Here is a 112,054-nt window from a genome sequence, read left to right as displayed (position 1 = left end):
CAGCCGGTGCGCCAGGTCGACCATGCCGGGCAGGTCGGGGACGTCGCGGACGGCCGTCCAGGGGTCCGTGCCGCGCAGGAACAGGATCTCGGCCTTGTAGATGTTGCCGATGCCGGCGAGGCGCGTCTGGTCGAGCAGCGCCTCGCCGATGGCGCGGTCGGGCTGCTCGGCGAGGCGCCGGACGGCCTCGGCGGCCGTGTCCGCGCCCCAGCCGTCGCCGAGCAGGTCGGGACCGAGGTGCCCGACGACGCCGTCCTCGCGGTCGGTGGGCAGCAGCTCCACGACGCCGAGCGAGTAGCCGACGGCCTGCGCCCCGGCGTTGGCGAGGACGAGCCGGACGCGGTGGTCGCGGGGCGCCGGACCGGGCCGCTGGACGCTCCACCGGCCGTCCATCCTCAGGTGCGTGTGCACCGTGACGCCGCCCTCGACGCGGGTGAGCAGGTGCTTGCCGTACGAGACGGTGTCCACGACGCCGCGCCCGGCGAGGTCGGCGGTGGCGTAGCGGGGCACCCGGAAGTCGGTGCGCGTCAGCGTCCGCCCGGCGAGCGCCTCGTGCAGGCGCCGGGCGGCCTTCCAGACGACGTCGCCTTCGGGCATGTCAGAGGAAGGAGGGGCTCTCCCAGGCGGCGGGATCCTCGGTGAGCTTGCGGACCGGCTCCGGCAGCTCCCCGGACGCGATGTGCTGGAGGGTGACGCTCTCCAGGATGCCGCGCTCGCTGGCGCGCAGCGCGATCCACACCTCCTGCAGGGAGCGCGCGGGGCCCTCGTAGCCCACGTGCTCGGGGCGCTCGCCGCGGACGCCGAGCAGCGGCCCGTCGATGGCGCGGATGATGTCGGCGAGGGAGATCTGGTCGGCCGGGCGGGCCAGCCAGTACCCGCCCTCGGGGCCTCGCTGGCTGCGCACCAGGCCGGAGCGGCGCAGCTGCCCGAGGATGTTCTCCAGGAACTTGGGCGGGATGCGCTGCGCCTCGGCGAGCTGGACGGCGGTCACCGGATGGCTCCCCGCCACCGACAGCTCAGCGGAGGCCCGCAGCGCGTAGTCGACCCGAGCGGACAATCGCATGTACGTATTATCCCTTGCCGATCGGACTGGTTGGGCTTACCGCCGGGCGGTCCCCGGCGCACCCTGCCGCCGGGACGCGGCCCGGCACACCCTATGAGGGTATGCCGGTCCGCGCCGGTTCACCCCGCCGGGGTCAGCCCGAGCGTCTCGACGGCGGCGCGGGCGTTCGCCGCGGCCGCCCCGTAGGTCGCCACGTGGACGGCCCCCTCGGGCCGCCACACCGGCAGGCCCATCTCCACGAGGACGGCGTCGGGACGGGCCGCGAGCAGCGCGGACGCGAGCCCGCGCTGCCCGGCGTGCCGGTGCGCGTCCCGCAGAACGATCACCAGCCCGCGCCCGGTGGCACGTTCCAGCAGGGGTCCGGCTTCGGCCGCGTCCCCTACGGCCCGGACCGTCTCGGCGCCGTCCCCGAGCGGCCCGAGCCCCCACGGCGTCGGGCCGACCGCGATGTTGCCGCCGGCCTCGGCCTGCACGACGAGCGGCCGGCCGGCGAGGGTGGGCAGGTCGCCGGTGACGCGCACCGCCCGGCGGGCGGCCTCCAGCCCGGCCTCCCGGTCCAGCGCGACGGGCCCGCGGCCCGACGCCCACGCCCGCAGGGCGGCCGTGCGCGCCCCCGCGTCGGCCAGCCGCTCCAGCGGCAGCCGGCCGCTGCGCACGGCCTCCTCGACGGCGGCGAGGACCGCGCGGACGCTGTCCTCGTGCTCGCGCGGGCCGAGGCAGAGCAGGTCGGCGCCCGCGATGAGCGCCCGCACCGCCGCCTCGGGGATGCCGATCGCGCCGGACGCGCCGTCCATGTCCAGGGCGTCGGTGACGATGACGCCGCCGTAGCCGAGGTGCTCGCGGAGCAGGCCGGTGATCACGGCGGGGGACAGCGTGGCCGGCACCCCGCCGGTGATCTTCGGCAGGTCCAGGTGGGCGGTCATGACCGCCCGCGCCCCGGCCGCGATCGCGGCGCGGAACGGGACGAGCTCGCGGCGGTCCAGCAGGTCCAGGTCGGCGTCCACGACCGGGACGCCGAGGTGGGAGTCCTCGACGGTCGCGCCGTGGCCGGGGAAGTGCTTGGCGCAGGCAGCGACGCCCGCCTCCTGCGTGCCGACGACGGCCGCGGCGGCGTGCCGGGCCACCAGCTCCGGGTCGGACCCGAACGAGCGGGTGCCGATCACCGGGTTGTCGGCGGCGGTGTTGACGTCCACCGACGGCGCGAAGTTGAGGTTCACGCCGACCGCGGCCAGCTCGGCGCCGAGCGAGCGGTAGACGCGGCGGGTGAGCTCGGGGTCGTCGGCGGCGCCGAGCGCGGCGTTGCCGGGGTAGGGGCTCGCGGTCCGGTGCCCGCCGAGGCGGGTGACGTCGCCGCCCTCCTCGTCGATGGTGATCAGCGGGTCGCCGGCGGCGGCGAGCCCGGCGGTCAGCGCGGCGAGGCCCGCCGCGTCCGGCACGTTGCCGTTGATGGCGAACAGGGTGACGCCGCCGAGGCCGCGCTCCACCTCCGCCAGCAGCCAGCGCGGGGCGGTGGCGCCGGCGAAGCCGGGCAGCAGCGTGCCGCGGGCGAGCCGGGAGATCTCGCCGGTCATCCCTTCACCGCCCCGGCGGTGAGGCCCGAGACCATGCGGCGCTGGACCAGCAGGAAGAACACGATGACCGGGACCGTCAGCAGGGTGGACGCCGCCATGATCGGCCCCCACGCGGTGCTGTTGTGGCCGAAGTAGTACTGCAGCATGATCGGCAAGGTGAACTTGTCCTGGTCGTCGAGGAAGGTGTAGGCGAAGATGAACTCGTTCCAGGCGGTGATGAACGAGAAGATGCTCGTCGCCACGAGGCCCGGGGCGACCAGCGGCAGCAGCACGGTGAAGAACGTGCGCACCGGCCCGGCGCCGTCGATCGCGGCGGCCTCCTCCAGCTCCTTCGGCACCGCGGCGACGAAGCCGCGCAGCATGAGGATGGCGAACGGCACCGCGAAGGCGATGTAGACGGCCGCCAGCCCGGCCAGGCTGTTCAGCAGCTGCAGCCGCCGCGCGTCGAGGAACAGCGGGATGACCAGCGCCTCCAGCGGCACCATCTGCACGACCAGCAGCAGCACCATGAACGTGGTGCGGAACCGGAAGCGGTACCGGGCGATCGCGGTCGCCGCGAGCAGCGCGAGCAGGCCCGACACGACGACGGTGACGACCGCCAGGATGAGGCTGTTGCGGAAGTACTCCCAGAACGCCACCTCGGCGATCCGGCCCGTCAGCACGTCGTGGAAGTGCCGCACCGTCGGGTGCTCGGGCAGCGGGTGCGGGGTGCTGGAGAAGATCTCGTCGTTGGGCTTGAAGGCGGTGGACACCATCCAGAAGACGGGGAACACCGACAGCGCGAACACCGCGATCCCGGTGGCGTTCAGCGCGAACCTGCGCAGGAGCCGCGGCCTCACTTGGTCTCCCCCTGACGGACCATGACCCGCACGTACAGGGCCGTGACGACGAGCAGGAGCACCGTCAGCACCATCGCGATGGCCGAGCCGAGCCCGAGCTTGGGGTTCAGCGACCCGAACGCCTCGGAGTAGGCGTACAGCGACAGGTTGAAGGCGTCCCGGTTGGCCATCCCGGCCATGATGAACAGCTGGGTGAACACCTTGAAGTCCCAGATGATCGACATCACCAGCAGGACCATGAAGATGGGCTTCAGCAGCGGGAAGGTGATGCTCCAGAACGAGCGCCACGGCCCCGAGCCGTCCACCCGGGCGGCCTCGTACAGCTCGCTCGGCACGCTCTTCAGGCCGGCCAGCACCGACACCGCGACGAACGGGCACGCCTGCCAGACGACGCAGACGGTGAGCACGGTGTAGGTGGGCAGCGGGCTGCCGAACCAGTTGTAGTCGGCCCAGCCGCCGCCGACCAGCCAGTCGGGCAGGGCGTCGAGGGTCCAGTTGACGGCGCCGCCGGTCGTGCCGAACAGCCAGTAGAAGACGATGGCGGCGGTCACCGGCGGCGTCGCCCAGGCGATCATGACGCCGCTCGCGACGAGGTTCGACATGCGGCCGCCCAGCTTGTGCAGCAGCAGCCCGATCAGGGTGCCGACGAGCAGGGTGAGCGACACCGCCACCACGGCGAACAGCACCGTCTGCCGGAGCGTCTGCCAGAAGAACGGGTCGTCGAAGATCTGCCGGTAGTTCTCGGCGCCCACCGACTCGGCGGGCTCGCCGCGGAGCTGGCGGTTGCCGACCTTCTGGAACGACATGAGGCCGATCTGCACCATCGGCCACAGGGTGAGGACGGCGATGACCGCCAGCGTCGGCGCGATCAGCAGGTACGGCCCGAGGCGGGGCCGGCGGCGGCGCCGGGGCGGCCCGGAGGAGCTCCGGTCCGGCGCCCGGCCCACCGCGGGGGCGGTGTCGATCATGCATTCGGTCCGATCAGGCGGGAGGGCAGGGGGCGGGGGCCTCGGGGGAGCGCGCCCCCGGGAGGGGCGGCGGGCGTCAGGAGGCGTTGAGCAGGCTGTTGGCCTGCTCGTTGGCCTTCTTCAGCTCGCCGTCGGCGGACTTGCCCTGCATGATGGCCTTCAGCGCGTTCGGCAGCACCTTCTTGGACTGCTCGAACTCGGCCCAGCCGGCGCTGATCGGGGTGAACTTGGTGTTGCCCGCGATCGCGGTGAAGGGCTCCAGCACCGGGTCGGAGAACTTCACGTCCGAGCGCATCGAGGAGAAGCCGGACAGGTCGGCCCACGCCTTGGCGTTCTTGGCGTCGTTCAGCACGGTGATGTAGTCGAACGCCGCGGACTTGGCCTTGGAGTCCTTCCACACCGCGAGGTCCGAGCCGCCCGCCATCGTCGGCGCGTTGCCGCCGGTCTTCGACGGGATCGGGAAGACCGCCCAGTTCGCGGCGTTCTTCGGGCTGATCTTCTTCATCTGGGCGAGCGCCCAGCTGCCGTCGATGTACATGCCGAGCTTGCCGAGCGCGAAGTCCTGCTGCGGGCCCTGCAGCTCGTTCTTGCCGATGTACTTGGTCGGGGCGACCTTGTCCTTGGAGACGAGGCCGGCGTAGTACTCGACGGCCTCCTTGGCCTGCGGCTGGTCGAGCTTGCCGACCCACTTGCCGCCGTCCTTGGTGGCCACCTCGCCGCCGTTGCCCCAGATGAAGGAGACCAGGGCGTTGGTCTGGTCGCTCGGCGCGCCGATGCCCGGGACCTTCTTGGCGTCCTGGATCTTCTTGGCGGCCGCGCGCAGCTCGTCCCAGGTCTTCGGCTGGGCGATGTTCAGCTCGGTGAACCAGTCCTTGCGGTACCAGATGCCCCGGACGCCGCCGTACCACGGCACGCCGTACACCTTGCCGTCGGACTTGTCGTTCTCCAGCGCCGACTTGTTCAGCGTCGAGCCGTCGCTCCACTTGCCGTACTCGTCGGAGATGTCGGCGAAGTCGCCGGACGCCACGTGCGACTGCACGTCGGTGTTGCCGACCTCGGTGACGTCGGGGCCCTCGCCGCCCGCCGTCGCCTTCTGGAAGGTCGCGGCGACCTGCGGCCACGGCACGTACTTGACGACGACGTCGGTGTTCGGGTGCTTCTGCTTGAAGTCCGTCTCGACGCCGTCGAGGAACTTGGTCTGCTCGGGCGTGCCCTCGCCCATCATCCAGACCTTGAGCTGGGCCGGGTCCTTGGCGGCCGACGAGTCGTCCTTCTTGTCGTCCGAGCCGCCGCAGGCCGTGGCGGCCAGGGCGATCGCGGCCGTCGCGGCCGCAATCTTGATGTACTTCATGGGGGGTTCCTTTCCGGCATCGCCTCGCGTGCCGTCCGGCCCGCGGTGCCTTCGGACCCGGCCCCGACCCTCTAGGGTCGGGGTCCATGCCCGATCTCGTCCTCGGCACCGCTCGCGGGCGCCCTGCTCGCCACTTGGCGTACTGCTGCTGCGCCGCGTTCCCGGCCCCTCGGGGAGGGGCGCCGGGGCGCTTGCGGGTAAACTAACAAGAAACTTTCCTAAACAAAACCGCTCGTTAGCGGATTGAGACTTCGAGGGGTGCGGCATGGCCAACCGGCCGGGGACGCCGAGGTTGCTGCGCGAGCTCAACGACCGCGCGGCGCTGGACCTGCTCGTGGGGCAGGGACCGCTCACCCGCGCCCAGATCGGGGAGCGCACGGGGCTGTCGAAGGTCACCGCCTCCCAGTTGCTGTCCCGGCTGGAGGAGCGCGGCCTGGTCCAGGTCGTCGGCGCGCAGGCGGGCGGCCGCGGGCCGAACGCCGCGCTGTACGCCGTGGTGCCGTCCAGCGCCTACGTCGCCGGGCTGGAGGTCGGCCCGAAGGGCGTGACCGCGGGCGTCGCCGACATCACGGGGCGTATCGCGGCCCAGGTTACCGTCGACCCGAACGGATCCGACAACCCCGTCAGACTGGTGCACAGCGCCGTGGTCAAGGCGTGCCGGTCGGCCAAGGTCGGCGTCGACCGGCTCAGCGCCTTCGTCATCGGCACCCCCGGCGTCGTCGACCCCCGCTCGGGCGACGTGCAGTTCGCGTTCGACCTGCCCGCCTGGCACGAGGGCGTCCTCGCCGCGCTCCGCACCGACCTGCGCCGCCCCGTCACCATCGAGAACGACGTCAACCTCGCCGCGCTCGCCGAACGCGCCTACGGCGCCGCGCGGGGCGCGGAGGACTTCGCGCTCGTCTGGCTCGACCGCGGCATCGGCCTGTCGGTCACGATCGGCGGCCGGCTGCACCGCGGCCGCTCGGGCGGCGCCGGCGAGATCGGCTACCTGCCCGTCCCCGGCGTCCCGCTCGCCGTCGGCACCGCCCGCCCGGCGCCGCGCTCGGAGGGCGTCACCGAGTCGACCAGCTGGGGCATCCCGGCGCTCGCCGGCGGCTACGGCTCGCTCGTCGGCGCCGACGCCGTCCGCGAGCTCGCGCACCGGCACGGCGTCGCCGAGCCGACCGCCGTCGAGTGCGTGCGGGCGGCGGCCGCCGACGAGGACGGCGGCGGCGCCTTCCTGGACGAGCTCGCCAGCCGCATCGCCTACGGCGTCGCGTCGGTCAACATCGTCCTGGACCCCGGCCTGGTGGTGCTGTCCGGGCAGCTCGGGCGGGCCGGCGGCCGGCCCCTCGCCGCCCGCATCGAGCGCGTCGTCGGGCGCATCACCCCGACCCGGCCGACCGTCGAGGTGACCGAGGTGGACGGCGCGCCGGTGCTGCGCGGCGCGCTGCACGCCGCGCTGGAGCAGGCCCGCGACGAGGTGTTCTCCGCCGGGGCTTGACCCGCCCGGCGGCCTACTTGGCCGGCTCGGCCGCCTCGGCGGGCGCGTCGCGGCGCGCGTCCTGGAGGGCGCGGTCGAGGACCGTCCGGCTGATGATCCGGCGCCGGCGCCGCTGCGCGGCCTCGTAGCGCGTCTTGGCAATCATGGCGAACCCCGTTCCGCGGCGGCCTTTCCCCGGACCGCCGCATCCCCGTGTCACAGGATCATCCCAGGAATCGGTGGCGGCGCGAATCCACCCCAGGGAGGAGATCGGCCTCCGACCTGCGGGCCCCCGGTCCCGGCCCGCCCGGGACGGGCCGGCCGGGACGCGCGGGGCGGGCGGCGCGGCCGGAACCGGCGATCAGACCGATGGCGCGCCGGGCCCGCCCGGGACATACTGCACGCACGGGTCGCGGGACCGCCGGGCCGCCACGGCGGCGGTCCGGTGCGCGGCGGCCCGGGCCGCTTTCGGGGGAGGCCAGGAATCGTCCCTGCCGTCCCACCCCCGGAGGGTCCATGTCAGCATCCGAGCAGACGGGCGTCCTGCCCCCGCCCCCCGCGCCCGCCCCCGACCGGCGGCTGCGCGTCGGCCCCGGCCGCGGCGCCCTCCTCGCCGCCGGCGTCTGCCTCACCGCCCTCGGCCCGCTCACGCGCTTCTACATCGCCCCGCAGCTCATCGTCGCCCCGACCGACATCTACCAGACGACGACGCTCGTCGCGGCCGGCGCTACCTACTTCGACCAGGGCGCCCTGAAGACCGTCCGGGGCGCCACCCTCACCTACACCGGCACCGTCCGCGGCGCCCCCGGCAGCAGCACCGGCGACACCGCCGTCTGGGACTCCTTCTCCGCGCTGGAGGACCTCGACCGCGGCACCCGCGTCACCCTGTCCACCCAGCGGTTCGCCTTCGACCGCCGCACCGGGCGGCTGTCCACTTGCTGCGGCGCCGCCCTCGACGGCGACACCCGCGTCCGGCAGGAGGGCCTCGGGCTGTTCTGGCCGATCGGCGTCGACCGCGCCGACTACCCGCTGTACGACTCCGGCACCCGCCGCGCCTGGCCCGCCCGCTACGCCGGGCAGGACACCGTCGAGGGCATCCGGACCTACCGGTTCGTCCAGCACGTCCCGCCGACCAAGGTCGGCACCGTCCCGGCGATGCCGCGCTCGCTGCTCGGCCTGCCCGCCGGCCACGGCGAGGACGCCGCGGTGCCCGCCGACCGGTACTACGCCGCCGACGTCACCATCTGGGTGGACCCGCGCACCGGCGTCACCGTCGACCGCCACCAGAAGGTCTCCACCGTCCTGCACGGCCCCGGCGGCCGGGGCACCCTCGTCGCCGCCGACATGGACCTGCGGATGACGCCGAAGGTCCGCGCGGACCTGGCCGACAAGTCCCGCGACAGCGCCCTCACGATCACGCTGCTGCGCACCGTCCTGCCGCTCGCCGCGAGCGGCGTCGGCCTGCTGCTCACCGCGGCGGCCCTGCTCCGCCCGCGGCGCCGGGCTCAGCAGCAGGCGAGGTAGGCCTCCGGTGCGGTCCGGGGCGCCCCGGCACGGGTATACATGATCGGCAGACGGCCGGCGCGGCGGGGAACGGCCCGCCGCGCGGGTCCGTTGGGAATGCGTGATCGAGTATCGGAGGTGCCGAGATGGCGTTGCGTGACCGGTTCCGCCGCCTGGTGCAGCGGCCGGGCAGCGCCGACCTGGCGCCCTTCCAGGCCGTCGTCGCGCGGGCCGGCGAGCGCGCCGGCCGCGTCCGGGAGCTGACGGACGCCGAGCTGACGGCCGCGGCCGCCGCCCTGCGCGGGAAGGAGGACCTCGCCGAGTTCTGCGCGCTCGGCCGCGAGGCCGCCGAGCGCGCCCTCGGCGAGCGGCCCTTCGACGTCCAGCTCGTCGGGACGCTCGCGCTGCTGTCGGGCCACGTCGCGGAGATGGCGACCGGCGAGGGCAAGACGCTCGCGGGCGCGCTCGCCGCCGCCGGGTACGCGCTGCGCGGCGAGCGCGTCCACCTGATGTCGGTCAACGACTACCTCGCCCGCCGCGACGCCGAGTGGATGCGGCCCCTGTACGACCTGCTCGGCGTCACCGTCGGCTGGATCGGCCAGTCCTCCACCCCGGAGGAGCGCCGCGCCGCCTACGCCGCCGACGTCGCCTACGCGCCGGTCAGCGAGGTCGGCTTCGACCTGCTGCGCGACCGCCTCGTCACCGGCGCCGCCGACCGGGTGCAGCCCGCCCCGTCGGTCGCGCTGATCGACGAGGCCGACTCGGTGCTGGTGGACGAGGCGATGGTGCCGCTCGTCCTCGCCGGCGCGACCGACCTCGACGCCGCCGACCCCGCCCACGCCGACCTCGCCCGGCGGCTGCGGGCCGGCCGCGACTACACGACCGACGGCGAGAACCGCAACGTCCAGCTCACCGCGGCGGGCGCCCGCGAGGTCGAGCGCGCCCTCGGCGGCATCGACCTGTACGCGCCGGAGAACCTGGACGCCCTCACCGCCGTCAACGTCGCCCTGCACGCCGAGGCGCTGCTGCACCGCGACGTCGACTACATCGTCCGCGACGGCGCGGTGAAGCTGATCAGCGAGTCGCGGGGCCGGGTCGCGCTGCTGCAGCGCTGGCCGGACGGGCTGCAGGCGGCGGTGGAGGCCAAGGAGGCGCTGGCGTCCTCGCCGAGCGGCGAGATCCTCGACTCCCTCACCGTGCAGGAGCTGATCGGCCGCTACCCGCGCCGCGCCGGGATGACCGGCACCGCGCTGGCGGTCGCGGACCAGCTCCGCGAGTTCTACGCGCTGGAGATCGCCGTCGTCCCGCCGAACCGGCCGTGCGTCCGCGACGACCGGCCCGACCGGCTGTACGCGACCGCCACCGACAAGGACGTCGCGGTCGTCGAGCAGATCGCCGCGGCGCACGCCACCGGCCGCCCCGTGCTCGTCGGCACCGAGGACGTCGCCGCGTCCGAGCGCCTCGCCCGGCGGCTGCGCAGGGCGGGCCTGGAACCGGTCGTGCTGAACGCCAAGAACGACGCCGAGGAGGCCGCGATCATCGCGCGGGCGGGGGAGCGCGCCGCGATCACCGTGTCCACCCAGATCGCCGGGCGCGGCACCGACATCCGCCTGGGCGACGGCGTCGCGGACCTCGGCGGCCTCCTGGTCATCGGCACCGGCCGCTACCACTCCAGCCGCCTGGACGACCAGCTGCGCGGCCGCGCCGGCCGCCAGGGCGACCCGGGCGCGTCAGTGTTCCTCGCCAGCCTCCAGGACGACCTGGTGACCCGCTACGCGCCCGACGAGCGGTACGAGGGGCCGGCCGGCGACGACGGCCTCGTCGAGGACAAGGGCGCCGACTGGATCGTCGGGCACGCGCAGCGCGTCGCCGAGGGCGTCGACCTGGAGATCCACCGCAACACCTGGCGGTACAACCGGCTGATCGGGCTGCAGCGGGCGGCGCTGCTCGCCGAGCGCGACGGCGTCCTGGACGGCGACCTCGGCGACCGCACCATGGCCGAGCACGCCGCCGCCAAGCACGCCGAGCTGGTCGAGGAGGCCGGGGCGGACGCCGTCGCGGACGCCGCCCGGCAGGTCTGCCTCTACCAGCTCGACCGCGTGTGGGCCGACCACCTGGCCTACCTCGCCGAGCTGCGCGAGGGCATCCACCTGCGCTCCCTCGGCCGGGGCCTCGACCCGCTGGTGGAGTTCAACCGCGAGGCCGTCCCGGCGGGCAAGCGCCTGCCGGTGCAGGCCCGCGAGCGCAGCGTGAAGGCGTTCGAGCAGCTCACCGCCGCCGGCGGCGCCATCGACCTGGACGCCGCCGGCCTCACCCGCCCGTCGGCGACCTGGACCTACCTCGTCCACGACAACCCGTTCGGCAGCCTCGACGAGCGCGCCTTCAAGGGCCTCGTCGCCCTGTTCCGCCGCGGCAGGCGCTGACCCGCCCCGCCGGGGACGGGGCGGTCAGGCGCGGAGTCGGAGGCCCCGGGGGGTGGGGTGGAAGCCCGCGGACTCCAGGGCGGCGGCGAGCGGCGAGTCGTTGATCGACTCGCCGTCGGCCTTCTCGACGGTGAGGCGGCCGAGGGCGCCCTCGCGGACGGCGAGCGCCAGGGCGTCCACCGCCGGGCGCAGCGTGTCCATGTCGTCGCCCCAGGTCAGCAGGGTCTTCCCGCCGCGCTCGACGTAGAGGGCGAGGCGGCCGTCGACGAGGACGACGAGGGCGCCCGCCTTGCGCCCGGCCTTGTGGCCGCTCGCGGACTCGCCGGGACGCTCCGGCCAGGGCAGCGCGGCGCCGTAGGGGTTGGCCGGGTCGGCGGCGGCGAGGACCAGCGCGCGGCGCCCCGCGTCGGCGCGCTGCGCCGGCGCCTCCCACAGGCCCGCCAGGTCGTCGGGGACGGCGGGCTCGGCCGGGCGCAGCGCGCGCAGCCGGTCGACGGCGCCCGGCAGCGCGAACTGGGCGGCGCCGAGGCCCTCCACGAAGTAGCCGCGGCGGCACCGGCCGCTCTCCTCGAACGCCCGCAGCACCGGGTAGACGCCGGCGAACCCGCCGGGCGTCCGCTCGGCGGCGACCGCGCCGCGGATGACGATGCCGTAGCGCTCCAGCAGCGCCTCGGCGAGCGCGTGCGAGCGCAGCGTCGCGGTGCCCTCGCGTTCGGGCAGCGGCCACCAGCGCCCGGCCGCCGCCGGCGGGCCGGTGCGCGAGGGCAGCACGGGACGGCCGCGCCGCGCCGTCGAGCGCGACCGGTGCGCCGGGCGGCCCGACCCGAGGGCCGAGCGGAGCGGCGCGAGGGTGTCGTTGGTGAGCAGGCCCGCCCACACCAGGTCCCACAGGGCGGTGAGGAGGTCGGCGTCGCCGGCGGTGACGCCCGCGGCGTTGACGCGGTCGGACAGCATGCGGAAGAACAGCGCCCCGCCGCCGTCCAGCGCGTCCAGGATCGCCTGGTGGACGGGCGTCACGGTGATCTCCGCGGGGGCGGGCATCAGCAGCGGCGCGGAGTCGGCGAGGTAGAGCGACACCCAGCCGTCGCCGCCCGGCAGCGAGCCCTGCCCGGCCCACACGACCTCGCCCGCCGAGGTCAGCTCGTCCAGCAGCGCGGGCGTGTACCCGGCGATCCGGGACGGCAGGATCAGCGACTCCAGCGCCGACGCCGGCACCGCGGCGCCCTGGAGCTGCTCGACCGCCTGCACGAGCGCGTCGATGCCGCGCAGCCGGGAGCCGCCCGCGACGCCGTGCCAGGCGGGCAGGAACCGGCCGAGGGACTCGGGCGGCGACGGCTCGACCTCGGCGCGGAGGCGGGCGAGGGACCGGCGCCGCAGCGTCCGCAGCACGCCCGCGTCGCACCACTCGCCCGTGAGCGGCCCGGCGACGGCCGAGGCGGGCAGGAACTCGCCCTCGACGACGCGGCCCGCGGCGGCGAGGCGCCGCAGCGTCTCGGTCACCACCGCCGCGCCGAGCCCGAACCGCAGCGCGGCGTCGGCGGCGCGGAACGGGCCGTGCGTGCGGGCGTGGCGGGACACCAGGTCGCCCAGCGGATCGTCGACGATCTCCAGGAACGCCTCCGGGACGCCGACCGGCAGCGGCGCGCCGAGCGCGTCGCGGAGCCGCCCCGCGTCCTCGATGGCGCACCAGCGCTCCTCGCCGCCGATGCGGACGCGGATGGCGCGGCGGGCCGCCTCCAGCTCGGCGAGCCAGGCCGCGGGCGGCTCGGCCGAGCGCTCGGCGACCTCGCCGGTGGTGAGCGGGCCGAGGCCGCGCAGCAGGTCGGCGGCGCCCTCCAGGTCGCGGGCGCGGCGGTCGGGGGCGAGGCGCTGCAGCTCCCGCTCCGTCTCGGTGATCACCTCGGGGTCGAGCAGCTCGCGCAGGTCGGCCTGCCCGAGCAGCTCGGCGAGCAGCGCCGAGTCGAGCGCGAGGGCCTGCGCCCGGCGCTCGGCGAGCGGCGAGTCGCCCTCGTACATGAACGCGCCGACGTAGTGGAACAGCAGCGACCGCGCGTACGGCGACGGCTGCGGCGTCTCGACCTCGACCAGCCGCAGCTTACGGCCGGACAGGTCGCGCATGACCTGCACGAGGCCCGGGACGTCGAACACGTCCTGGAGGCACTCGCGCATCGTCTCCAGCACGATCGGGAACGAGGGGTAGCGGCTCGCGACGCCGAGGAGCTGCGCGGCGCGCTGGCGCTGCTGCCAGAGCGGCGTCCGCCGGTCGGGGCGGCGGCGCGGCAGCAGCAGGGACCGGGCGGCGCACTCGCGGAACCGGGCGGCGAACAGCGCCGACCCGCCGAGCTCGTCCACCACGATCCGCTCGACGTCCTCGGCGTCGAACACCGCGAGGTCGACGCTCGGCGGCTCGTCCATGTCGGGGATGCGGAGGACGATGCCGTCGTCGGCGTGCATGGACTGGGCGTCCACGCCGTAGCGCTCGCGCAGCCGCCCGGCGATCGCGAGGGCCCAGGGCGCGTGCACGCGGGCGCCGAGCGGGGAGTGCACGACCATCCGCCAGTCGCCGAGCTCGTCGCGGAACCGCTCGACGACGAGGGTGCGGTCGTCGGGGACGTGGCCGGTCGCCTCGCGCTGCTCGCCGAGGTAGGACACCAGGTTCGCGGCGGCCCAGCCGTCCAGGCCCGCCGCGCCCGCGCGGGCGCGGCCGGCCTCGGCGGGCAGCTCGGCGAGCTCGCGGGTGAACGCGCCGAGGGCGCGGCCGAGCTCGACGGGGCGGCCGAGCGCGTCGCCGTGCCAGAACGGCAGCTTGCCGGGCTGGCCGGGGGCGGGGGAGACCAGGACGCGGTCGGGGGTGATGTCCTCGATCCGCCAGGACGAGGCGCCGAGCACGAACACGTCGCCGACCCGCGACTCGTAGACCATCTCCTCGTCCAGCTCCCCGACCCGCGAGGACTTCTCGCCGGCGAGGAACACCCCGAACAGGCCGCGGTCGGGGATCGTGCCGCCGCTGGTGACGGCGAGGCGCTGCGCGCCCGGCCGCTCGCGGAGCACGCCCGCGACGCGGTCCCAGACGAGGCGGGGCCGCAGCTCGCCGAACTCGTCGCTCGGGTAGCGGCCCGCGAGCATGTCGAGGGTGGCCTCCAGCGCCGACCGCGGCAGCGTCGCGTAGGGGGCGGCGCGCTTGACGAGCGTCTCCAGCTCGTCGACCGCCCACTCGTCCATCGCGACCATCGCGACGATCTGCTGGGCAAGGACGTCCAGGGGGTTGCGCGGGTAGCGCAGCTCCTCGATGCGGCCGTCGCGCATCCGCTCGGCGACGACGGCGGTCTGCACGAGGTCGCCCCGGTACTTGGGGAACAGCACGCCCTTGGACACCGCGCCGACCTGGTGGCCGGCCCGGCCGACGCGCTGCAGCCCGCTCGCCACCGACGGCGGCGACTCGACCTGCACGACGAGGTCGACCGCGCCCATGTCGATGCCGAGCTCCAGGCTGGAGGTCGCGACGACGGCGGGCAGGCGGCCCTGCTTCAGCGCGTCCTCGATGACGGCGCGCTCCTCCTTGGACACCGACCCGTGGTGCGCGCGGGCGATCTCGGCGGGGACGCCGCGCAGCGCCCCGGCCTGCGCCATGACCTGCGCGGGGGAGGGCGGTGTGACGGCGCGGCGCACGTCCCGCTCGCCGATGCGGGCGAGGCCCTCGCCCTCGCCGCGCTCGCCGGCGCCGCCGCCCGCGCGCTCGAAGGCCAGCTCGTTCAGGCGGCCGCAGAGCCGCTCGGCGAGCCGCCGCGAGTTGGCGAAGACCAGGGTGGAGCGGTGCGCCTCGATGAGGTCGAGGAGGCGGTCCTCCACGTGCGGCCAGATGCTGCGCTGGCGCGGGTCGGCGTCGCCGGCGTCGTCGGTGAACGAGCCGATCTCGCCCATGTCCTCGACGGGCACGACGATGTCGAGGTCGAAGACCTTGTCCGAGGGCGGCTGCACGACGACCGCCGGGCGCGCGCCGCCGAGGAACGCGCCGATCTCCTCCGGCGGCCGGACCGTCGCCGACAGCCCGACGCGCTGCGCGGGCCGCTCCAGCAGCGCGTCCAGGCGCTCCAGGCTGAGCGCCAGGTGCGCGCCGCGCTTGGTGCCCGCCACGGCGTGCACCTCGTCGACGATGACGGTCTCCACGCCGCGCAGCGCCTCGCGCGCCTGCGAGGTGAGCAGCAGGAACAGCGACTCGGGCGTGGTGATGAGGATGTCGGGCGGCTTGGCGGCGAGGCGGCGCCGCTCGTCGGCGGGGGTGTCGCCGGAGCGGATGCCGACCTGCACGTCCGGCTCGGGCAGCTCCAGGCGGCGCGCCGCCTGCCGGATGCCGGTGAGCGGGGCGCGCAGGTTGCGCTCGACGTCGACCGCGAGCGCCTTCAGCGGCGAGACGTACAGGACGCGGCAGCGGTGCCGCGGGTCCTCCGGCGGCGCGCCGGTCGCCAGGCGGTCCAGGGACCACAGGAACGCCGACAGCGTCTTGCCCGAGCCGGTCGGCGCGACCACCAGCGTGTTGTCGCCCGCCGCGATCGACCGCCACGCCCCCGCCTGGGCGGCGGTCGGCGCGGCGAACGCCCCCGTGAACCAGGCGCGCGTCGCCGGAGAGAAGCGTTCCAGCACGTCATCGCTCATGCCCCCATCTTGCCTGGGGGGTCCGACAGAACGGCGGGGGGTGGCCCCCGTCACCTTGTGAGCAAGCGCTTGTCAGGGCATCCTCGGGTCCATGCCGTACCTGCTGCTCGCCCTCGGCGCCCTGGCCCTGCTGCTCGCGGTCAACGCCTACCTGCCGCGCCCGCAGCCGGCGCTGCTCGTGCCGAGCTTCTTCGCCGGCTGGCTGGCCATCGAGCTGGCGCCCCACCTGCTGGCCGCCGAGATCGCCGGCCTCGCCGCCGCCGCGGCGCTCGGCGGCCTGGACGGCCGGCCCGGCTGGGCGGGCCTCGCGCTCGGCGTCCTCGGCGCCGCCGGCACCGCCGCGACGATCGTCGCGGCGAGCCGGACCGTCGTCACCCTGCGCGAGAGCGGCGCCCCCCTCGACCTGGACCCCGAAGGCGCGCCCCGCTACCCGCGCTCGCACCTGGTCGTCCCGCCGCTCTGCCTGATCCCGCGCCGCGGCGTCCGCGTGGACCGCAACGTCGTCTACCGGCAGGAGGGCCGCCTCCGCCTGAAACTGGACGTCTACCGTCCGCGCGAGGACGTCCGGCCCGAGGCGGGCGGCGCGCTGCGCCCCGGGCTGATGCAGATCCACGGCGGCGCCTGGGTCATCGGCGACAAGCGCGAGCAGGGCCTGCCGCTGCTCAACCACATGGCGCTGCAGGGCTGGGCCGGGTTCAACGTCAACTACCGGCTGAGCCCCCGCGCGACCTGGCCCGACCCCCTGATCGACCTGAAGCACTTCATCGCCTGGTACCGCGAGCACGCCGCCGAATACGGCGCCGACCCCGATTTCCTCTGCGTCACCGGCGGTTCGGCGGGCGGCCACCTCACGGCGCTGGTCGCGCTCACCGCGAACCGCCCCGAGTTCCAGCCCGGCTTCGAGGACGTGGACACCTCGGTGCGCGGCGCCGTCCCCTTCTACGGCGTGTACGACCTCGTGGAACCGGGCCCGTGGCCCGTCCCGATGGGCTCCACGCGGCTGATGGAGCGCTACGTCGTCAAGCGGCCCTTCGCCACCGACCGCGAGGCGTTCGCCCGGGCGTCCCCGGTCTCCTACCTGCGCGCGGACGCGCCGCCGTTCTTCGTCATCCACGGCAGCAAGGACTCGCTCATCCCCGTCGCCGAGGCGCGCCGCTTCGTCGCCAAGCTCCGCGACGCCTCCGACGCCCCCGTCATCTACGCCGAGATGAAGGGCGGCCAGCACGCCTTCGACGTGTTCCCGTCCTACCGGACCGCCCGCGTGGTGGAGGGGGTCGAGCGGTACCTGACGGGCCTGCACCGCGCGTACGAGCAGGACCGCGCGCCGCGCGCGCCCGAGGACGTCGCCCGCGACATCGCCTGAACCGCGCCGCCCGCGGCGTCGGATAGCGTGGCCGCGTGCGGCTCACACAGTTCTGGCAGCGGATGGACCAGCAGTTCGGCCCCGCCTACTCGGCGAGCGTCGCGAAGGACCACGTCATCGCCGCCCTCGGCGGGCGCACCGTCGACCAGGCGCTGGCCGACGGCGTCGCCGCCAAGGAGGTGTGGCGGGCCGTCGTCGCGACCTTCGACGTGCCCGCCTCCCTGCGGTAGGGCGCTCCTAGTAGGTCGCGACGGCGACGACGAAACCGATCATCAGGTTGGCCACCGCGAGCAGGATCGCGGCGGGCTCCAGCGCGTCCTCGGCGTCGTCGGCGAGCGAGCGCACCTTGATCCCGATCGCCCGGTCGAAGATCATCGTGGCCAGCGTCTGGGCCACGATGCCGACCGCGCCGAACACCGCGGTGCGGGTGAGGCCCTCGGCCAGGTCGCCGCCCGACGCGAAGATCGACACCGCCACGATCAGGCCGACGCCGACCGTGGACGCGCACGCCAGCAGCGTCGCGTTCGGGTTGCGGTGCTCGCGGATCACCGTGATCAGCCGGCCCGGCACGGCCAGGTCGGTCATGTAGAAGCCCACCACGAACAGCACCAGGCCGACGCCGGCGTAGGCGAGCAGGGCCCCGGAGCCCTCCAGCAGGATGTGGCCGAGGCTCTCGTTGTCCGTGGCCGCGAGGATCGTCATGGTTCTCCTTCAGGGGGATGGTGCGCGGGCGCCGTCAGAGGGCGATGCGGTGCGGGACGAAGGACGAGGTGTCGTCGGTGATCAGGCCGGCGGTCTCGCGGATGCCGAGGCCCGCCGACTCGTCCTCGACCACCCAGGCGCCGAGCACGGGGTGCTCGCCGTCGAAGTCGGGCAGCGGGCAGAACTCCTGGAAGACGAAGCCCTCCCGGCCGTACTCGCCGTCGGTGCGGTGCTCCTCGCCGTCCGGCAGGACGATGCGCATGCTCGCGCCCTCCCGGCCGAGCAGCGGCTTCTGCACGTAGGAGGTCAGGTTCGACGGGGTGTTGAGGTAGGTCGGCAGCAGGTTCGGGTGGCCGGGGAACAGCTCCCACAGCAGCACCAGCAGCGCCTTGTTCGACAGGACCATCTTCCAGATCGGCTCGATCCAGCCGGTCGGCGCCTGCGGGATGCTGCGCGCGAACGGCTCGGAGACGATCCACTCCCACGGGTACAGCTTGCAGAGCGTGCGGATCTCCTCCTCGGCCAGGTCGACGAACCGGCCACGCGCGGGATCCCAGCCGATGTCCTCCATCGCGATCGCCATGCCGCGGACGCCCGCCTCCTCGGCGGTCTCCTGCATGTAGGCGATCGTCATGACCTCCTCGCCCGTCTCGTCCTCCTTGGTCCACGCGAAGTGGACGGGGGACGGGCCGAGGGCGGGCGCGATCCGCTTCCAGCGGTCCACGAGGCGCTCGTGGATGGAGTTCCACTGGTCGTCGCCCGGGTAGACGTCCTTCAGCCAGTACCACTGCACGACCGAGCTCTCGACCAGCGCGGTCGGGGTGTCGGCGTTGTACTCCAGCAGCTTGGCCGGGCCGTTCCCGTCGTAGCGCAGGTCGAAGCGCCCGTACAGGTGCGGGTCGCGGCGGCGCCAGGACTCCTCGATGAGCGGCGCCACCCAGTCGGGGATGCCGAGCACCTGGTAGCGGCCGGTGGTGACGACGTGCTCCACCGCCTGCAGGCACATGCGGTGCAGCTCCTCGACCGTCTCCTCCAGGGCGAGCACCTCGTCCATCTCGAAGACGTAGTGCACCGACTCGTCCCAGTAGGGGCGGCTGAGATGCTCGGGATGCGCCGTCCGGTGGAAGGACAGGCCCTGCTCCTCGACCCGCGCCGCCCAGTCCGGGCGGGGGTCGCTGAACTCGCGGCGCACGCCTCAGCTCCCCCCGTGGCCGTGCCCGCCGAAGCCGCCGCGGCTGAGGGTCTTGCCCGAACTGGACTTGATCTTGCCCTTGCTGGGCCGGTAGGTGCGCCCGTGCGAGATGTAGCCGCCGGAGCGGCTGCCGCCGTAGTACCAGAAGTAGCGGCTGTAGTACGGGCTGCCGGTGTCGATCTGGCCGCGGTTGCACAGGTAGTCCGGGACGATCTTGTAGCCGCCCGCCGTCCGGCCGAGGCCGGGCGCCTGCCGGTCGACGCAGTACGCGGTCGTCGACCGTGAGCAGGCCGAGACCATGGTGAGGGACAGGGCGCTCACCATGCCGATCGACACCGTTCGCGAGCTGAGCCGGCGGGGGGAGTTAGGGGGCAACGAGAACACGTCCTTCGGATGACCGGGCGTCCTTGGAGGGCCGGACGGCGCGGGAGGGGGTCCTTCCGCGCGGCGATCCGCAACCGCGGGGCCCCAGCTTAGGGGTGGGCGATCCTGAGACGGAAGGGACCGGTATTACGGTTCCGCAAGGTCAACGACGTTCCGGCACGAACCGGACGCCGCCGGGCGCGGATCAGTCGGGGACGGGAAGGTGGGCGTACAGGTCCATCGGATCGGCGGACGCGGGCAGCTCGCTCACCTGGCCGTCGCCGACCTCCACCACCCGCCACGCGCCGTCGGGGCGCCGGGCGAGGTCGGTGGTGATGAACCGGCAGCCGAGGGCGCGCACCGCCGGGGCCACCGCGGCCAGCTCGGGCAGCGGCTCCCCGCCGGGCTCGTCGGGGTGCGGGCCGACGAGCGCCGGCTCGCCGTCCACCCACCACACCCGCGCCTCGCCGCCGTCGTCGAACGGCTCGAACTCGCGCACGACGACGCCGCCCGCCAGGTGCTCCTCCTGGAGGGCGATCATCGCGGTGAGCACCGCCCGCAGCCCCGCCGCGTCCTTGACGTCGGGGACGTAGCAGGCCGCGTCCCACTCGTGCTTGCGCGACTTCACGTAGTCCTTGACGATGCCGGGCCCGGCGCGCAGCGGGCGCACCAGCTCGGCGAGGTCGCCCGGGGCGCCGGGGTCGCCGCCGGGCGGCAGGGGGCGCCACACGCTGTTGGGGGTGAGGCCGGCGAAGGTGTCGTGCCAGCCGGGCAGCTCGTGCGCGCGCCGGTAGTCGTCGGGATGGGTGAGCAGTTGCACACCGCGCCGCTTGAGGGCGCCGGCGAGGGCGGTGTACTCGGCGCCGCTCAGCATCCAGCCGCGGTACCAGGCGGGGCCGAGGTCGCGGGGGACCGCCCGGACGGCCGCCTCGGCGTCGCCGGCGCGCAGCGCCTCGTGGTCGATGAGGGCCAGCTCCCCGTAGTGGTCGCGCACGGCGCCGGCCTCGCGGGAGAAATGGGGGTCAACGCGCCGGGGGTGCAGCGGATCGACGCAGAAGAGGACGGTCAGCGTCATGATGGAGACCTCCGTGGACGGCGCCAGCGTACGGTGCCGGAGCGCCCGGCGCACGGAGAATCCGGGGCGAATCGGCACGCGCGGCACTGATCGAACGGATATTCGATAAGCTGTGAGCCGTACGCGACGTTATCCACAGGAATCCAGGGACCTCGAAACTGTCAGTGGCTCCCCGTAACGTCGTTCCCGACACCGCACCACCACGGCCGGGCGAGAGCCACCAGGCCCGCGACAGGCACCCAGACGGAGGGGAACCCCATGGCAGCGAACGACCGGGAGAAGGCTCTCGAGACCGCCCTCGCCCAGATCGAGCGGCAGTTCGGCAAGGGCTCGGTCATGCGGATGGGCGAGGAGACGCGCGCCCCCGTCGAGGTCATCCCGACCGGCGCGATCTCGCTGGACATCGCGCTCGGCATCGGCGGCCTGCCGCGCGGCCGCGTCGTCGAGGTCTACGGCCCCGAAGGGTCCGGCAAGACCTCGATCGCGCTGCACGCGGTCGCCAGCGTCCAGCGCAAGGGCGGCATCGCCGCCTTCGTGGACGCCGAGCACGCGCTCGACCCCGAGTACGCCAGCAAGCTCGGCGTCGACATCGACGCCCTGCTGGTCTCCCAGCCCGACACCGGCGAGCAGGCGCTCGAGATCACCGACATGCTGATCCGGTCCGGCTCGATCGACATCGTGATCATCGACTCGGTCGCGGCCCTCGTGCCGCGCGCCGAGATCGAAGGCGAGATGGGCGACAGCCACGTCGGCCTCCAGGCCCGGCTGATGTCCCAGGCGCTGCGCAAGCTCACCGGCGCGATCAACCAGACCAAGACCACGGTCATCTTCATCAACCAGCTCCGCGAGAAGGTCGGCGTCATGTTCGGCTCGCCGGAGACCACCACCGGCGGCAAGGCGCTGAAGTTCTACGCCTCGGTCCGGCTGGACGTGCGCCGCATCGAGACGCTGAAGGACGGCACCGAGGCGGTCGGCAACCGGGTCCGCGTCAAGGTCGTCAAGAACAAGATGGCCCCGCCCTTCCGGGTCGCCGACTTCGACCTGCTCTACGGGCAGGGCATCTCGCGCGAGGGCGGCCTGATCGACCTCGGCGTCGAGCACGGCTTCGTCCGCAAGTCGGGCGCCTGGTACACCTGCGACGGCGACCAGCTCGGCCAGGGCAAGGAGAACGCCCGCAACTTCCTGAAGGCCAACCCGGACATGGCCGACGGCATCGAGAAGAGGATCAAGGAGAAGCTGGGCATCGGCCCCAAGGTCGACAAGCCGGCCGAGGGCGACGCCGCCCCGGTGGCCGCCGCCGCGCCGGCGCCCGCGGCCTCCACCGGCCGCAAGTCGGCCAGGACCACCAAGGCGGCCGCGGCCGCGTCCGCGGCCACCCCCGCGGCCGCGTCCACGCCCGCGCCCGGCGATTCCTGACGAACGATCCGCCGATTCGGGTGAATCCTGACGGCGAGTAGGCGATGATCCCTTATGTGGGGCGGCGGCGCCTCTGCCCGGCACTCCGGTGCACGGCACTTCCCTGTTGGCGCCGCCGCTCGCCCGCCGTCCGGCCGCCCGGCCCGACACCGAGGACGGCCCCGCATGCCCGACGACGCCCCTGACCAGAGCCCGGCCTGGGCCGCGCCGTCCGCCAACCCGTGGACCGACGAGGCACCGCCCGCGTCCACCCCCGCCGAACCGGCCGAGCCCGCCACCGACGATTGGCGCCCCGCCACCACCGGCCCCTTCGCCGACCTCGGCAAGCCCACCACCACGCCCCGCTGGCCCGACGGGACCACCCCCGCCAACCCCTGGCTCTCCACCCCCGCAGCGGAAATCCCCACCGAACCGGTCCACCAGCCCCGCAAGCCCCCCACCCGCAACCCCCGCTCCCGCCCCACCCCTCGACCATCCACACCCGAGAACACCCCCACCCCGCCCAACACCTCCACGCAACCCGAACTTGCAACCAACCCCCTTCACACACCCAACCCCGAACCCCCCAAGCCCGCACCGCGCATTTCCGCGCCCACCAAGCCCGCACCGGCCAAGCGCTCGCCTGCCAAGCCCACCCCGACCACCGCCACGCCGATCGAACCAGAGCCGGCCAAGCGCCCTACTGCTGAGCCCGCATCAACCGCCCCCGCGCCGACCGAGCCTGCGCCGACCGAGTCCGGGCCGTCCGAGTCCGGGCCGTCCGAGTCCGCGTCGTCCGAGTCCGCGTCGTCCGAACCAGAGCCGGTCGAACAAGAGGCGGCCGAACCAGAGCCGGCCAAGCGCCCGGCTGCTGCCCCCGCACCAACTGCCCTCACGCCGTCCGAGCCTGCGCCGTCCGAGCCTGCGCCGTCCGAGCCTGCGCCGTCCGAGCCTGCGCCGTCCGAGCCTGCGCCGTCCGAGCCTGCGCCGTCCGAGCCTGCGCCGGCTGCGGCTGCGTCGGTCGAGTCCGTGACGCGGGGCGGGGGCGTGCGGAGGGGGCGGAAGGCTGCGGCGGCCGGTCAGGGGGTGGAGGTCGATGCGGGGGGCAAGGTCGCTGAGGTGCGGGCCGCGCTGGAGGCGCTCGGCGCCACCGTGCCCGCTGACAGCGGGAGTCTGTTCGGCGGGCCGTCCGGGAAGAGCGGTGCGGCGAGCGGGGGTTCGGTGCGCGGCGGCACGGACACCTCGTCCGAGGGCGAGCGTGGTACTGGTTCGCGGCCGGAGGGACGGAAGAAGGGCGGCCGGCGGGGGCGGCAGGGTTGGAAGGGGGCCGAGGGCGGCGAGTCGGGGTTCGGCGGGCGGGGTACGCGTGCTGGGCGGAGAGAGGATGAGGCGCAGGGAGAGCAGGAGGCGGGGGAGGGCGTCGGGGAGAGGCGGCCCGAGAAGCCCGTCGACTGGGAGGCCAAGGCTCGGGAGACCTGCCTGCGCCTGCTGACCGGTGCGCCCAAGACGCGGGCGCAGCTCGCCGAGGCGCTGCGCCGGCGGGAGGTCCCGGGCGAGGTCGCCGAGAAGGTCCTCGGCCGCTTCACCGACGTCGGGCTCATCGACGACGAGGCGTTCGCCGAGGCGTGGGTGCGCGCCCGGCACAGCGGCAAGGGGCTGGCGCGGCGCGCCCTCGCCGCCGAGCTGCGGCAGCGCGGCGTCGACAACGAGACCGTCAAGGAGGCCGTCCACACCCTCGACGAGGAGCAGGAGGAGCGGACCGCCCGCGAGCTCGTCCGGCGCAAGCTGCGCTCGGTGGGCGGCGTCGACCGCGAGAAGCAGATCCGGCGGCTGGTCGGGATGCTCGCCCGCAAGGGCTACCCGCCGGGACTGGCCTACCGCGTCGTCAAGGAGGTCCTCAACGGCGACGCCGACGAGGACGGCGGCTTCTAGCGCGGCCGCCGGAGACACGCCGGGCTTGACGCGGTCCTGACAGCCGGACGGGTTTCGGACAGGGCGGCGTCCGTGCAGGTGGCGGCGTGCCAGGGGCGGTAAGGAAGTCCTCACGCGCGCGTTCGGTTAGTCCGGAATGCCAGGCGTTTGCTTGCTCAATACCTCCCCGCCGCTTACCGTAACGGCAGTGAGGAGTTACTCCGCGCTCTGCGGATTGTCATACATCTGCGCACGTCCGATCAGCTGAGAGGTGCAGGGGACAGCATCCCGGGACGAGGACCGCGGCCCGGCGCCACGGCGCCCGGGCGTCGTCGCGTACCCGCGGGGTGCGGGTGAATCCTCGCGTGACGGGACTCCGACCCCGCGGAGCCCGATGGCGAGGGAGGGTCTGCCCCATGACGAGCGTCCTGACGGGTGCGGCGCTGCTGGCGGCCCTGCTGGTGGGCGCGGCGGTGGTCGGGGCGGTGCTCGTCCGGCGGCGGCGCGCCGTCGAGGAGATCAACGCGCGGGCGCGCGAGGAGGCCGCCGAGCTGGTCCGCGCGGCCGGCGCCGAGGCCGAGGAGATCACCGGGTCGGCCCGCGCCGCGGCCGCGGCCGAGGCCGAGACGCAGCGCGGGCGGCTGCGGACCCAGCGCGAGGACCTGGAGCGCCGCGAGGGCCGGCTCGCCGAGCGGGAGGCGCGGCTGGACGCCGAGATGCGCCGCCTGGAGGAGTGGTCCGGGCGGCTCGCCGAGACCAAGCGCGCGCTGGAGGCCCGCAAGGAGGAGCTGTCCCGCGTCGAGGACGAGCGCCGCGCCGTCCTGGAGCAGGCCGCCGGGCTCACCGCGGCCGCCGCCAAGGGCGAGCTCGTCGCCGCCATCGAGAACCAGGCGAAGCGCGAGGCGATCCCCCTCACCCGGGAGATCGAGAACGCGGCGCGGGCCGAGGGCGAGAAGCGCGCCCGCAAGATCGTGACGCTGGCGATCCAGCGCGTCGCCGCCGAGCAGACCGCCGAGTCGGTGGTGTCGGTGCTGCACCTGCCCGGCGACGAGATGAAGGGCCGGATCATCGGCCGCGAGGGCCGCAACATCCGCGCCTTCGAGACCACCACCGGCGTCAACCTGATCATCGACGACACGCCGGAGGCGGTGCTGCTCAGCTGCTTCGACCCGGTGCGCCGCGAGGTCGGCCGGCTCACCCTGGAGAAGCTCGTCCAGGACGGCCGCATCCACCCGCAGCGCATCGAGGAGGTGCACGAGCGCAGCAAGCAGGAGATCGAGGCGCTCTGCGTGCGGGCCGGCGAGGACGCCCTGGTGGAGGTCGGCATCGGCGACATGCACCCCGAGCTGATCGCGCTGCTCGGCCGGCTGCGCTACCGCACCTCCTACGGGCAGAACGTGCTGAAGCACCTGATCGAGTCCGCGCACCTCGCCGGGATCATGGCGGGGGAGCTGCGGCTGCCGGTCGAGTCGGCCAAGCGCTGCACGCTGCTGCACGACATCGGCAAGGCCCTCACCCACGAGGTGGAGGGCAGCCACGCCCTGATCGGCGCCGAGATCGCCCGCCGCTACGGCGAGCACGAGGACGTCGTGCACGCCATCGAGGCGCACCACAACGAGGTCGAGGTCCGCACCGTCGAGGCGGTGCTGACGCAGGCCGCCGACGCCATCAGCGGCAGCCGTCCCGGCGCCCGCCGCGAGTCGCTGGAGGCGTACGTCAAGCGGCTGGAGCGCCTGGAGCAGATCGCCCGCGAGAAGCACGAGGGCGTGGAGAAGGTGTTCGCGATGCAGGCCGGCCGGGAGATCCGCGTCATGGTGAAGCCCGACGCGGTGGACGACATCCAGGCGCAGGTCATCGCCCGCGACATCGCCAAGCAGGTCGAGGACGAGCTGACCTACCCCGGCCAGATCCGGGTGACCGTCGTCCGCGAGTCCCGCGCCACCGAGTACGCCCGGTAGCGCGGGCCCGCCCGCCCGGCCGCGCGGTCAGCCGACCGTGAGGTCGATCGGCTGCACGCCGCGCGGCTCGAAACCGAGGGTCTGCCCGTAGAAGGCGAGCTCGGACTCCAGGCAGCGGATCGTCGTGGACGCCCGCCGGAACCCGTGCGACTCGCCCTCGAACGTCAGGTAGGCGTACGGCGTCTTCTTCTCGGCGAGCGCCACCGCGAACCGCTCGGACTGGTCCGGCGGCACGATCGGGTCGTCGAGGCCCTGCAGCAGCAGCACGGGGCAGGACGTGCGGTCGGCGCGGGTCAGCGGCGAGCGCTCCTCGTAGGCCCGCTCGAAGCCCGGCAGCGGGCCGATGAGGCCGAACAGGTACTGCGACTCGAAGTCGTGGGTGGTCGCCGCGAACGACTGCAGGTCGCTGATGCCGAAGTAGGACGTGGCGGCCTTGAACACGTCGTTCTGGGTGATCGCCGCGAGCGTCGTCCAGCCGCCCGCGCTGCCGCCGCGGATCGCGAGCCGGCCCGCGTCGGCGACGCCCGCCGCGACGAGCGCCTCGGCGGCGGCGACGGCGTCCTCGACGTCGACGACGCCCCACTGGCGGCGCAGCCGCTCGCGGTAGGCGCGGCCGTACCCGGCGGACCCGCCGTAGTTGACGTCGATCACGCCGATGCCGCGGCTGGTGAAGTAGGCCCGCTCCAGGCTGAGGGTCTGCGACGCGCGGCCGGTCGGCCCGCCGTGGACGAACACCACGTACGGCGGCAGCTCGCCCGCGGGGCCCTCGGCCTCGGGGCTGGACGGCGGGTAGACGAACGCGTGGACGGGACGGCCGAACCGGCCCTCCAGGCGCTCGGTGCGCGGCGTCGGCAGGTAGGCGGCGTCCGGGAGCTCGTCGAGCTCGCGGCGCAGCACCTCGGCCCGGCCGGTGGCCGCGTCGATCCGCACGAGCGAGGGCGGGGTGTCGTGGGCGCCGCCGATGCCGACGATGGTGGTGCCGTCCGCCGACAGGGCGCCCTGCCAGTTGGTGAAGGGCACGTCGAGGTCGGTGAGTTCCAGCGTGTCGGGGTCGTAGACGCCGAGCCGCTGGTCGCCCTCGCCGTGCAGGACGGCGAGGCGGCCGTCGGCGAGCGCCGCGTACGGCATGCCGCCGAGCTGCCAGAGCGGGCCCGCGAACTCCTCCTCGGCCGGGTACAGCGCCTGCGCGGACTCGCCGTGCAGGCCGATCTCGTAGATGTTCCACCAGCCGGGCCAGTCGGAGATCACGTAGAGGGTGCTCTCGTCGGCCCAGAGCGGCGCGAGCGCCGACTCGGTGAGGCCGCCCTTGACGGTGCGGCCCGAGTTCGGCACGACGGCCCGCGCGTCCTCCAGCGCCGCCACGCGCAGCTCGGTGCCGTCCCACGGCATCCGCGGGTGGTTCCACTGCACCCAGGCGAGGTGGCCGCCGCCCGGGGACGGCGCGGGGGAGGCGTAGAAGTGCGATCCGGAGACCAGCTCGCGGATGGCCGCCGGGTCCTCGGCGGCGCTGCCGTCCAGCGGGACGGCCACGATCGCGCGGCGGATGCCGTCGTCGGGGGTGTGCCCCTCGCAGACGCACCAGATCTCGGCGCCGTCGGGCGACAGGACGTAGTCGGCGTAGCGCAGCCCGCCCGGCTGGGCCGGCTCGGGGGTGAGCGGCCGCGGCTTCGGGTCGCCGGGGTCCAGGCGGTGCAGCCGCTGGTCCTCGTAGTTGGAGAAGACGATCACGTGCCCGCCGTCGGCGGCGACGGGCAGGTAGGACCGGCCGCCGTACTCGTGGACCCGCGTCCGGGCGTCCCAGGGGGCCTGCAGGAGCTCGCTGAGATGCCCGCCGTCCAGATGCATGACCGTGGTGCGGCCGCCCTCCTCGGGGCGGGTCTCCTGCCACCAGATCCCGGTGCCCGACACGGTGGGGAAACCGAGGCGCAGCCCGGCGCGGGCGACGTCGGCGGCGGAGATGGGCGAGGGCCAGGAGCCGAAGGGAAGGGTCGCGCGAGCGGTCATAACCGAATCGTCCCGCATACGGGGATCGGTTGGGGCCATGACGGGGCAGTTGAGCTCGGAAAGATACAAGCCGCTCACCGCGGAACGGTCAGCCGCGGGCGGCCGGCGCCGCGCCGGGGACTTTTCCGTCGGAAACGCCGGAAAGCAGGAGGCGCTCGATCCGCTTCACCGCCGCGCGTCCCGCCCGGTTCGCCCCGATCGTGCTCGCCGACGGGCCGTAGCCGAGGAGGTGGACGCGCGGATCGGCGGCGACCGCTGTGTCATCCATCACAATCCCGCCGCCGGGACCGCGGAGGCCCAGCGGGGCGAGGTGGTCGAGGCTCGCCCGGAAGCCGGTCGCCCACAGGATGGCGTCCGCACGGACGTGCGAGCCGTCCGCCCAGGTGACGCCGTCCGGGACGACCCGCCGGAACATCGGCCGCCGCGCCAGGACGCCGCTCTCGCGCGCCGCCCGCACCTCGGGCGTGAGGAGCAGGCCCGTCGACCCGACGACGCTGCCGGGCGGCAGGCCGAGCCGGACGCGCTCGGCGACCTTGGCGACCGCCGCGCGGCCCCGCTCGGGCGTGAACTCGCCCTCGGCCCACACCGGGGGCCGCCGCGTGACCCAGGTGGTCGCCGCGGCCACGTCGGCGATCTCCATGAGCGCCTGCACGGCCGAGGCGCCCCCGCCGACGACCACGACGCGTTTCCCGGCGAACTCGGCCGGGCCCGTGTAGCCGGCGGTGTGGAGCTGGCGGCCGCGGAAGGTCTCCCGGCCGGGGTAGTAGGGCCAGAACGGGCGCTCCCAGGTCCCGGTCGCGTTGACGAGCGCGCGGGCCGTCCAGTCGCCCGCCGAGGTGCGCGCCAGCAGCCGCCCGTCCGGCAGGTCCTCGACCGACGTGACGTCCACCGGGCGGCGGACGTCGAGGCCGAACTCCCGCTCGTAGCGGCCGAAGTACTCCGCGACGACCTCGGACGCGGGCCGCGACGGGTCGGGCGCGCCGAGCGGCATCCCGGGCAGGTCGTGGACGCGGTGCGCCCGGCCGAGCGTCAGCGTCGGCCAGCGGTGCTGCCAGGCGCCGCCCGGACGCGGCGCGTGGTCGAGGATCACGTACGACAGCGGGGAGCGCGCCAGGGAGTACCCGGCCGACAGCCCCGCCTGCCCGGCCCCGACCACCACGACGTCCACGTCACCGCTCATGCCCGCCAGAACCGGCGGGGGCGCCGCCGGATTCCCGGCGGCGCCCCCGCGAAGGCGTGCGGACGGCCCTAGTCGGCGCCGGTGGCGGCGCCGCCGGGCAGCTGCGTGGCGGTGGTGTCGACGGTGCCCGCGGCGCGCTTGCGGCTGTGCCGCAGCCGCCGCTCCAGCCACGTCGCCACGGCGCTGATCGTCATGTTCAGCCCGATGTAGATCACCGCGATGACGATCGCGGCGGGCAGCAGGTTGCCGTAGTTGGCGGGGATCTGCTTGAAGCCGTAGTTCAGCAGCTCGGTGTAGCCGATGATGTAGCCGAGCGCGGTGTCCTTCAGCAGCACCACCAGCTGGCTGATGATCGCCGGCAGCATGACGGTGACCGCCTGCGGCACCAGGATCAGCCGCATCACCGCGTTCTTGCGGAGGCCGAGGGCGTAGGCCGCCTCGGACTGCCCGCGCGGCAGCGACTGGATGCCGGCCCGGAAGATCTCCGCGAGCACCGAGCCGTTGTAGAGCATCAGGCCGACGACGACGGCCATGAACTCGGTGACGTGCGGCGGCTCGCGGTTCAGCCCGTCGGAGATGGTCGCCGGGCCGGAGAACACGAAGTACATGAGCAGCAGCAGCGGGATCGCCCGGAAGAACTCGATCACCACGGCGGACGGGACGCGCAGCCACGCGTGGTCCGACATGCGGCCGATGCCGAACAGGATGCCGAAGGCGAGCGCGAGCACGGCCGCGACGAGAGCCGCCGACAGCGTGTGCCCGAGGCCCGGCAGGATGTACTTGGTCCAGGTGGAGCCCTTGAGGAAGGGGCTCCACAGCTTGCCGGCGAACTGGTCCTTGTCGGCCAGCCGCCAGACGATCGCGGCGAGGATCCCGAGGATCACCAGCGAGCCGACGACGGTCAGCAGGGCGTTGCGGCGGCGCGCCCGCGGGCCCGGCGCGTCGAACAGCACCGACGGCTCGGCGGCGCGGCGCTTCGGCGCGGGCCTGCGCGCGGCGGGGACGGGGGCGGCGGTGCTCACCGGACCACCGCCAGCCGCTTGGCCAGGTAGCTGGTGAGCAGCCCGGCGGGCAGGGTGAGGACCATGAACGCGGCGGCGAAGCCGAGGAAGATCGGCAAGGTGGCTCCGTAGTCGTCGAACATCTGCTTCATCTGCCCCGCGGACTCGATGTAGCCGGCCACCGACACCACCGTGGAGTTCTTGATCATGGCGATGAGGGTGCTGCCGAGCGGCGCGATCGAAGCGCGGAACGCCTGCGGCAGGATGACCAGCCGCAGCGACTGCGCGAACGGCAGCCCGATCGCGCGGGCCGCCTCGGCCTGGCCGATCGGCACGGTGTTGATGCCGGCCCGCAGCGCCTCGCAGACGAACGCCGAGGTGTAGGCGGTGAACCCGAACACCGCGAGCCAGTAGGCGTTCGCGGAGATGCCGCTGGAGACGCTGATGCCGAGGGTGTCATGGAGCCCGAGGCTGGTGAACACCAGGATCAGCGTCAGCGGGGTGTTGCGGAAGATGTTGACGTAGACCGTTCCGGCCCGGCGCAGCACCGGCGTCGGGGACACCCGCATCGCGACCAGCACCGTGCCGAAGACCAGCGACAGCACGCCGGTCATGACCGAGAGCCGGACGGTCGCCCAGAACGCCTGCAGGACCTCGCTGGATTCCTTGCCGAACGGGCTGAAGTCGAAGAGAACGTCCCAGTTCATGGAGTCTCATCCTCTGGCGGGACGCCGGCGGGCCCGCACGCGGGCCCGCCGGCGCACCGTCGGTGACGGGCGGCGATCAGCTGCAGCCCTGGGCGGGCGGCTGCGTGGCGTCGAACTTCAGGTTCGTCTTGCCGAACCACTTGTCCCACAGCGTCTTGGCCGTGCCGTCCTTGTACATGTCGGTGATCGCCTTGTTGACGGCCTCGCAGCCCTTGGTGTCGCCCTTCTTCAGGCCGACGCCGTACTTCTCGTCGGTGAAGGGGGCGTTGGCGAGCTTGACCGAGGAGCCCTCGCGCTGGGCGTAGCCGGCGAGGATGGTCGCGTCGGTGGAGACCGCGTCCAGGGTGCCGGCCTTCAGCTTGACGATGCAGTCCTCGTAGCCCTGCGCGGGGACGAGCTTGGCGTCGACCTTGTTGTCCTCGGTGATGCGCTTCCAGGAGTTGGAGCCCTGGACCTGGCAGACCTTCTTGCCCTTCAGGTCCTGCACCTTGGTGATCGAGTTATCGTTGGCGCGGACCAGGATGTCCTGGTGGGTGACGACCCACGGGCCGCCGAAGGTGACCTTGGGCAGCCGCTCGGCGGTGATCGAGTAGGTCGCGACGACCATGTCGACGGTGCCGTTGGCGAGGAAGGACTCGCGGTTGGCGGACTTGGCCTCCTTGAAGGTGACCTTGGTCGCGCCGAGCTTCTTGGCGATGTAGTTCGCCACGTCGATGTCGATGCCCTGGAAGCCCTGGGGGGTGTTCAGGCCCATGCCGGGCTGGTCGGCCTTGACACCGACGACGAGCTCCTTCTTGCCGTCGACGGTGTCGTCCTTCTTGGCGCTGCAGCCGGACGCGGCCAGGGAGGCGGCGGCCAGTCCGGCGAGCGCCACCCCGAAAGTGCGAACGCGCATGTTCAGTACTCCAATGGTTGGCGGAGGTACGCCGGACCCGCTCTGGCCCGGCGGTGCGAGGTCAGTGCGAGAGGATCTTCGAGAGGAAGTCGCGGGCGCGTTCGGTGCGCGCGTTGGTGAAGAACTCGTCGGGGGTGCTCTCCTCGACGATCTGCCCGTCGGCCATGAAGACGACCTTCTGCGCGGCGCGCCGGGCGAACCCCATCTCGTGGGTCACCACGATCATGGTCATGCCGTCGGCGGCGAGGCCGGTCATCACGTCCAGCACCTCCTTGACCATCTCGGGGTCGAGCGCGGAGGTGGGCTCGTCGAAGAGCATCACCTTCGGCTTCATCGCGAGGGCCCGCGCGATCGCCGCGCGCTGCTGCTGGCCGCCGGAGAGCTGCGCGGGGAACTTCTCCGCCTGGGCGGCGATGCCGACCCGCTCCAGGAGCTCCATCGCCTGCTTCTCGGCCTCGGCCTTCGCCACCTTGCGGACCTTGATCGGCCCGAGCGTGACGTTCTGCAGGATCGTCTTGTGGGCGAAGAGGTTGAAGGACTGGAACACCATGCCGACGTCGGCGCGCAGCCGGGCGAGCTGCTTGCCCTCCTCGGGCAGCTTGGCGCCGTCGACCAGGATGGTGCCCCCGTCGATCGGCTCCAGCCGGTTGATCGACCGGCAGAGGGTCGACTTGCCGCCGCCGGACGGGCCGATCACGACGACGACCTCGCCCCGGTTGATGGTGAGGTCGATGTCCTTCAGCACGTGCAGTTCGCCGAAGTACTTGTTGACGTGCTCGAGCACCACCAGGGGCTCGCCGACCGGCGTGTCTTCCGGGGCCACGTCACCGCCCTTGGTGAGTTCGGGGCCGCCTGCGCTGTCCGTCATGCAGCCGGACTTTACGACATGCTTATTACCGGGCAAGTCATCCAACGGTTGCTATCCGATCACGAATGCGCACGTCGGCGCGGTTGTGGACGTGCGCCGACCGAGATCATCAAGGCGAGTATGCCGGGCGCGTCGCGGCCTGTCCGCGCGACCGGCCGGAGTCGCCCGCAACGCGCGCGCGGGGAGTGGCGCGCGGCGCGTACCCTTGGCGATTGTCATGAGTGCTGCGCTGAACGAGGGCGGCCACCGTACGTACGAGATCCGTACCTATGGCTGCCAGATGAACGTCCACGACTCCGAGCGCCTGTCGGGCCTGCTGGAGGACGCCGGGTACGTCCGCGCCGCGGGCGCCGAGCCCGACGTGGTCGTGTTCAACACCTGCGCCGTCCGGGAGAACGCCGACAACCGCCTGTACGGCAACCTCGGGCACCTGCGGCCGGTCAAGGACGGCCGGCCCGGGATGCAGATCGCCGTCGGCGGCTGCCTGGCGCAGAAGGACCGCGACACCATCGTGCGGCGCGCCCCCTGGGTGGACGTGGTGTTCGGCACCCACAACATCGGGTCGCTGCCCGCGCTGCTGGAGCGCGCCCGGGTGATGGACGAGGCGCAGGTGGAGATCGAGGAGTCCCTCGTGACCTTCCCCTCCACGCTGCCGACGCGCCGCGAGTCGCCGTACGCGGCCTGGGTGTCGGTCTCGGTCGGCTGCAACAACACCTGCACGTTCTGCATCGTGCCGTCGCTGCGGGGCAAGGAGCGCGATCGCCGGCCGGGCGAGATCCTCGCCGAGGTGGAGGCGCTCGTCGCCGACGGCGTCGTGGAGATCACCCTGCTCGGCCAGAACGTCAACGCCTACGGCAGCGGCTTCGGGTCGCTCGCGTCGGCGCCCGCCGAGGTGCGGGAGATGACGCGCGGCGGGCAGTCCGCTTTCGCGGGCCTGCTGCGGGCGTGCGGCGGCATCGCGGGCCTGGAACGGGTCCGGTTCACCTCGCCGCACCCCAAGGACTTCACCGACGACGTCATCGCGGCGATGGCCGAGACGCCGAACGTCATGCCGTCGCTGCACATGCCGCTCCAGTCGGGCTCGGACGCGGTGCTGAAGGCGATGCGCCGCTCCTACCGGCAGGAGCGCTACCTCGGCATCATCGGCAAGGTGCGGGCCGCGATCCCCGACGCCGCGATCACCACCGACATCATCGTCGGGTTTCCCGGCGAGACCGACGAGGACTTCGAGCAGACGCTGCACGTGGTCCGCGAGGCGCGGTTCTCCTCGGCGTTCACCTTCCAGTACTCCAAGCGGCCCGGCACCCCGGCCGCGACGATGGACGGGCAGCTCCCCAAGCACGTCGTGCAGGAGCGCTACGAGCGGCTGGTCGCGCTCCAGGAGGAGATCTCCTGGGCGGAGAACCGGGCCCAGCTCGGCCGGACCCTGGACGTGCTGGTCGCCGAGGGGGAGGGCCGCAAGGACCAGGCGACGCGCCGCCTGTCGGGCCGCGCCGCCGACAACCGGCTGGTGCACTTCGCCGCGCCGGACGAGGCCGTCCGCCCCGGCGACATGGTGCCCGTCGAGGTCACCTACGCCGCGCCGCACCACCTGGTCGCCGACATCGTGGCCGGGCCGGTCCGCCGCACCCGCGCGGGCGACGCCTGGGAGGCCCGCCAGGGCCGGGCGAAGCCCGCGGGCGTCGGGCTCGGCATGCCCAGCATCGGGCGCCCGGCGCAGCCCGCCGCCGCCGCGACCGGCTGCTCCACCTGCCCGTAGGAGGCACGGCGTGCTCATCTCGGCCGCGGTCTGCCCGCATCCGCCGATCCTGCTGCCCGAGGTGGCGGGGGAGGCGGCCGCCGAACTCGACGGCCTGCGCGCCGCCTGCGACGCGGCGATCCGCGCCCTGGACGGCGACGTGGTCGTGGTCGTGGGCGGCGGCGAGCGCACCTGCGCCTACGACGGACCCGTGGCGGCGTCCCTGCGCCCCTACGGCCTGGACGCCGTCCACGGCGATCCGCAGGGGGAGGCGCTGCCGCTATCCCTCACCATCGGACACCGTCTGCTGGCCCGGAGCGCAAAAGACGTGCCCGTCCGCTATCAGGAGGTCGCCTTCGACGCCTCGCCGGTGGAGTGCGCCGAACTCGGCGCCAAACTCGCGGAAGTGGCCGATCGCGTCGCGTTCCTGGTCATGGGCGACGGTTCGGCCTGCCGCACCGAAAAGGCACCCGGCTATCTGGACGAGCGCGCCGCCCCCTACGACGCGGCCGTCGCGCGCGCGCTCGCCGACGCGGACGGGCCCGCCCTCGCCGCCCTGGACCCCGTCCTGTCGGACGGCGTGCGGGCGGCGGGACGGGCCGCGTGGCAGGTACTGGCGGGCGCGGCGGGCGAGGCTGCGTTCGACGCCGACCTGCTGGCCGACGAGGCTCCCTACGGCGTCGGCTACTTCGCCGCCCGCTGGCGTCGCTAGGAGGGCCGCTGCTCGCCGCCCGCCTGCGGCCGGGGCTCCTGCGGCGCCTCCTGGGGCCGGGCCGTCCCGGAGCCGCCGCCGTCGATGTAGCCGCGGGCCTTCTCCTGGACCTGGTCGACCTTGTCGGCGTACTTGCCGCCGGTGCGCTGGTCCACCATGTCGCCCGCCTTGTCGACGGCCTTCTTGGCGGCGCCGGCGTTCTGGCCGAGCATCTCCTTGACCTTGTCGACGATGGACATCCGCATCCCCCCGATGCTCGTCCGGTGGCGCCGCCCGGCGTGGACGGGCGCCCGTACCCTCCCCCATTCCTACCCCGACGATTGCCAGGATCGGTCCCGTGACCTCTCAAGATGTGATTGCCGTCGTCGGCCCCACCGCGGCCGGCAAGTCCGACCTGGCGGTGGACCTCGCGCTCCGCCTCGGCGGCGAGGCGGTCAACGCCGACTCCATGCAGCTGTACCGGGGCATGGACATCGGCACCGCCAAGCTGACCGCGGAGGAGCGGCGCGGCGTCCCGCACCACCTGCTGGACGTGTGGGACGTGACGGTCGCCGCGAGCGTCGCCGAGTACCAGCGCCTCGCCGACGAGGCGATCTCCGGCATCCGGGGCCGCGGCCGCGTCCCGGTGCTGGTGGGCGGTTCGGGGCTGTACGTGCGGGCGGCCCTGGACCATCTGGAGTTCCCCGGCACCGACGCCGCGGTCCGGGCCCGCCTGGAGGACGAGCTCGCCGCGTCCGGCCCCGGCGCCCTGCACGAGCGGCTGCGCGGCCTCGACCCGGACGCCGCCGCCGCGATCCTGCCGAGCAACGGGCGGCGCCTCGTGCGGGCCCTGGAGGTCATCGAGATCTCCGGACGCCCGTTCACCGCGACGATGCCGGACCACCGCTACCGGCGGCCCGCCGTCCAGATCGGCCTCAGCGTCCCGCGCCCCGAGCTGGACGAGCGGATCGCGCTGCGGGTCGAGCGGATGTGGGAGGCGGGCCTGGTGGAGGAGGTGCGGCGGCTGGAGGCGGCCGGGCTGCGCGACGGGCTGACGGCCGGGCGCGCCCTCGGGTACGCGCAGGTGCTGCGGGTCCTGGCGGGGGAGTGGACCGAGGCGCAGGCGAAGGAGGACACCGTCCGCACCACCCGCCGGTTCGCCCGCCGCCAGGAGTCCTGGTTCCGCCGCGACCCGCGCGTGGTGTGGCTGCCTTACGACGCGCCGGACCTGCTGGATCAGGCCCTACGATCGGCGCATGCGGTTTGTTAAGGGACACGGCACCGAGAACGACTTCGTCATCCTGCCCGATCCGGACGGCGAGCTGGAGCTGACCGCCGGGCGGGTCGCGGCGCTCTGCGACCGGCGCGCGGGCATCGGCGCCGACGGCGTGCTGCGCGCCGTCCGCACCAAGGCGGCCGCCGATCCCGCCGTCGAGGGCCAGGACGCCGAGTGGTTCATGGACTACCGCAACGCCGACGGCAGCATCGCCGAGATGTGCGGCAACGGCACCCGTGTCTTCGCCCGCTACCTGGTGAGCGCCGGCCTCGCCGCGCCCGGCGAGTGGGACATCGCGACCCGCGCGGGGCTCCGCCGTGTCGCGCTCGGCCCGGCCGGCGACGTCCGCGTGGACATGGGCCCGCCCGCCTACCTCGGCACCGGCGAGGCGACGCTGGCGGGCCGGACGTACCGGGGCGCGGCCGTCTCGGTCGGCAACCCGCATCTGGCCTGCCGGGTGGACGAGCCGGTCGCGGGCCTGGACCTGTGCCGGGCGCCCGGTTTCGACGCCGCGCAGTTCCCCGAGGGCGTGAACGTGGAGTTCTACCGGTTCCTCGGCGACCGCCACGTGGAGATGCGGGTGTTCGAGCGCGGCTCCGGGGAGACCCGCTCGTGCGGCACCGGCACCGTCGCGACGGCGCTCGCCGCCGCGATCGCGCAGGCCGGGGGCGGTGCCGCCGCGCCGCGCGGGACCTGGACGGTGGACGTGCCGGGCGGCCGCGTCACCGTCGATCTGGAGGACCTGACAAGCCACCTGACGGGTCCGGCGGTCCTGGTCGCGGAGGGTGAGATCATCCTCGCCGAGTGACAGGACCCGCCGGTCCCGGCGGGGTCGGGACAGCGGTCCCTCACCCCCGGGACCGCCGGAGGTTTAATTTTTGACGTGCACACCCTCTGGTGGAGAGGCCCGCTGGGTCCGGGATGGGAGCCCCGGATCCGCGCGGTGCCTGAGGGCCGGTCGCGACCTTCTTGGCGGGGGGCGGCGGCCGGCCCTCCCACCGGGTGTGCTTTCCGCTTTCCGGGCCCGTTCCCGGGGGCCGGCTAGTTCAGCGCGCCGTTGAGGGGCAGCCGGGCGCGGACGAGCGTCCCGCCGCCGGGGCCCGGCTCGACCGTGCAGGTGCCGCCGAGCTCGGCGGCCCGCTCGCGCATCGACGACATCCCGACGCCCGACCGGGCCCGCTCGGGCAGGCCGATCCCGTCGTCGCCGACCGACAGGTGCAGGTCGCCGTTCACCAGCAGCCGGACGGTGGCGCGGTCCGCGCGGGCGTGCCGGTGCACGTTGGTGAGCGCCTCCTGGACGATGCGGTAGGCGGCGACCTCGGTGGCGGCGGGCAGGTCGTCGAGGTCGCCCTCGACCTGGACGTCCACGAGGGGCCCGTCGCCGTTGGCGACGACGCCGCCGAGGGCGCGGATCGCGCCGGTGAGGCCGAGGTCGTCCAGCGCGGGCGGGCGCAGCCCGTAGACGAGCTCGCGGATGTCGCCGATGGTGCGGCCCATGGTGGTGCGCAGGTGCTCCAGCAGCGGGTCGACGGCCGCCGGGTCGGTCTTCAGCGTGATGCGCGCGGCGTCCACCGTCATGGCGAGGCTCGCGAGCGTCGGGCCGAGGCCGTCGTGCAGGTCGCGGCGGAGCCGGCGGCGCTCCTCCTCGCGGGCGCGCAGCAGCCGCTCGCGCGAGCGCTGCACGTCGAGCGCGAGGCGGGTGGCGTTGGCGAGCTCGGCGAGGTTGCGGGCGAGGATGCCGGCGAGGCGGGCGTCGGGGGCGCGGGTCACCCCGAACATCAGCCGGCCGACCGGCTCGCCGTGCCAGACGAGCGGGATGAGCTGGGGGCGGTCGCCGAGGTCGCCTTCCTCGACGGCGAGGAGCTGGCCGTCGCGGTCGAGGACCTCCATGACGACGCCCGTGGCGTGCAGCGCGCGGCGGGCGGTGGACGCGGCGGCGGCGAGGGCGGCGGCCGGGTCGGAGATGGTCTGCAGGGTGCGGTTCAGCCGGTCGGCGATGCGGTAGGGGTCGCGCTCGCCGTGCAGCAGCCGGTCCACCGCGCGCTGCAGGCGCCGCCGCGCGGGCTCGAACACCGCGCCCGCCGCGATCGCGCCGGCGAGGCCGGTCAGCGGCCCGTGGTCGGCGACGACGATGCTGACCGCGCCGACCAGCGCGAAGTACACGCCGGTGATGACGACGACGAGGCCCGCGTAGACCAGGGTGCGGCTGACGACCAGGTCGATGTCGTAGAGCCGGTAGCGGGTGATGGCGATCGCGACGCAGATCGGCACGGCCGCGATGGTGATGTTGCGGATCGGGTCGCCGATCGGGGTGGACTCGCCCACGTAGATGATCGTCTGGGCGATCACGCCCGGGTAGACGACCCAGGCGATCTGCCGCCGCACGTCCGGGGCCGAGCGCGCGAACCGCACCAGGATCGACACGACGCTGAGCGCGAGGGTGCCGAGGATCGTCGCGGAGATCGGCCACGGGATGTCCTGGAAGGGGTAGACCGACACCCCGTTGTGGAAGCGGCGCGCGCCCGGGTCCACGGTGAGGTGCACGCAGACGATCAGCGGGACCGCGAACGCCGCGAGCAGCACCGGGGCGAACCAGCGGGACACCAGCCGGCCGTCGGGGAAGATCAGCGGCAGCACCAGGGTGAGCGCGAAGGTGTCGATCGCCCAGAGCCAGCGGCCGAGCCAGAGCAGGAAGGCGGCCCCGGCCAGGCCGTGGATCTCCAGCAGCGGGCCGAGGTTCAGCGCGAGCAGGTAGCAGGAGGCGCTCACGCCCGCGACGAGCATCAGCCAGCCGACCCGCAGCCCCGGGCGGTGCCGCAGCAGCAGCGCCGCGACCGGCGTCCAGAACAGCGCGATGACGATCTCGGGGTGCCACCAGACCAGCCGCCGGTCCGCCGGCACCCACCGGCCGACGATCAGCGTCGTGACCACTGCGGCGACGGCGAGGGCCGCGAGGCCGACCGCGGCCCGCCGCGGCCGTTGCACCGTGCTCATGAGCGCTCCCGGATCTGAGTAAATGAATGGTAAAGCGTCCTGGCGGCCGTCCTTGCGCGCGCGGGGCGTCCGTCTCAGGACACCGGGACGGCGCGGGACCGATCCTGGACGGGCCGGACCGCCGGGGCGCGCGGGCGGGGAACGGGCGCGCCGGACGGGGAAGGCGCTGCTAGGGGTGCCTGCGGACGCCGGCGCCCCGAGCCGACCCGGGGGCCGGTTCGGGGCGCCGTCCGGGCCCCTCCCGGCCCGCCTCGGCCCCGACGTCACCGTTCGGTCACGTTCGGTCGCCCCACTCCCATGGACTGTGCACGCACCGTAATGGTTCACTAGCATTTCGTCACCGACGGTCATGCGCGTGGGGAGGGAGAGCATGCTCGTTTTCCTGCTGCGGCGGCTGGCGGGCCACGCCGTGCTGGCCGTGCTCGCCGCCAGCCTCGCCTACCTGCTGGCCGCGGCGGCGCTCCGGCCGCGCGCGGAGTTCGAGGACCGCAGCCCCCGGCCGCCCGCCGCCGTCGTCGACGCCGAGCTCGACCGGCTCAACCTCAACGACCGCACCCCCCTCGCCGACCGCTACCGCGTCTGGGCCACCGGCGTCCTGCACGGCGACTTCGGCCGCACCTGGCAGGGCGACCCGGTGAACGGCGAGCTCGGCCGCCGCCTGCTGGTCAGCCTGCGGCTGCTCACCTGCGGCGCCGTCGCCGGCGGCGTCCTCGGCGTCCTGCTCGGCGCCTGGGCGGCGGTCTCCCGGCACCGGGCGACCGACCGCGCCATCACCTTCGGCTCCTACCTGCTGCTCGCCGTCCCGGTGTTCGTCCTCGCGGTGCTGCTGCAGATCGGCGCGAGCCGCGTCAACGACGCCACCGGCGTGCGGCTCTTCGCCTGGGTCGGGGAGACCGGCCCCGGCGCGTCCGGCGGCGCGTTCGGCCCGCTCGGCGGCCTCGGCGACCGCGTCCGCCACCTGCTGCTGCCCTCGGCCACCATCGCCCTCGCCCAGCTCGCCCTGTTCTGCCGTTACCAGCGCGGCACGATGCTGGACGTGCTGCACGCCGACTTCGTCCGCACCGCCCGCGCCAAGGGGCTCCGCCGCCGCGACGCGCTGCTCCGCCACGGCCTGCGCACCGCCCTCGTCCCGGTGGCCACCTACTTCGCCTACACGAGCGGCCTGCTGCTGCTCGGCGCCATGTTCACCGAGAAGATCTTCGGCTGGCACGGCCTCGGCGAGTGGCTGATCGACTCCATCACCCGCGGCGACGTCAACGTCGTCGCCGCCGTCGACTGCCTGGCCGCCGCGGCGGTCCTGCTCGCCGGGCTCGCCTCCGACGTCCTGCAGGGCGCGCTGGACCCGCGGGCGCGGGCGGGCGCCCGGTGAACCGCCGCACCCGCGCCGGCCTCGCGCTGCTCGCCGCGCTGTTCCTGCTCGCCTTCGCCGGGCCGCTCGCCTCCCCCTGGAGCTGGGACGCCACCGACTTCACCGCCTTCCGCCGGCCGCCGTCGGCCGCGCACTGGTTCGGCACCACCCAGAGCGGCCGCGACGTGTTCGCCCTCACCCTGCACGGCATGCGCAAGTCCCTGGTCATCGGGCTGCTCGTCGCGGTCCTGTCCACCGGCCTCGCCGCCGCCGTCGGCACCGTCGCGGGGCTCCTCGGCGGCTGGGCCGACCGCGCCCTCATGTGGGGCGTCGACCTGCTGCTCGTGCTGCCCTCGTTCCTGGTCGTCGCGGTCCTCGCGCCGGTGCTGCCCGGCGGCTGGCCCGTCCTGGTGGTGCTGCTCGCCGCGTTCATGTGGATGGTGACGGCGCGGATGGTGCGGGCGGCGACGGTGTCGCTGCGCGAGCGCGAGTACGTGCTCGCCGCCCGCCTCCTCGGCGCCGGCACGCCCCGCGTCATCGTCCGGCACATCGTGCCGCAGCTCGCGTCGCTGCTGGCCGTGGACGCCTCGCTGAACGTCAGCGTCGCGATCCTCGCCGAGAGCGGCCTGTCGTACTTCGGGTACGGGGTGCGGCCGCCCGACGTGTCGCTCGGCACCGTCATCGCGGGCGCCGCCGGGTCGGCCACCGCCTACCCGTGGCTGTTCGCGTTCGCCGCCGGGCTGCTCGTCCTCGTCGTCCTCGCCGTCAACCTGATCGGCGACGGCCTGCGCGACGCCCTCGACCCGGCGGGCCGCCGGTGACGCCGGTGCTGCAGGTGAGCGGCCTGCACGTCGACTACGCGCCGGACGTGCGCGCGGTCCGCGGCGCGTCGTTCGCCGTCGAGCGCGGCGAGGTCCTCGGCGTCGTCGGGGAGTCGGGGTCGGGCAAGTCCGCGCTCGCCCTCGCCGTCCTCGGCCTGCTGCCGGCCGGCGCCCGGGTCCGCGGCTCGGTGCGGCTGCGCGGCCGCGAGCTGCTCGGGCTGCCCGACGCCGCGCTGTCGCGGGTGCGCGGCAAGGACCTGGCGATGGTGTTCCAGGACCCGCTGTCGGCGCTCACCCCCGTCCACCAGGTCGGCGACCAGATCGCCGAGACCATCCGGGTGCACGCCGGCGCCACCCGCCGCGCCGCCCGCACCCGCGCGGTCGAGCTGCTGGAGCTCGTCGGCGTCCCCGACGCGGCCCGCCTCGCCCGCGCCTACCCGCACGAGTTCTCCGGCGGCATGCGGCAGCGCGTCATGATCGCGATGGCGATCGCCAACGACCCGCTCGCCATCGTCGCCGACGAGCCGACCACCTCCCTGGACGCCACCGTCCAGGCGCAGGTGCTGGACGTGCTGCGCACCGCCCAGCAGGCCACCGGCGCCGCCATCGTGCTGATCACCCACGACCTCGGGGCGGTCGCCGGGTTCGCCGACCGCGTCATGGTCATGTACGCGGGGCGGGCGGTGGAGACCGGCCCGGTCGGCGACGTCTACCGGCGCCCCCGGATGCCCTACACGATCGGGCTCCTCGGGTCGCTGCCGCGCCTCGACGGCGCGCCCGTCCGCGCGCTGCCCGCCGACGCCGCGCCCGCCGCCGAGGGCTGCCCGTTCCGCACCCGCTGCCCGGTCGCGGTCGCGGCGTGCGCGGTCACCGAGCCCGCCGCGCTGCCGGTCGCGCCGTCCGGGCAGGTCGCGGCCTGCCTGAACCTCGCCGCGACCGAGCGGCCCGGCGCCGTCTACCCGGTGCCCGAGCCCGTCCCGGCGCCGGACCGCCCGCCCCGGCGGGCGCGGCCCCCCGTCCTGCACGTGAGCGGCCTCGTCCGCCACCACCCGCAGTACCGCGGCGCCCTCTACAAGCGGCGGGTCGGGGCCGTGCACGCCGTCGACGGCATCACCCTGGACGTGCGCGAGGGCGAGACGCTCGGCCTCGTCGGCGAGTCGGGCTGCGGCAAGACCACCGCGCTCATGGAGATCCTGCGCCTCGCCGCGCCGCCGGGCGGCCGCGTGTCGGTGCTCGGCCGCGACACCGCCGCCCTCGGCCGCGCCGGCCGCAAGGCGCTCCGCCGCGACGTGCAGGTGGTGTTCCAGGACCCGTTCGCCTCCCTCGACCCGCGGATGCGCGTCGCGGCGATCCTGGCCGAGCCGCTCGCCATCCACCGCGTCCCGAAGGACCGCACCGCCGCCCGCGTCCGCGAGCTGCTGGAGCTGGTCGGCCTGGACGCCGCGCTCGCCGGCCGCTACCCCCAGCAGCTGTCGGGCGGCCAGCGCCAGCGCGTCGGCATCGCCCGCGCCCTCGCGCTGGAGCCGCGGCTGCTGCTGCTCGACGAGCCGGTCGCCGCGCTGGACGCGTCGGTGCGGGCGGGCGTGCTGGCGCTGCTCCGCGACCTGCAGAACCGGCTCGGCGTGGCCTACCTGTTCGTCTCCCACGACCTCGCGGTCGTCCGCTCGGTCGCCGACCGCGTCGCGGTCATGTACCACGGCCGCATCGTCGAGATCGGCCCGGCCGGCGCCGTGTACGGCACGCCCGCGCACCCCTACACCCGCGCGCTGCTCGGCGCCGTCCCGGTGCCCGACCCGGGCGCCCGGCAGGGCCGCGTCACGCTGCCCGGCGGCCCGCCCGACCCGTCGGCGCCGCCCGGCGGCTGCCGGTTCCGGCCGCGCTGCCCCCGCCACCCGGGCCTGGACGCGGGCCGCGCGCGGCTCTGCGCCGAGCTCGACCCGGTGCTCGCCGAGGCCGGCGACGACGACCACGCGGCGGCCTGCCACCATCTGGGGGCACGGTGAGGCGCCGCCTGGTCGCGCCGCTGGCGTGCGCGGCGCTCGCCGCGGGCCCGGCGGGCTGCCGCGCCGGCGACCCGGCCGCCGCGCCCGCCACCGGCCGCGTGCCCGCCAGCGACGTGGACGCCGCGCCCCGCGACCGCGTCCGCGCCGGCGGCACGCTGCGCTGGCCGCTGCCGGAGTTCCCCGCCCAGTGGAACTTCGACCACGTCAACGGCAGCAAGGGCGTCGTCGACCTGGTCGTGCAGGGCGCCCTGCCGTTCCTCATGCGCGCCGACGCCACGGGCGTCCCGCACCCGGTGCCCGAGTACGTGACGTCCGCGCGGGTCACCGCGGCGCGGCCCCGCCAGGTCGTCACCTACCGCCTCAACCCGCGGGCGCGCTGGTCGGACGGCCGCCCGATCGGCTACCGCGACTTCGCCGCGCAGGCCCGCGCCCTGTCCGGCCGCGACCCGCGCTTCCAGGTCGCCACCGTCACCGGCTACCGGCAGGTCCTGCGGGTCGCGCCGGGCCGCCGCGACGAGGTGAAGGTGACCTTCGCCCGCCCCTACGCCGACTGGCGCAGCCTGTTCAGCCCCCTGTACCCGGCGTCCACCAACGCCGACCCGCGGGTCTTCAACGCCGGCTGGCTGAACCGGCTGCCGGTCACCGCCGGCCCGTTCCGGGCGGGCCCGGTCGACCAGGTCGCCAAGACCGTCACGCTGGTGCGCGACCCGGCGTGGTGGGGGCGGCCCGCCAAGCTCGACCGGATCGTGTTCCGCGCCATGGACACGAGCGCGATGCCGGGCGCCTTCGCCAACGGCGAGGTCGACCTCATGGACATCGGCACCGACGCGGGCGCGCTGCGCCGCGCCGAGGGCGTGCGCGGCGCGGTGATCCACCGCGCGGGCGGCCCGGACTGGCGGCACTTCACGCTGAACGCCGCCGGGCCCGTCCTGGCGGACCCGCGCGTCCGCCGCGCCGTCATGCTCGGCATCGACCGGCGCGTCATCGCCCGCTCCGACCTCGCCGACCTCGGCTGGCCCGCGCAGACCCTCGGCAACCACTTCTTCGTCAACACCCAGGAGGGCTACGCCGACAACTCCGGCGGGCTCGGCCGCTACGACCCGGCGGCGGCGTCGCGGCTGCTGGACGCGGCGGGCTGGGCCCGGCACGGCCGGTACCGGGCGCGCGGCGGCAGGGTCCTCGCGCTGCGGTTCGTCGTCCCCTCGGGCGTCCCGGGCAGCCGGCAGGAGGGCGAGCTCACCCGCGCGCTGCTGGAGCGGATCGGGATCCGGGTGGACATCAAGCCCGTCCCGACCGACGACCTGTTCGACCGGTACGTCACGCCGGGCGACTTCGACATCGTGCCGTTCTCCTGGCTCGGCACCTCGTTCCCGCTGTCGCCGCTGCGGTCGGTCTTCGTGAAGCCGCGCGGCGACCGCATCCAGCAGAACTACGCGCGGGCCGGGAGCGACGCCATCGACAAGGCGATGGACCGCGCGATCGGGGAGGTGGACCCCGTCCGCGCCCGCACGCTCGTCAACGCCGCCGACCGGCTCATCTGGCAGGAGGCCACGGTGCTGCCGCTCTACCAGCGGCCGCAGATCGTGGCGACGCGCGCGGGCCTCGCCAACCTCGGCGCCGGCGGTTTCTCCGAGCCCGCCTACGAGGACATCGGCTTCACCGGACCGGCGCCCGGCGCCCCCTAGGGAAGGTCGAGCCGCACGGCCTTGCGGTCGCTGACGTAGCGGGCGTCCCACACGTACAGGCGGACGTCCCCGTCCTGCAGCGAGTCCTTGACGGGCAGGTCGGTGGCCACGCGGACGATGTAGGACGCGCCCGCGGGCATCATCGTGTCGCCGTCCTGGTCGAACGGCGCCTTGGCGCCGCCGATCCGCGCGGTGACCTTGCTGTGGTTCGGCAGCGTGCACATCTGCGCGGGGGTGCCGGGCTGCGGCATGCACCGCGACCGCGCGGCCGCGGGGACCTCGGAGGCGGGGACGAACAGGTCGCCGGGGTACTCCAGCGGGACGGGCCGCTTCAAGGTGTTGGTGAGGACGTAGTCGACGTAGGCGAAGGTGTCGCCCGCGGGGGACGCCTTGCTGGTCTTCAGCGGGTGCGGGTCGGTGCCGGCCTTCACCGCCGCCAGCGTGTACCCGTAGCCCTCGGGCGTGTTGAACGACAGCGGCGTGCCGCTCTTCGGCGCCTGCGTCGCGCCGGGCGCGTTCGCGGACGTGGACGCGTCGCCCTGCCCGGCGAGCGCGGACCGGTCGCCGCCGTCCTGGGAGTCGGGGCGCAGCACGACGATGGCGCCGGCGACCGCCGCGATCCCGACGGCGCCGGCGAGCGCGCCGGCGAGGCCGAGCCGGCCCGCGCCGCCCTGCTTGCGGCGGCGGCGTCCGGCGGATCGGTGGTGGTTGGACATGTTCGTTCCCCGTGTTCCCTCGGGCCTTCCGCTGGCGCGGCGGACGCGTCCTGTCAGCGAGCGCTCACCGGCGGTTGGGGGTGGCCACGATACAGGACGAACGTATTCATCGTGATGTGCCGTACATAAAGGGTGATCGGCGCTCTGTGCCGGTTCCGCCTACGTTGTACGTGCCAGCAGCGTCCGGGGATCGAGCCCGCGGAGGGACGCGTCGAGCACTTCGGCGGTGTGCGCGACGGCGATGTCGGCCCCCCGGCGGCGCAGCGCGGTGGCGATCTGCATGGAGCAGCCGGGGTTGGCCGCGACCAGCAGTTCCGCTGCGGTCGCGCGCACGTTGGCGGCCTTGCGGTCGCCGAGTTCCCCGGCGGCCTCAGGTCGCAGCAGGTTATAGGTCCCGGCCGAGCCGCAGCACACGTCGGGATCGGCGATCTCCCGGAGCTCCAGGCCGGGGACGGCGGTTAGCAGGGCCCGGGGCTGGGCGCGGACGCCCTGGGCGTGCGCGAGGTGGCAGGCGTCGTGGTAGGCGATGCTGACCGGAAGTGGCCGACGCTCCGCGCGGGGCCCGAGTTCGGCGAGGTACTCGGCGAAGTCCCTGGTGCGGCCGGCGAGGGCGGCGGCCCGCTCGGCCCATGCGGGCTCGTCGGCGAGCAGTGCGCCGTACTCCTTCATCGACGACCCGCAGCCCGCGGCGTTCACCACGATCGCGTCCACGCCCTCGAAGGCGGCGATCGTGCGGCGGGCGAAGCGGCGCGCCTCGTCCTCGCGGCCCGAGTGCAGCGACAGCGCGCCGCAGCAGCCCTGCGACGGGGGGATCACCACGTCGCAGCCCTCCAGCGCGAGCACGCGGGCGGTCGCGGCGTTCACGCCGGGGAAGAACTCGCGCTGGACGCAGCCGGTCAGCATGCCGACGGTCGCCCGCCGCCCCCCGCGCGCGGCGACCCGGGCGGGCAGCCGGGGCGCGGGGCCGAGCGCCGGCGCGAGGCGCTCCATGGCGGCGAGCGACGGCGACAGCCGCTCCAGCAGGCCGCTGCGGCGGACGAGCCGGTCGAGGCCGGCGCGCTGGTAGAGGCGGAGCGGGCCGCGCAGCGCGCGCAGGCGGCGCGGGTAGGGGAACAGTGCGAAGACGGCCGCGCGGATCGCGCGCTCGCGCAGCGGCCGGTCGTGCTCGCGCTCGACCTCGGCGCGGGTGATCTCGATGAGGCGGTCGTACCGGACGCCCGAGGGGCAGGCCGTCACGCACGCCATGCAGCCGAGGCAGGCGTCGAAGTGCCCGACCATGGCCTCGCCGAGCGGCGCCCCCTCGGCGTGCTGCCGCATCAGGTGGATGCGGCCGCGCGGGGAGTCCATCTCCTCGCCCCACAGCACGTAGGTGGGGCAGGTCGGCAGGCAGAAACCGCAGTGCACGCAGTCGTCCAGCAGCTTCGGCAGTTCCGGGACGGCGGGGGCGGGGGCGGCGGGCTCGTCGGGCGCGGTCATCAGATGCCTCCTGCGAAGCGGCCGGGGGACAGGCGGTGCCCGGGGTCGAACTGGTCCTTGACGCGCCGCATGAGCGGCAGCGCCGGCAGCGGCCCCCACACGTCCGGGCCCTGCATGACGCGGGCGGGACCGGTGCGGACGACGGCGCCGCCGATCGCGCGGAGCGCGGCGAGCAGCGGCGCGGGATCGGCGTCCTCGGGAAGGGCGGTCCAGCCGTGGCCGGACGCCGACCAGGCCAGGGCGGGGGCGGCGCGCAGCAGGCGGGGCAGGTCGGTGGGCCTGCCGGTGACCTCGATGAGGATCCCGCCGCCGGGGCGGCGCCCCCACCACGCGGGCGGGGACGCGTCCGCCGAGGCGCCGGGGCCGAGCAGCGCGGCGACCGCGCCGGAGCGGTCGGTGGCGCCCTCGGCGAGGACGCCGACCGCGATGCCGCCGCCGCCCGCCGCGACCTCGACGGCGCTCGGGTGGACGGGGGAGTGCAGCACCGCCTGGACGGCCGCGTGGGCGGCGTCCGGATCGGTGTAGGAGGCGGTGACGTAGGCGCTGACTGCGGGCCGGGGGTGGAGCCGGAAGGTGGCCTCCACGATCAGGCCGAGCGTGCCGTAGGACCCGGCGAACAGCCGCCCGAGGTCGTACCCGGCGACGTTCTTGACGACCTTGCCGCCGCTCCGGGCGATCTCCCCGTCCGCGCGGACGAGGGTGAGGCCGATGACGAGGTCGCGCGGCGTCCCGTAGAGCAGCCGGAGCGGCCCGGCGGCGCCGGTCGCGACCGTCCCGCCGACGGTGGAGGCGGGGTCGGCGTCCAGGGCGAGGCGCTGCCCGCGCTCGGCGAGCGCGGCGGCGAGGCGGCCCATGGGCAGGCCCGCCTCGGCCTTGACGACCAGGTCGCCGGCGGCGTGCTCGACCAGCCGGTCCAGGCGCCGGGTGTCGAGGACGAGATCGCGGCGCCGGGCCGGCGGCCCCCAATGAGCGCGCGTGCCCGCGCCCTGCGGGAGGACGGCGAGACCGTGCTCGGCGGCCGCGCGCATGACGGCGGCGGCCTCCTCCACGGACGCCGGCGCGGCGGTGAGGCCGTGCTCGGCGTCCGCGCGGACGTCGCCGCAGACCTTCTCCAGGGCGGTGCGTGCGGTCGCCATCAGAACAGGTCCGCCTTCCCCTGCTCGACCAGCGGGTGCACGCCCTTGCGTACGCCGGGCGCCTCGCCGCAGAGCCGCGGCGTCGGATAGATCTTGCCGGGGTTGCAGAGGCCCGCCGGGTCGAAGCCGCAGCGCACCATCTGCATGGTGTCGAGGTCGGTCGCGGTGAACATGCGCGGCATGTAGCGGGCCTTGTCGACGCCGACGCCGTGCTCGCCGGTGATCGAGCCGCCGTGCTCGATGCAGAGGTCGAGGATCGCGCCCGACACCTGCTCGGCGCGCTCGGCGGCGCCGGGCTCGGCGTCGTCGAACAGCACCAGCGGGTGCAGGTTGCCGTCGCCGGCGTGGAAGACGTTCGCGACCCGCACGCCCGACTCGGCCGACAGGGCGTCGATGCGGGCCAGGACGCGGGGGAGCGCGGTGCGCGGGATGACGCCGTCCTGCACCAGGTAGGCGGGGCTGATCCGGCCGACGGCGGCGAACGCCGACTTGCGGCCGCGCCAGATGAGCGCGCGGGCGGCGTCGTCGGCGGCGACCCTGATCTCGAACGCGCCGGCCTCCTCGCACAGCGCCCGGATTTGCGCGAACTGGTGCTCGACCTCGGCGGCCGGGCCGTCCAGCTCGACGATGAGGACGGCGCCCGCGCCGGGCGGGTAGCCGCAGGCGACCGACGCCTCGGCGGCCTCGATGGACAGCGCGTCCATCATCTCGATCGCGGCGGGCACCACCCCCGCCCCGATGATCGCCGAGACGGCGGTGCCGCCGCGCTCGATGGAGTCGAAGGCGGCGAGCAGCGTCTGCACCGTCTCGGGCAGCCGGGTCAGTTTCACGGTGACCTTGGTGGCGATGCCGAGGGTGCCCTCGGCGCCGACGAACACCCCGAGCAGGTCGTAGCCGGGGTCGTCCGCGCGCAGCTCCACGACCTCGCCTTCGGGGGTCACGACCTCGCAGGACAGGACGTGGTGGGCGGTGAAGCCGTACTTCAAGCAGTGCGCGCCGCCGGAGTTCTCGGCGACGTTGCCGCCGACCGAGCAGATCTGCTGGCTGGAGGGGTCGGGCGCGAAGTAGTAGCCGTCCGCGCGGACGGCGCGCGAGACGTCCAGGTTGATGACGCCGGGCTCGACGACGGCCCGCTGGTTCGGGACGTCGACCTCCAGGACGCGGCGCAGCCGGGAGGTGACGATGAGGACGCCGTCGGTGCGCGGCAGCGCCCCGCCCGACAGGCCGGTGCCCGAGCCGCGCGCGACGTAGGGGACGCCGGCCGCGACGCAGGCCCGCACGATCTCGGCGATCTGGGCGCCGTCGTCCGGCAGCACCACCAGGGCGGGCCGGGCGCGGTGGTTGGTCAGCCCGTCGCACTCGTAGGTGGCGAGCCGCACCGGGTCGGTGACGACGCCGCCGGGGCCGAGCAGCGCGGTGAAGCGCTCGGCCAGGCCGGACACTGCCTCGGTCATTCCTTGACCCTTCCACGCGGGGGCGGGGCGGGACACGGGGTGCGCCGGCCGCCCGGGTGGCTGCTCCCGGGCGGCCGGCACGGCCGTGCGGCGCTACGGCATCGTCTCGTAGGCCGGGGTGGTGAGGAACTCGGAGTACTCGTCGGCCAGCGTGACCTGCTTGAACAGCGTCACGGCCTGGTCGTAGCGGGGCGCGTTGTAGGCGTCGCCCAGCTCGGTGCGGATCTTGGCCAGCTCCTCGTCCAGGAGCTGCTCCACCCACTCCTTGGTGATCTTCTGGCCCTCCTTGGTGGCGACGCCGTTGTAGATCCACTGCCAGACCTGGGAGCGGGAGATCTCCGCGGTGGCCGCGTCCTCCATCAGGTTGTGGATGGCGACCGCGCCCGAGCCGTTCAGCCAGGTCGCGAGGTAGCGGAGCGCGACGTCGATGTTGCCGCGCAGGCCCGCCTCGGTGATGTCGCCGGGGGTGGCCTTGATGTTCAGCAGGTCGGCGGCCGAGACGCGGACCTCCTCGCGGAGCCGGTCGCGCTGGTTCGGCTTGTCGCCGAGGACGCCGTCGAACACCTCGCGGCAGACCGGGACGAGGTCGGGGTGGGCGACCCAGGACCCGTCGAAGCCGTCGCCGGACTCGCGGGTCTTGTCGGCGCGGACCTTCTCCAGCGCCGCCTTGTTGACCGCCTCGTCCTTGCGCGAGGGGATGAAGGCGGCCATGCCGCCGATCGCGTGCGCGCCGCGCTTGTGGCAGGTGCGCACGAGCAGCTCGGTGTAGGCGCGCATGAACGGCGCCGTCATGGTGATCGCGTTGCGCTCGGGCAGGATGAAGTCGGGGCCGCGGTCCCGGAACTTCTTGATCACCGAGAAGAGGTAGTCCCAGCGGCCGGCGTTCAGGCCCGCGGAGTGGTCGCGCAGCTCGTAGAGGATCTCCTCCATCTCGAACGCGGCCGGGATCGTCTCGATGAGCACGGTCGCGCGGATCGTGCCGCGCGGGATCTCCAGCTCGTCCTGCGCCAGGTTGAAGGCGTCGTTCCAGAGGCGCGCCTCCAGGTGCGACTCCATCTTCGGCAGGTAGAAGTAGGGACCCTTGCCCTTGTCGAGCTGGCGGCGGCCCGAGTGGAACAGGTAGAGGCCGAAGTCGAACAGCGACCCCGACATGGGCTCGCCGTCGACCAGCAGGTGCTTCTCCTCCATGTGCCAGCCGCGCGGGCGGACCACGATGGTGGCGAGCTCGGCGTCGTCCTTCAGCGCGTAGGACTTGCCGGTCCGCTCGTCGGTGAAGTCGATGGTGCGGTCGAGGGCGTCGCGCAGGCTGAGCTGCCCCTCGATCATGTTGTTCCAGAGCGGGGTGTTGGCGTCCTCGAAGTCGGCCAGCCAGACCTTGGCGCCCGAGTTCAGGGCGTTGATGGTCATCTTGCGGTCGGTCGGCCCGGTGATCTCGACGCGCCGGTCCTCCAGGCCCTTGCCCGGGGCGGCGACGCGCCAGGTGTCGTCGGACCGCACGCCCGCGGTCTCGGGCAGGAAGTCCAGGGTGCCGCCCGCCGACAGCCGCGCCTGCCGCTCCTCGCGCGCCTTCAGCAGCTCCGTGCGGCGGCCGCCGAGCTCGCGCTGCAGCGTCGCCAGCAGGCCGAGCGCCTCGGGGGTGAGGATCTCGTCGTACCGGTCGTGCAGCGGACCGGTGATCTGGACGCCTTCAGGTGCAGCCATCGCCCTGCCCTTTCGTATCGCGAAATTCCACTTCTGTTACGTGAAATGCTACTCGGGGGTAGCGAGGCCGGTCAAAGCGGCCCGGGGTTCCGGACATGCCCTGGTGGGGACAGGGGTAATCGAGTGGCCCCGGCCAGGGCGCCATGAGACGATCGCGGCGTCACGGCGGTGCGGTCCCGAGGGAAGAGACGGCCGCCCCGCGGCGTTCAACAGAGGACATATGACTCACTCTTTCTCTGACGACCACACCACCGATCCCGCCGCCCGCCCCTACGAGGAGGCCGAGCCGCTGACCGGCGAGCTCGACCTGGAGGACCGCCGCGCGCTGCGCCGCGTCGCCGGCCTCTCCACCGAGCTCACCGACGTCACCGAGGTCGAGTACCGGGCGCTCCGGCTGGAGCGCGTCGTGCTGGTCGGCGTGTGGACCGAGGGCACCGCGGAGATGGCCGACAACTCCCTCCGCGAGCTCGCGCTGCTCGCCGAGACCGCCGGCTCGGAGGTCCTGGAGGGCCTCACCCAGCGCCGCACCCGCCCCGACCCGGCCACCTACATCGGCTCGGGCAAGGCGGCCGAGCTGCGCGACATCGTCGAGTCCACCGGCGCCGACACCGTCATCTGCGACGGCGAGCTCGCCCCCGGGCAGCTCCGCCACCTGGAGGACATCGTCAAGGTCAAGGTCATCGACCGGACCGCGCTGATCCTCGACATCTTCGCCCAGCACGCCAAGAGCCGCGAGGGCAAGGCCCAGGTCGAGCTCGCCCAGCTCGACTACCTGCTGCCGCGCCTGCGCGGCTGGGGCGGCAACCTGTCCCGCCAGGTCGGCGGCCGCGCCGCCGGCGGCGTCGGTATCGGCGGCCGCGGCCCCGGCGAGACCAAGATCGAGCTGGACCGGCGCCGCATCCGCACCCGGATGGCCAAGCTGCGCCGCCAGATCGCCGACATGTCCAAGGCCCGCGACACCTCGCGCGGCGAGCGCCGCCGCAACGACGTCCCGGCCGTCGCCATCGCCGGCTACACCAACGCCGGCAAGTCCTCGCTGCTGAACCGGCTGACCGGCGCCGGCGTCCTGGTGGAGAACGCCCTGTTCGCCACCCTGGACCCGACCGTCCGGCGCGCCGAGACCCCGTCCGGGCGGCTCTACACCCTCGCCGACACCGTCGGGTTCGTCCGGCACCTGCCGCACCAGCTCGTCGAGGCGTTCCGCTCCACCCTGGAGGAGGTCACCGACTCCGGCCTCGTCCTGCACGTGGTCGACGGCTCCGACCCCGACCCCGAGGCGCAGCTCGCCGCCGTCCGCGAGGTGTTCCGCGAGATCGGCGCCGACCGCGTGCCCGAGCTCGTCGTCATCAACAAGGCCGACGCGGCCGACGACCTCACCATCGCCCGGCTGCGGCGGCGCGAGCCCAACAGCGTCGTCGTGTCGGCGCGGACCGGCGCCGGCATGGACGAGCTGCGGCGGGCCATCGAGGCCAACCTGCCCGGCCTGGAGCGCGAGATGCGGGTGCTCGTGCCCTACGGCCGCGGCGACCTCGTCGCGCGCGTCCACGAGCGGGGCGAGGTCCTGGAGCAGGAGCACGTCGCCGCCGGCACCGTCCTGCGCGCGCGCGTCCCGAACGACCTCGTCGCCGAGCTGGAGCCCTACGAGGACCTCGCAAGGCTCTGACCTGCGCTCTCTCCGGCCGGGCCGCTCGGGTCCGGCCCGGATCGGTCGCCGGACGGTGACAGCTTCGCCATTCCGCTTGACGCGCCTGCGGGAATCCGTACGGTCGTATCACCAAGGGGCGGATGAGGAACGTCGATGTCCAGTGAGCGAAGGGGCGCCGGCCGCGGCCGGCGCCGCGCGGCGCGCGCGGCCGTCCGGCCGTGGTGAGCTGCGGCGACGGCGCGGCCGCACCGTCCCGCCCGGACCCCCGGCCGGGAACTTCTCCCCGAGCGCGCGCGTTTGTCGGCCAGAGGTTGTCGGGCGGGCCTTCAGTGCACTACCGTGACGAAACCGATATCTACGGTCTCGTTGCTCATGGTGATCACCCGATCACCCGTCCTTCCAGCGGCGAGCCGCCGGCATCCAGTCGACGGCTCGGATCGAGAGCAGGTGGCCCCCTCCATGGCGTCCGTGACAGCGCCGTACGGCGCATTGCCCCCCACCGGTCGGTGACCCTATGACGGTACGGCTGTTGACGAACATCGGCAGGCTCTGGACGGGCACCGACGTCTGCAGCAACGCCGCCGTCCTCATCCACGATGACCGGATCATCTGGGCGGGCCCGGCGTCGGACCTGCCGCAGAGCGTCCCCGGCGTCATCGACGACATCGTCGACGTCGACCATGTGGAGAACCTCGGCGGTGGCCTGGTCACCCCCGGCCTCATCGACGCCCACTCGCACCCCGTCTACGCCGGCAACCGGTGGGCCGAGCTGGCGATGCGCACCAGCGGCTCCTCCCACTCGGCGATCACCGCGGCGGGCGGCGGCGTCAACTCCACCGTCACGGTGACCCGCGGGACCGACCCCTGGACGCTCTGCAACGGCGTCCGCGAGCGGCTGCGGCAGTGGATCCTCGCGGGCACCACCACCGTCGAGGCCAAGACCGGCTACCACCTCACCCGCGACGGCGAGCTCGCCGACATCCGGCTGCTCCGCTCGCTGGAGGGCGAGCCGTCGATGCCGCGCATCCACGCCACCTTCCTCGCCGCGCACATCCTGCCGCCCGAGTTCTTCGGCCGCCGCCGCGACTACATCGAGGCCGTCCGGCTGTGGGCGGGCGACGCCGCCGCCGCGGGCGCCGACTCCATCGACGTCTACTGCGACGAGGGGCACTTCACCGCCGAGGAGGCCCGCGCCCTGCTGCTCACCGGCAAGCGCGCCGGCCTGAAGGCGCGCATGCACGCCTGCGCCAACGAGCGCATCGGCGCCGCCCAGGTCGCCGCCGAGGTCGGCTGCGCGTCCGCCGACCTGCTCGCGCAGGCCAACGACGACGACATCAAGGCCCTCGCGCACGCCGGCGTCACCGCCACCGTCTGCCCCGGCAGCGCCCTCAACTCCTCGCGCCCGCCGGCGCCCGTCCGCGCCATGCTGGAGCGCGGCGTCACCGTCGCCCTCGGCACCGACCACAACCCGGGCCAGTGCGGCATCACCTCGATGCCCCTCGTCATCGGCCTCGCCGTCGCGATGTACGGCATGTCGGTCACCGAGGCGCTGCGCGCCGCCACCCTCGGCGGCGCGTCCGCGCTCCGCGTCGGCGACCGCGGCTCGCTCGCGCCCGGCATGACCGCCGACATCGTGCTGTGGGACGCCGACCACGAGGGCGCGTTCGCCTGGGCGTTCGGGCTGCGCGCCCTGCGCGTCTGGCGCGGCGGCGTGCCCGTCCAGCCGTAACAGCACCGACACACCGGGCGCCGCTGCGGCGCCACGGCGAGGAGTAGCGTCCCCCCATGCCCAACGCGGTCGCCGTCGTCACCGATTCCACCGCCTACCTGCCGCCGGGCCTGGCGGAGCGGCACGGCCTCACCGTCGTCCCCCTGCAGCTGGCGATCGGCGGCACCGTCCGCGACGAGGAGGGCATCACCGCCGCCGAGACCGCGGCGGCGCTGAAGGAGTGGCGGCCCGTCAGCACCTCCCGCCCGGCGCCCGAGCGCTTCGCCGAGACCTTCAAGGCCGCCGCCGGCGCCGGGGCGTCCGCGATCGTGTCGGTGCACCTGTCGGCGGCGATGTCGGGCACCGTCGAGGCCGCCCGCCTCGCCGCCCGGTCGGCGCCGGTGCCCGTCCACGTCGTCGACACCGGCACCATCGGCCTCGGCCTCGGCTTCGCGGCGCTGTCGGCCGCGGCGACCGCCCTGGACGGCGGCACCGCCGAGGACGCCGTCGCCGCCGCCAACCGGCGCGCCGACGAGTCGCGGTCGCTGTTCTACGTCGACACCCTGGAGCACCTGCGCCGCGGCGGCCGCATCGGCGCCGCCGCCACCCTCGTCGGCTCGGCCCTCATGGTGAAGCCGCTGCTCGGCATCGACGACGGCCGGATCGTGCCGATCGAGAAGGTCCGCACCAGCTCGCGCGCCCTCGCCCGCCTGGAGGAGCTCGCGGTCGCCGAGGCCGGCGCGCGGCGCGTCGACCTCGGCGTCCAGCACCTCGCCGCGGGCGCCCGCGCGGAGGCCCTGGCCGCCCGCCTGCGCGAGCGCATCCCCAACGTGCAGGACATCTACGTGGGCGAGGTGGGCCCCGTCATCGGCGCCCACGTGGGCCCGGGCATGCTCGGCGTCGTCGTGGCCCCCCAACTCCCCTGACCGTCCCGCCCCCGCGCCCTCCCCCCACTGGCCTGCCACCACGGTCCCCGCCCGTAGGCCAACGCTGGCCGCGTCCCACGGGCCGCCCGCCCGCTCTGCCGTCGCGGCCCGCCGCCCACCCGGACGGCCTGCCGCCACGGTCCCGTCCCGTTAGGCCAACGCTGGGCACGTCCCACCGGCCGCCCGGATCCCGCCACCGCGACCCTGCCGACCGCTCGGCAGGCGGCCGATCAGCCCCCGGCCAGCGGCGGAACAGCACGCACCGGACCCATCACCACCGAGACGCCCGAAGCCTCCCGGGAGGTTATCCACAGGTCGCCGGACCTCTACCGATCACCCGCACCCGGTTCCTACCGTCGAACACATGACCCTCACCGACCGCCTCCGCCGCCCCGGCACCTTCGGCACCGAACCGCCCCTCGTCCGCCTGCGCTCGGGCCCGGAACCGCCCGATCCACCCGGTCCGCTGGACACCACGAGCCGCCCCCTCCCGATCCGCCCGCTGGTGCTGATCGCCGCGATCGCCGTCCTGGCGGCGGGCTTCTACGTCTGGCAGGCGCGCCCCAGCCAGAGCGCCTCCGTCATCGAACCCGCCGCCGCCTCGGCGGCGCCACCGTCCGAGGCGGCCCCGGCGGGCACGTCCTCAACGGACACGCCCGCCGGCGTGCCCTCCCTCGGGGCGGGAACGACCCCACCGGGCACGGTCCTGGTGCACGTCCTGGGCAAGGTCCGGCATCCGGGCGTCGTCACCCTGCCGACCGGATCCCGGGTCAGTGACGCCATCCAGGCCGCCGGGGGAGTGCGGCCGAACGCGTCCACCGGCACCCTCAACCTCGCGCGCAAGCTCGCCGACGGCGAGCAGATCCCGGTCGGCATCCCACCTCCCCCGCAGCAGGCGGCCCCGCCCGCCACCTCACCGCCGGGCTCTCCCGCTTCCGGCGCTTCCGCCCCGGGAACACCGCTGTCGCTCAGCACCGCCACGGCGGACCAGCTCGACCAGCTCCCGGGCGTGGGCCCCGTCCTCGCCCAACGCATCGTCGAGTACCGCACCCAGCACGGCCCGTTCCGCTCGGTGGACCAGCTCCAGGAGGTCACCGGCATCGGCGCCCGCCGCTTCGCCGACCTACGCCCCCTCATCGCCCCATGACCACGCTACCCACGCCCGACGACGCCCCACCCGACGAACGCCCCGACCTCCGCCTGGCCGTCCCGGCCCTCTGCGCCTGGACCACCTCCGCCGTCGCCCTAGCCCTCCCGCCCGGCTTCACCTACGCCCTAGCCACCCTGACCGCCACGACAGCCCTAACCCTCCTCCTCACCCGCAGCCCCTTCCCACCCTCCAACCCCGCCGATCTCCCCGAGACCGCTCACCCACCCACATCCACATCCTCGGAACGCCAAGCGCTCGCCGCAGTCCGGAACAGACGGAAACCGCCCAACCACAGCAAGCACGGGCAACTGGAAGCACCGCCCAAGGACGGCGAGTGTGCGTGGCCGGGAGAGTCGTTCAAGGACGGCGAGCACGGACAGTCGGGAGCGCCGCTCAGGGACGGCGGCGGACGCGGGCGGCCGGGAGGACCGTTCGAGGGCGGCGAGCACGGGCCGGCGGGAGCGGTTTTCGAGGGCGGCGGGCGCGAGTGGATGGCTGCAGCGCTCAAAGGAGGCGGGCGCGGATGGACGGGAGCGGTGCCTAAGGACGGCGAGCGCGGGCCGGTGGAGGCGGTGCTCAAAGGCGGCGGGCGCGGGCTGGTGGGAGGGGCGTTCAAGGGCGGCGGCCGCAGGCGGACGGGTGCGGTGCTCAAGGGTGACGGGCGCGGCTGGGTGGGGGGTGCCCTCAAGAAGGGCCGCGGGCGTGGGTGGGTGGGAGGGGTGTTCGAGGACGGTGGGGGGTGCAGGTGGGCGGGGGTGGTGCTTCTTTGCGTCGCGGCTGCGGCGTTGGGGACGGGGCTGCGGGTCTCGGCGGTGAGCGGTGGGCCGTTGCGGGACGCCGCCCAGCGCGGGGCGCGGCTGGGGATGGAGGCGGTCATCACGGGTGACCCGCACACGAAGCAGGAGTCGGGTGGCGGTGGGTCCGGCGGCGGGCCGGGGCGGCAGGTGATCGTCATCAGGGCGCGGGCCGTTCTGCTGACGCTGCACGGCGTGCGGGTCCGCGTGCGGGTGCCGGTGCTGCTGATCGCCTCCGGACCGGAGTGGGCGCGGATGGTGCCGAGCGAGCGGGTGCGGCTGTTCGGGCGCGTGGAGAAACCGCATCGCGGCGAGCTGCTGGCCGCGGTCGTGCTGGTGCGGGGGCCGCCCGCCGTCCTCAGCGGGCCGTCCAGGCTCCAGCGGGCCGCGGAGGGGGTGCGGGCGCGTCTGCGGGCGGCCGTGGAGCACCTGCCCGCGGCGCAGCGCGGCGTGCTGCCGGGCATGGTCGTGGGCGACACCTCGCGGCTCGATCCGGAGATCGCCGAGGAGTTCCGCACGGCCGGGCTGACCCACCTGCTGGTCGTGTCAGGGGCGAACCTCGCCATCGTCACCGGCGCCGTCCTCGGCCTCTGCCGGCTGGCCGGCCTCGGACGCCGGCGGGCGCCTCCCGTCGCGGCCTGCGCGGTCCTGGTGTTCGTGCTCATCGTGCGGCCGGAGCCGAGCGTGCTGCGAGCCACCGTCATGGGGATGATCGGTCTGCTGGCGTACTTCAGCGGGCGTCCGCGCCAGGGCGTGCCGATGCTGAGCGCGGCGGTCCTGGTGCTCGTGCTCGCCGACCCCGCGCTGAGCCGCTCGTACGGCTTCGCGCTGTCGACCTTGGCCACCGCCGGTCTGCTGCTGCTCGCGCCCCGCTGGCGCACCCGCCTGGCCCGCCGCCTGCCGGGCCCCGTCGCCGACGCGCTGGCGGTCGCGGTCGCGGCCGAGATCGCGGTCGCTCCGGTCCTGGTCATGCTGTCGGGCGAGATCGGGGTCGTGTCGGTGGCCGCCAACCTGCTCGCGGCGCCGGCGGTGCCGCCCGCGACGCTCCTCGGCGCCCTGGCCGCCGCGATCGCGACCGTCTCCGTACCGGTCGCGCGAGTGGTGGCCTGGCCGGCCGGGCTGGCGGTCGGCTGGATCGTGTGGGTAGCCCGCGCCGCCGCGTCCCTGCCGTACGCGACCATCCCGTGGCGCCCCGGCGGGCTGGGCGCCGTCGGACTGCTCGCCGCAGGCGGCGCGGCCGTGCTGGTGCTGCGCTCGCGCCGCCTGCGCCTGGCCGTCGCCGCGGCTTTGGGCGGCGTGCTGGCCGCCGTGGTCGCCCTGCGGGCGATCGCGCCCGGCTGGCCGCCGCCCGGATGGCTTCTCGTCGCCTGCGACGTGGGGCAGGGGGACGCGCTCGTCCTGGCGGCCGGCCCCCGCCGGGCGGTCGTGGTGGACGCCGGCCCCGACCCCCGTGCGGTCGACGGCTGCCTGGACCGGCTGGGCGTCCGCGACGTCCCGCTGCTCGTCCTCACCCACCCGCACGCCGACCACGTGGACGGCGTCCCGGGCGTCCGCGACGGCCGCTCCGTGCGCCTCGTCCTCACCACCCCGCGCGGGCCGGGCCGGGAGCGCCGTTTCACCGGCGATCTGCGCACCCGCCCGGCGAAGGCCGGCGAGCACTGGACCCTGGGCTCCCTCAGCCTGGACGTGCTCGGCCCGCCCTCCGCCGGACCCCGCCTGCGGCCCGACGACGACGGAACGACGATCAACGACTCCAGCGTGGTCCTCGTCGCCCGGAGCCCAGGGTTCAGCGCCCTGCTCGCGGGCGACGTGGAGCGCGACGCCCAGGAGGCGCTGGCCTCCCTCGTGCCGCACGTCTCCGTCCTCAAGGTCCCGCACCACGGCTCGGCGAGCCAGGCCCCGGCCTTCCTGGCCGCCGCGCACGCGCCCGTCGCGCTGGTGTCGGTCGGCCGCGACAACGATTACGGCCATCCGTCCGGCAAGACCCTCGGACTGCTCCAGCAGCTCGGCAGCAGAATCCACCGCACCGACCGGGAAGGGGACATCGCGATCGTGCGGACAGCCGGTGGCATGGCCGTGGTGGCCCGCCGCTGATGGGGGATGGGAGCGGGGAGCTCGCCTGATCCGGGGAGTCGGGGGAGAAGAGGTGTGCAGCGCGGCGGGGGCGGGTGATGGGGCGGCGGCCGTCGGGCAGGTGAGTGCTCGGCGGGGAGTTCTCCCGGTGTTCCCGCCGGAAGGCTGTTCGGCGGTGGTGCTGCGGTGGTGGTCCGATCAGAGGGGCGGCCGTGACATGCTGCTGGGGTGCCAGCGGACGCCATCACCCTGATCGTCGGAGACGAAGAGCTGCTCATCGACCGGGCCGTCGCCGACGTGGTCGCCACCGCCCGGGCGGACGATCCCGAGACCGAGGTCATCGACCTCGGGCCCGGCGGCCTGGAGCCGGGACGGCTGGCCGAGCTGACCTCGCCGTCGCTGTTCGGCGGCGGCAAGGTGCTCGTGCTGCGCGCCTCGCAGGACCTCGGCAAGGACCTGTCCGCCGAGGTGCTCAAGTACGCCAGGACTCCCGCCGACGACGTCGCGCTCGTCGCCGTCCACCACGGCGGCGCCAAGGGCAAGGCACTGGTGGACGGCCTCGCCAAGCTCGGCGCCCGCCGGGTCGCCTGCCCGAAGATCACCAAGGCGGGGGAGCGGGTCGACTTCGTCCGCGGCGAGATCCGCCGGCACGGCGGGAAGATCTCCCCGGACGGCGCCCGCAACCTGGTCGAGGCCGTCGGGAACGACCTGCGCGAGCTCGCCGCCGCGTGCAGCCAGCTCGTCGCCGACAACGGCGGCCGGATCGACGACGCGGCGGTCGCCCGCTACTACCGCGGGCGCGCCGAGGTCAGCGGCTTCACCGTCGCCGACAAGGCCATCGAGGGCCAGCTCGCCGAGGCCCTCGAGCAGCTCCGCTGGGCGCTCGCGACCGGCGTTCCGCCCGTCCTGATCGTGAGCGCGCTCGCGCAGGGGGTGCGCGGGCTGGCCAAGGTCGGCGGGGCGCCCCGCGGTGCCCGCGCCGCGGGGCTCGCCAAGGACCTGGGCATGCCGCCCTGGAAGATCGAGCGCGTGCAGCGCCAGCTCCGCGGCTGGAGCGGCGACGGCGTCGCCCGCGCGATGACGGCCGTCACCGAGGCCGACCTCGCCGTCAAGGGCGGCGCCGCCGACCCCGCTTACGCGCTGGAGAAGACCGTCTCGACGATCGTCGCCGCCCGCTCCGCCGGCCGCTGATCCGCCCCTCCATATCTCCACCGGTGTGAGACGCCCGCCCGCGCCGTCGCCGCCTGCGCTGGGCAGCTGAGCTCCTCGTTCGCGCAGTGCCCCGCCTGTTTTGACGCCGTGCTCAGCAGTACGACAGGCGGCCCGGAGCCGTGCTCAGCGGTGCGGCAGAGCGGCCGGAGGGAGGGTGGTCCGGATGGTGGCGAGGAGGTCCGCGACCACGGGGTCGTCCGCGCGGTCGGGCTGGTGCAGCGCGTAGTACGGGACGGCGGGCAGGTCGGTGATCTCCCGGAGGACGAGCCCGGCGGGCGGCCGGACGCAGCCGTTGACGACGGTGAAGCCGACGCCGAGCGTCACGAAGTGCAGCAGCAGCGGCCAGCCCGACGCCTCCACCGCCACCGTCCACGGCACGTTCGCCGCGCGGAGCGCGCGCTCCAGGGTGATGCGGAGCGGGCCCTGCGGCGGCGGGACGGCGAGCGCCGCGCCCGACAGGTCCGCCAGCGTGAGGGCGGGCGCCGCGGCGAGCGGGTGGTCCGACGGCAGCGCGAGCGCCTGCGGGTAGGTGGCGAGGAGCGTCGCCGCGAGGTCGTCCGGGACGACGTCCAGGACCGCGACGCCCAGGTCGGCGCGGCCCGTGCGGACGGCGGCCAGGGTGCGTGCGCGGTCGCCGTTCAGCAGCCGCGGGCGGGGCCGGGCCTCACGGATGGCGGCGTCCAGCAGGTACAGGTAGGCGCCCTCGCCGGCCGACAGCACCGGAGCCCGCGTCGCCGGGCCGCCGCGCAGTCCCGCGAGGAACGCGCCCATCCGCTGGTCGACCTCGCGGGCGAATCGGGCCACCGCCTCACCCTCGGGAGTGAGGACGAGCCTGCGGCCGTGCCGCTGGTACAGGGGGTGGCCGACGGTTCCGGCGAGCTTGGCGACCTTGACGTGCAGCGCCGGCTGGGAGATGTGCAGCTCGGCGGCGGCCCGGGTGAAGTTGAGGTGCTCGGCGAACACCGCGAACGCGGCCAGCGCGTCAGTGGAGAGCCGCCCCTTGTCCATAGGTCTGAACTATAACCCGGAGCTTGATCGATAGTTCTGTTCAAGAGTCGCGGGCGCCACGGTAGAGCCATGAACACGAACGCCGCGCCCCGGCTGGGCATCGACTTCGGGCGCGTCATCCAGGGCGGCGCGCTGCCCTCGGGCGCCGCCGACACCGCCTTCCTCGGCGGCGACCTCGCGGCCGCGCTCGCCTCCCCGGCGACCGCGGGCGCCTTCGCCGAGCTGCCAGGACTGGTGGAGCTGTTCGGCGGCCGCGCCTGGATCATCTCCAAGTGCGGCGATTCCGTACGGCGCAAGACGCTCGCCTGGCTGGACCACCACGACTTCTACGGACGGACCGGCCTGCCGCGCGGCAACGTCCGGTTCTGCCGCAAGCGGGCCGACAAGGCCGGGCACTGCCGTGAGCTCGGCATCACCCACATGATCGACGACCGGGCGGACGTGCACCGCGCGCTGCTCGGCATCGTCCCGCACCGTTACCTGTTCGGCCCCCAGAAGGCCCCCGCGCCGGACTGGGCCGAGCACGTCGCCGGCTGGCCGGAAGCGGCTGCCGCGATCCGCCTCTCGCTGCAACCCCCCGCCTGAGCGCCCCCGATAACGACGGCAGGGCGGCGGGAAGGGCGGGCGCTCGTCGGTGCCAGCGCGGGTGGCGGCCTTGGTGGCGTGGCGTTGGACGGCTGCGGGAGAGGGCGGCCACTGCGCCTGGACCCCTTGGAGCGGTGCGGTGCGGTGCGGAGCCGGAGGGCGGCGGGGGTCAGGGGTCCCGGCGCAGGTAATCGGGCGGGACCGCCGCCGTCAGCCAGACGCCGTTCGCGCTGACCTGGAACGTGCGGCCGTCGGCCGCCATGCGCCCCGCCTCGACGGTCAGGACGACCGGGCGGCCCCGCCGGGCGCCGACGCGCCGGGCGGTCTCGGTGTCGGGGGAGAGGTGCACCGCATGACGGCCCATCGGGAGCAGGCCGGCGCGCAGGATCGCCTCCACCGAACCCTCGGGAGTGCCGTGGTAGAGCAGCTCGGGCGGCGGGACGGACGGCAGCGCGAGGTCCACCGGGACCGAATGCCCCTGGTTGGCGCGGATCCGCCCGCCCTCCAGGGTGAAGCGCCGCTTGTCGTTCGCGGCGACGACCTCGCGCAGCTCCGCCGGCGTGATCGGGAAGTGGTGCCGGGCGGCGGCCGCGAGCAGCTCGTCCACGTCGGCCCAGCCGTCCGGGGACAGCGTGAGGCCGATCCGCTCCGGCCGGTGCCGCAGATGCTTCGCCAGGTACTTCGAGACCTTGACCAAACGCCGTTCGTCCATGGGCGGCACGACGAGGCCGCGGTCACCCGCACGGGGACCGCGGCCTCGTCGAAGAGCGCAGGGGGTCTTACTTGGCCTGCAGCTCGGCGGCGCGCTTGGCGATCGCCGACTTGCGGTTGGCGGCCTGGTTCTTGTGGATGACGCCCTTGCTGGCGGCCTTGTCCAGCTTGCGGGCGGCGGCCTGCTGGGCGGCGGCGGCCTCGGCCGCGTTCCCGGCGTCGGCGGCCTCGCGGAACTTGCGGATCGCCGTCTTCAGCTCGGACTTGACGGCCTTGTTGCGAAGGCGGGCCTTCTCGTTCTGCTTGTTCCGCTTGATCTGGGACTTGATGTTAGCCACGTCGTAGTGCCTCAGCTTGGTTGCGATCCTCGCCTGCCGGAGATGCCGGACAGGCTCCAACGAAAGTCAACGGGGCGACGGTGCCCCCAGGCACGACGCTACGCCACACGCAGTGGCTCAGCTTACCAATGCCGCAGGTCTCCCCCAAACCGGTGGGCGAACCCGCAGGTGCCCGCGGGTGCACGAGCATCCCGCGGGGCGTGCGACCATGGGAGACGGCATACCCTGCCGTCCCCACTGTCCGCCTGTGAGTCTGCGAACGGATCCCGGTGCCAGCGCCCGAGCCCAACAAGACCGACCCCGCGATCATCCGCAACTTCTGCATCATCGCGCACATCGACCACGGCAAGTCGACCCTGGCCGACCGGATGCTGCAGCTGACCGGGGTGGTCGAGGACCGCCAGATGCGCGCCCAGTACCTCGACCGGATGGACATCGAGCGCGAGCGCGGCATCACGATCAAGAGCCAGGCGGTCCGCCTGCCCTGGTCGTCGGACGGCACCGACTACGTGCTGAACCTCATCGACACCCCCGGCCACGTCGACTTCTCCTACGAGGTGTCGCGGTCGCTCGCCGCCTGCGAGGGCGCGGTGCTGCTGGTGGACGCCGCCCAGGGCATCGAGGCGCAGACGCTCGCCAACCTGTACCTGGCGCTGGAAGCCGACCTGCACCTCATCCCGGTGCTCAACAAGATCGACCTGCCCGCGGCGCAGCCCGACAAGTACGCCGAGGAGATCGCCGGCATCATCGGCTGCGACCCCGCCGACGTGCTGCGGGTCTCCGGCAAGACCGGCGAGGGCGTGCGCGAGCTGCTCGACCGCATCGTGCAGACGGTGCCCGCCCCGGTCGGCGACCCGGACGGCCCGGCCCGCGCGCTGATCTTCGACTCGGTGTACGACACCTACCGCGGCGTCGTCACCTACGTGCGGATCATCGACGGGCACCTGTCGCGCCGCGAGAAGTCGCTGATGATGTCCACCGGCGCCGCGCACGAGACCCTCGAGGTCGGTGTGATCTCGCCCGAGCCGAAGCCGGTCGGCGGCCTCGGCGTCGGCGAGGTCGGCTACCTCATCACCGGCGTGAAGGACGTCCGGCAGGCGCGCGTCGGCGACACCGTCACGACCGCGAACAAGCCGGCCCCGGACGCGCTCGGCGGCTACCAGGACCCGAAGCCGATGGTGTTCTCGGGCCTGTACCCGATGGACGGCGACCAGTACCCCGACCTGCGCGACGCCCTCGACAAGCTGCGGCTGAACGACGCCGCGCTGATCTACGAGCCGGAGACGTCGGCGGCGCTCGGCTTCGGGTTCCGCTGCGGCTTCCTCGGCCTGCTGCACATGGAGATCGTGCGCGAGCGGCTGGAGCGCGAGTTCAACCTCACGCTGATCTCCACCGCGCCGAACGTCATCTACCGGGTGGTGATGGAGGACGGCACCGAGCACACCGTCACCAACCCGAGCGAGTTCCCCGAGGGCAAGATCTCCCACGTGTACGAGCCGGTGGTGAAGGCCACGCTGCTCTCGCCGGCCGACCACATCGGCGCGATCATGGAGCTCTGCCAGGGCCGCCGCGGCGTGCTCCAGGGCATGGACTACCTGTCCGAGGACCGGGTGGAGATCCGCTACACGCTGCCGCTCGCCGAGATCATCTTCGACTTCTTCGACCAGCTGAAGTCGCGCACCCGCGGCTACGCCTCCCTCGACTACGAGCCGAGCGGCGAGCAGGAGGCCGACCTCGTCAAGGTCGACATCCTGCTGCAGGGCGAGTCGGTCGACGCCTTCAGCCAGATCGTGCACAAGGACAAGGCCCGCGAGTACGGCCTCATGATGACGGCCAAGCTCAAAGAGCTCATCCCGCGCCAGCAGTACGAGGTGCCCATCCAGGCCGCCATCGGCGCCCGCATCATCGCCCGCGAGAACATCCGCGCCATCCGCAAGGACGTCCTCGCCAAGTGCTACGGCGGCGACATCTCCCGCAAGCGCAAGCTGCTGGAGAAGCAGAAGGAGGGCAAGAAGCGGATGAAGACGATCGGCCGCGTCGACGTCCCCCAAGAGGCCTTCGTCGCCGCGCTGTCCACCACCGAGGCGTCGGCGGACAAGGCGAAGAAGTGAGCGGCCGGGGGGCAAGAAGCGGATGCTGCGCCCCCTTCGGCCGCGTCGACGTCCCGCAAGAGGCCTTCGTCGCCGCGCTGTCCACCACCGAGGCGTCGGCGGACAAGGCGAAGAAGTGAGCGGCCGGGGGGCAAGAAGCGGATGCTGTGCCCCCTTCGGCCGCGTCGACGTCCCCCAAGAGGCCTTCGTCGCCGCGCTGTCCACCACCGAGGCGTCGGCGGACAAGGCGAAGAAGTAGCCGTCCGTCCCGGCAGGGCGACGGAAGGTCAGGGGGATCTCGCAAAGCGGTGGTGACGGACTGTCCGGGCGAGGACACTGGGCGTTGTGACGCACACGCTGCTGCATCAGGTGCTCGTCTCGGACCTCGTGGTCCCCGTCGGGCTGGCCGAGCTGCCGGGCCAGGAGTCGCTCACCGGGTTCGGCGCCCGCGTGTCGGACGACACCTGGCTCCGGTGCGACCTCATGGTCTACCGCAAGGAGCAGGCGCGCGGCGACCTCTGGTACATCCGGGGCGCCCCGCTGCTCGCCGTCGAGGTGGCGTCCGACGCCTCGCGCGGCGCCGACCTCCGGGCCAAGAAGGACCTGTACGAGCGGTTCGCCGTGCCGTCGTACTGGGTGGTGGACCTGCGGGACGACGAGCCCGAGGTGCAGGTGTACGAGCTCGGCGGCGACGGCCGCTACGCGCACGTCGCGCGGGCGGTGCGGGGCGGCCCGGCCGAGCTGTCCCGCCCGTTCCCGATCCGGCTCGACCTCGACGACATCTTCGACCGGCTGCCCAGCCGCAGCGCGCCCAGGAGGCCCAGCACCGTGACCACCGAGGCCGCCCCCCAGGCGGGGCCCGACCTGCCGCACCGCGAGGACCCGTTCCTCATCGACGCCTTCGGGCACCGCTGGCCGACCGGCGCGGAGAAGGTCGAGCTCTGGGACGGCTGCCCGGTGTTCTACGGGGTGTGGGACGCGCGCGACGTCGAGATCGCCGAGCGTGCCTACCCGGGGCGCGTCGTCCGCCTCGACCAGCCGCCCGGCGATCCCGGCACCATGACGATCCTGCCGGCCCCCGCCGCCGCGGCCGAGGACGCGGCGGCCGGCTAGACGGCGCGGCCCCCGGCGGTCGCGCCGGGGGCCGCGCGTCCGGCTACTTGACCAGCGGCCAGGCCAGGACGGCCGGGACCTGCCGGAACTCGCCCCGGTTCGCGGCCCGCGCCGCCCACACCAGGGCGGCGAACATCACCGCGGTGTACAGCACCGCGACGAGGATGAGCTGCTCCATCAGCAGCATCAGCAGCAGCCCGACCACCCAGACGGCGACCGAGGCGATGCCCATGTTCAGCGCCTGCGCGGCGTGCCGCCGCACGAACGGCGTCCGGGCCCTGCCGAGGTAGACGACGGCCGGGGCGATCGCGCCGGCGACGAACTGCCCGATGTAGGACATCAGCGCCCAGGACCGGTCGTCCTCGGTGGCCGGCCCGTAGTGCTGCGGAGCGGGCGGGCGCTGCGGCTGCGGCGGTTGCTGCTGCCAGCCGCCCTGCTGGGGCGCGCCCTGCCGCCGGTACTGGTCGTGCTGCTGCTGCCAGGCCGGCGGCTGCTGCGGCTGCTGCCAGCCGCCGGGGCGGGGACCGGGCGGCGGCGGGGGAGGCCCGTAGGACATGAGGGCGTCCTCTCCGAGGGGTCGAAGGTCACGGCGGAGTGTACGACCACTCCGACGCATCGGCTCCTCACAGGTTCCCATGTTCCCAGAGCACCGCCGAGGGCTTCTCCGGCGTGAGCGTCACCGACCCGCGCCAGGTGATCGACGGCGTGCCCGGCAGGTAGCCCGCGTCCAGGAAGAACCCCCGGTCGACGGCGGTGACGGTGGCGGGCGCGCCGTTGTCGCCGGCGCCGATGGGGCTGCGCAGCGCCTCCAGCGACGCGACGTCGTCCAGCGTCGTCCCGAGCGGCAGCTCGACGGTGGTCGCGACGGCGCCGTCCCGGTCGATGGCGACGGCGTGGTCGTCGTGGTCGGACCGGTAGAGCCGCGCCGGGTCGCTGCGCAGCCGGACGCCGAGCGCGACGCCCGGCACCGACCCGGTGCCGGTGGCGGCGCCGGTCGTCTTGGCGAACTCGGCGAACAGGTAGGAGCGCGGGTCGCCGACGGCCTTGGTGGCCGGCGAGGACGGGCTCTCGATCTTGCCCTCGCGGACCAGCTCCTGGGAGGTGATCCGGTACGTCCACGGGTTCCGGTCCATGATCACTTCGCGGGCGCGGTCGGCGGGCCGGGTGGCGGTCGCGTCCAGCAGGAAGCGGAGCGGCGCGCCCGGCGTGACGGCGTCGCACATGTTGTTGTTGACCGTGCAGGTCTGCAGGACGGGGTGGTCGCCCTCGTAGGCGCCGGTGAAGTGGAAGGTCTGGTGCTCGGGCGCCTGGTAGACGTCGCTGCCGGGCACCCGCCGCCACCGCTCGTCCACCTCGACGCGGTAGACCCACTCGATGTCGGTGGTGCGGCCCCAGCGGGCCATCAGGGCGGGGGTGTCGGTGCCGCCGTCCTCGTTGCTCCAGATCACCGAGTACTCCAGGATCCGGTGCCCGGCCGTGGCGGCCGGCCTGGTCTCGTGCCAGGCGACGAGCGGGGTGTCGCTGTAGGCGTTCTGGTACGGGTCGTTGTTCGGCAGGCCGGTGCGGCCGACGACGACGGGCGCGAAGCGCAGCACCGGGTCCTGCGACACCCGCACCGACGGGCGCCCGAGCGTGACGACGCGGGCCGCCGCGGCGCTGCCCTTGGCGAAGCGCAGCGTCACCCTGTGGCGGCCGCGCCGCACGGCGCCGAGACCGAGCGTGCGGGGGATCGCGGTGGCGGACGGGACGACGAGGTCGGTGACGTGCCGGCCGTCCACGGCGATGGACACGACGGCGGACTCGGCGCCCTTGCGGTCCCAGGAGACGCCGGGGGCGGCGGGGGACACCGAGAGGACGGCCTCGCCGGCGCGGGCGGCGGTGAACGCCAGCGTGCGGGCGGGGCCGCCGCGCCGCACGGACGGTGCGGGGGAGGGGCGGGCGGAGGCGGCGGGGACGGTGAGAAGGGGAGCGGCGAGGAGGGCGCCGGACAGGCCGAGGGCGGTGGTGCGTACGCGGCTTCTCATGGCCCCGGAGGCTAGGCGGGCGAGGTGGCCGCCAGGTGAAGATCGAGACTACGGTCCGTCGACGCCGGGCGGCGCCGGGAACTGCAGGGCGGCGCCGGTGAAACGGCCGGGGGAGCGGCCGCCGCCGGGGGCGTACAGCCGCAGCCCGAGGGCGGGCAGCAGGGCCCGGTAGCCGTTCTGCAGGACCTCGTGGCCGAGGTCGCGGAACAGCGTGACGACGTCCGCGGCGGGCTCGTCCAGCAGGTCCACGCCGTCCAGGCGGAGCCGCAGCTCGGGGTTGCCGCTCCAGCCGTCCGCGCGCTGCCCGTAGATCCAGGCGACCCGCGGCACCCCGTCCGGGCCGCGGGCGGACGCCGCCGACAGCGAGCCGCGGCCGACCCGCACGCTCTGGTGGTCGGTGTAGCCGCAGAGGAACGACGCGGCCGGGCCCTCGACGCCGCAGCGCCGCGCGACCGAGTCGAGCACCGACCGGACGTCGGCGGCGGGCGTGGAGAACAGCAGGTGCGCGTCGGGCAGCACCGCGCCGCGGCCGGGCTCCAGCACCACCACGAACGGCGCGACCCGGCCGGGGAACCGCGCCGGGTCGGGGTCGCGGAGGGTGACCAGGCCCTCCCACTCGACCGGCTCGGCCACGGCGAACCAGGAGATGGCGGCCTCGACGCCGAGCTCGTCGAAGGTGCGGTCGGTGACGGCCCGCTCGGCGAGCTCGCGGGCCGCCGCGGCCGTCTCGGCGAGCCGCCGCGGCCACCAGGACGGCTCGGGATCGGCGCGGCCCGCCGCGTCCCAGCGGACGCCGGCGCCGGGTACCCGGACCCGCTCGCGGCCGTCCTTCTCGTCGATGACCTCGTAGTGCCAGCCGCCGGGCTCGCCGCGCAGCAGCACCCGTGCCGGCACCCGCCCGTAGTGGCCGGCGGCGCCGTCGTCCCCGTTGCCCATCGAGGCGACCCTATCCGCATCGGCGGGCCGCGCGCCGCCGGTATCTTCGTACCGGTCACGCGGGCATCGTCCGGTAACGTCCCCGCCGTCCCGCCACGCGGCGCCCGCGACACGGGCGTCCTCCCATGACCTGCGCGGATATCCCGGTACGGTCGGGTGACGTCCCCTCGCCCGCCGCCCCGCCCGCGCCCGTCCGGAGGTTCCCCGCGTGACCCACGCAGAGCAGGTTCTGCGCTCCGCCAAGGAGCGGGAGGTGGTGCAGGGCGCCGTCCGGGCCCTGCGCGCCGCCGCGCCGTTCGGCTGGGAACGCCTGGGGTTCGAGTTCCACGCGACCGTCGGCATCGACAGCGTGCTGTTCGAGATCGAGGACTCCACCGGCGCGGTCCGCACGTCCATGCCGCCGGGGCAGGCCCTCGGGAAGATGGACGAGCTGCGCCGCGTCATGTACCGGGGCGACAAGGGCGCCTGGTTCACCGCCCGGCTGGACGTGGAGCGCTCCGGCCGGTTCAGCGCCGAGTTCGACTTCGACGCCGAGCCCGCCTTCACGCCGCCGCTGACGGCGGACGCCTACCGGCGCGACCTGGAGCGGTTCCCGCGCGCCGCCGAGCACGTCCCGGCCTGGCTGCGCGAGCGCCTCGCCGGCGCCTGAGCGGGCGCCGGGCGTCCGGAGCAGCCCCGGGGGCAGGGCAGACTTGGCGGGTGCCCTCGACCCTGCCCGACGGCGATCCGGTCCCCGCCGACGGCGCGCTGCCCGGCGGCGCGCTCGCCGGCCTCGGCTCCCGTCCCTTCGCCTTCTACGTGCACGTCCCGTTCTGCGTGACGCGCTGCGGCTACTGCGACTTCAACACCTACACCGCGACCGAGCTCGGCCCCGGCGCGAGCCGCGACGACTACGCGGCGACCGCGATCGCCGAGGTGCGGCAGGCGCGGCGGGTGCTCGGCGACGCCGACCTGCCCGTCCGGACGGTGTTCGTGGGCGGCGGCACCCCGACGCTGCTGCCGCCCGGCGACCTCGGCCGGATCCTCGCCGCGATCGACGCCGAGTTCGGGCTCGCCCCGGACGCGGAGGTCACCACCGAGGCCAACCCGGAGACCGTGGACGCCCGCTACCTCGGCGAGCTGCGCGCGAACGGCTTCACCCGCGTGTCCTACGGCATGCAGAGCGCCCGCGAGCACGTCCTGAAGGTGCTGGACCGCACCCACACCCCCGGCCGCGTCCCGCGGGTCGTGGAGTGGACGCGGGCGGCCGGGTTCGCGCACGTCAACCTCGACCTGATCTACGGGACGCCCGGCGAGAGCGACGCCGACTGGCGGGCCTCCCTGGAGGCCGCCCTCGCCTGCGGCCCCGACCACGTGTCGGCGTACGCGCTGATCGTGGAGGAGGGCACCCGGCTGGCCGCGCGGGTCCGCCGCGGCGAGCTGACCCCGCCCGACGACGACGCGATGGCCGACCGCTACCTGATGGCCGAGGAGCTGCTGTCGGCGCACGGCCTGCACTGGTACGAGATCTCCAACTGGGCGGCGTCGCCCGAGGCCGCCTGCCGGCACAACCTGCTGTACTGGACGGGCGCCGACTGGTGGGGCGTCGGCCCCGGCGCGCACAGCCACGTCGGCGGCACCCGCTGGTGGAACGTCAAGCACCCCGCGGCGTACGCGGCCCGCCTCGCCGAGGGCGTGACGCCCGCGCACGCCCGCGAGGTGCTGGCGGACGAGGACCGCCGGTTCGAGCGGATCATGCTGGAGATCCGGCTCGCCGGGGGCTGCCCGCTGGACCTGCTCGACGACGGCGCGGTGCGCCGCGCCGTCGCCGAAGGGCTGGTCGAGGAGGAGCCCTACGAGCGCGGCCGGGCCGTGCTGACGCTGCGCGGCCGCCTGCTCGCCGACGCCGTGGTCCGCGACCTCACTTGATCATCGGCCAGGCCATGAAGGCCGGGAAGCGGTACCACTCGCCCCGGTTGGCGGCGACCGACGCCAGGATGAGGAACACCACCTGGGCGATGCTGAAGGCGATCATGGTGAAGATGCCGATGATCAGGAAGATCAGGATGAAGTTGATCATCAGGTAGACCAGCTGGGTGATCGCGAAGTTCAGGCCCTGGGCGCCGTGGTGCCGCAGGAACGGCGACTGGTCCTTGCGGGCCAGGTAGACCACCAGCGGCGCGATGAATCCGGCGATGAGCTGGCCGAGGTGGCCGAGCATCGCCCACGTCCGCTCGTCCTGCGTCGGCTGCCCCGCCGCCTGGTACGGCTGCACCTGCCCGTAGGCGTCGTAGCCGTAGGCGGGCTGGCCGTAGCCGTAGGGCTGCTGCCCGTACCCGGGCTGCCCGTACGGCTGCTGCTGCCCGTACTGCTGCTGCCCGTACTGCTGCTGTTGGCCGTACTGCTGGTACGGGTCCTGGCCGTACGGCGCCTGCCCGTAGGGCTGCTGCCCGTACTGCTGCCCGTACTGCCGCCCGCCGTAGGGGTCGCCCTGCTCGGAGTGGTCCTGCGGTCCGTCGGTCATCTGTCCCCCGGGTTCCGGATCGAGGAGGTCGGGTTCAGGGCGCCGTGACGAAGTCGATCAGTTCCTCGACCCGGCCGAGCAGCGCCGGCTCCAGGTCGCCGTACGCCGACACCGAGCCGAGGATCCGCTGCCAGGCCGCGCCGGTCTCCTCCCGCCAGCCGAGCGCGTCCAGCACCCCTTCCTTCCAAGGTACGCCGCGCGGGACGTCGGGCCAGGCCCGAATGCCGACCGCCGCCGGCTTGACCGCCGCCCAGACGTCGATGAACGGGTGCCCGGTGACCAGCACGTGCGGCGAGGAGACCCGCGCGGCGATCCGGCTCTCCTTGGAGCCCTCGACCAGGTGGTCGACCAGGACGCCGAGGCGGCGCCCCTCCCCGGGGCCGAACTCGGCGACGATCGCGGGCAGGTCGTCGACGCCCTCCAGGTACTCCACGACGACGCCCTCGACCCGCAGGTCGTGGCCCCAGATCTTCTCCACCAGCTCGGCGTCGTGCCGGCCCTCGACGTAGATCCGGCTCTCCCGGGCCACCTTCGCCCGCAGCCCCCGCACCGCGATCGACCCGGACGCCGACCGCGCCGGCCCGGCGGGGGCGGCGGCGGGCCGCACGAGCGTCACCGGCGCGCCGTCGATGAGGAACCCGGCGGGCGCGAGGGGGAACAGGCGGCGCTTGCCGAACCGGTCCTCCAGCGTGACGCCGAACTTGTCGCAGCCGACCACGGCGCCGCAGAACCCGCTGGCCGGATCCTCCGCCACCAGGCCCGGTTCCGCCGGGATCTCGGGGATCGTGCCCTTGCGCGGCAGCCGCCAGTCGCCCGCCAGTACGTCCTCGCCGTAGTCGCGCGTCGCCATGGAAGGGGACTTTAACGAGACCGCGGGCCGCCCGGCACCTCCGGACCGGGCCCGGCGGGCCGTACACTTGGCACTCGGAAGTACGGAGTGCCAGTACAAGGGGCATGGGAGGTGGCCGGGTGCTCGACGACAGGAAACTCGCCGTCCTGCGCGCCATCGTGGAGGACTACGTGTCCACCAACGAGCCGGTCGGGTCCAAGGCCCTGGTGGACCGCCACAACCTCGGCGTCTCCTCGGCGACGATCCGCAACGACATGGCGGTGCTGGAGGAGCAGGGCTACATCACCCAGCCGCACACCAGCGCGGGCCGGGTGCCGACCGACAAGGGCTACCGGCTGTTCGTGGACCGGCTGTCGCAGATCAAGCCCCTGTCGTCGGCCGAGCGGCGCGCCATCGAGACCTTCCTCGGCGGCGCCTACGACCTGGACGACGTCGTCGGCCGCACGGTGCGGCTGCTCGCGCAGCTCACCCGGCAGGTCGCGGTCGTGCAGTACCCCTCGCTCACCCGCTCGACGGTGCGGCACGTGGAGATCGTCCCGGTGGCCGCGCACCGGCTGCTGCTGGTGGTGATCCTCAACACCGGGCGGGTCGAGCAGCGGCTCATCGAGACGCTCGGCCCGGTCAGCGAGGAATCGATCGGCCACCTGCGGGCGTTGCTCAACACGTGCCTGGACGGGTGCGGCCTCGGCGAGGTGCCGCTGGCCGTCGCCGACCTTCCCGAGAAGATCGGCGCGGACGACCGGCCGCTGGCGGGCGCGGTGCTGTCGGTGCTGCTGGAGAGCCTGGTCGACCGGCACGAGGAGAAGATCGTCTTCGCCGGCGCCGCCAACCTCGCCCACGTGGACTTCTCGCAGAGCCTGCGCGACGTCCTGGAGGCGCTGGAGGAACAGGTGGTGCTCATGCGATTGCTCGGCGAGACCGGCGACTCCTCTACTGTTACGGTGCGGATCGGCACCGAGAACCCCGACGAGGGGCTCCGGTCCACCTCCGTCGTCGCCGCCGGTTACGGCACGGGCGACATGACCCTGGCCCGCCTCGGTGTACTCGGGCCGACACGCATGGATTACCCCAGCACGATGGGAGCGGTACGGGCAGTGGCACGCTACGTCGGACAGATCCTGGCGGGGTCGTAAGTGGCCAACGACTACTACGCGACCCTCGGCATCGCACGCGACGCCGGTCCGGACGAGGTCAAGAAGGCATACCGGCGGCTGGCCCGCGAGCTGCATCCTGACGTCAACCCCGACCCCGGGACGCAGGAGCGCTTCAAGGAGATCACCCAGGCGTACGAGGTGCTCTCCGACCCCAAGAAGCGCGAGATGTACGACCTCGGCGCCGACCCGTTCGCGCGCGGCGGCGGTCCCGGCGGCTTCGGCCCCGGCGCGGGGTTCCAGTTCAGCGACATCGTGGACGCCTTCTTCGGCACCGCGTCCGCGCGGGGCCCGCGCAGCCGCGCCCGGCGCGGCCGCAACGCCACGCTGCGCGTCGAGCTCGACCTCGCCGAGAGCGCCTTCGGCACCACCCGCGAGCTGTCCATCGACACCGCGGTGACCTGCACCTCCTGCCAGGGCGAGGGCACCGCGCCCGGCACCCATCCCGACACCTGCGACACCTGCAACGGCCGCGGCGAGGTGCAGCAGGTGCAGCGGTCCTTCCTCGGCCAGGTCATGACGGCCCGGCCCTGCCCGCAGTGCGGCGGCTTCGGCAGCGTCATCCGCAACCCCTGCCCCGAGTGCGCGGGCGACGGCCGGGTCCGGTCGCGGCGCAACGTCAAGGTCAAGATCCCGGCCGGGGTGGAGAACGGCATCCACATCCAGCTCGCCGGCGAGGGCGAGGTCGGCCCCGGCGGCGGCCCGCCCGGCGACCTCTTCCTGGAGATCGTCGAGCGCCCGCACCCGATCTTCGAGCGGGACGGCGACGACCTGCACTGCACCGTGGAGATCCCGATGACCGCGGGCGCCCTCGGCACCACCGTGACGGTGGAGACGCTGGACGGCGCCGAGGACGTCGACATCAAGCCCGGCACCCAGGCCGGACAGGTGATCACCATGTACGGGCGCGGCGTCCGCCACCTCAACGAGAGCGGCCGCGGCGACCTCAACATCCACGTCAACGTCGAGACGCCGGGCCACCTGGACGAGGAGCAGGAGGAGCTGCTCCGCCGCCTCGCCAAGCTGCGCGGCGAGGAGCGCCCGCCCGGCAAGTTCGCCCCCGGGCAGCGCGGGGTGTTCTCGCGCCTGCGCGACGTGTTCAACCAGCACTAGGGCGGCCGGTCATGAGTCCGCCGGTGTTCCTGGCCGACGGCGCCGCGCTGGAGCGCGCCGCCGTCGTCCTCGACGGCCCGGAGGGGCGGCACGCCGCGGCGGTGCGCCGCCTGCGGGCCGGCGAGCGCGTCGACCTCACCGACGGCGCCGGGCTGCTCGCCGAGTGCGTCGTCACCGGCGCGGGCAAGGTGTCGCTGACGCTGGAGGTGCTCGCCCGCCACCGCGAGCCGCCGCCCGCGCCGCGCCTCGTCGTGGTGCAGGCGCTGCCGAAGGGCGACCGCGGCGAGCTCGCCGTCGAGACGATGACCGAGGTCGGCGTCGACGAGATCGTTCCCTGGTCGGCGGCGCGCTGCGTCACCCAGTGGAAGGCCGAGCGCGGCGCCAAGGCCCTCGCCCGCTGGCGGAGCACCGCCCGCGAGGCCGGCAAGCAGGCCCGCCGGGCCCGCCTCCCCGAGGTCGCCGACCTCGCCTCCACCAAGGCCGTCGCCGCCCGCATCGCGGGCGCCGCCGGCGCCGTCGTCCTGCACGAGGAGGCGGCGGAGCCGCTCAGCGCCGTCGCGCCGCCCACCGCCGGCGACCTCGTCGTGGTGGTCGGCCCCGAGGGCGGCATCGCCCCCGAGGAACTGGAGGCGTTCGCCGATGCCGGCGGCAGGGCCGTCAGGCTCGGGCCGACGGTGCTGCGCACCTCCACCGCCGGAGTCGCCGCCGCGTCGGTCCTGCTGGCCGCCACAGGACGCTGGTAGCCGGACGCGCGAACGCCCCGCCTCCCTGACCCAGGGGGAGCGGGGCGTTCGCGCGTACGGCTAGGGGGAGACGCCGGCGTCGGCCGGGTTGTTGGCCGCGGCCGAGTCGCTCGGCGTTTCGGTGGCCGTCGGCTGGTCCGTCGTCGGAGCCGGGGTCGGCGACGTGCTGGACTGCGGCGGCGGCGTGGTGGCCGGCGGCGCGCTCGTCGGCGCCGCGGTCGGCGTCGGGCAGGACCCGGACTTGCCGTGCGCGTTGGCCGCCGTGGCGCTGGACGGCGACGAGGGACCCTTCGCCGTCGGCGACGGGCAGGCCGTGCCGCCCGAGGAGGAGGTCGGGGACGGGGCCGCGGTGGGCCGCGACGCGCCCGCGTCCGGACCGTGCCCGGGAGCCGACTGCGTCCCGGCCGGGACGCCCTGCGACGGCGGGCCGCCCTGAACGGGGCCCGACTGGCGGCCGTGGTCGGGGGAGCCGCTCCCGCCGGCCTGGATGATGTCGAGGGTCTGCGGCGCCGAGACGCCGATGCCGGCGATCACCACGGCCGCGCCGACCGCGAGCACCGGCCTGCCCCAGGTCGCGGTGAACCACTCCCAGCCCGGCCAGCGGGCGCGCCGCCGGTCGTCGATGCGGCCGCGGATGCGCTCCAGGCCGCCGGGGGAAGGGCTGACCTGGTCCGCCTCCGCGTTCAGGGCGCGGCGCAGGACCTCGCCGAGCTCGTCGTGGGGGCCCGTGGTCATGAGAACTGCTCCAGAACGTTGCGTAGTGCGGTCATGCCGCGCGCGGTGTGGCTCTTCACGGCGCCACGCGAGATGCCCATGCTGTGGGCGATCTCGGCTTCGGACAGGTCGGCGTAGTAGCGCAGCACCAGCGCCTCGCGCTGCCGCGCGGGGAGCCGGTGCAGGGCCGCCACGACCGCGGAGCGCTCCAGCTCCCCGATCGCGCCCGCCTCCGCGCTCGGCGCGTCCGGCAGCCCCTTCGGGGCGTACTTCTCCACGACGGCGCGGTGCCGCAGCACCGACCGCGACCGGTTCACCACCGACTGCCGCAGGTACGACAGCGCCTTGTCGGGGTCGCGGAGGCGCCGCCAGCCGCCGTGCATGGCGACGAACGCGTCCTGCACGACCTCCTCGGCCGTCCCCGCGTCGCGCACCAGCATGGCGGCCAGCCGCACGAGGGAGCGGTAGTTCGCGCTGTACAGCGCGGTCACCGCCTGGTCGGCATCCCAGGCGACGGCCACCGCCCCCGCCGCGCCCCTGGCCACGAGGGTCTCGGTCACGTCAGTGGGACGCCCAGCCTCGTCACCCGGTTTACGAAAGGCCATCTTCTGTCTTGCCCCGGTCACCTTTTCGCCGCCTTCACCGTGCCCCGGCCGCCCCTTCCGGACCGCCTCCGAGAACGGCGTGGACATGGCGGTCCCGGCCGGTTCAGGCGGGAGTGCGCAGCGCCGGGGGAACGCCTGAATTGCCAACCTTAAACCGAGTAAGGGGCGTCTTGGGTCGATCCATGACAGGACGATCGACCCGGCGGCGCGCGGCCCCGTCACCGCACGGGCCGATGCCGCCCGCCCCGCCGCTGCGGCGATAGTGTTCGCCCATGACGGACTGCCTCTTCTGCAAGATCGTTTCGGGGGACGTGCCCGCCGAGGTCGTCCGCGCGTCGGAGCGCACCCTGGCCTTCCGCGACATCAACCCGCAGGCGCCCACCCACGTGCTGGTCATCCCGCGCGACCACCACCCGAACGCCGCCGCGCTCGCCGCCGCCGACCCCGGCCTGACCGCCGACCTGCTCCGCGAGGCCCACGAGGTCGCCGCGGCCGAGGGCGTCGCCGATAGCGGCTACCGGATCGTCTTCAACACCGGCGCGGAGGCCGGCCAGACCGTCTTCCACGTGCACGCGCACGTCCTCGGCGGCCGTGGCCTCAACTGGCCGCCCGGCTGACCCCCGCCGCCGCGACCGGCCCCGCCGCCGCCCGCCGTTAATCCGGCGGCGGCGCCCCGGGACCGCCCAGTACCATGGACGACGTCAGACGAGGTGGCATCCAGGAGACAGAAGGCAGGTCGCGAGGCCGCAAGGCCCGGCTGATGGTCCAATCAACGCAACGGGGACGCGACGACCGCGACGGCGCGCGTTCGCAGATCAAGATCGTGGTGCCGGACGACCACTCCATGGTGAGCCTGCTCGGCTCCCGGGACGAGCTGCTGCACGTCGTCGAGCGCGCCTTCCACAGCGACATCCACGTCCGCGGCAACGAGATCACCGTGACCGGGCCGCCCGCCGAGACCGAGCTGGTCGCCCGCCTGTTCGCCGAGCTGATCGAGCTGCTGCGGGGCGGCGCCCAGCTCACCCCCGACGCCGTCGAGCGCAGCCTGGCGATGCTGCGCGGCCCGTCCGAGGAGCGCCCCGCCGAGGTGCTCACCCTGGACATCCTGTCCAGCCGGGGCCGCACCATCCGCCCGAAGACGCTGAACCAGAAGAAGTACGTCGACTCCATCGACCGGCACACCATCGTGTTCGGCATCGGCCCCGCCGGCACCGGCAAGACCTACCTGGCCATGGCCAAGGCGGTCAAGGCGCTGCAGGACAAGAAGGTCAACCGCATCATCCTGACCCGCCCGGCGGTCGAGGCGGGCGAGCGGCTCGGCTTCCTGCCCGGCACCCTCTACGAGAAGATCGACCCCTACCTGCGGCCCCTCTACGACGCGCTGCACGACATGGTCGACCCCGACTCGATCCCCCGCCTCATGACCGCCGGCACCATCGAGGTCGCCCCCCTGGCCTACATGCGGGGAAGGTCGCTCAACGACTCGTTCATCATCCTGGACGAGGCGCAGAACACCTCGCCCGAGCAGATGAAGATGTTCCTCACCCGGCTCGGGTTCGGGTCCAAGGTCGTCGTCACCGGCGACGTCACGCAGGTCGACCTGCCCGGCGGGCAGCAGAGCGGCCTGCGGGTGGTGCAGGACATCCTGGCGGGCGTCGACGACATCGACTTCTGCCGGCTGACCAGCCACGACGTGGTGCGGCACAAGCTCGTCGGCGACATCGTGGACGCCTACAGCCACTACGAGGCGGCCGAGGCGACGCGGGGGACGGCGGAGCTGAAGCACGGGGCGGGGCGCTCCAACGGCGCGCCGCGCAAGCGGGGGCGGTCATGAGCGTCGAGGTGCTGAACGAGTCGGGCGTGCCCGCCGACGAGGAGGCGCTCGCCGCCCTCGCCCGGCACGCCCTGGACGCGCTGCGGGTGCACCCGCTGGCCGAGCTGTCGGTCCTGCTGGTCGACGAGGAGGCCATGACCGAGCTGCACGTCAAGTGGATGGACGAGCCGGGCCCGACGGACGTGCTGTCGTTCCCGATGGACGAGCTGCGGCCCGGCGCCCTCGACGGCGGCGCCGACGAGGACGGCGAGCTCGACCCGGGGCTGCTCGGCGACATCGTGCTCTGCCCGGCGGTCGCCGAGCGGCAGGCGCACGAGGCCGGCCACTCGACGGAGGCCGAGCTGGAGCTGCTGACGGTGCACGGCGTGCTGCACCTGCTCGGCTACGACCACGCCGAGCCCGAGGAGCACAAGGAGATGTTCGGCCTGCAGGCCGAGCTGCTGGAGTCCTGGCGGGAGAAGCGCAAGCAGCCGTGAACGGCGATGGACGGCCCCGGGCGGGGGCGGATTCATGAGCACCCTCCAAGGGTGGCTGATCGCGGTGGCCATCGGGCTGGTGGTGCTGGCGGGGCTGCTGGCGGGGACGGAGGCGGCGCTCGCCCGGGTGTCGCGGGTGCGCGTCGAGGACCTCGTCCGCGAGGGGCGGCGCGGCGCGGACCGGCTCGCCGAGGTCGTCGCCGACCCGGCCCGGTACGTCAACATGGTGCTGCTGCTGCGGATCGGCTGCGAGCTGGTCGCGACGGTGATCGTGGCGGACCTCTGCATCACCTGGCTGGACGAGGGGTGGGCGGCCTACGCGACGGCGGCCGCGCTGATGATCGTGGTGAGCTACGTGGCGGTCGGCGTCGGGCCGCGCACGCTCGGCCTCCAGCACGCCGACCGGATCGCGCTCGCCGGCGCCGCGGTGATCCATCCGGTGACGCGGGTGTTCGGGCCGCTGCCGCGGCTGCTGATCCTGCTCGGCAACGCGCTGACGCCCGGCAAGGGCTTCCGCGAGGGGCCGTTCGCGTCCGAGGCGGAGCTGCGCGACCTGGTGGACCTCGCCGAGCAGCGCAGCCTGATCGAGCCGGACGAGCGGCAGATGATCCACTCGGTGTTCGAGCTCGGCGACACGCTGGTGCGCGAGGTGATGGTGCCGCGCACCGACATCGTGTTCATCGAGCGCGGCAAGACGCTGCGGCAGGCGATGAGCCTCGCGCTGCGCAGCGGGTTCTCGCGGATCCCGGTGGTCGGCGAGAACGAGGACGACGTCGTCGGCATCGCCTACCTGAAGGACGTGGTGCGCCGCAACCACGAGCATCCCGGCGGGGACGCGGTGGAGCGGGTGGAGACGGTGATGCGGCCGGCGACCTACGTGCCCGACAGCAAGCCGATCGACGAGCTGCTGCGCGAGATGCAGGCCCGCCAGATCCACCTCGCCGTGGTGATCGACGAGTACGGCGGCACCGCCGGGCTGGTCACCATCGAGGACATCCTGGAGGAGATCGTCGGGGAGATCGCCGACGAGTACGACGTCGAGGCGCCGCGGGTGGAGTGGCTGGCGCAGGGCGCGGCGCGGGTGACGGCGCGGCTGCCGGTCGAGGAGCTCGCCGAGCTGTTCGGCGTGGAGATCGAGGTGCCGGAGGTGGAGACGGTCGGCGGGCTGCTCGCGCACGCCCTCGGCCGGGTGCCGATCGAGGGGTCCACCGCGACGGTCGAGGGCCTCAGCCTGCGGGCGGAGAGCATCGCCGGCCGGCGGAACCGGATCGGGACCGTGCTGGTCCGCCCGCTGCCCGCCGAGCAGGACGCCGAAACCGCCGCCGGGCAAGGCTTTCCGCGACTTCCCCAGGGTTAATTTCAAGATCGTCCAGGGCAGGTTCCCGCGCGTCGAGGAATTCGGGGGGCCGCATGGCGCGCAGGACGATCGCCTGCTGGACAGTCCCGCTCGCCGCCGTCCTGGCGGCGGCGGCCGGCTGCGGGACGGAGACGGTGGCGGCACGGCAGGTCGCGGTGCCGGTGGAGCAGCGGGGCGTGACCGCCGCGCTGGTGTCCCAGCGCGATCTGCCGGCGGGGTTCTACCCGGCGGCGACCCGCCGGGTCCTCACCGGGCTGAAGCCCGCCGACCCCGAGTGCGCGCGCCTGATCCGCGTCGCCGACGCCGACGACGCGGACGATCTGCGCGGGACGGGCGACGTCCCGCAGGCGCACACCGCGTTCTACCAGCCGGACGTGGCGGTCAGCGTCGCCGAGCACGTGTACCGGCTGCCGGCCGGCGGGGCCGCCGCGCAGCTGAAGGCGGTCCGCGACGCCGTCGCGAAGTGCCCGGCGCTGGAGATGGACACCGGGGACGGCAAGGTGAAGTTGCACCGGCAGCGGCTGGCCGACCCGAAGGGGGCCAAGGACCCGGTCGCGGTCCGCTACGCGCAGGGGAAGGGGCCGACCAGGTCCGGGCTGGACATCGTCATGGGCCGCCGGGACGACCGGATGATGGTCGTCGCCGCGGCCGGGGCGCTCGACATGCCGGCCGCGGCCGCGATGGTGCGGGCCGAGGCGCGGGCGTTCCGCAAGCTGGCGGACGCCCGCCCCTGAGGCGGCCGGCTCAGACGGTGGCGCGCAGCGCGCCGTCGGGCCCGGCGACGAGCACCGGCGCCGCGGCGCCGAGGTCGCGGACGGCGGCGACGTCGGTGTCGCGGGCGCCGTTCCCGGCGGTGACCAGCGCGGCGGCCTCCAGGCCCTCGGCGCCGCTGGACACGGCCATGGCCACCGCGACCTGGAGGGCGGTGAGCCGCAGCGACGGCAGGTCGACGGTCGTGGCGGCGTAGGTGCGGCCGGTCTCGTCGCGCACGGCGGCGCCCTCGGCGGCGCCGTTGCGGGCGCGCGAGGCCCGCGCCAGCGTGATGATCTTCAGGTCCTCGGCGTTCGGTTCAGTCACGGAGGCCAGCCTAGGACGCGGGCGGCGGGCCGGTGGACGGCGCCCACCTCCGGGTGGGCGACAATTGGAGGTGTGAGAGCGCCCGCAGACACCACGACCGACGGCTTCCGATCGGGCTTCGCCTGCTTCATCGGGCGCCCCAATGTGGGCAAGTCGACCCTGATGAACGCCCTGGTCGGCACGAAGGTTGCCATCACCAGCAGCCGCCCGCAGACGACCCGGCGCGCCATCCGCGGCATCGTGCACCGCCCGGACGCCCAGCTCATCGTCGTCGACACCCCCGGCCTGCACAAGCCGAAGACGCTGCTCGGCGAGCGGCTGGACAGCCTGGTCCGCTCCACCCTGACCGAGGTGGACGCGATCGGCTTCTGCGTGCCCGCCGACCAGCCGGTCGGGCCGGGCGACAGGTTCATCGCCCGCGAGCTGGCCGGGGTGAAGCGGACGCCGATCGTGGCGATCGTCACCAAGACCGACCTGGCGACGCCGCAGCAGGTCGCCGAGCAGCTCCTCGCGGTCGGGCGGCTCGGCGAGTTCGCCGACATCGTGCCGTGCTCGGCCGCCGACGGGTTCCAGGTGGACCTGGTCGGCGACCTGCTGATCGGGCATCTGCCGGCGGGCGCGCCGCTCTACCCCGAGGGCGACCTCACCGACGAGCCCGAGCAGGTCCTGATGGCCGAGCTGATCCGGGAGGCGGCGCTGGAGGGCGTCCGCGACGAGCTGCCGCACTCGATCGCCGTCGTGGTCGACGACGTGGCGCCCCGCGAGGGCCGCGGCGACCTGGTGGACGTGTACGCGCACCTGTTCGTCGAGCGGCCGTCGCAGAAGGGCATCATCATCGGGCACAAGGGGGAGCGGCTCCGCGCCGTCGGCGCCGCCGCCCGCAAGCAGATCGAGGCGCTGCTCGGCACCCGCGTCTACCTCGACCTGCGGATCAAGGTGCTGAAGGACTGGCAGCGCGACCCGAAGCAGCTGCGCCGGCTCGGCTTCTACGACTGATCGGCGGCGGGCGCGCCGGGGACGTCCGGGGACCGGCGCGCCACCCGCGCGACGACCGGCCGGGCGAGGCCGAGCCCGAGGACGAGCAGGGACGCGGCGACGGCCAGGTACCAGCCGTAGTCGAGGGCGACCTCGGTCTGCGCGCCGAACACCTCGTCGCGGCCGGCCATCTCCTCGGCGCCGCGCTCCAGCCGGACCAGGAACACCAGGCAGGCGACGAGCGCGAGGGCGCCCGGCACGGCGGTGAGCAGCGCGATCCAGCGGTCCCGGCCGAGCAGCCCCCAGACGGCCAGCACGATCGCGGTGACGGCGAGGACCGGCACCACCAGGACCGTCCCGTCGGCCTCGATGCCGGCGGCGGTGACGGTCCGCTCGGGCAGCACCTGCCCGAAGATCGAGACGCCGAAGGTGGCGTGCGCCCAGGGCAGGAACGCCGACACGAGCAGCGCCGCGGCGGCCGCGACGGTGGCGAGGGCCCAGGCGGACGCGCCGCCGGGCGGCGGGACGGCGCCGGTGGTCGCGCCGGCCGCCGGGACGTCCGCGGTCGCGCCGGCCGCCGGGACGTCCGCGGCCGGGACGTCCGCCGCCGGCTCGGCCGGGTCCTGCTCGGGCGGCAGGAAGCGCGGCCGGGCGGCCCGCGCGGGGCCCTCGGAACCCTGGTCACCACTCATGGACCCAGCGTAGAGGGCGGCCGCCGGGCGGCCCGGCATTCCCCCGGGCGGGCCACGCCGGTGCGTCCCGGTCGGTAGGTTGGGGCGCGGCCCGTTTTGAGAGGAGGGGCCCTTGTTGCTCGTTTTCGGCGTTTCGGTGTTCTTCCGCACGGACACCGAGGGCACCTTCCACTGCCCGCGGTGCGGCGGGGACCGCGGTTTCCGCCGCCGCCGGGCCCGCCGCTGGATCACCCTGTTCTTCGTGCCGGTCGTCCCGCTGGACCGGCGCGGCGAGGCGGTGGAGTGCCGCGCCTGCCGCACCCGCTTCGGCGACTCGGTGCTGCGGGTGCCGACGGCCCGGCGGCTCGCCGCCGTGCTGCCCGCCGGCATGCGCGCCGCCGCCGCCCTCGTGCTGCGGGCGGGCGACCCGGCCCACCCGGCCGCGCTGGAGCGGACGCTGGAGGCGGTGCGCGGCTACGGCGACACCGGCCACGACGAGGCCGCCGTCCGCGACGACCTCACGCTGCGCCAGGGCTTCCTGGAGGAGGAGGTCGCGCGCGCGGGCGCCGTCCTCACCGTCGAGGGCCGCGAGTGGCTCTTCGCCAAGGCCGTCCGGATCGGCCTCGCCGGCGGCCCGCTGAGCGACGCCGAGCGCCGCGCGCTGCACGGCGTCGCGGACCGCCTCGGGCTGTCGCCGGCGCACGCGCTCGGCGTCATCGTGGCGACCGAGGGCGCGGCGCGGTGAGCGTCGCGCTGGTGCGCCGCCCCGGCCCGCGCCTCGCCGAGGGCCTGGTCACCCACATCGGCCGGACCGCCGTCGACACCGCCCGCGCCGCCCGCCAGCACGCCGCCTACGAGCAGGCGCTCCGCGCCGCCGGCTGGGAGGTGCGGGCCGTGCCCGCCGCCGACGGCTGCCCCGACGCGGTGTTCGTCGAGGACACCATGGTCGTCTGCGGCGGCACCGCCGTCCTCGGCCGGTCCGCCGCGCCGTCGCGGCGCGGCGAGCTCGCCGGGGCCGAGGCGGCCGCCCGCGGGCTCGGCCTGCGGGTCGAGCGGATCGAGGGGCCGGGCCTGCTGGACGGCGGGGACGTCCTCCAGGTCGGCGACACCGTCTACGTCGGCCGCGGCGCCCGCACCAACGAGGAGGGCATCTGCGGGCTCGCGCACCTGCTCGGCGGCCGCCGCGTCGTGCCGGTCGACACCGCCGGGGTGCTGCACCTGAAGTCGGCGATGACGGCGCTGCCGGACGGCACCCTCATCGGGCTGCCCGAGCACGTGGACACCTCCGTCCTGCCGCTGCTGCGTGTCGCGCCCGAGCCGGCGGGCGCGCACGTCGTCGTGCTCGGCCCCGAGCACGTCCTCGTCTCCGCCGCCGCGCCCCGCACGGCGGCGCTGCTCGCCGCCGACGGGCTGCGCGTCACCAGCGTCGACATCGGCGAGTTCGAGGCGCTGGAGGGCTGCGTCACCTGCCTGTCGGTGCTGGTGGGCCCGCGGGGCTGACGCCCCGTCGCGCCACCGCCGCGCGGCGTCACGGTGGGCCCCTCGTAAAGCGTTTGTAACTCGCCGTTGGCCACCGGGAAATCTGGGCTCGCAGAATTGGGCACGTAAAACGAAGCCTCGGGGCATCTTCTGTGAGGAGTCCATAGTTGCGGAAGCCATTCCTGCGGCCCTTGGCGGCGGTCCTTCTCCTGCCCGCCGCGCTGCTCACCGCGTGCGGCGGCGAATCGAAGGACAAGGCCGAGGCCGGTTCCGGCGGGAACACCGTCAAGGTCGGTATCCTGCACTCGCTGAGCGGCACCATGTCGATCAGCGAGGTGACGGTCCGCAATTCCGAGCAGCTGGCGATCGACGAGATCAACGCCAAGGGCGGCGTGCTCGGCAAGAAGATCGAGCCGGTGGTGGAGGACGGCGCGTCCGACTGGCCGACCTTCGCCCAGAAGGCGCAGAAGCTCATCAAGAAGGACAAGGTCGCCACGGTGTTCGGCGGCTGGACCTCGGCCAGCCGCAAGGCCATGCTCCCGGTCTTCGAGCGCAACAAGGCCCTGCTGTGGTACCCGGTGCAGTACGAGGGGCTGGAGTCCTCCCCTTATATCTTCTACACCGGCGCCACCACCAACCAGCAGATCATTCCGGCCCTCGACTATTTCAAGGAGAAGGGGAAGAAGAAGCTGTTCCTGGTCGGCAGCGACTACGTCTTCCCGCGCACCGCGAACAAAATCATCAAGGCGTACGCCAAGGCCAACGGAATGCAGATCCTGGGCGAGGAGTACACGCCGCTCGGCAACACCGAGTACAGCACCCTGGTGAACAAGATCTCGCAGGCGAAGCCGGACGCGGTCTTCAACACCCTGAACGGCGACAGCAACGTCGCGTTCTTCAAGCAGTTCAAGGGCGCCGGGTTCGACGCGGCCAAGCTGCCGGTGATGTCGGTCAGCATCGCCGAGGAGGAGGTCAAGGGCATCGGCGTCGACAACGTGGCCGGCCAGCCCGTCGCCTGGAACTACTACGAGACGACGCCCGGCGCGACGAACGCCGCGTTCGTCAAGGCGTTCCAGGCCAAGCACAAGGGCGCGGTGACCTCCGACCCGATGGAGGCCGGCTACAACGCCGTGCACCTGTGGGCCGCCGCCGTGGAGAAGGCCGGCAGCACCGACGTCGAGGCGGTGAAGAAGGCCGCCGCCGGGCTGTCCCTGGAGACCCCCGAGGGCAAGGTCACCATCGACGGCGCCAACCAGCACGTCTACAAGACGGCGCGGATCGGCGTCATCCAGCCGGACGGGCTGATCAAGGAGGTCTGGTCGTCGAAGGAGCCGATCAAGCCCGACCCCTACCTGAAGTCCTACCCCTGGGCCGCCGGCCTGTCGTCCTGACCCGGACGCGGCGCGCCCCGCGCACCCCGCGCGGGGCGCGCCGCGTCCCCGGACAGGACGGCCGACCGGTGCGCACGAGGAGGCGGCATCGCATGGAACCACTGCTCAACCAACTACCGATCGGCCTCAGCATCGGCGCGGTGCTGCTGCTGATCGCCCTCGGGCTCACCTTCACCTTCGGCCAGATGGGCGTCATCAACATGGCGCACGGCGAGTTCATCATGGCCGGCTCCTACACCGCCTACATGCTGCAGAGCCGGGCGGGCGGCGAGGCCGTGATCGTCGCGCTGCCGGTGGCGTTCGCCGTCGCCGGGGCGCTCGGCTGGCTGCTGGAGCGCCTCGCGGTGCGGCACTTCTACGGCCGCCCGCTGGACACGCTGCTGCTCACCTGGGGCGTCAGCCTGGTCCTCCAGCAGGCCGCGCGCGACATCTTCGGCGCCCCGAACGTGCAGGTCGTCGCGCCGTCCTGGCTGACCGGGCGGGTCACCCTGCTCGGCGGCAGCCTGCCCTACGCGCGGCTGTTCATCATGGGGCTCGCCGCCGCCTGCGTCGTCGGCGTCTGGGCGTACCTGAACCGCTCCCGGCAGGGCCGCCGGATGCGCGCGGTCATGCAGAACCGCGAGCTCGCCGCCGTCAGCGGCGTCGCGACCGGGCGGGTCGACCAGCTCACCTTCTTCATCGGGTCGGGCCTCGCCGGCGTCGCCGGGGTCGCGCTCACCCTGATCGGGCCGGTCGGGCCGTCCATCGGCACCTACTACATCGTGGACGCGTTCCTCGTCGTCGTCGCGGGCGGCCTCGGCCAGCTGCGCGGCGCGGTCATCGCGGCGGTCGCGCTCGGCATGCTCAACTCCTTCGCCGAGTTCTGGACCGACGCGAGCCTCGCCAAGGTCATCGTCTTCGTGGTGATCGTGGCGTTCCTCCAGGTCCGCCCGCAGGGCCTGTTCGTGCTGCGGTCGAGGCGGCTCACGTGAGCGCCCGGCTGCGCGGATACGCGATCTTCGCGGCGGTCGCCCTGCTGGTCCTGGTGGTCGCGCCGGCGGTGCTGCCCCCGTTCCGGCTGGACGAGCTCGCCAAGTACCTGTGCTTCGCCATCGCCGCGCTCGGCATCGGCCTCGCCTGGGGCCAGGGCGGCATGCTGACGCTCGGCCAGGGCGTGTTCTTCGGCCTCGGCGGCTACGCGATGGCGATGTACCTGAAGCTGCACGACGCGGGCGGCGACCTGCCGGACTTCATGACCTGGAGCGGCGTCGAGAAGCTGCCCGCCCTGTGGAAGCCGTTCGCGGACCCGGCGTTCGCGATCGCGATGGTCGTGGTGCTGCCGGTGGCGATCGCGACGCTGCTCGGGCTGCTGGTGTTCCGCCAGCGGGTGCGCGGCGCCTACTTCGCCATCCTCACCCAGGCGCTCGCCGCCGCGTTCACCATCCTGCTGGTCGGCCGCCAGGGCCTCACCGGCGGGACGAACGGCCTCACCAACTTCTACGACTTCTTCGGCCGCGATCCCGAGGCCGACGGCACCCAGCGGCTCACCTACTTCGTCACCGCGGGCGTCCTCGGGGTGCTCTACCTCGCCGCCCGGCAGCTGGTGAAGAGCCGCTTCGGGCGGCTGCTCGTCGCGGTCCGCGACGGCGAGGACCGGGTCCGGTTCCTCGGCTACAACCCCGCCACCGTCAAGACGGTCGCCTTCGCGGTGTCGGCGGGCATGGCCGGCATCGCCGGGGCGCTGTTCGTGCCGGTCGTCGGGATCATCTCGCCGTCACTGCTCGGCGTCGTCCCCTCGCTGGAGCTGGTCGTGGCGGTCGCGGTCGGCGGCCGGTACGCGCTGGCGGGCGCCGTGCTCGGCGCGGTCGTCATGAACTACGCCAAGACCTCGTTCAGCGAGCAGTGGGCGGGCGGCTGGCTCTACCTGGAGGGCGCCCTGTTCATCCTCGTCATGACGCTCGCCCCGAAGGGCGCCGTCGGCCTGTACGAGCAGGCCCGCGACGCCCTCGCCCGGCGCCGCCGCACCCCGGAGCCCGCCGCCCCCGCCCCCCAGCAGGAGACACAGGAGGTGCCCGCGTGAGCGAGGAGAAGGACGGCGCGCTGCTGGAGATCCGCGGGCTGAGGGTGGTGTTCGACGGGTTCACCGCCATCGGCGGCGTGGACCTCACCGTCGGCCGCGGCGAGCTGCGCTTCCTCATCGGGCCGAACGGCGCGGGCAAGACGACGCTCATCGACGTCGTCACCGGCCTCACCAGGCCCGCCGCCGGCAGCGTCGCGTTCGCCGGGACCGAGCTCACCGGCCTCCGCGAGCACCGGATCGTGCGGCTCGGCATCGGCCGCACCTTCCAGACGTCGGTGGTGTTCGAGGAGCTCACCGTGCTGGAGAACCTCGACCTCGCCGCCGGGTTCCGCCGCCCGCTGCGGTCCCTGCTGCGGCAGCGGCGCGGGGTGTCGGACGCCGTCGCGTCGGCGCTCGACACCATCGGCCTCGGCGCCCTCGCCGAGCGGCCCGCAGGCGTCCTGTCGCACGGCCAGCGCCAGTGGCTGGAGATCGGGATGCTCATCGCGCAGCGCCCGAAGCTGCTGCTGCTGGACGAGCCGGTCGCCGGCATGAGCCGGGACGAGCGCGAGCGCACCGGCGAGCTGCTCACCGAGATCGCCGCCGACCACACCGTCGTGGTGGTCGAGCACGACATGGAGTTCCTGCGCCGGTACGCCTCGCAGGTCACCGTCCTGCACGAGGGCCGGGTGCTGGTCGAGGGCGACGTCGCCGCCGTCCAGGCCGACCCCCGCGTCCAGGAGGTCTACCTCGGCCGGACCAAGAAGGAGGCGGCATGACCGCGGGCGCGCCCGTCCTGGAGGTGACGGGCCTGGAGGCCGCCTACGGGCGGGCCCGGGTGCTGTTCGGGGTGGACCTCACCGTCCCCGAGGGCGGCCTGCTCTGCGTCATGGGCCGCAACGGCGTCGGCAAGACGACCCTGCTGAACGCGGTGACGGGCGTGCTGCCGCCGACCGCCGGGACGGTCGTCTTCGGCGGCGAGGACGTCACGCGGACGCCCACGCACCAGCGGGTCCGGCGCGGCATGGGCTACGTGCCGCAGGGCCACGAGACCTTCCCGCAGCTCACCGTCGCCGAGAACCTCCAGGTGACGCTGGAGGCGACGGCGCACCGCGACAAGGGGGCGATCGAGGAGGCGCTGGAGGTCTTCCCCCGGCTGCGGGAGTTCCTCGGCCGCCGCGCCGGGTTCCTGTCGGGCGGCCAGCAGCAGCAGCTCGCCATCGCCCGCGCGCTCGTGACCCGGCCCCGGCTGCTGATCCTGGACGAGCCGACCGAGGGCGTCCAGCCGTCCATCGTCGCCGAGATCGAGGCCGCGATCGAGCGGCTGCACAAGGAGAAGGGGCTCGCGGTCCTGCTCGTGGAGCAGTACCTGGAGCTGGCGCTCCGCCTCGCCGACGGGTTCGTCATCATCGAGGGCGGCCGGGTCGCCCGCGCCGGGTCCGCCGGCGACCTCCAGGACGAGGAGGTCAAGCGGCTGCTCGCGGTGTGAGAGCGATCGCACGCGCCCCGCCCCGGGAATGGGGCGGGGCGCGGCGCGCGTTCCGGGTCCCGGGGGAGTGCCCGGGCACGGACGCGGCGCGTCTCAGCATCCGGGACGGTGTTTCCGGTCCCCGGATGGGATCTGTTAGCTTGGCTGGCGTGTTCGGCACGCTGCTCCTCCTTAGCGGCCGCAGCGGGGGCCTGTAACCAGGTCGGCTCCCTCGCTGCGGGACTTTGACGTGTTCGTCGGCCGCAGGCTCGCCAACAGAGGGAACAGCAGATGAATCCGCAGCAGAACACCTCCGGTATGCCCTTCCACCGCTACCGCCCCTTCGCCCCGGTACGCCTGACCGACCGCACCTGGCCCGACAAGGTCATCACCGAGGCGCCGCGCTGGTGCGCGGTGGACCTGCGCGACGGCAACCAGGCCCTCATCGACCCGATGGACGCCCAGCGCAAGCTGAAGATGTTCGACCTGCTGGTCCGCATGGGCTACAAGGAGATCGAGGTCGGCTTCCCGGCGGCGAGCCAGACCGACTTCGACTTCGTCCGGCAGATCATCGACGAGGACCGCGTCCCCGACGACGTCGTCATCCAGGTGCTGACGCAGGCCCGCCCCGAGCTGATCGAGCGCACCTACGAGGCGATCCGCGGGGCCAGGCAGGCGATCGTCCACCTGTACAACTCCACCAGCACCCTGCAGCGGCGCGTGGTGTTCGGGCAGGACCGCGACGGCATCACCGCCATCGCCGTCGAGGGCGCCAAGCTGGTCAAGAAGCTGGCCGACGACCTGACCGGCACCGAGGTGTTCTTCGAGTACTCGCCCGAGTCGTTCACCGGCACCGAGCTGGAGTACGCCGTCGAGGTCTGCAACGCCGTCAACGAGGTGTGGCGGCCGACGCCCGAGCGCAAGACGATCGTGAACCTGCCGGCCACCGTCGAGATGGCCACCCCGAACGTGTACGCCGACCAGATCGAGTGGATGAGCCGCCACCTGGCGCACCGCGACTCGGTCGTCCTGTCGGTGCACCCCCACAACGACCGCGGCACCGCCGTCGCCGCCGCCGAGCTCGGCTACATGGCGGGCGCCGACCGCATCGAGGGCTGCCTGTTCGGCAACGGCGAGCGCACCGGCAACGTCTGCCTGGTCACCCTGGGCCTGAACCTGTTCACCCAGGGCGTCGACCCGCAGATCGACTTCTCCGGCATCGACGAGATCCGCCGCACCGTCGAGTACTGCAACCAGCTGCCGGTGCACGAGCGCCACCCCTACGGCGGCGACCTGGTCTACACCGCCTTCTCCGGCTCGCACCAGGACGCCATCAACAAGGGCTTCGACCACCTGCGGCGCGACGCGGCCGCCGCCGGGACGCCGGTGGAGGACTTCACCTGGGAGGTCCCCTACCTGCCGATCGACCCGCACGACGTGGGCCGCTCCTACGAGGCGGTCATCCGCGTCAACAGCCAGTCCGGCAAGGGCGGCGTCGCCTACATCATGAAGACCGAGCACGCGCTGGAGCTGCCCCGCCGGCTGCAGATCGAGTTCTCCCGCGTCGTGCAGGAGCACACCGACGGCGAGGGCGGCGAGGTCACCGCCGAGCGGATGTGGGAGATCTTCGAGGCCGAGTTCCTCGGCAACGGGCCGCGCGCCGGCCTGCTGGCGCACCGCACCGCCTCCCGCGTCGACGAGAAGGACGCGCTGTCGTGCGACGTGCGCGTCGGCGGCGAGATCCGCGAGATCCAGGGCGTCGGCAACGGCCCGGTGTCGGCGTTCGAGGACGCCCTCGCCACCGTCGGCATCGACGTGCACGTGCTGGACTATGCCGAGCACGCGCTGAGCGCCGGCGGCGACGCCCGCGCGGCCGCCTACGTCGAGTGCGACGTGGCCGGCACCACCGTCTGGGGCGTCGGCATCGACGGCAACATCGTCACCGCCTCGCTGAAGGCCATCCTGTCGGCCGTCAACCGCGTGGCGCGCGCGGGCGCCTGACGCCGCGCCCTCCGAGGACCCGGCCACCGGGGAGCGATCCCGCCCCGTGGCCGCTGCCGGGCCGCCGCCGCGACGATCTCGCGGCGGCGGCCCGTCGTACTTTTTCGCAAGAATCGCGCAAGCGGCTTGCAGCGTTTGGTCCTATAGTTTCGGGCATGACACGACGCCTCGCCGAGGTCGCCAAGAAGGTCGGGGTCAGCGAGGCCACCGTCAGCCGGGTGCTGAACAACAAGCCCGGCGTGTCGGAGGCCACCCGCGCGGCGGTGCTGACCGCCCTCGACGTGCTCGGCTACGAGCGGCCCACCCAGCTCCGCGGCGAGCGCGCCCGGCTCGTCGGCCTGGTCCTGCCCGAGCTCGGCAACCCGATCTTCCCCGCGCTCGCCGAGGTCGTCGGCGGCGCGCTCGCCCAGCGCGGCTTCACGCCGGTGCTCTGCACCCTCACCCCGGGCGGCATGTCCGAGGCCGACTACGTGGAGATGCTCCTCCAGCAGCAGGCGTCCGGGGTGGTGTTCGCGGGCGGCCTGTACGCCGAGGCGGGCGCCTCGCACGAGCACTACCACCGGCTGCTGGAGGTGCGGCTGCCGGTCGTGCTGGTCAACGCCGCCGCCCGCCGGCTGGACTTCCCGCGGGTGTCCACCGACGACGCCGTCGCCGCCGAGCAGGCGTTCGGCCACCTGCGCTCGCTCGGCCACGAGCGGATCGGCCTCGTGCTCGGCCCGGCCGACCACGTCCCGAGCGCCCGCAAGCTCGCCGCCGTGCGCGCCGCGGCGGCCCGCGCCGGGATGGAGATCCCCGACGCCCGGGTGAAGCGCAGCATGTTCTCGCTGGAGGGCGGCCAGGCCGTCGCCGCCGGGCTGGTCCGCGACGGCGCCACCGGCGTCATCTGCGCCAGCGACCCGCTCGCCCTCGGGGTGATCCGCGCGGTGCGGCGCCTCGGGCTGTCGGTGCCCGAGCAGGTCTCGGTCGTCGGCTACGACGACTCGGCCTTCATGAACTGCGTGAGCCCGCCGCTCACCACCGTCCGCCAGCCCATCGAGGCGGTCGGGCGGGCCGCGGTCGCCCTGCTCGTCGGCCAGATCGAGGGCACGCCGGTCGCCGCCGAGGAGCTGCTCTACGAGCCGGAACTGGTGGTGCGGGCGTCCACCGCCCCCGCCCCCCGTTGATCATCTTCGGATCGCTGTCGTGTTTTTGCGTAAGTACATTCAGCTATTGCTACGTGATGTAGGTCTCTGTATGTTCCTTGCCATCGGCTGACGCCCAGCCGACCGGCCATGGACCGGCGCGCTCGTCGGGGCGTGCGCGCGCCGTTCCAGAAGGGAAACCACCCCATGAGATCCCGGCTCCTCGCCACCCTCCTCGCCGCGGCCGTCGGCGTCACCGCCGCGGGCTGCGGCGGCGACGACTCCGGCGCCAAGGACGACAAGCCGCTCGGCGCCGGCACCAAGGTGTCGATCACCGTGGGCTGCATGCCCGCCAAGAGCCAGCCCGCGCAGCGCAAGGAGTGGGAGGAGGACGTCGCCGCCTTCCAGAAGCTGCACCCGAACATCACGGTGGTCGGCAAGGACGCCTTCCCCTGCATGGACCCCAACACCTTCCAGGCCAAGCTCGCCGGCGGGCAGGTGGAAGACGTCTACTACGTCTACTTCACCGACGTGCGCGGCATCATCGCCAACGGCCAGGCCGCCGACATCACGCCCTACCTCGGGGCCGCCAAGCAGTACCCGAACCTGGACCCGAACGTGGAGAAGGTCTTCAAGGACGGCGACAAGGTCTACGGCCTGCCCCGGCAGAACTACGCGATGGGCCTGTTCTACAACCGCGCGCTGTTCAAGAAGGCGGGCCTGAACCCCGACGCCCCGCCGAAGACCTGGGCCGAGGTCCGCGACGCCGCCAAGAAGATCAGCGCGCTCGGCGGCGGCACCGTCGGCTACGCCGACATGAGCGCCAAGAACCAGGGCGGCTGGCACTTCACCACCGAGATCTTCAGCCAGGGCGGCGAGATGGTGTCCGCCGACGGGAAGAAGTCGGCGTTCAACAGCCCGCAGGGCAAGGCCGTGCTCCAGACGCTGAAGGACATGCGCTGGACCGACAACTCGATGGGCTCCAAGCAGCTCCTCGTGGACGCCGACATCCAGCGGATGATGGCCGCCGGCAAGCTCGGCATGTACCTCGGCGCGCCCGACAACGCGACCGCGCTCGTCGACCAGTTCAAGGCGAAGTACGACGACTTCGGCATGGCGCCGATCCCCGGCTCGACCGGCACCCTGATGGGCGGCGACGGCTGGCTGTTCAGCCCCAAGGCGAGCCCCGAGAAGATCAAGGCCGGGCTGATGTGGCTGGACTTCTACGGCATCACCCCCGGGCAGGGCCAGTTGAACTACGCCCGCGCCAAGGCCAACGGCCGCCCCGTCGGCCTCCCGCAGCCGAAGCTGTTCGGGCCGAACGCCGTCGGCGCCAAGGACCGCGAGCTGCGCGCCGCGTCGGCGAACCTGCCGGTCGGCAACTTCAAGCCCTACGAGGACGCCTACAACACCGTCCCCGGCAAGCTGGAGCCGCCGCAGGCCCAGCAGCTCTACGCCGTCCTGGACTCCGTCATGTCGGCGGTGCTGACCAGGCAGGACGCGGACATCGACCGGCTTCTCGCCGACGCGCAGAAGAAGGCCGACGCCGCCCTGGCCCGCTCGGGAAGCTGACCGCGCCCCGGGACGCCGGCGCGACCCGCCGGCGTCCCGGGCCTGCCGAGGACGATCGCCATGACCACGCTCCGCCCCGCCGCCCGCCCGGCGGGCCGCCGCACCGGCCGCCCGGCGGGCCGCCGCACCGGCCGCACCCGGTTCCGGCGGGCCGCCCAGCGCAACCTCACCGCCTACGGGTTCCTGTGCGGCGCGCTGATCTGCTTCGCCTTCTTCTCCTGGTACCCGATGGTGCGGGAGGTGCTGCTCAGCTTCCAGAAGACCAACTTCGTCGGCGCCGCCCGCTGGGTCGGCTTCGACAACTTCCGCACGGTGCTCGCCGACCCGGTGTTCACCGACGCCTGGGCGAACACCGCGATGTTCACCCTGCTCGCGCTGCTCATCGGGTACGTCGTGCCGTTCTGCGCCGCGATCGTGCTGAACGAGCTGCGGCACGCCCGCGGCTACCTGCGGTTCGTCGTCTACCTGCCGGTGATGCTGCCGCCCGCCGCCGCGGTGCTGCTGTTCAAGTGGTTCTACGACCCCGGGCCGGGACTGTTCAACCAGGTGCTGAAAGCGGTGCGCCTGCCGACCCTGGCGTGGCTGGACTCCACCGACACCTCGCTGCTGTCGCTGGTGATCGTGTCGACGTGGATGAACCTCGGCAGCGGCACGCTGATCTACCTGGCCGCGCTGCAGACCATCCCCGGCGAGCTGTACGAGGCCGCCGAGCTGGACGGCGCCGGGCTGCTGCGCCGCATCCGGCACATCACGATCCCGCAGACCCGGCTGATCCTGCTGGTCATGCTGCTGCTCCAGATCATCGCGACCATGCAGGTGTTCATCGAGCCCTACCTGCTGACCGGCGGCGGCCCCGAGGACTCGACCGTCACCGTGGCGTACCTGATGTACCAGTACGCCTTCAACTTCAACAACTTCGGCGGCGGCGGCGCGCTCGGGCTCATGCTGATGCTCGTGCTGATGGTGTTCTCGGCCATCTACCTGCGCGTGTCCCGCGAGGACGCGAGGTAGCCCGCCATGACCACCAACGTCACCCCCGCCGCCCCGCCCGTCGTCCCCGTCCCGTCGCGGCGACACCGCCGCGCCGCGCGGCGCCGCGCGGCCGCCCCCGAGACGCGCACGCTGGTGTCGCGGCACGCCCTCGGCACCACCCGAGGGAAGATCGTCTACTGGCTGGTGCTCGCGTTCGTCCTGGTCACCTCCACGTTCGTGTTCGTCTTCCCGCTGTACTGGATGGTCACCGGGGCGATGCGGTCGCCGAACGAGCTCGCCCAGGTGCCGCCGGACCTGCTGCCGCGCCACTTCGACCTGTCGGGCTACAAGGAGGCGTGGCGCCAGCTCGACCTCGGCCTCTACCTCCGCAACACCGCGATCTACGCGGGCGGCGCCTGGCTGTTCACCCTCGGCGTGGACGTCACCGCCGCCTACGCGCTGTCCAAGCTGCGGCCGGTGCTCGGCCGGGCGATCCTCGGCCTGATGCTGGCCACCCTGATGATCCCCCCGATGGTGATCATCCTGCCGGCCTACCTGACGGTGAAGGACCTGCCGCTGCTGCACGTCAGCCTGCTCAACACCCCGTGGGCGATCTGGCTGCCGGCCGCCGCGAACGCCTTCAACATCTTCCTGCTGAAGCGGTTCTTCGACTCGATCCCGACCGAGCTGCTGGAGGCGGCCGAGATGGACGGCGCCTCGCCGCTCCGCGTCCTCTGGTCGGTCGTGCTGCCGGTGTCGCGGCCCATCCTCGGCGTCGTGTCGATCTTCACGGTGGTGAACGTGTGGCGCGACTTCGTCTGGCCGCTGCTCGTGCAGTCAGACCCGCAGAAGCGCACCGTCAGCACCGCGATCTCCTCGCTGGCCGTGCAGGTGCCGGAGAACGTGCTGATCGCGTCCCTGGTGATCGCCAGCCTGCCGACCATCGTGGTGTTCTTCGTCTTCCAGCGCCACATCATGGCGGGCCTCACCGCGGGCGGCCTGAAGGGCTGACCGCCCCCGCCGCCCGCCCCCGGCCCGCCGTCCCTGCAGAAGGAGTCTCACAGTCATGCCCGACAACTGGTGGCGCGGAGCAGTGATCTACCAGGTCTACCCGCGCAGCTTCGCCGACGGCGACGGCGACGGCACCGGCGACGTCGCCGGCCTGCGCGACCGGCTGCCCTACCTCGCCGGGCTCGGCGTGGACGCGCTCTGGCTGAACCCCTGGTACCCCTCGCCGATGGCCGACGGCGGCTACGACGTCGCCGACTACCGCGACATCGCGCCGGTGTTCGGCACCCTCGCCGAGGCGGAGGCGTTCATCGCCGAGGCCCGCGCCGCGGGCCTGCGGATCATCGTGGACGTGGTGCCGAACCACACCAGCAGCGCGAGCGCCTGGTTCCGCGAGGCGCTCGCGGCCGGCCCCGGCTCGGCGGCCCGCGAGCGGTTCTGGTTCCGGCCCGGCCGCGGCGCGGGCGGCGCCGAGCCGCCCAACGACTGGCGGTCGATCTTCGGCGGGCCGGCCTGGACGCGCGTCCCCGACGGCGAGTGGTACCTGCACCTGTTCGCGCCCGAGCAGCCCGACTTCAACTGGAACAGCCCGCAGGTGGTGCAGGAGTTCCACGACGTGCTGCGGTTCTGGTACGAGCGCGGCGTGGACGGCATCCGGATCGACTCGGCCGCGCTGCTGGTCAAGGACCCGGACGCCGCGCCCGACGGCGCCGACCCCTACACCGACCGCGAGGGCGTCCACGAGATCTACCGCGGCTGGCGCAAGGTCACCGACGCCTACCCCGGCCGCGTCCTCGTCGGCGAGGTCTGGCTGCCCGACCCCGAGCGGTTCGCCCGCTACCTGCGGCCCGACGAGATGCACACCGCGTTCAACTTCGACTTCCTCGTCTGCCCGTGGGAGCCCGCCGCGCTGCGCGCCTGCATCGACGGCACCCTCGCCACCCACGCCCCCCTCGGCGCGCCGCCGACCTGGGTGCTGTCCAACCACGACGTGGTGCGGCCGGTGACCCGCTACGGGCGCGCCGACACCCGCTTCGACATGCAGGACCGGCGGCTCGGCGAGCCGTCCGACCTCGCCCTCGGCACCCGCCGGGCGCGCGCGGCGGCGCTGCTGGCGATGGCGCTGCCCGGCGCCGTCTACGTCTACCAGGGGGAGGAGCTCGGCCTGCCCGAGGTCGAGGACCTGCCGGGCGACGTGCGCCAGGACCCGATCTGGCGGCGCTCGGGCTACACCGACCCGGGCCGCGACGGCTGCCGGGTGCCGATCCCGTGGTCGGGCGACGCGCCGCCGTACGGGTTCGGCGGCGAGCCGTGGCTGCCGCAGCCGGCGGGCTGGGCCCGCTATACCGTCGAGCGCGAGGACGCCGACCCCGGATCGATGCTCGCGCTCTACCGGGCGGGCCTGCGCGAGCGCCGGAACCGGCTCGGCGACGGCACGCTGACCTGGCGGGAGAGCGGGCCGGACGTCCTCGCCTTCACCCGCGACTCGGGCCTCACCTGCGTCGTCAATCTCGGCGCCGCGCCGGTGCCGCTGCCGCCGCACGAGCGGGTGCTGCTGGCGAGCGGCCCGCTGGCCGACGGCACGCTGCCGCCCGACACGACCGCCTGGCTCGGCTGAGCGCGGGGCGCGGCGGGCGGGGAGGGAACGCTCCCGTCCGCCGCGCGCTCAGCGGGACCGCCCGAGCACGTGGTGGACGAGCTCGCGGAGCGGCCCGCTGAGCTGGGCCTCGCCGACGGTGGTGCGCCGGCCGTCGATGTCGATGTCGTAGAGGAACTGGTCGGGGATGCGGCCGGGCGGCGGCACCGCCGCGAGGTCGACCCGGTCGACCAGGCGGCCGAGCACGGGGTCGCTGGAGCTGTCGGACTCGCCGCGCCGCTCGATGCCCGCGAAGCCGCCCGAGCGGACCACCTTCACCTTCACCAGACTGCCTCCTCCCCACCTCACCGGTCCGGCGTCGCCGGGCGCGGTCACACCTGGACGCCCACCCCCGTCCAGCCGGACCGCACGGCGTCCGCCTCGGCCGAGCCGTCGCCGAACAGCCCGGCCGCGACCGCGACCGTCGCCGCGGCGAACGCCGCGAAGTCGGCCGTGGCCGGCAGCCGCCCGCCGGTCAGTGTGTCGTACCACACCTTCCCGGCCTTCTCCCATGCATTCCCGCCGATACCGGCGGCGGTCAGGTAGAAGGCCCGGTTCGGGATGCCGGAGTTGATGTGGACGCCGCCGTTGTCGCGGTAGGTGTCCACGTAGTCGTCCATGTGGCCGGGCTGCGGGTCCTTGCCGAGCTGCGGGTCGTCGTAGGCGGTGCCGGGGGCCTTCATCGACCGCAGCGCGACGCCGTTCACCCCGGCGGCGAGCAGGCCCTCGCCGATCAGCCAGTCGGCCTGCTCGGCGGTCTGCCCGAGGTGCCACTGCTTGATCAGCGACCCGAAGACGTCCGACACCGACTCGTTCAGCGCGCCCGCCTGGCCGTAGTACTCCAGGCCGGCGGTGAACTGGGTGACGCCGTGGGTGAGCTCGTGGCCGGTGACGTCGAGCGGGCCGGTGAACTCGGTGAACAGGGTGCCGTCCCCGTCGCCGTAGACCATCTGCTCGCCGTTCCAGAACGCGTTGTCGTAGTCGCGCCCGTAGTGCACGGTCGAGATCATCGGCAGCCCGGCGCCGTCGATGGAGTTGCGGCGGTAGGCCGCCTCGTAGAAGTCGAAGGTGACGCCGAGCCAGTCGTAGGCCCGGTCGGCGACGGCGTCCCCGGTGGCGGCGCCGCCCTCGGCGCGGACGGTGTCGCCCGGCAGCTCCTCGTGGTTCTTCGCGTCCTTGATCGTGCGGTTCGGCGCGAAGTCCTCGACCGGCCCGGGCGTCGCGGGCGGCGCCACCCGGCGCTCGGTGGCGTGGACGCTGCTGAGGATCAGGGTGCGGCGGGCGATGTCCCGCAGGGCGGGGTCGTCGGCCCGCGCGATGTGCTCCAGGATGTGCGGCGGCACGATGGTGCATCTCATGGCATCACGTTGCCAGGTCCCGGTGACCCGGGCCACTGTTTCCGCGATCCCGCAGCGTCCGAAAACGGTCGCGGATCGTAAGGATCATGTCGCGGGCCGGGGCCGCCGCGGCACCGCCGCCGGTGCGCGACAATGGACGGGTGAGCCTCTACCGCGATGAAGGCGTCGTCCTGCGCACCCAGAAGCTGGGCGAGGCCGACCGCATCGTGACGATCCTGACCCGCCGCTCGGGGCGCATCCGCGCCGCGGCCAAGGGCGTGCGCAAGACCAAGTCGCGGTTCGGGGCGCGGCTGGAGCCCTTCACCCACGTCGACCTGCAGCTCTACGAGCGGCGCTCGCTGGACCTGATCACCCAGGCCGAGACGCTGCGCCCCTACGGGCAGACGCTCGCCGCCGACTACCCGCGCTACACCGCCGGCACGGCGATGCTGGAGACGGCCGAGAGGCTGACCAGCGAGGAGGGCGAGCCCGCGCTCCGCCAGTTCCTGCTGCTCGTCGGCGGCCTGCGCACGCTGGTCGAGCGGGAGCACGACCCGCGCCTCGTGCTGGACGCCTACCTGCTCCGCTCGCTGTCGGTGGCGGGCTGGGCGCCCGCGCTCGACGAGTGCTGCCGGTGCGGGGAGCGCGGCCGGCTGCGCGGCTTCCTGATCTCGGCGGGCGGCGCGGTCTGCGCGCGCTGCCGCCAGCCCGGCGCGGCGACGCCCGCCCCGCCCACCTTCGCGCTCATGCTGGCGCTGCTGCGCGGCGACTGGGAGTACGCCGACGAGAGCGAGGGCCGCCACCGGATAGAGTGCAGCGGCCTGGTCGCCGCCTACCTGCAGTGGCACCTGGAGCACGGCATCCGGTCCCTGCGCCACGTCGAGCGGGGGACCGGCGACACCACGGACAGGGAGCGCGTTTGAGAAGGGCCGTATCGCCGCCGTACCCCCACCCCCAGGGCGCGGCGCCCCCCGCCATCCCCGCCGACCTCGTGCCCCGGCACGTCGCGATCGTGATGGACGGCAACGGGCGCTGGGCCAAGGAGCGGGGCCTGCCCCGCACCGAGGGGCACAAGAGGGGCGAGGACTCGCTCTTCGACGTGATCATGGGGGCGATCGAGCTCGGCATCCCGACGCTGTCGGCCTACGCCTTCTCGACCGAGAACTGGAAGCGCTCGCCCGACGAGGTGCGCTTCCTCATGGGCTTCAACCGCGACGTCATCCGCCGCCGCCGCGACCAGCTCCACTCCATGGGCGTGCGGGTCCGCTGGGCGGGCCGGCGGCCGAAGCTCTGGCGCTCGGTCATCAAGGAGCTGGAGGACGCCGAGGAGATGACGCGCGGCAACGACGTCCTCACCCTGCAGTTCTGCGTCAACTACGGGGGCCGGGCCGAGATCGCCGACGCCGCGGCCGCGATCGCCCGCGACGTGCGCGACGGCCGGCTGAACCCCGACAAGATCACCGAGAAGGTGTTCGCGCGCTACCTGGACGAGCCCGGCCTGCCCGACGTCGACCTGTTCCTCCGCTCGTCCGGCGAGCAGCGCACCTCCAACTTCCTGCTCTGGCAGTCGGCCTACGCCGAGATGGTCTTCCTCGACACGCTCTGGCCCGACTTCGACCGCCGCCACCTCTGGCACGCCTGCGAGATCTACGCCGGCCGCGACCGCCGCTACGGCGGCGCCGTCCCCAACCCCGTGGAGCCCGCCCCCCTCGGATAGCGGCGTCCGCGGTGCAGGTCGAGGGGGCCGCGACTCTACATGACTATTCCTACTTGATTAGTTGCTTTGACGGCCGGGGTTGCATACCGTCGTCCCATGACGCACCAGGTGCTGGACCCCGTCACGCCCGTCACGCGCGCGGGGGCCGTCGAAGTCAGCCCCGTCGCCGGCCGCATCGGGGCCGAGGTCTGTTCCGTGCGCCTGTCGGGCGAGCTGGACGGGCGCACCGTCGCCGAGCTGCGGCGCGCCCTGCTGCGCCACAAGGTGCTGTTCTTCCGCGGCCAGTACCACCTGGACGCCGCCGGGCAGGCGGCGTTCGCGCGGCTGCTCGGCACGCCCGCCGCCGCGCTGCCCGCGCCCGACGGCGCCTGGCACGCCGACGCCTCCTACGCCGAGCGGCCCCCCGGCTTCGCCGTGCTGCGCGCGGTGGAGGTGCCCGCCTACGGCGGCGACACCGTGTGGGCCAACACCGTGGCCGCCTACGACGACCTGCCCGTCGAGCTGCGCGAGCTCGCCGACCGGCTGTGGGTGCTGCACTCCGACGAGCTGACGGCGGGCGGCGGCGACGCGGCCCGCGCCGAGCACCCGCTCGTGCGGGTGCACCCCGAGACGGGCGAGCGGGCGCTGCTGCTCGGCGGGTTCGCGCGCTCGGTCGTCGGCCTCAGCACCGAGGCCGACTCCGAGGCGCTGATCCGGCTGTTCCAGGAGCGCGTCACCCGGCTGGAGAACACCGTCCGCTGGCGCTGGGCGCCCGGCGACGTCGCGGTCTGGGACAACCGGGCCACCCAGCACCGGGTGGTGCACGACTTCCCGGCGGGCGCCCGGCGCCTGCACCTCACCGCCGTCGAGGGCGAGGCCCCGCTGGCGGTGGACGGGCGCCGCGGCGTCCCGCTGCCCTAGCGGCCCGGGAACACGCGGGAGGGGGCGGTCCCGGCCGGGACCGCCCCCTCGCGCGTGCGGGGCCGGGCTCAGACGAGCGCGGCGTCCAGCGTGATCTTCGTGCCGGCCAGGGCCTTGCTGACCGGGCAGTTCTCCTTGGCGCCCTGCGCCGCCTTCTCGAAGTCGGCCGCCGACAGGCCGGGCACGCTCGCCCGGACGGTCAGGTGGATGCCGGTGATGCCCTCGCCCGGCTGGAAGGTGACGTCGGCCCTGGTGTCGACGGTCTCCGGCGGCGTGCCGGCGCCGGCGAGGCCGTGCGAGAGCGCCATGGAGAAGCAGGTGGAGTGCGCCGCGGCGATGAGCTCCTCGGGGCTGGTGCGCCCGTCCGGCTCCTCGGCGCGCGACGCCCACGTGACGTCGTAGGTGCCGAGCTTGGAGGAGTCCAGCGAGACGGTGCCCTGGCCGCCCATGAGCGGCCCTTCCCAGTGCGCGTTAGCGGTACGTGTCGTAGCCATGGACCGATTGTCTCGCGTCCGGCGGGGGCCGGTGACGCCGGGTTCAGCGGGCGGCGCAGCCCGCGCAGGTGCCGAAGACCTCGACGGTGTGGGTGATGTCGCTGAAACCGTGGTCGGCGCCGACCTGCGCGGCCCAGTCCTCGACGGCGGGCCCGGCGACCTCGACGGTCCGGCCGCAGTCGCGGCAGACCAGGTGGTGGTGGTGCTCCTCGGTCCGGCAGGCGCGGTAGACCGCCTCGCCGGAGTCGGTGCGCAGGACGTCCACCTCGCCGGCGTCGCTGAGGGCGTCCAGCGCCCGGTAGACGGTGGTGAGGCCGATCTTGGAGCCGTCGGCGCGCAGGTCGGCGTAGATGTCCTGCGCGCTGCGGAAGCCCTGGCAGCCGGCCAGCGCCTGGCGCACCGCGTTACGGCGGGCCGTCGTCATCTCCCTGCCACCTCCGCCTCGGCCTCCCTGCTCGCCAGGACCGGCGCCGGCGCCGTCCGGCGGCGCCGCCGCACCGCGCCGCCGAGCACCGCGGCCCCGAACACCCCGAGCGCGAGCAGCACGATCGAGGGCCCCGGCGGCAGATCGTACTGGAACGAGCCGGCGAGCCCGGTCACCGCCGACAGTACACCGGCGAACATCGCGAGCAGCATCGTCGCGCGGAAGCCGCGGGCGAGCTGCTGCGCCGCCGCCACCGGCAGGATCATGAGGGCGCTGACCAGCAGCAGCCCGACGGCGCGCATGGCGATCACCACCGTGACGGCGGCGGTCGCGGCGACCAGCGCGCCGAGGAAGCGGACCGGCAGGCCGCTCGCCCGCGCCACCTCCTCGTCCTGCCCGAGCAGGAACAGCTCGCGGCCGAACACCGCCACGACGCCGAGCACGACGACGGCGAGCCCGGCGACGACGTAGAGGTCGGCCGCCCGCACGCTGGTGATCGACCCGAACAGGTAGGACTGCAGGCTCGCGCCGCCGCCCCGCGCGTTGGTGAGGATGACGCCGCCCGCGAGGCCGCCGTAGAACAGCAGGGCGAGCGCGACGTCGGCGCCGCTCCGGCTGCGCGCGCGCAGCACCTCGATGGCGACGGCGCCGAGGACGGCCACCGCGAGCGCGGCGAGCGTCGGGGAGGTGCCGGTGAGCAGGCCGAGGCCGATGCCGGTGAGCGCGATGTGGCCGATGCCGTCGCCGAGCAGCGACAGCCGCCGCTGCACGACGAAGGTGCCGATGGCGGGCGCGCTGAGGCCGACCAGCACCGCCATCGCGAGGGCGATGCGCATGAAGTCGTAGGACAGCATCTCGCTCATGCGCTCATCTCCGGGGTCTCCTCGCGCCGCACGCGGCCGTCGTCGAGGTGCACGGTGCGGGTGATCAGGGGGGCCAGCGGGCCGGTCTCGTGCAGGACGAGCAGCACCGTCCGCCCGCCGGCGGCGAGCGCGCCGACGGTGGCGGCGAGGGCGTGCTGCCGCTCGGCGTCGACGCCGGCGTTCGGCTCGTCCATGACGAGCGCCTCGGGCTCCCCGGCGAGCGCGCGGGCGATCATCACCCGCTGCTGCTGGCCGCCCGACAGCAGGTGCGCGGAGTCGCGGGCGCGGCCGGCGAGCCCGACGGCCTCCAGCGCGCGGTCCACCGCGGCGCGGTCGGCGGCCGACGCCGGCCGCCAGCGCGACCGGCGGGCGATCCGGCCGGACGCGACGACCTCGCGGACGGTGGCGGGCACGCCGCCGCCCGCCGGGAGCCGCTGCGGGACGTAGGCGAGGCGGTGCCAGTCGCGGAAGCGGGCGGGCGGCACCCCGTAGATCTCGGTGCGGCCGGCGGTCAGCGGCACCAGCCCGAGCAGCGCGCGGACGAGCGTGGACTTGCCCGCGCCGTTCGGGCCGAGCAGGGCGACGACGTCGCCGGCGCGGACGGTGAGGTCGACGCCGCGCAGCACCTCGCGGCCGTCGAGGGCGGCCCGGCCGCCGGTCATCGCGAACGGCGGGGCGGGCTCCGGGGTGTGCTCCGGGGGAGGGGCGTCGGTCACGGGCACTCCAGTGCGGTCCGCAGGGTGGACAGGTTCGCGCGCATCACCGACAGGTAGTCGCCGCCCGAGCCCTTGGCGATGCCCTCGACGGGGTCGAGGACGGCGGTGCGGACCCCGGCCTCGCGGGCCAGGGCGTCCGCGACCTTGGGGCTGGCGAGCGTCTCGGTGAACACGGTGGTGGCGCCGGACGCGCGGACCTGCCCGGTCAGCTCGGCGAGCCGCCTGGGGGACGGTTCGGCGGCCGGGTCGACGCCGGCGACCGGCACCTGGCGCAGCCCGTAGCGCTGGGCGAGGTAGCCGAACGCGGCGTGCGCGGTGACGATCGTCTTCTGCTTGCAGGCGCGCAGCCCGCCGGCGTAGGCGCCGTCGAGGGCGGTGAGGTCCTTGACGACGGCGGCGGCGCGGGCGCGGTAGTCGGCGGCGTGCGCGGCGTCGGCCTGCGCGAGGCGGTCGCCGAGGGCCTTCGCTACGGTCGCCATGCGGGCGGGGTCGAGCCAGAGGTGCGGGTCGTAGCCGGCCTCGGCGTGCCCGTGGCCGTGCTCCTCGTCCTCCTCCTCGCCGAGGTGCGTGGCGGGGAGGGTCGGGACGGTCGCGGCGGCGTCGAGGGCGCGGCCCTTCGCCTCCTTGGCGACGGCGTCGTCCACGGCGGGCTGCACGCCCTTGACGTAGACGACGAGGCGGGCCTTGCCGACCCGGCCCACCTGCTTGGCGGTGAGCTCCAGGTCGTGGGGCTCGGCGCCCGGCGCGGTGAGGGTGGTCACCTGCACGGCGCCGCCGCCGACACGCTCGCTCAGCCAGGCCATCGGGTAGAACGACGCGACCACCCGGGTGCGGCCGTCCCCGCTCGCGCCGGCGTCGCCGCAGGCGGTGAGGGCGGCCGCGCCGAGAGCGGCGGCGGACAGGAGCGCGAGGGTCCTGCGGGCGGCGGGCTTGCGAAGGGGAGGCACCCCTCAAGTATGGATGAATATGAAAATGATTGTCAAAACCACCCCAAGGCGTGCACCGCCGCGAGGCCGGCGAGCACGAGGAGGGCGGCCGCCCGCAGCGTCCGGGCGCGGGCGTCCAGGCCCGGCCAGTTCAGGTAGGTGAGCCAGCCGAGCAGGGCGAGCAGCACGGCCAGGGAGACGGCCCCCGCCGGGCCGGGGACGAGCAGCCCCGCGACGAGCAGCACCACGACGGCCGCGATGAGCAGGCCGCTCCGCCGGTGCAGCAGGACCAGGGGCACCGCGCTCCAGCGCTCCACCCGTGCCCGCAACGCGGGCGAATCGCGCTCTCTGTCCACCCGCCCAACCTAGCCCCGCGGTCCTGCCAGGATGGGGCGATGATCGCCATCACCCGGTACCGGGTGCCCCCGGAGCGGTCGGACGGCTTCGCCGCCGACATGACCACCGTCCTCGACGCCCTCGCGGGCAGCGCCGGCTACCGCGCCGGGCGGCTCGCGCGCACCGTCGACGACCCCGGCCTCTGGGCGCTCGTCACCGAGTGGGACGGCGCCGGGTTCTACCGGCGCGCCCTCGGCGCCTACGACGTGCGGCTGCTGTTCATCCCGCTCGCCGCCTTCGCCGTGGACGAGCCCGGCGCCTACGAGGTCGTCGTCGCCCGCTGAACGCGCTCCGTCAACCGCGGGCAACGGAAGCCCCGACCCCGGGCCAAGAAGCGAAAAAGGCCCGTTTGACACGCCGGAGCGTAGGTGATCACAGCCGCATCGTGATCGACTCGGGGGGTTTCCGATGCGGCGTGGCACGGCTCTGGCAGCACTACTCGCGGGGGCCGCATCGGTCGCCTCGCCCGTCGGGCCCGGGGTGCCCGCGGCGCGGTCGGCGCCCGGACCCGACGCCGCGGCGGACCCCTCCGCCGCACGGACCGTCGCCTACCGGGGCGTCCGCGTCCCCGTCCCGGCCGGCTGGCCGGTGTACCGGCTCGACGAGGACCCCGCCCGGTGCGTGCGCTTCGACGTCCACGCCGTCTACCTCGGCCGCCCGAGCGCGCAGCCGGACTGCCCCGCCCGCGCCGTCGGGCGCACCGAGGCGCTGCTCGTCGAGCCGCGCGACGACGACGCCGCGCGGCGGCGCGGGCCCGTCCGCGCCGACCGGCTCGCCCACCAGGAGGTCGCGGCGGCGGACGGACGCGAGGTCGCCGTCGCGGTGCCCGAGGCGGGCGTGACGATGACCGGCACCTACGGCGCCGACCCCGGCGCGCTGCGCTCCGTCGTCCAGGGCACCCGGCTGAGCGCGGACTGGGCGCCCGAACCGGGCCGGCGCCGGCGGGCCCGGGTCGCGCCGGTCGCGCCGCCCGAGCTCCCCGCGCTCCCGGCGGCGCAGCGCGTCTGGGCGACCGGCAAGGGCTTCGACACCTGCACCGCCCCGTCGCTGCGCGCCATGCGGGCCTGGCGCGGCACCTACGGTGTGGGCAACATCTACATCGGCGGCGCGGCCCGCGGTTGCGCGCAGCCGAACCTGACCGCGTCCTGGGTCAGGAGCGTCCGCGCGATGGGCTACCGGCTCATCCCGACCTATGTCGGCCTGCAGTCGCCCTGCACGCCCTACCGGGCGCACTTCGACGCGGCGAACGCGCCGGCGGAGGGCGCGAAGGCGGCCCGGGACGCGGTGGCCCGCGCCCGCGCCCTCGGCATCCCGCGCGGCAAGCCGATCTACTTCGACATGGAGGCGTACGACAGCGGGCGGGCGTCCTGCCGCAAGCCGGTGCTCGCCTTCCTCCAGGCGTGGTCCACCGAGCTGGTGCGGCGCCGCTACGTCCCGGGCGTCTACAGCAGCGTGGCCTCGGGCGTCCGCGACCTCGGCCGGGCGCGCGGCGTCGTCAAGCCGGACGCCATCTGGTTCGCGAGCTGGGACGGCGCGGCCACCTCCACCCACCGGATGGTCCGCGACGACTGGTGGCAGCCGCACCGCCGCATCAAGCAGTACCGGGGCGGCCACCGGGAGACCCACGGCGGCGTCACCCTGAATGTGGACTCCAACTACGTGGACGGCCGCGTCTACTGACCGCGCTCGCCGACCGGCGCGGCCCGCGGGAAACGGCGCGAGCGGCCCCGCCCCGGATGTGTAAGCTGGTCGTGGTCCCGGGGCGAGGCCGCGTGACGCCGACGGCGCCGCGGCCCCCGCGACCGGAATCCAGGGGATCACACGCGATGTCTCGCCTCCGCCCGCGGCACGGGCGGTGCGAGGGTGTACACACAATCCCGCCGACCGCCAGCCGGATGGAGAAGTCTTCATGGCACGCCGTTCCGACGTGTTGGACACGATCGTCAACCTCGCCAAGCGGCGGGGCCTGGTCTACCCGTCGAGCGAGATCTACGGTGGGCTGCGGGCCTCGTGGGACTACGGCCCCCTCGGCGTCGAGCTGAAGAACAACGTCAAGCGCCAGTGGTGGAAGTCCATGGTGCAGGGCCGCGACGACGTCGTCGGCCTCGACTCGTGCGTCATCCTGGCCCGCGAGGTGTGGGAGGCGAGCGGCCACGTCAACGCGTTCGTCGACCCGCTGACCGAGTGCCAGTCCTGCCACAAGCGCTTCCGCGCCGACCACCTCGAGGAGGGCTACGCGGAGAAGCACGGCCGCCCGCCGGCGAACGGCCTCGCCGACATCACCTGCCCCAACTGCGGGGTGAAGGGCGCCTTCACCGAGCCGAAGATGTTCAACGGCCTGCTGAAGACCTACCTCGGCCCCGTCGAGGACGCCTCGGGCCTGGCCTACCTGCGGCCCGAGACCGCGCAGGGCATCTTCATCAACTACCTGAACGTGCAGCAGTCCGCGCGCCGCAAGGTCCCGTTCGGCATCGGCCAGGTCGGCAAGTCGTTCCGCAACGAGATCACCCCGGGCAACTTCATCTTCCGGACCCGCGAGTTCGAGCAGATGGAGATGGAGTTCTTCGTCAAGCCCGGCACCGACGAGGACTGGCACCAGTACTGGATCGACGAGCGCTTCCGGTGGTACGTCGACCTCGGCATCGCCAAGGACAACCTGCGGCTGTACGAGCACCCGGCCGAGAAGCTGTCGCACTACTCCAAGCGGACCGTGGACGTGGAGTACCGCTTCGGCTTCGTCGGCAGCGAGTGGGGCGAGCTGGAGGGCGTCGCCAACCGCACCGACTACGACCTCTCCACGCACTCCAAGGCGTCCGGCACCGACCTGTCGTTCTTCGACCAGGAGTCCGGCGAGCGGTTCACGCCCTACGTCATCGAGCCGGCGGCGGGCGTGGACCGCTGCACGCTCACCTTCATGATGGACGCCTACACCGAGGACGAGGCGCCGAACGCCAAGGGCAAGCTGGAGAAGCGCGTCGTCATGCGCCTCGACCGGCGGCTCGCCCCGGTCAAGGTCGCGGTGCTGCCGCTGTCGCGCAACGCCGACCTGTCGCCGAAGGCCCGCGACCTCGCCGCCCGGCTCCGCCGCAACTGGAACGTCGACTTCGACGACGCCGGCGCGATCGGCCGCCGCTACCGCCGCCAGGACGAGATCGGCACGCCGTTCTGCGTGACGGTCGACTTCGACACCCTGGAGGACGGCGCGGTGACCGTCCGCGAGCGCGACACGATGAGCCAGGAGCGCATCGCGATCGACCAGGTCGAGGCGTTCCTCGCGGCGCAGCTCGTCGGCTGCTGACCGCCGCCCCGCCCGGAGCACGGGGACGGGCCGCCTCCCGCACGCGGGAGGCGGCCCGCCGCCGTCACGGGGGGCTCAGCTCGTGACGTACAGCTTCTGGTCGAAGACGCCGGATCCGGCCGTCGTCTCGCCCTGGAGCTGGTAGGTCGCGGTGACGGTGGCGGTGGACGGGCAGAGGAAGCTGCTGCCGCTCTGCTTGGACACCGTGGCGCCGTTCACCCCGACCTCGGCCTGCGCGACGGAGGTGTTCGGGCGGGCGGCGTTGTCGGGGTTGTAGCCGTTGGCGGTCAGGCTGCCGCCGTAGTAGCAGGTGATGCCGCCGAGGATGCTCGCGACGGCCTTCACCTTGAACCCGGCGATGGTGACGGCGGCGTCGCGCCCGCCGGTGTGGGCGCTGTCGTAGACGACCGAGCCGCCCGTCCACGGCAGGTTCTGGGTGGTGACGGCGATGGTGCCGCCGGTCCCCGGGCAGGCGGGGCCGGGGTTGTTGGTGATGGACGCCGCGGTGATGGAGAGCGCGGTGCCGTTGGACTGGATGGAGCCGGTCAGCGTGGACTGGTTGCACGAGCCGGTGCCGATCGACGTCGACACCGACGCGGTGCCGAGCAGCGAGGCGCGCACGCTGCCGCTGTAGGCGGCGGCGGTGGCCGTGCCCCTGCGGATGGTGGTGGTCGCCGCGTCCGCGGCGGGGGCGAGCACGGCGAGCGGGGCGAGGAGGGCGGTTCCTACGGCGATGGACTGCCTGATGTGTGCCACCGGATGCTCCTTTGTCCGGTTCGGGGTGGGCAGCGTGACCGTAAGTCGGCGCTGACCCCGGCGGCAATGGAGTGACGTGGATCACACGGTGGCCGGTTCGCGCCCCCGCCCGCGGGGTTGACGTGACAGGCGTGGGGGAGGCGCCGCGGCCCGTCGCGCGATGCGGCACGCGCGCGCGGGACGGGGCTTGCGGATCATTGTGCGTGCCCGCGCCCGCCCGGCGGGAACGGGGCGATCCTCAGCGGACGAGGGAACGCTCCAAGGACTTTTCGGGCGACACCATCAGGCAGACGACGGAGCGCTCACCGCCCGCCCAGTTCTCCTTCAGCGGGTACAGGTAGTACGGCTTCAGCCCGCGCGGCGCGCCGGCGGCGTGCGATGCCTCCGCCCACGGCCGCTCGCAGCGGTTCGCGCTCTCCTTCTTCACCGTCTTCGTGCCGGGCCAGGCGCCCCCGCCGAGCGTCTCGGCCGCCACGACCTGCGCGCGGTGCGGGCGGGAGCAGGGCACCGTCCGGTACAGCCCGGCGGCGTCCGCGCGGTCGCCGGCCAGGCAGTCGCCCGTCGCCAGCTCGGTCCACAGCCGGACGGCCGGGTCGACGCTCGCGGCGAGCGGGGCGTCCAGGCGGTCGCCGCCCGGGATCCACAGGATGCAGCGGGCGGCGCCGTCCCCGCCCCCGCCCTTCTCCGGGTCGGGGGCGAGGAAGACGTTCCGCAGGACGCCGGCGTAGCGGCTCTTCACCCGCAGCCTCCGGGTGGCGGCGTCGCAGAGCCGCCCCGCGGCCGCCGACGCCCGCGCGGCCGTCGGATGGTCGGCGGCGGGGACGGCGGGCGCGGCGACGAGCTCGGCGTTGTGCGGCCGGTCGCAGGGCAGCGCGGTCACCGTCCGGCCGCTCCGCTCGCCCCGGAAACCCGTCACGCAGTCCCCGACGCGGAGCCGGTCGACGGTGACGCGTCCCCGGCCGGTGAGCCGCCCGTCGGCGGCCCGCCCGGGAGCGCGCACCGTCCCGGTGCAGAGCCCGGCGAGCAGGGCCAGCGCGGCCACGCAGGCGAAGCCGGCGGCCACGCCGCCGACCGCGAGCCGCTTGCCGCGCCGCCCTTCGCGAGGAGCCGTCACGACCGGGGGTCCGGCGTCGCACGGCTCACGGGAGGAACGACCGGGTGCGGGGTGTGCCGGCGGCGGGGCCGGGGGGAGGGGTTTCCATGATCGGGAACAGTAACCGGGGACGCTGACGGCCGCGCGGATTTCTGTCAGGAACGCCCGTCGTGTCCCCTCCCGCGCGGGCGGGAGGGGACACGACGGGCGGCGCGGCGGTTCAGGCGAGCGGGGAGTCCATCGTCTCCTGCTCGGCGCGGATGACCTGCATCACCGCGTTGATCAGCGCCAGGTGGGTGAACGCCTGCGGGAAGTTGCCGAGGTGCCGCCCGGTGTGCGGGTCGATCTCCTCGGCGTACAGCTGCAGCGGGCTGGCGTACGACAGCAGCTTCTCGCAGAGGGTGCGCGCCCGCTCCAGCTCGCCGATCATCACCAGCGCGCTGACCAGCCAGAACGAGCAGATGGTGAAGGTGCCCTCCTCCGACTCGAAGCCGTCGTCGGTCTCGGTCGCCCGGTAGCGCAGCACCAGGTCGTCCTCCGACAGCTCGTCGGCGATGGCGAGGACGGTCTCGCGGACCCG

General features: G+C 74.2%; 103 protein-coding genes (2 of these 103 running past the window's edge). 55 read left to right on the top strand and 48 right to left on the bottom strand.

Features of this window, described 5'->3' with window-relative positions; genetic code table 11:
• From K1Y72_RS14565 to K1Y72_RS14540, 6 genes are all read right to left on the bottom strand, one after another.
• Positions 1-597: the 5' portion of an Fpg/Nei family DNA glycosylase gene (locus K1Y72_RS14565; RefSeq protein WP_220166831.1), read on the bottom strand. 192 nt of this gene lie to the left of the window's left edge; only the first 597 of its 789 coding nucleotides appear in the window; the start codon lies at positions 595-597; its stop codon lies off the left edge, out of view.
• A 1-nt stretch (position 598) separates the two neighbouring features.
• Positions 599-1,063, bottom strand: a complete 465-nt coding sequence (locus tag K1Y72_RS14560; protein WP_220166830.1) for an RrF2 family transcriptional regulator — start codon at positions 1,061-1,063, stop codon at positions 599-601.
• 119 nt (positions 1,064-1,182) lie between these two features.
• Positions 1,183-2,634, bottom strand: a complete 1,452-nt coding sequence (locus K1Y72_RS14555; protein ID WP_220166829.1) for a glycoside hydrolase family 3 protein — start codon at positions 2,632-2,634, stop codon at positions 1,183-1,185.
• Positions 2,631-3,473, bottom strand: coding sequence for a carbohydrate ABC transporter permease (locus tag K1Y72_RS14550; RefSeq protein ID WP_220166828.1), 843 nt, complete (start codon positions 3,471-3,473; stop codon positions 2,631-2,633). The genes K1Y72_RS14555 and K1Y72_RS14550 overlap by 4 nt, the downstream gene beginning before the upstream one ends.
• A complete protein-coding gene (locus K1Y72_RS14545; protein WP_220166827.1) occupies positions 3,470-4,441 on the bottom strand; it encodes a carbohydrate ABC transporter permease in 972 nt (323 codons plus the stop codon). The genes K1Y72_RS14550 and K1Y72_RS14545 overlap by 4 nt, the downstream gene beginning before the upstream one ends.
• Before the next feature lie 76 nt (positions 4,442-4,517).
• Positions 4,518-5,792 carry an extracellular solute-binding protein gene (locus tag K1Y72_RS14540; RefSeq protein WP_220166826.1) on the bottom strand — a complete coding sequence of 425 codons (1,275 nt, stop codon included), beginning with the start codon at positions 5,790-5,792 and terminating at the stop codon, positions 4,518-4,520.
• 265 nt (positions 5,793-6,057) lie between these two features.
• Here K1Y72_RS14540 and K1Y72_RS14535 point away from each other — a divergent pair, with 265 nt between their 5' ends.
• Positions 6,058-7,275, top strand: a complete 1,218-nt coding sequence (locus K1Y72_RS14535; protein ID WP_220166825.1) for an ROK family transcriptional regulator — start codon at positions 6,058-6,060, stop codon at positions 7,273-7,275.
• Between the two features lie 13 nt (positions 7,276-7,288).
• Here the strand turns inward: K1Y72_RS14535 and K1Y72_RS36240 are convergent, their stop codons facing one another.
• Complete coding sequence (locus K1Y72_RS36240) at positions 7,289-7,420, bottom strand: hypothetical protein (protein WP_258572425.1); 132 nt, start codon at positions 7,418-7,420, stop codon at positions 7,289-7,291.
• Positions 7,421-7,770: 350 nt separating this feature from the next.
• Here K1Y72_RS36240 and pgfA point away from each other — a divergent pair, with 350 nt between their 5' ends.
• Both pgfA and secA2 read left to right on the top strand, forming a co-directional pair.
• On the top strand, positions 7,771-8,778 hold the full coding sequence (gene pgfA, locus K1Y72_RS14530; RefSeq protein WP_220166824.1) for a cell envelope lipid trafficking protein PgfA: 1,008 nt from the start codon (positions 7,771-7,773) through the stop codon (positions 8,776-8,778).
• A 125-nt stretch (positions 8,779-8,903) separates the two neighbouring features.
• Positions 8,904-11,180 carry an accessory Sec system translocase SecA2 gene (gene secA2, locus K1Y72_RS14525; protein WP_220166823.1) on the top strand — a complete coding sequence of 759 codons (2,277 nt, stop codon included), beginning with the start codon at positions 8,904-8,906 and terminating at the stop codon, positions 11,178-11,180.
• A gap of 24 nt (positions 11,181-11,204) precedes the next feature.
• Here the strand turns inward: secA2 and K1Y72_RS14520 are convergent, their stop codons facing one another.
• Positions 11,205-15,833: an ATP-dependent helicase gene (locus tag K1Y72_RS14520; protein WP_220166822.1), complete on the bottom strand. Its 4,629-nt coding sequence runs from the start codon at positions 15,831-15,833 to the stop codon at positions 11,205-11,207.
• A gap of 91 nt (positions 15,834-15,924) precedes the next feature.
• Here K1Y72_RS14520 and K1Y72_RS14515 point away from each other — a divergent pair, with 91 nt between their 5' ends.
• Positions 15,925-17,196, top strand: a complete 1,272-nt coding sequence (locus tag K1Y72_RS14515) for an alpha/beta hydrolase (protein WP_220166821.1) — start codon at positions 15,925-15,927, stop codon at positions 17,194-17,196.
• Between the two features lie 35 nt (positions 17,197-17,231).
• Entirely contained in the window at positions 17,232-17,426 is a 195-nt protein-coding gene (locus K1Y72_RS14510) for a DUF3046 domain-containing protein (protein WP_220166820.1), read from the top strand.
• A gap of 7 nt (positions 17,427-17,433) precedes the next feature.
• On the opposite strand, the gene K1Y72_RS14505 is transcribed toward K1Y72_RS14510, so the two are convergent.
• The 4 genes from K1Y72_RS14505 to K1Y72_RS14490 all read right to left on the bottom strand — a co-directional run bounded on the left by K1Y72_RS14505 (position 17,434) and on the right by K1Y72_RS14490 (position 20,528).
• Entirely contained in the window at positions 17,434-17,898 is a 465-nt protein-coding gene (locus tag K1Y72_RS14505) for a DUF350 domain-containing protein (protein WP_220166819.1), read from the bottom strand.
• A 34-nt stretch (positions 17,899-17,932) separates the two neighbouring features.
• Complete coding sequence (locus tag K1Y72_RS14500) at positions 17,933-19,090, bottom strand: glutathionylspermidine synthase family protein (protein WP_220166818.1); 1,158 nt, start codon at positions 19,088-19,090, stop codon at positions 17,933-17,935.
• A gap of 3 nt (positions 19,091-19,093) precedes the next feature.
• Entirely contained in the window at positions 19,094-19,426 is a 333-nt protein-coding gene (locus K1Y72_RS14495; protein WP_308287075.1) for a hypothetical protein, read from the bottom strand.
• Positions 19,427-19,658: 232 nt separating this feature from the next.
• Entirely contained in the window at positions 19,659-20,528 is an 870-nt protein-coding gene (locus K1Y72_RS14490; protein WP_220166817.1) for an ATP-grasp domain-containing protein, read from the bottom strand.
• A gap of 258 nt (positions 20,529-20,786) precedes the next feature.
• Here K1Y72_RS14490 and recA point away from each other — a divergent pair, with 258 nt between their 5' ends.
• The 3 genes from recA (at position 20,787) to rny (ending at position 25,792) form a co-directional block, all read left to right on the top strand.
• Positions 20,787-21,944 (top strand): recombinase RecA, encoded by a 1,158-nt coding sequence (gene recA / locus K1Y72_RS14485; RefSeq protein WP_220166816.1) that lies wholly within the window; start codon positions 20,787-20,789, stop codon positions 21,942-21,944.
• Between the two features lie 1,065 nt (positions 21,945-23,009).
• The gene (locus K1Y72_RS37140) at positions 23,010-23,855 is read left to right on the top strand and encodes a regulatory protein RecX (protein WP_308287074.1); all 846 of its coding nucleotides are present in this window, start codon (positions 23,010-23,012) and stop codon (positions 23,853-23,855) included.
• A gap of 395 nt (positions 23,856-24,250) precedes the next feature.
• Positions 24,251-25,792, top strand: a complete 1,542-nt coding sequence (gene rny, locus K1Y72_RS14475) for a ribonuclease Y (protein ID WP_220166815.1) — start codon at positions 24,251-24,253, stop codon at positions 25,790-25,792.
• A 27-nt stretch (positions 25,793-25,819) separates the two neighbouring features.
• Here the strand turns inward: rny and K1Y72_RS14470 are convergent, their stop codons facing one another.
• The 6 genes from K1Y72_RS14470 to K1Y72_RS14445 all read right to left on the bottom strand — a co-directional run bounded on the left by K1Y72_RS14470 (position 25,820) and on the right by K1Y72_RS14445 (position 32,363).
• Positions 25,820-27,796 (bottom strand): S9 family peptidase, encoded by a 1,977-nt coding sequence (locus K1Y72_RS14470; RefSeq protein ID WP_220166814.1) that lies wholly within the window; start codon positions 27,794-27,796, stop codon positions 25,820-25,822.
• An 88-nt stretch (positions 27,797-27,884) separates the two neighbouring features.
• Positions 27,885-28,976: an NAD(P)-binding domain-containing protein gene (locus K1Y72_RS14465; protein WP_220166813.1), complete on the bottom strand. Its 1,092-nt coding sequence runs from the start codon at positions 28,974-28,976 to the stop codon at positions 27,885-27,887.
• A 68-nt stretch (positions 28,977-29,044) separates the two neighbouring features.
• On the bottom strand, positions 29,045-29,998 hold the full coding sequence (locus K1Y72_RS14460; protein WP_220166812.1) for an amino acid ABC transporter permease: 954 nt from the start codon (positions 29,996-29,998) through the stop codon (positions 29,045-29,047).
• On the bottom strand, positions 29,995-30,684 hold the full coding sequence (locus tag K1Y72_RS14455) for an amino acid ABC transporter permease (RefSeq protein WP_220166811.1): 690 nt from the start codon (positions 30,682-30,684) through the stop codon (positions 29,995-29,997). The genes K1Y72_RS14460 and K1Y72_RS14455 overlap by 4 nt, the downstream gene beginning before the upstream one ends.
• 76 nt (positions 30,685-30,760) lie before the next feature.
• Entirely contained in the window at positions 30,761-31,579 is an 819-nt protein-coding gene (locus K1Y72_RS14450; RefSeq protein WP_220166810.1) for a glutamate ABC transporter substrate-binding protein, read from the bottom strand.
• A gap of 61 nt (positions 31,580-31,640) precedes the next feature.
• Positions 31,641-32,363, bottom strand: a complete 723-nt coding sequence (locus K1Y72_RS14445) for an amino acid ABC transporter ATP-binding protein (RefSeq protein ID WP_372452899.1) — start codon at positions 32,361-32,363, stop codon at positions 31,641-31,643.
• A gap of 301 nt (positions 32,364-32,664) precedes the next feature.
• Here K1Y72_RS14445 and miaB point away from each other — a divergent pair, with 301 nt between their 5' ends.
• Both miaB and K1Y72_RS14435 read left to right on the top strand, forming a co-directional pair.
• Positions 32,665-34,206: a tRNA (N6-isopentenyl adenosine(37)-C2)-methylthiotransferase MiaB gene (gene miaB / locus K1Y72_RS14440; protein WP_220166809.1), complete on the top strand. Its 1,542-nt coding sequence runs from the start codon at positions 32,665-32,667 to the stop codon at positions 34,204-34,206.
• A 10-nt stretch (positions 34,207-34,216) separates the two neighbouring features.
• On the top strand, positions 34,217-34,897 hold the full coding sequence (locus tag K1Y72_RS14435) for a class III extradiol ring-cleavage dioxygenase family protein (RefSeq protein ID WP_220166808.1): 681 nt from the start codon (positions 34,217-34,219) through the stop codon (positions 34,895-34,897).
• Here the strand turns inward: K1Y72_RS14435 and K1Y72_RS14430 are convergent.
• Entirely contained in the window at positions 34,894-35,142 is a 249-nt protein-coding gene (locus K1Y72_RS14430; RefSeq protein WP_258572424.1) for an antitoxin, read from the bottom strand. The genes K1Y72_RS14435 and K1Y72_RS14430 overlap by 4 nt on opposite strands.
• 92 nt (positions 35,143-35,234) lie before the next feature.
• On the opposite strand from K1Y72_RS14430, the gene miaA reads away from it, so the two are divergent.
• Together miaA and dapF are read left to right on the top strand one after the other, a co-directional pair.
• Entirely contained in the window at positions 35,235-36,146 is a 912-nt protein-coding gene (gene miaA / locus K1Y72_RS14425; RefSeq protein ID WP_308287073.1) for a tRNA (adenosine(37)-N6)-dimethylallyltransferase MiaA, read from the top strand.
• Complete coding sequence (dapF, locus tag K1Y72_RS14420) at positions 36,133-36,960, top strand: diaminopimelate epimerase (protein ID WP_220166807.1); 828 nt, start codon at positions 36,133-36,135, stop codon at positions 36,958-36,960. Before miaA ends, dapF begins: the two co-directional genes overlap by 14 nt.
• 233 nt (positions 36,961-37,193) lie before the next feature.
• Here the strand turns inward: dapF and K1Y72_RS14415 are convergent, their stop codons facing one another.
• Positions 37,194-39,146, bottom strand: a complete 1,953-nt coding sequence (locus K1Y72_RS14415; protein ID WP_220166806.1) for a sensor histidine kinase — start codon at positions 39,144-39,146, stop codon at positions 37,194-37,196.
• Positions 39,147-39,516: 370 nt separating this feature from the next.
• On the opposite strand from K1Y72_RS14415, the gene K1Y72_RS14410 reads away from it, so the two are divergent.
• The 4 genes from K1Y72_RS14410 to K1Y72_RS14395 are packed head-to-tail and all read left to right on the top strand — an operon-like array spanning position 39,517 to position 45,003.
• A complete protein-coding gene (locus K1Y72_RS14410; RefSeq protein ID WP_220166805.1) occupies positions 39,517-40,515 on the top strand; it encodes an ABC transporter permease in 999 nt (332 codons plus the stop codon).
• Complete coding sequence (locus tag K1Y72_RS14405) at positions 40,512-41,315, top strand: ABC transporter permease (protein ID WP_220166804.1); 804 nt, start codon at positions 40,512-40,514, stop codon at positions 41,313-41,315. The genes K1Y72_RS14410 and K1Y72_RS14405 overlap by 4 nt, the downstream gene beginning before the upstream one ends.
• Positions 41,312-43,318 (top strand): dipeptide ABC transporter ATP-binding protein, encoded by a 2,007-nt coding sequence (locus tag K1Y72_RS14400; protein ID WP_220166803.1) that lies wholly within the window; start codon positions 41,312-41,314, stop codon positions 43,316-43,318. The genes K1Y72_RS14405 and K1Y72_RS14400 overlap by 4 nt, the downstream gene beginning before the upstream one ends.
• Positions 43,315-45,003 carry an ABC transporter family substrate-binding protein gene (locus tag K1Y72_RS14395; RefSeq protein ID WP_308287071.1) on the top strand — a complete coding sequence of 563 codons (1,689 nt, stop codon included), beginning with the start codon at positions 43,315-43,317 and terminating at the stop codon, positions 45,001-45,003. The genes K1Y72_RS14400 and K1Y72_RS14395 overlap by 4 nt, the downstream gene beginning before the upstream one ends.
• Here K1Y72_RS14395 and K1Y72_RS14390 read toward each other — a convergent pair.
• The 5 genes from K1Y72_RS14390 to aceB all read right to left on the bottom strand — a co-directional run bounded on the left by K1Y72_RS14390 (position 45,000) and on the right by aceB (position 51,486).
• A complete protein-coding gene (locus K1Y72_RS14390; protein ID WP_220166802.1) occupies positions 45,000-45,719 on the bottom strand; it encodes a hypothetical protein in 720 nt (239 codons plus the stop codon). The genes K1Y72_RS14395 and K1Y72_RS14390 overlap by 4 nt on opposite strands.
• A 159-nt stretch (positions 45,720-45,878) precedes the next feature.
• Positions 45,879-47,195 carry a (Fe-S)-binding protein gene (locus K1Y72_RS14385; RefSeq protein WP_220166801.1) on the bottom strand — a complete coding sequence of 439 codons (1,317 nt, stop codon included), beginning with the start codon at positions 47,193-47,195 and terminating at the stop codon, positions 45,879-45,881.
• Positions 47,195-48,331, bottom strand: coding sequence for an FAD-binding oxidoreductase (locus K1Y72_RS14380; protein WP_220166800.1), 1,137 nt, complete (start codon positions 48,329-48,331; stop codon positions 47,195-47,197). The genes K1Y72_RS14385 and K1Y72_RS14380 overlap by 1 nt, the downstream gene beginning before the upstream one ends.
• A complete protein-coding gene (locus K1Y72_RS14375) occupies positions 48,331-49,785 on the bottom strand; it encodes an FAD-linked oxidase C-terminal domain-containing protein (protein WP_220166799.1) in 1,455 nt (484 codons plus the stop codon). Before K1Y72_RS14375 ends, K1Y72_RS14380 begins: the two co-directional genes overlap by 1 nt.
• Before the next feature lie 93 nt (positions 49,786-49,878).
• A complete protein-coding gene (aceB, locus tag K1Y72_RS14370; RefSeq protein WP_220166798.1) occupies positions 49,879-51,486 on the bottom strand; it encodes a malate synthase A in 1,608 nt (535 codons plus the stop codon).
• A 220-nt stretch (positions 51,487-51,706) separates the two neighbouring features.
• On the opposite strand from aceB, the gene hflX reads away from it, so the two are divergent.
• From hflX to holA, 6 genes are all read left to right on the top strand, one after another.
• The gene (gene hflX, locus K1Y72_RS14365; protein WP_220166797.1) at positions 51,707-53,149 is read left to right on the top strand and encodes a GTPase HflX; all 1,443 of its coding nucleotides are present in this window, start codon (positions 51,707-51,709) and stop codon (positions 53,147-53,149) included.
• 496 nt (positions 53,150-53,645) lie between these two features.
• Positions 53,646-54,860 (top strand): imidazolonepropionase, encoded by a 1,215-nt coding sequence (hutI, locus tag K1Y72_RS14360; protein ID WP_220166796.1) that lies wholly within the window; start codon positions 53,646-53,648, stop codon positions 54,858-54,860.
• 56 nt (positions 54,861-54,916) lie between these two features.
• On the top strand, positions 54,917-55,765 hold the full coding sequence (locus K1Y72_RS14355; RefSeq protein ID WP_220166795.1) for a DegV family protein: 849 nt from the start codon (positions 54,917-54,919) through the stop codon (positions 55,763-55,765).
• Between the two features lie 364 nt (positions 55,766-56,129).
• Positions 56,130-56,912, top strand: coding sequence for a ComEA family DNA-binding protein (locus tag K1Y72_RS14350; RefSeq protein ID WP_220166794.1), 783 nt, complete (start codon positions 56,130-56,132; stop codon positions 56,910-56,912).
• A gap of 947 nt (positions 56,913-57,859) precedes the next feature.
• The gene (locus tag K1Y72_RS14345; protein ID WP_308287070.1) at positions 57,860-59,803 is read left to right on the top strand and encodes a ComEC/Rec2 family competence protein; all 1,944 of its coding nucleotides are present in this window, start codon (positions 57,860-57,862) and stop codon (positions 59,801-59,803) included.
• 207 nt (positions 59,804-60,010) lie between these two features.
• On the top strand, positions 60,011-60,973 hold the full coding sequence (holA, locus tag K1Y72_RS14340; protein ID WP_220166793.1) for a DNA polymerase III subunit delta: 963 nt from the start codon (positions 60,011-60,013) through the stop codon (positions 60,971-60,973).
• A 144-nt stretch (positions 60,974-61,117) separates the two neighbouring features.
• Here holA and K1Y72_RS14335 read toward each other — a convergent pair whose 3' ends face one another.
• Complete coding sequence (locus K1Y72_RS14335) at positions 61,118-62,002, bottom strand: LysR family transcriptional regulator (protein ID WP_220166792.1); 885 nt, start codon at positions 62,000-62,002, stop codon at positions 61,118-61,120.
• Between the two features lie 69 nt (positions 62,003-62,071).
• Between K1Y72_RS14335 and K1Y72_RS14330 the strand changes: the two genes are divergently transcribed.
• Positions 62,072-62,587, top strand: a complete 516-nt coding sequence (locus K1Y72_RS14330; protein WP_220166791.1) for a hypothetical protein — start codon at positions 62,072-62,074, stop codon at positions 62,585-62,587.
• A 169-nt stretch (positions 62,588-62,756) separates the two neighbouring features.
• Here the strand turns inward: K1Y72_RS14330 and K1Y72_RS14325 are convergent, their stop codons facing one another.
• Both K1Y72_RS14325 and rpsT read right to left on the bottom strand, forming a co-directional pair.
• Complete coding sequence (locus tag K1Y72_RS14325) at positions 62,757-63,299, bottom strand: RNA 2'-phosphotransferase (protein ID WP_220166790.1); 543 nt, start codon at positions 63,297-63,299, stop codon at positions 62,757-62,759.
• A gap of 67 nt (positions 63,300-63,366) precedes the next feature.
• Positions 63,367-63,636 (bottom strand): 30S ribosomal protein S20, encoded by a 270-nt coding sequence (rpsT, locus tag K1Y72_RS14320; RefSeq protein ID WP_220166789.1) that lies wholly within the window; start codon positions 63,634-63,636, stop codon positions 63,367-63,369.
• 269 nt (positions 63,637-63,905) lie between these two features.
• Here rpsT and lepA point away from each other — a divergent pair, with 269 nt between their 5' ends.
• Complete coding sequence (lepA, locus tag K1Y72_RS14315; protein WP_220166788.1) at positions 63,906-65,747, top strand: translation elongation factor 4; 1,842 nt, start codon at positions 63,906-63,908, stop codon at positions 65,745-65,747.
• A gap of 324 nt (positions 65,748-66,071) precedes the next feature.
• A complete protein-coding gene (locus tag K1Y72_RS14310; protein ID WP_220166787.1) occupies positions 66,072-66,839 on the top strand; it encodes a Uma2 family endonuclease in 768 nt (255 codons plus the stop codon).
• 43 nt (positions 66,840-66,882) lie between these two features.
• Here the strand turns inward: K1Y72_RS14310 and K1Y72_RS14305 are convergent, their stop codons facing one another.
• The 3 genes from K1Y72_RS14305 to K1Y72_RS14295 all read right to left on the bottom strand — a co-directional run bounded on the left by K1Y72_RS14305 (position 66,883) and on the right by K1Y72_RS14295 (position 69,799).
• Positions 66,883-67,395, bottom strand: a complete 513-nt coding sequence (locus K1Y72_RS14305; protein WP_220166786.1) for a magnetosome magnetite crystal formation protein family — start codon at positions 67,393-67,395, stop codon at positions 66,883-66,885.
• A 67-nt stretch (positions 67,396-67,462) separates the two neighbouring features.
• On the bottom strand, positions 67,463-68,863 hold the full coding sequence (locus K1Y72_RS14300) for a hypothetical protein (RefSeq protein WP_220166785.1): 1,401 nt from the start codon (positions 68,861-68,863) through the stop codon (positions 67,463-67,465).
• Between the two features lie 48 nt (positions 68,864-68,911).
• Complete coding sequence (locus K1Y72_RS14295; protein ID WP_220166784.1) at positions 68,912-69,799, bottom strand: hypothetical protein; 888 nt, start codon at positions 69,797-69,799, stop codon at positions 68,912-68,914.
• 208 nt (positions 69,800-70,007) lie between these two features.
• Here K1Y72_RS14295 and K1Y72_RS14290 point away from each other — a divergent pair, with 208 nt between their 5' ends.
• Both K1Y72_RS14290 and hemW read left to right on the top strand, forming a co-directional pair.
• On the top strand, positions 70,008-70,448 hold the full coding sequence (locus K1Y72_RS14290) for a hypothetical protein (RefSeq protein WP_220166783.1): 441 nt from the start codon (positions 70,008-70,010) through the stop codon (positions 70,446-70,448).
• A 50-nt stretch (positions 70,449-70,498) separates the two neighbouring features.
• Positions 70,499-71,707: a radical SAM family heme chaperone HemW gene (hemW, locus tag K1Y72_RS14285; protein WP_220166782.1), complete on the top strand. Its 1,209-nt coding sequence runs from the start codon at positions 70,499-70,501 to the stop codon at positions 71,705-71,707.
• Here hemW and K1Y72_RS14280 read toward each other — a convergent pair.
• Complete coding sequence (locus tag K1Y72_RS14280) at positions 71,700-72,302, bottom strand: DUF4870 domain-containing protein (protein ID WP_220166781.1); 603 nt, start codon at positions 72,300-72,302, stop codon at positions 71,700-71,702. The genes hemW and K1Y72_RS14280 overlap by 8 nt on opposite strands.
• Positions 72,303-72,336: 34 nt before the next feature.
• The gene (locus K1Y72_RS14275) at positions 72,337-73,152 is read right to left on the bottom strand and encodes a DUF3097 domain-containing protein (RefSeq protein ID WP_220166780.1); all 816 of its coding nucleotides are present in this window, start codon (positions 73,150-73,152) and stop codon (positions 72,337-72,339) included.
• 119 nt (positions 73,153-73,271) lie between these two features.
• On the opposite strand from K1Y72_RS14275, the gene hrcA reads away from it, so the two are divergent.
• From hrcA to K1Y72_RS14260, 3 genes are read left to right on the top strand one after another with little or no spacing between them, the layout of a single operon-like run.
• Complete coding sequence (gene hrcA, locus K1Y72_RS14270; protein WP_220166779.1) at positions 73,272-74,285, top strand: heat-inducible transcriptional repressor HrcA; 1,014 nt, start codon at positions 73,272-73,274, stop codon at positions 74,283-74,285.
• Complete coding sequence (gene dnaJ, locus K1Y72_RS14265; RefSeq protein ID WP_220166778.1) at positions 74,286-75,416, top strand: molecular chaperone DnaJ; 1,131 nt, start codon at positions 74,286-74,288, stop codon at positions 75,414-75,416.
• Between the two features lie 11 nt (positions 75,417-75,427).
• Positions 75,428-76,159 carry a 16S rRNA (uracil(1498)-N(3))-methyltransferase gene (locus tag K1Y72_RS14260; protein WP_220166777.1) on the top strand — a complete coding sequence of 244 codons (732 nt, stop codon included), beginning with the start codon at positions 75,428-75,430 and terminating at the stop codon, positions 76,157-76,159.
• A 60-nt stretch (positions 76,160-76,219) separates the two neighbouring features.
• Here the strand turns inward: K1Y72_RS14260 and K1Y72_RS14255 are convergent, their stop codons facing one another.
• Complete coding sequence (locus K1Y72_RS14255; protein ID WP_220166776.1) at positions 76,220-76,894, bottom strand: hypothetical protein; 675 nt, start codon at positions 76,892-76,894, stop codon at positions 76,220-76,222.
• Positions 76,891-77,433 (bottom strand): SigE family RNA polymerase sigma factor, encoded by a 543-nt coding sequence (locus K1Y72_RS14250; RefSeq protein WP_220166775.1) that lies wholly within the window; start codon positions 77,431-77,433, stop codon positions 76,891-76,893. Before K1Y72_RS14250 ends, K1Y72_RS14255 begins: the two co-directional genes overlap by 4 nt.
• A 317-nt stretch (positions 77,434-77,750) precedes the next feature.
• Here K1Y72_RS14250 and K1Y72_RS14245 point away from each other — a divergent pair, with 317 nt between their 5' ends.
• The 5 genes from K1Y72_RS14245 (at position 77,751) to K1Y72_RS14225 (ending at position 81,879) form a co-directional block, all read left to right on the top strand.
• Positions 77,751-78,095, top strand: coding sequence for a histidine triad nucleotide-binding protein (locus tag K1Y72_RS14245; RefSeq protein ID WP_220166774.1), 345 nt, complete (start codon positions 77,751-77,753; stop codon positions 78,093-78,095).
• Positions 78,096-78,238: 143 nt separating this feature from the next.
• Positions 78,239-79,312 carry a PhoH family protein gene (locus K1Y72_RS14240; protein ID WP_220166773.1) on the top strand — a complete coding sequence of 358 codons (1,074 nt, stop codon included), beginning with the start codon at positions 78,239-78,241 and terminating at the stop codon, positions 79,310-79,312.
• Positions 79,309-79,788 (top strand): rRNA maturation RNase YbeY, encoded by a 480-nt coding sequence (gene ybeY / locus K1Y72_RS14235; RefSeq protein WP_220166772.1) that lies wholly within the window; start codon positions 79,309-79,311, stop codon positions 79,786-79,788. Before K1Y72_RS14240 ends, ybeY begins: the two co-directional genes overlap by 4 nt.
• Positions 79,789-79,822: 34 nt before the next feature.
• A complete protein-coding gene (locus K1Y72_RS14230) occupies positions 79,823-81,145 on the top strand; it encodes a hemolysin family protein (RefSeq protein ID WP_220166771.1) in 1,323 nt (440 codons plus the stop codon).
• Between the two features lie 53 nt (positions 81,146-81,198).
• Positions 81,199-81,879, top strand: coding sequence for a hypothetical protein (locus K1Y72_RS14225; protein WP_220166770.1), 681 nt, complete (start codon positions 81,199-81,201; stop codon positions 81,877-81,879).
• A gap of 10 nt (positions 81,880-81,889) precedes the next feature.
• Here K1Y72_RS14225 and K1Y72_RS14220 read toward each other — a convergent pair whose 3' ends face one another.
• Positions 81,890-82,222, bottom strand: coding sequence for a cytidine deaminase-like protein (locus tag K1Y72_RS14220; RefSeq protein WP_220166769.1), 333 nt, complete (start codon positions 82,220-82,222; stop codon positions 81,890-81,892).
• A 72-nt stretch (positions 82,223-82,294) separates the two neighbouring features.
• Between K1Y72_RS14220 and era the strand changes: the two genes are divergently transcribed.
• Positions 82,295-83,218 (top strand): GTPase Era, encoded by a 924-nt coding sequence (era, locus tag K1Y72_RS14215; protein ID WP_308287069.1) that lies wholly within the window; start codon positions 82,295-82,297, stop codon positions 83,216-83,218.
• On the opposite strand, the gene K1Y72_RS14210 is transcribed toward era, so the two are convergent.
• The gene (locus K1Y72_RS14210; protein WP_220166768.1) at positions 83,209-83,889 is read right to left on the bottom strand and encodes a hypothetical protein; all 681 of its coding nucleotides are present in this window, start codon (positions 83,887-83,889) and stop codon (positions 83,209-83,211) included. The genes era and K1Y72_RS14210 overlap by 10 nt on opposite strands.
• A 112-nt stretch (positions 83,890-84,001) precedes the next feature.
• Here K1Y72_RS14210 and K1Y72_RS14205 point away from each other — a divergent pair, with 112 nt between their 5' ends.
• From K1Y72_RS14205 to K1Y72_RS14145, 13 genes are all read left to right on the top strand, one after another.
• The gene (locus tag K1Y72_RS14205) at positions 84,002-84,613 is read left to right on the top strand and encodes a zinc-ribbon domain-containing protein (protein ID WP_220166767.1); all 612 of its coding nucleotides are present in this window, start codon (positions 84,002-84,004) and stop codon (positions 84,611-84,613) included.
• Entirely contained in the window at positions 84,610-85,368 is a 759-nt protein-coding gene (gene ddaH, locus K1Y72_RS14200) for a dimethylargininase (protein WP_220166766.1), read from the top strand. Before K1Y72_RS14205 ends, ddaH begins: the two co-directional genes overlap by 4 nt.
• Before the next feature lie 146 nt (positions 85,369-85,514).
• Complete coding sequence (gene urtA / locus K1Y72_RS14195; RefSeq protein WP_258572423.1) at positions 85,515-86,738, top strand: urea ABC transporter substrate-binding protein; 1,224 nt, start codon at positions 85,515-85,517, stop codon at positions 86,736-86,738.
• A gap of 92 nt (positions 86,739-86,830) precedes the next feature.
• Complete coding sequence (gene urtB / locus K1Y72_RS14190; RefSeq protein WP_220166765.1) at positions 86,831-87,709, top strand: urea ABC transporter permease subunit UrtB; 879 nt, start codon at positions 86,831-86,833, stop codon at positions 87,707-87,709.
• Positions 87,706-88,797 (top strand): urea ABC transporter permease subunit UrtC, encoded by a 1,092-nt coding sequence (urtC, locus tag K1Y72_RS14185; RefSeq protein WP_220166764.1) that lies wholly within the window; start codon positions 87,706-87,708, stop codon positions 88,795-88,797. Before urtB ends, urtC begins: the two co-directional genes overlap by 4 nt.
• Positions 88,794-89,555 carry an urea ABC transporter ATP-binding protein UrtD gene (gene urtD, locus K1Y72_RS14180; RefSeq protein WP_308287067.1) on the top strand — a complete coding sequence of 254 codons (762 nt, stop codon included), beginning with the start codon at positions 88,794-88,796 and terminating at the stop codon, positions 89,553-89,555. The genes urtC and urtD overlap by 4 nt, the downstream gene beginning before the upstream one ends.
• Entirely contained in the window at positions 89,552-90,265 is a 714-nt protein-coding gene (urtE, locus tag K1Y72_RS14175; protein WP_220166763.1) for an urea ABC transporter ATP-binding subunit UrtE, read from the top strand. Before urtD ends, urtE begins: the two co-directional genes overlap by 4 nt.
• A 270-nt stretch (positions 90,266-90,535) precedes the next feature.
• Positions 90,536-92,245: a 2-isopropylmalate synthase gene (gene leuA / locus K1Y72_RS14170; RefSeq protein ID WP_220166762.1), complete on the top strand. Its 1,710-nt coding sequence runs from the start codon at positions 90,536-90,538 to the stop codon at positions 92,243-92,245.
• 155 nt (positions 92,246-92,400) lie between these two features.
• Positions 92,401-93,408 carry a LacI family DNA-binding transcriptional regulator gene (locus tag K1Y72_RS14165; protein WP_220166761.1) on the top strand — a complete coding sequence of 336 codons (1,008 nt, stop codon included), beginning with the start codon at positions 92,401-92,403 and terminating at the stop codon, positions 93,406-93,408.
• Positions 93,409-93,573: 165 nt separating this feature from the next.
• Positions 93,574-94,938, top strand: a complete 1,365-nt coding sequence (locus tag K1Y72_RS14160; protein ID WP_220166760.1) for an ABC transporter substrate-binding protein — start codon at positions 93,574-93,576, stop codon at positions 94,936-94,938.
• A 60-nt stretch (positions 94,939-94,998) separates the two neighbouring features.
• Entirely contained in the window at positions 94,999-95,949 is a 951-nt protein-coding gene (locus K1Y72_RS14155; RefSeq protein ID WP_220166759.1) for a carbohydrate ABC transporter permease, read from the top strand.
• Positions 95,950-95,955: 6 nt separating this feature from the next.
• A complete protein-coding gene (locus K1Y72_RS14150; RefSeq protein WP_220166758.1) occupies positions 95,956-96,921 on the top strand; it encodes a carbohydrate ABC transporter permease in 966 nt (321 codons plus the stop codon).
• A gap of 55 nt (positions 96,922-96,976) precedes the next feature.
• A complete protein-coding gene (locus K1Y72_RS14145) occupies positions 96,977-98,536 on the top strand; it encodes a glycoside hydrolase family 13 protein (protein ID WP_220166757.1) in 1,560 nt (519 codons plus the stop codon).
• Positions 98,537-98,584: 48 nt separating this feature from the next.
• On the opposite strand, the gene K1Y72_RS14140 is transcribed toward K1Y72_RS14145, so the two are convergent.
• Both K1Y72_RS14140 and K1Y72_RS14135 read right to left on the bottom strand, forming a co-directional pair.
• A complete protein-coding gene (locus K1Y72_RS14140) occupies positions 98,585-98,839 on the bottom strand; it encodes a protealysin inhibitor emfourin (RefSeq protein ID WP_308287065.1) in 255 nt (84 codons plus the stop codon).
• 47 nt (positions 98,840-98,886) lie between these two features.
• Positions 98,887-99,912 carry a M4 family metallopeptidase gene (locus K1Y72_RS14135; protein ID WP_220166756.1) on the bottom strand — a complete coding sequence of 342 codons (1,026 nt, stop codon included), beginning with the start codon at positions 99,910-99,912 and terminating at the stop codon, positions 98,887-98,889.
• Between the two features lie 140 nt (positions 99,913-100,052).
• Between K1Y72_RS14135 and recO the strand changes: the two genes are divergently transcribed.
• From recO to K1Y72_RS14120, 3 genes are all read left to right on the top strand, one after another.
• Positions 100,053-100,814 (top strand): DNA repair protein RecO, encoded by a 762-nt coding sequence (gene recO / locus K1Y72_RS14130; RefSeq protein ID WP_220166755.1) that lies wholly within the window; start codon positions 100,053-100,055, stop codon positions 100,812-100,814.
• Positions 100,811-101,608 carry an isoprenyl transferase gene (locus K1Y72_RS14125; protein WP_220166754.1) on the top strand — a complete coding sequence of 266 codons (798 nt, stop codon included), beginning with the start codon at positions 100,811-100,813 and terminating at the stop codon, positions 101,606-101,608. The genes recO and K1Y72_RS14125 overlap by 4 nt, the downstream gene beginning before the upstream one ends.
• Positions 101,609-101,704: 96 nt before the next feature.
• Positions 101,705-102,508 (top strand): TauD/TfdA dioxygenase family protein, encoded by an 804-nt coding sequence (locus K1Y72_RS14120; protein ID WP_220166753.1) that lies wholly within the window; start codon positions 101,705-101,707, stop codon positions 102,506-102,508.
• 68 nt (positions 102,509-102,576) lie between these two features.
• On the opposite strand, the gene K1Y72_RS14115 is transcribed toward K1Y72_RS14120, so the two are convergent.
• Genes K1Y72_RS14115 through K1Y72_RS14090 form a run of 6 tightly spaced genes read right to left on the bottom strand, consistent with a single transcriptional unit; the run spans position 102,577 to position 106,287 of the window.
• Positions 102,577-103,002, bottom strand: a complete 426-nt coding sequence (locus K1Y72_RS14115) for an OsmC family protein (protein ID WP_220166752.1) — start codon at positions 103,000-103,002, stop codon at positions 102,577-102,579.
• A 43-nt stretch (positions 103,003-103,045) separates the two neighbouring features.
• A complete protein-coding gene (locus tag K1Y72_RS14110) occupies positions 103,046-103,426 on the bottom strand; it encodes a Fur family transcriptional regulator (RefSeq protein ID WP_220166751.1) in 381 nt (126 codons plus the stop codon).
• The gene (locus tag K1Y72_RS14105) at positions 103,423-104,289 is read right to left on the bottom strand and encodes a metal ABC transporter permease (RefSeq protein WP_220166750.1); all 867 of its coding nucleotides are present in this window, start codon (positions 104,287-104,289) and stop codon (positions 103,423-103,425) included. The genes K1Y72_RS14110 and K1Y72_RS14105 overlap by 4 nt, the downstream gene beginning before the upstream one ends.
• Positions 104,286-104,951 carry a metal ABC transporter ATP-binding protein gene (locus tag K1Y72_RS14100; RefSeq protein WP_220166963.1) on the bottom strand — a complete coding sequence of 222 codons (666 nt, stop codon included), beginning with the start codon at positions 104,949-104,951 and terminating at the stop codon, positions 104,286-104,288. Before K1Y72_RS14100 ends, K1Y72_RS14105 begins: the two co-directional genes overlap by 4 nt.
• Before the next feature lie 50 nt (positions 104,952-105,001).
• Positions 105,002-105,952, bottom strand: coding sequence for a metal ABC transporter solute-binding protein, Zn/Mn family (locus K1Y72_RS14095; protein ID WP_220166749.1), 951 nt, complete (start codon positions 105,950-105,952; stop codon positions 105,002-105,004).
• A gap of 32 nt (positions 105,953-105,984) precedes the next feature.
• Complete coding sequence (locus tag K1Y72_RS14090) at positions 105,985-106,287, bottom strand: DUF6703 family protein (RefSeq protein WP_220166748.1); 303 nt, start codon at positions 106,285-106,287, stop codon at positions 105,985-105,987.
• 39 nt (positions 106,288-106,326) lie between these two features.
• On the opposite strand from K1Y72_RS14090, the gene K1Y72_RS14085 reads away from it, so the two are divergent.
• The 3 genes from K1Y72_RS14085 (at position 106,327) to K1Y72_RS14075 (ending at position 109,625) form a co-directional block, all read left to right on the top strand.
• Positions 106,327-106,611, top strand: a complete 285-nt coding sequence (locus K1Y72_RS14085; protein WP_220166747.1) for an antibiotic biosynthesis monooxygenase family protein — start codon at positions 106,327-106,329, stop codon at positions 106,609-106,611.
• Positions 106,612-106,807: 196 nt separating this feature from the next.
• On the top strand, positions 106,808-108,007 hold the full coding sequence (locus tag K1Y72_RS37135; protein ID WP_220166746.1) for a DUF1906 domain-containing protein: 1,200 nt from the start codon (positions 106,808-106,810) through the stop codon (positions 108,005-108,007).
• Positions 108,008-108,236: 229 nt separating this feature from the next.
• Positions 108,237-109,625, top strand: a complete 1,389-nt coding sequence (locus tag K1Y72_RS14075) for a glycine--tRNA ligase (RefSeq protein ID WP_220166745.1) — start codon at positions 108,237-108,239, stop codon at positions 109,623-109,625.
• A gap of 75 nt (positions 109,626-109,700) precedes the next feature.
• Here the strand turns inward: K1Y72_RS14075 and K1Y72_RS14070 are convergent, their stop codons facing one another.
• From K1Y72_RS14070 to K1Y72_RS14060, 3 genes are all read right to left on the bottom strand, one after another.
• Positions 109,701-110,381, bottom strand: a complete 681-nt coding sequence (locus K1Y72_RS14070) for a hypothetical protein (protein WP_220166744.1) — start codon at positions 110,379-110,381, stop codon at positions 109,701-109,703.
• Between the two features lie 238 nt (positions 110,382-110,619).
• The gene (locus K1Y72_RS14065) at positions 110,620-111,495 is read right to left on the bottom strand and encodes a septum formation family protein (RefSeq protein ID WP_220166743.1); all 876 of its coding nucleotides are present in this window, start codon (positions 111,493-111,495) and stop codon (positions 110,620-110,622) included.
• 199 nt (positions 111,496-111,694) lie between these two features.
• Positions 111,695-112,054: the final stretch of a glycoside hydrolase family 15 protein gene (locus tag K1Y72_RS14060; protein ID WP_308287064.1), read on the bottom strand. 1,527 nt of this gene lie beyond the right edge of the window; only the last 360 of its 1,887 coding nucleotides appear in the window; the start codon falls outside the window, past its right edge — the gene reads right to left on this strand; it ends in the stop codon at positions 111,695-111,697.

Origin of the sequence: Actinomadura parmotrematis, assembly GCF_019458805.1 — a bacterium.
Taxonomy (GTDB): Bacteria; Actinomycetota; Actinomycetes; order Streptosporangiales; family Streptosporangiaceae; genus Spirillospora; species Spirillospora parmotrematis.
The sequence above is the reverse complement of the archived record's forward strand: the minus strand, read 5'-3'. Positions and strand labels throughout refer to the sequence as shown.

What these genes read in the sequence shown, in the direction of transcription:
- K1Y72_RS14210 (WP_220166768.1), bottom strand. Translation starts at nt 83,889, where the DNA reads ATGAGTGGTGACCAGGGTTCCGAGGGCCCCGCGCGGGCCGCCCGGCCG.
- hflX (WP_220166797.1), top strand. Translation starts at nt 51,707, where the DNA reads ATGACTCACTCTTTCTCTGACGACCACACCACCGATCCCGCCGCCCGC.
- K1Y72_RS14150 (WP_220166758.1), top strand. Translation starts at nt 95,956, where the DNA reads ATGACCACCAACGTCACCCCCGCCGCCCCGCCCGTCGTCCCCGTCCCG.
- K1Y72_RS14410 (WP_220166805.1), top strand. Translation starts at nt 39,517, where the DNA reads ATGCTCGTTTTCCTGCTGCGGCGGCTGGCGGGCCACGCCGTGCTGGCC.
- K1Y72_RS14085 (WP_220166747.1), top strand. Translation starts at nt 106,327, where the DNA reads ATGATCGCCATCACCCGGTACCGGGTGCCCCCGGAGCGGTCGGACGGC.
- K1Y72_RS14260 (WP_220166777.1), top strand. Translation starts at nt 75,428, where the DNA reads ATGAGTCCGCCGGTGTTCCTGGCCGACGGCGCCGCGCTGGAGCGCGCC.
- K1Y72_RS14560 (WP_220166830.1), bottom strand. Translation starts at nt 1,063, where the DNA reads ATGCGATTGTCCGCTCGGGTCGACTACGCGCTGCGGGCCTCCGCTGAG.
- pgfA (WP_220166824.1), top strand. Translation starts at nt 7,771, where the DNA reads ATGTCAGCATCCGAGCAGACGGGCGTCCTGCCCCCGCCCCCCGCGCCC.
- urtB (WP_220166765.1), top strand. Translation starts at nt 86,831, where the DNA reads ATGGAACCACTGCTCAACCAACTACCGATCGGCCTCAGCATCGGCGCG.
- K1Y72_RS14110 (WP_220166751.1), bottom strand. Translation starts at nt 103,426, where the DNA reads ATGACGACGGCCCGCCGTAACGCGGTGCGCCAGGCGCTGGCCGGCTGC.
- K1Y72_RS14105 (WP_220166750.1), bottom strand. Translation starts at nt 104,289, where the DNA reads ATGAGCGAGATGCTGTCCTACGACTTCATGCGCATCGCCCTCGCGATG.
- K1Y72_RS14335 (WP_220166792.1), bottom strand. Translation starts at nt 62,002, where the DNA reads ATGGACAAGGGGCGGCTCTCCACTGACGCGCTGGCCGCGTTCGCGGTG.
- K1Y72_RS14225 (WP_220166770.1), top strand. Translation starts at nt 81,199, where the DNA reads ATGGCGCGCAGGACGATCGCCTGCTGGACAGTCCCGCTCGCCGCCGTC.
- K1Y72_RS14535 (WP_220166825.1), top strand. Translation starts at nt 6,058, where the DNA reads ATGGCCAACCGGCCGGGGACGCCGAGGTTGCTGCGCGAGCTCAACGAC.
- K1Y72_RS14555 (WP_220166829.1), bottom strand. Translation starts at nt 2,634, where the DNA reads ATGACCGGCGAGATCTCCCGGCTCGCCCGCGGCACGCTGCTGCCCGGC.
- K1Y72_RS14450 (WP_220166810.1), bottom strand. Translation starts at nt 31,579, where the DNA reads ATGCGCGTTCGCACTTTCGGGGTGGCGCTCGCCGGACTGGCCGCCGCC.
- K1Y72_RS14430 (WP_258572424.1), bottom strand. Translation starts at nt 35,142, where the DNA reads ATGCGGATGTCCATCGTCGACAAGGTCAAGGAGATGCTCGGCCAGAAC.
- K1Y72_RS14155 (WP_220166759.1), top strand. Translation starts at nt 94,999, where the DNA reads ATGACCACGCTCCGCCCCGCCGCCCGCCCGGCGGGCCGCCGCACCGGC.
- K1Y72_RS14325 (WP_220166790.1), bottom strand. Translation starts at nt 63,299, where the DNA reads ATGGACGAACGGCGTTTGGTCAAGGTCTCGAAGTACCTGGCGAAGCAT.
- K1Y72_RS14465 (WP_220166813.1), bottom strand. Translation starts at nt 28,976, where the DNA reads ATGAGCGGTGACGTGGACGTCGTGGTGGTCGGGGCCGGGCAGGCGGGG.
- K1Y72_RS14385 (WP_220166801.1), bottom strand. Translation starts at nt 47,195, where the DNA reads ATGACCGCGCCCGACGAGCCCGCCGCCCCCGCCCCCGCCGTCCCGGAA.
- K1Y72_RS14305 (WP_220166786.1), bottom strand. Translation starts at nt 67,395, where the DNA reads ATGTCCTACGGGCCTCCCCCGCCGCCGCCCGGTCCCCGCCCCGGCGGC.
- K1Y72_RS14280 (WP_220166781.1), bottom strand. Translation starts at nt 72,302, where the DNA reads ATGACCGACGGACCGCAGGACCACTCCGAGCAGGGCGACCCCTACGGC.
- K1Y72_RS14375 (WP_220166799.1), bottom strand. Translation starts at nt 49,785, where the DNA reads ATGACCGAGGCAGTGTCCGGCCTGGCCGAGCGCTTCACCGCGCTGCTC.
- recA (WP_220166816.1), top strand. Translation starts at nt 20,787, where the DNA reads ATGGCAGCGAACGACCGGGAGAAGGCTCTCGAGACCGCCCTCGCCCAG.
- K1Y72_RS14275 (WP_220166780.1), bottom strand. Translation starts at nt 73,152, where the DNA reads ATGGCGACGCGCGACTACGGCGAGGACGTACTGGCGGGCGACTGGCGG.
- K1Y72_RS14505 (WP_220166819.1), bottom strand. Translation starts at nt 17,898, where the DNA reads ATGACGATCCTCGCGGCCACGGACAACGAGAGCCTCGGCCACATCCTG.
- K1Y72_RS14145 (WP_220166757.1), top strand. Translation starts at nt 96,977, where the DNA reads ATGCCCGACAACTGGTGGCGCGGAGCAGTGATCTACCAGGTCTACCCG.
- K1Y72_RS14230 (WP_220166771.1), top strand. Translation starts at nt 79,823, where the DNA reads ATGAGCACCCTCCAAGGGTGGCTGATCGCGGTGGCCATCGGGCTGGTG.
- urtE (WP_220166763.1), top strand. Translation starts at nt 89,552, where the DNA reads ATGACCGCGGGCGCGCCCGTCCTGGAGGTGACGGGCCTGGAGGCCGCC.
- K1Y72_RS14295 (WP_220166784.1), bottom strand. Translation starts at nt 69,799, where the DNA reads ATGGGCAACGGGGACGACGGCGCCGCCGGCCACTACGGGCGGGTGCCG.
- K1Y72_RS14165 (WP_220166761.1), top strand. Translation starts at nt 92,401, where the DNA reads ATGACACGACGCCTCGCCGAGGTCGCCAAGAAGGTCGGGGTCAGCGAG.
- K1Y72_RS14240 (WP_220166773.1), top strand. Translation starts at nt 78,239, where the DNA reads ATGGTCCAATCAACGCAACGGGGACGCGACGACCGCGACGGCGCGCGT.
- K1Y72_RS14355 (WP_220166795.1), top strand. Translation starts at nt 54,917, where the DNA reads ATGCCCAACGCGGTCGCCGTCGTCACCGATTCCACCGCCTACCTGCCG.
- K1Y72_RS14490 (WP_220166817.1), bottom strand. Translation starts at nt 20,528, where the DNA reads ATGACGCTGACCGTCCTCTTCTGCGTCGATCCGCTGCACCCCCGGCGC.
- K1Y72_RS14415 (WP_220166806.1), bottom strand. Translation starts at nt 39,146, where the DNA reads ATGAGCACGGTGCAACGGCCGCGGCGGGCCGCGGTCGGCCTCGCGGCC.
- K1Y72_RS14470 (WP_220166814.1), bottom strand. Translation starts at nt 27,796, where the DNA reads ATGACCGCTCGCGCGACCCTTCCCTTCGGCTCCTGGCCCTCGCCCATC.
- miaB (WP_220166809.1), top strand. Translation starts at nt 32,665, where the DNA reads ATGAGTGCTGCGCTGAACGAGGGCGGCCACCGTACGTACGAGATCCGT.
- K1Y72_RS14075 (WP_220166745.1), top strand. Translation starts at nt 108,237, where the DNA reads ATGGCACGCCGTTCCGACGTGTTGGACACGATCGTCAACCTCGCCAAG.
- ybeY (WP_220166772.1), top strand. Translation starts at nt 79,309, where the DNA reads ATGAGCGTCGAGGTGCTGAACGAGTCGGGCGTGCCCGCCGACGAGGAG.
- K1Y72_RS14455 (WP_220166811.1), bottom strand. Translation starts at nt 30,684, where the DNA reads ATGAACTGGGACGTTCTCTTCGACTTCAGCCCGTTCGGCAAGGAATCC.
- K1Y72_RS36240 (WP_258572425.1), bottom strand. Translation starts at nt 7,420, where the DNA reads ATGATTGCCAAGACGCGCTACGAGGCCGCGCAGCGGCGCCGGCGCCGG.
- rny (WP_220166815.1), top strand. Translation starts at nt 24,251, where the DNA reads ATGACGAGCGTCCTGACGGGTGCGGCGCTGCTGGCGGCCCTGCTGGTG.
- secA2 (WP_220166823.1), top strand. Translation starts at nt 8,904, where the DNA reads ATGGCGTTGCGTGACCGGTTCCGCCGCCTGGTGCAGCGGCCGGGCAGC.
- K1Y72_RS14330 (WP_220166791.1), top strand. Translation starts at nt 62,072, where the DNA reads ATGAACACGAACGCCGCGCCCCGGCTGGGCATCGACTTCGGGCGCGTC.
- dapF (WP_220166807.1), top strand. Translation starts at nt 36,133, where the DNA reads ATGCGGTTTGTTAAGGGACACGGCACCGAGAACGACTTCGTCATCCTG.
- leuA (WP_220166762.1), top strand. Translation starts at nt 90,536, where the DNA reads ATGAATCCGCAGCAGAACACCTCCGGTATGCCCTTCCACCGCTACCGC.
- K1Y72_RS14350 (WP_220166794.1), top strand. Translation starts at nt 56,130, where the DNA reads ATGACCCTCACCGACCGCCTCCGCCGCCCCGGCACCTTCGGCACCGAA.
- K1Y72_RS14390 (WP_220166802.1), bottom strand. Translation starts at nt 45,719, where the DNA reads ATGTCCAACCACCACCGATCCGCCGGACGCCGCCGCCGCAAGCAGGGC.
- K1Y72_RS14545 (WP_220166827.1), bottom strand. Translation starts at nt 4,441, where the DNA reads ATGATCGACACCGCCCCCGCGGTGGGCCGGGCGCCGGACCGGAGCTCC.
- K1Y72_RS14120 (WP_220166753.1), top strand. Translation starts at nt 101,705, where the DNA reads ATGACGCACCAGGTGCTGGACCCCGTCACGCCCGTCACGCGCGCGGGG.
- K1Y72_RS14135 (WP_220166756.1), bottom strand. Translation starts at nt 99,912, where the DNA reads ATGAGATGCACCATCGTGCCGCCGCACATCCTGGAGCACATCGCGCGG.
- K1Y72_RS14160 (WP_220166760.1), top strand. Translation starts at nt 93,574, where the DNA reads ATGAGATCCCGGCTCCTCGCCACCCTCCTCGCCGCGGCCGTCGGCGTC.
- K1Y72_RS14515 (WP_220166821.1), top strand. Translation starts at nt 15,925, where the DNA reads ATGCCGTACCTGCTGCTCGCCCTCGGCGCCCTGGCCCTGCTGCTCGCG.
- K1Y72_RS14520 (WP_220166822.1), bottom strand. Translation starts at nt 15,833, where the DNA reads ATGAGCGATGACGTGCTGGAACGCTTCTCTCCGGCGACGCGCGCCTGG.
- K1Y72_RS14115 (WP_220166752.1), bottom strand. Translation starts at nt 103,002, where the DNA reads ATGGCTACGACACGTACCGCTAACGCGCACTGGGAAGGGCCGCTCATG.
- aceB (WP_220166798.1), bottom strand. Translation starts at nt 51,486, where the DNA reads ATGGCTGCACCTGAAGGCGTCCAGATCACCGGTCCGCTGCACGACCGG.
- K1Y72_RS14245 (WP_220166774.1), top strand. Translation starts at nt 77,751, where the DNA reads ATGACGGACTGCCTCTTCTGCAAGATCGTTTCGGGGGACGTGCCCGCC.
- K1Y72_RS14380 (WP_220166800.1), bottom strand. Translation starts at nt 48,331, where the DNA reads ATGGCGACCGCACGCACCGCCCTGGAGAAGGTCTGCGGCGACGTCCGC.
- K1Y72_RS14300 (WP_220166785.1), bottom strand. Translation starts at nt 68,863, where the DNA reads ATGAGAAGCCGCGTACGCACCACCGCCCTCGGCCTGTCCGGCGCCCTC.
- K1Y72_RS14255 (WP_220166776.1), bottom strand. Translation starts at nt 76,894, where the DNA reads ATGACCACGGGCCCCCACGACGAGCTCGGCGAGGTCCTGCGCCGCGCC.
- hutI (WP_220166796.1), top strand. Translation starts at nt 53,646, where the DNA reads ATGACGGTACGGCTGTTGACGAACATCGGCAGGCTCTGGACGGGCACC.
- K1Y72_RS14100 (WP_220166963.1), bottom strand. Translation starts at nt 104,951, where the DNA reads ATGACCGGCGGCCGGGCCGCCCTCGACGGCCGCGAGGTGCTGCGCGGC.
- K1Y72_RS14540 (WP_220166826.1), bottom strand. Translation starts at nt 5,792, where the DNA reads ATGAAGTACATCAAGATTGCGGCCGCGACGGCCGCGATCGCCCTGGCC.